At 38.9% G+C, this 115,343-nt stretch carries 97 protein-coding genes, 2 tRNA genes, 3 pseudogenes and 1 riboswitch (2 of these 103 only partly in view); of the genes and pseudogenes, 59 read left to right on the plus strand and 43 right to left on the minus strand.

The window, feature by feature from the left end; genetic code table 11:
• The 4 genes and pseudogenes from pelA to H9N25_RS19210 form a co-directional block, all read right to left on the minus strand.
• Nucleotides 1-870, minus strand: a pseudogene (gene pelA, locus H9N25_RS25510) (pectate lyase) (it extends 161 nt beyond the left edge of the window).
• Between the two features lie 287 nt (nucleotides 871-1,157).
• The gene (locus H9N25_RS19200) at nucleotides 1,158-3,089 is read right to left on the minus strand and encodes a glycoside hydrolase family 88/105 protein (RefSeq protein ID WP_190326909.1); all 1,932 of its coding nucleotides are present in this window, start codon (nucleotides 3,087-3,089) and stop codon (nucleotides 1,158-1,160) included.
• Nucleotides 3,089-4,762 carry a glycoside hydrolase family 28 protein gene (locus H9N25_RS19205; RefSeq protein ID WP_190326910.1) on the minus strand — a complete coding sequence of 558 codons (1,674 nt, stop codon included), beginning with the start codon at nucleotides 4,760-4,762 and terminating at the stop codon, nucleotides 3,089-3,091. The genes H9N25_RS19200 and H9N25_RS19205 overlap by 1 nt, the downstream gene beginning before the upstream one ends.
• A gap of 159 nt (nucleotides 4,763-4,921) precedes the next feature.
• Complete coding sequence (locus H9N25_RS19210; RefSeq protein ID WP_190326911.1) at nucleotides 4,922-5,878, minus strand: pectinesterase family protein; 957 nt, start codon at nucleotides 5,876-5,878, stop codon at nucleotides 4,922-4,924.
• 311 nt (nucleotides 5,879-6,189) lie between these two features.
• Between H9N25_RS19210 and H9N25_RS19215 the strand changes: the two genes are divergently transcribed.
• Both H9N25_RS19215 and H9N25_RS19220 read left to right on the plus strand, forming a co-directional pair.
• Nucleotides 6,190-7,830, plus strand: coding sequence for a glycoside hydrolase family 43 protein (locus H9N25_RS19215; protein ID WP_190326912.1), 1,641 nt, complete (start codon nucleotides 6,190-6,192; stop codon nucleotides 7,828-7,830).
• Nucleotides 7,831-7,834: 4 nt separating this feature from the next.
• Nucleotides 7,835-8,626: a rhamnogalacturonan acetylesterase gene (locus H9N25_RS19220; RefSeq protein ID WP_190326913.1), complete on the plus strand. Its 792-nt coding sequence runs from the start codon at nucleotides 7,835-7,837 to the stop codon at nucleotides 8,624-8,626.
• A gap of 28 nt (nucleotides 8,627-8,654) precedes the next feature.
• On the opposite strand, the gene H9N25_RS19225 is transcribed toward H9N25_RS19220, so the two are convergent.
• Both H9N25_RS19225 and H9N25_RS19230 read right to left on the minus strand, forming a co-directional pair.
• Nucleotides 8,655-8,906, minus strand: coding sequence for a DUF6814 family protein (locus H9N25_RS19225; RefSeq protein ID WP_190326914.1), 252 nt, complete (start codon nucleotides 8,904-8,906; stop codon nucleotides 8,655-8,657).
• Nucleotides 8,907-8,917: 11 nt separating this feature from the next.
• Entirely contained in the window at nucleotides 8,918-10,441 is a 1,524-nt protein-coding gene (locus tag H9N25_RS19230; RefSeq protein WP_190326915.1) for an MFS transporter, read from the minus strand.
• Nucleotides 10,442-10,591: 150 nt separating this feature from the next.
• Between H9N25_RS19230 and H9N25_RS19235 the strand changes: the two genes are divergently transcribed.
• Complete coding sequence (locus H9N25_RS19235; RefSeq protein ID WP_167295732.1) at nucleotides 10,592-11,482, plus strand: bestrophin family protein; 891 nt, start codon at nucleotides 10,592-10,594, stop codon at nucleotides 11,480-11,482.
• A gap of 34 nt (nucleotides 11,483-11,516) precedes the next feature.
• On the opposite strand, the gene H9N25_RS19240 is transcribed toward H9N25_RS19235, so the two are convergent.
• The 4 genes from H9N25_RS19240 to H9N25_RS19255 form a co-directional block, all read right to left on the minus strand.
• Nucleotides 11,517-12,062 (minus strand): TlpA family protein disulfide reductase, encoded by a 546-nt coding sequence (locus tag H9N25_RS19240; protein WP_190326916.1) that lies wholly within the window; start codon nucleotides 12,060-12,062, stop codon nucleotides 11,517-11,519.
• A gap of 68 nt (nucleotides 12,063-12,130) precedes the next feature.
• Nucleotides 12,131-13,417, minus strand: coding sequence for a hypothetical protein (locus H9N25_RS19245; protein WP_223833439.1), 1,287 nt, complete (start codon nucleotides 13,415-13,417; stop codon nucleotides 12,131-12,133).
• Nucleotides 13,418-13,558: 141 nt separating this feature from the next.
• Nucleotides 13,559-14,086 (minus strand): hypothetical protein, encoded by a 528-nt coding sequence (locus H9N25_RS19250; protein WP_223833440.1) that lies wholly within the window; start codon nucleotides 14,084-14,086, stop codon nucleotides 13,559-13,561.
• On the minus strand, nucleotides 14,079-14,588 hold the full coding sequence (locus H9N25_RS19255; protein WP_407947441.1) for an RNA polymerase sigma factor: 510 nt from the start codon (nucleotides 14,586-14,588) through the stop codon (nucleotides 14,079-14,081). The genes H9N25_RS19250 and H9N25_RS19255 overlap by 8 nt, the downstream gene beginning before the upstream one ends.
• Before the next feature lie 690 nt (nucleotides 14,589-15,278).
• Between H9N25_RS19255 and H9N25_RS19260 the strand changes: the two genes are divergently transcribed.
• Both H9N25_RS19260 and aspS read left to right on the plus strand, forming a co-directional pair.
• On the plus strand, nucleotides 15,279-15,683 hold the full coding sequence (locus H9N25_RS19260; protein ID WP_167295734.1) for a hypothetical protein: 405 nt from the start codon (nucleotides 15,279-15,281) through the stop codon (nucleotides 15,681-15,683).
• 548 nt (nucleotides 15,684-16,231) lie between these two features.
• The gene (gene aspS / locus H9N25_RS19265) at nucleotides 16,232-17,977 is read left to right on the plus strand and encodes an aspartate--tRNA ligase (protein ID WP_190326918.1); all 1,746 of its coding nucleotides are present in this window, start codon (nucleotides 16,232-16,234) and stop codon (nucleotides 17,975-17,977) included.
• A 181-nt stretch (nucleotides 17,978-18,158) separates the two neighbouring features.
• Here aspS and H9N25_RS19270 read toward each other — a convergent pair whose 3' ends face one another.
• From H9N25_RS19270 to H9N25_RS19300, 7 genes are all read right to left on the minus strand, one after another.
• Entirely contained in the window at nucleotides 18,159-18,596 is a 438-nt protein-coding gene (locus H9N25_RS19270) for a hypothetical protein (protein ID WP_167295740.1), read from the minus strand.
• The gene (locus H9N25_RS19275) at nucleotides 18,583-18,960 is read right to left on the minus strand and encodes a phage holin family protein (RefSeq protein ID WP_167295741.1); all 378 of its coding nucleotides are present in this window, start codon (nucleotides 18,958-18,960) and stop codon (nucleotides 18,583-18,585) included. The genes H9N25_RS19270 and H9N25_RS19275 overlap by 14 nt, the downstream gene beginning before the upstream one ends.
• A gap of 54 nt (nucleotides 18,961-19,014) precedes the next feature.
• Nucleotides 19,015-19,281 (minus strand): YtxH domain-containing protein, encoded by a 267-nt coding sequence (locus tag H9N25_RS19280; protein ID WP_057930800.1) that lies wholly within the window; start codon nucleotides 19,279-19,281, stop codon nucleotides 19,015-19,017.
• A 73-nt stretch (nucleotides 19,282-19,354) separates the two neighbouring features.
• Nucleotides 19,355-20,404: an AI-2E family transporter gene (locus tag H9N25_RS19285; protein ID WP_167295742.1), complete on the minus strand. Its 1,050-nt coding sequence runs from the start codon at nucleotides 20,402-20,404 to the stop codon at nucleotides 19,355-19,357.
• 64 nt (nucleotides 20,405-20,468) lie between these two features.
• On the minus strand, nucleotides 20,469-21,884 hold the full coding sequence (locus tag H9N25_RS19290) for a sigma-54-dependent transcriptional regulator (RefSeq protein ID WP_190326919.1): 1,416 nt from the start codon (nucleotides 21,882-21,884) through the stop codon (nucleotides 20,469-20,471).
• Nucleotides 21,885-22,034: 150 nt separating this feature from the next.
• Nucleotides 22,035-22,814 carry an enoyl-CoA hydratase/isomerase family protein gene (locus tag H9N25_RS19295; RefSeq protein ID WP_167295744.1) on the minus strand — a complete coding sequence of 260 codons (780 nt, stop codon included), beginning with the start codon at nucleotides 22,812-22,814 and terminating at the stop codon, nucleotides 22,035-22,037.
• A 3-nt stretch (nucleotides 22,815-22,817) separates the two neighbouring features.
• Nucleotides 22,818-23,240, minus strand: coding sequence for a cobalamin B12-binding domain-containing protein (locus H9N25_RS19300; RefSeq protein ID WP_223833441.1), 423 nt, complete (start codon nucleotides 23,238-23,240; stop codon nucleotides 22,818-22,820).
• A 259-nt stretch (nucleotides 23,241-23,499) separates the two neighbouring features.
• Between H9N25_RS19300 and H9N25_RS19305 the strand changes: the two genes are divergently transcribed.
• Nucleotides 23,500-25,155 carry a glutamine--tRNA ligase/YqeY domain fusion protein gene (locus H9N25_RS19305; protein WP_190326920.1) on the plus strand — a complete coding sequence of 552 codons (1,656 nt, stop codon included), beginning with the start codon at nucleotides 23,500-23,502 and terminating at the stop codon, nucleotides 25,153-25,155.
• Between the two features lie 175 nt (nucleotides 25,156-25,330).
• On the opposite strand, the gene H9N25_RS19310 is transcribed toward H9N25_RS19305, so the two are convergent.
• Nucleotides 25,331-26,167: an N-acetylmuramoyl-L-alanine amidase gene (locus tag H9N25_RS19310; protein ID WP_190326921.1), complete on the minus strand. Its 837-nt coding sequence runs from the start codon at nucleotides 26,165-26,167 to the stop codon at nucleotides 25,331-25,333.
• A 113-nt stretch (nucleotides 26,168-26,280) separates the two neighbouring features.
• Here H9N25_RS19310 and H9N25_RS19315 point away from each other — a divergent pair, with 113 nt between their 5' ends.
• The gene (locus tag H9N25_RS19315; RefSeq protein ID WP_190326922.1) at nucleotides 26,281-27,960 is read left to right on the plus strand and encodes a dipeptidyl-peptidase 3 family protein; all 1,680 of its coding nucleotides are present in this window, start codon (nucleotides 26,281-26,283) and stop codon (nucleotides 27,958-27,960) included.
• A 479-nt stretch (nucleotides 27,961-28,439) separates the two neighbouring features.
• Nucleotides 28,440-30,884, plus strand: coding sequence for a TonB-dependent receptor domain-containing protein (locus H9N25_RS19320; RefSeq protein ID WP_190326923.1), 2,445 nt, complete (start codon nucleotides 28,440-28,442; stop codon nucleotides 30,882-30,884).
• Between the two features lie 231 nt (nucleotides 30,885-31,115).
• Here the strand turns inward: H9N25_RS19320 and H9N25_RS19325 are convergent, their stop codons facing one another.
• From H9N25_RS19325 to H9N25_RS19350, 6 genes are all read right to left on the minus strand, one after another.
• The gene (locus tag H9N25_RS19325) at nucleotides 31,116-31,610 is read right to left on the minus strand and encodes a GNAT family N-acetyltransferase (RefSeq protein ID WP_190326924.1); all 495 of its coding nucleotides are present in this window, start codon (nucleotides 31,608-31,610) and stop codon (nucleotides 31,116-31,118) included.
• Entirely contained in the window at nucleotides 31,607-32,167 is a 561-nt protein-coding gene (locus H9N25_RS19330) for a thiamine pyrophosphokinase (protein WP_190326925.1), read from the minus strand. The genes H9N25_RS19325 and H9N25_RS19330 overlap by 4 nt, the downstream gene beginning before the upstream one ends.
• Before the next feature lie 63 nt (nucleotides 32,168-32,230).
• Complete coding sequence (locus H9N25_RS19335; RefSeq protein ID WP_190326926.1) at nucleotides 32,231-33,523, minus strand: hypothetical protein; 1,293 nt, start codon at nucleotides 33,521-33,523, stop codon at nucleotides 32,231-32,233.
• A 59-nt stretch (nucleotides 33,524-33,582) separates the two neighbouring features.
• Nucleotides 33,583-34,227 carry a thiamine phosphate synthase gene (locus H9N25_RS19340; RefSeq protein ID WP_190326927.1) on the minus strand — a complete coding sequence of 215 codons (645 nt, stop codon included), beginning with the start codon at nucleotides 34,225-34,227 and terminating at the stop codon, nucleotides 33,583-33,585.
• A gap of 113 nt (nucleotides 34,228-34,340) precedes the next feature.
• On the minus strand, nucleotides 34,341-36,788 hold the full coding sequence (locus tag H9N25_RS19345; protein ID WP_330221056.1) for a TonB-dependent receptor: 2,448 nt from the start codon (nucleotides 36,786-36,788) through the stop codon (nucleotides 34,341-34,343).
• 731 nt (nucleotides 36,789-37,519) lie between these two features.
• Nucleotides 37,520-38,050, minus strand: coding sequence for an AAA family ATPase (locus tag H9N25_RS19350; protein ID WP_190326928.1), 531 nt, complete (start codon nucleotides 38,048-38,050; stop codon nucleotides 37,520-37,522).
• A gap of 436 nt (nucleotides 38,051-38,486) precedes the next feature.
• On the opposite strand from H9N25_RS19350, the gene H9N25_RS19355 reads away from it, so the two are divergent.
• From H9N25_RS19355 to H9N25_RS19370, 4 genes are all read left to right on the plus strand, one after another.
• On the plus strand, nucleotides 38,487-38,804 hold the full coding sequence (locus tag H9N25_RS19355; RefSeq protein WP_131526389.1) for a carboxypeptidase regulatory-like domain-containing protein: 318 nt from the start codon (nucleotides 38,487-38,489) through the stop codon (nucleotides 38,802-38,804).
• Between the two features lie 206 nt (nucleotides 38,805-39,010).
• Entirely contained in the window at nucleotides 39,011-41,848 is a 2,838-nt protein-coding gene (gene carB, locus H9N25_RS19360; protein ID WP_190326929.1) for a carbamoyl-phosphate synthase large subunit, read from the plus strand.
• A gap of 63 nt (nucleotides 41,849-41,911) precedes the next feature.
• The gene (locus H9N25_RS19365; RefSeq protein WP_167295754.1) at nucleotides 41,912-42,772 is read left to right on the plus strand and encodes a sigma-70 family RNA polymerase sigma factor; all 861 of its coding nucleotides are present in this window, start codon (nucleotides 41,912-41,914) and stop codon (nucleotides 42,770-42,772) included.
• Nucleotides 42,773-42,818: 46 nt separating this feature from the next.
• Nucleotides 42,819-43,385 (plus strand): carboxymuconolactone decarboxylase family protein, encoded by a 567-nt coding sequence (locus H9N25_RS19370; protein ID WP_208398970.1) that lies wholly within the window; start codon nucleotides 42,819-42,821, stop codon nucleotides 43,383-43,385.
• Between the two features lie 113 nt (nucleotides 43,386-43,498).
• Here the strand turns inward: H9N25_RS19370 and H9N25_RS19375 are convergent, their stop codons facing one another.
• The 3 genes and pseudogenes from H9N25_RS19375 to H9N25_RS19385 all read right to left on the minus strand — a co-directional run bounded on the left by H9N25_RS19375 (nucleotide 43,499) and on the right by H9N25_RS19385 (nucleotide 47,925).
• Nucleotides 43,499-44,806 (minus strand): M20/M25/M40 family metallo-hydrolase, encoded by a 1,308-nt coding sequence (locus tag H9N25_RS19375; protein ID WP_167295755.1) that lies wholly within the window; start codon nucleotides 44,804-44,806, stop codon nucleotides 43,499-43,501.
• A gap of 18 nt (nucleotides 44,807-44,824) precedes the next feature.
• Entirely contained in the window at nucleotides 44,825-46,657 is a 1,833-nt protein-coding gene (locus tag H9N25_RS19380) for a M61 family metallopeptidase (RefSeq protein ID WP_190326930.1), read from the minus strand.
• 141 nt (nucleotides 46,658-46,798) lie between these two features.
• Nucleotides 46,799-47,925, minus strand: a pseudogene (locus tag H9N25_RS19385) (DUF4407 domain-containing protein).
• 129 nt (nucleotides 47,926-48,054) lie between these two features.
• Here H9N25_RS19385 and H9N25_RS19390 point away from each other — a divergent pair.
• Both H9N25_RS19390 and H9N25_RS19395 read left to right on the plus strand, forming a co-directional pair.
• Nucleotides 48,055-48,372, plus strand: a complete 318-nt coding sequence (locus H9N25_RS19390; RefSeq protein ID WP_029277953.1) for a rhodanese-like domain-containing protein — start codon at nucleotides 48,055-48,057, stop codon at nucleotides 48,370-48,372.
• 44 nt (nucleotides 48,373-48,416) lie between these two features.
• Nucleotides 48,417-48,680 (plus strand): DUF6358 family protein, encoded by a 264-nt coding sequence (locus H9N25_RS19395; protein WP_223833442.1) that lies wholly within the window; start codon nucleotides 48,417-48,419, stop codon nucleotides 48,678-48,680.
• On the opposite strand, the gene H9N25_RS19400 is transcribed toward H9N25_RS19395, so the two are convergent.
• Nucleotides 48,658-49,689 carry a dipeptide epimerase gene (locus tag H9N25_RS19400; RefSeq protein ID WP_190326931.1) on the minus strand — a complete coding sequence of 344 codons (1,032 nt, stop codon included), beginning with the start codon at nucleotides 49,687-49,689 and terminating at the stop codon, nucleotides 48,658-48,660. The genes H9N25_RS19395 and H9N25_RS19400 overlap by 23 nt on opposite strands.
• Nucleotides 49,690-49,923: 234 nt before the next feature.
• Here H9N25_RS19400 and H9N25_RS19405 point away from each other — a divergent pair, with 234 nt between their 5' ends.
• Together H9N25_RS19405 and H9N25_RS19410 are read left to right on the plus strand one after the other, a co-directional pair.
• The gene (locus tag H9N25_RS19405) at nucleotides 49,924-50,901 is read left to right on the plus strand and encodes a hypothetical protein (RefSeq protein ID WP_223833443.1); all 978 of its coding nucleotides are present in this window, start codon (nucleotides 49,924-49,926) and stop codon (nucleotides 50,899-50,901) included.
• A gap of 162 nt (nucleotides 50,902-51,063) precedes the next feature.
• Nucleotides 51,064-52,047 (plus strand): hypothetical protein, encoded by a 984-nt coding sequence (locus H9N25_RS19410; RefSeq protein ID WP_190326932.1) that lies wholly within the window; start codon nucleotides 51,064-51,066, stop codon nucleotides 52,045-52,047.
• A gap of 117 nt (nucleotides 52,048-52,164) precedes the next feature.
• On the opposite strand, the gene H9N25_RS19415 is transcribed toward H9N25_RS19410, so the two are convergent.
• The 3 genes from H9N25_RS19415 to H9N25_RS19425 are packed head-to-tail and all read right to left on the minus strand — an operon-like array spanning nucleotide 52,165 to nucleotide 55,286.
• Nucleotides 52,165-52,779 (minus strand): rhomboid family intramembrane serine protease, encoded by a 615-nt coding sequence (locus tag H9N25_RS19415; RefSeq protein ID WP_190326933.1) that lies wholly within the window; start codon nucleotides 52,777-52,779, stop codon nucleotides 52,165-52,167.
• Nucleotides 52,780-52,784: 5 nt separating this feature from the next.
• Nucleotides 52,785-54,524 carry a M14 family metallopeptidase gene (locus tag H9N25_RS19420; protein ID WP_190326934.1) on the minus strand — a complete coding sequence of 580 codons (1,740 nt, stop codon included), beginning with the start codon at nucleotides 54,522-54,524 and terminating at the stop codon, nucleotides 52,785-52,787.
• Between the two features lie 30 nt (nucleotides 54,525-54,554).
• Nucleotides 54,555-55,286: a hypothetical protein gene (locus tag H9N25_RS19425; RefSeq protein WP_223833444.1), complete on the minus strand. Its 732-nt coding sequence runs from the start codon at nucleotides 55,284-55,286 to the stop codon at nucleotides 54,555-54,557.
• A gap of 59 nt (nucleotides 55,287-55,345) precedes the next feature.
• Here H9N25_RS19425 and pepT point away from each other — a divergent pair, with 59 nt between their 5' ends.
• Nucleotides 55,346-56,599 carry a peptidase T gene (gene pepT / locus H9N25_RS19430; protein ID WP_167295762.1) on the plus strand — a complete coding sequence of 418 codons (1,254 nt, stop codon included), beginning with the start codon at nucleotides 55,346-55,348 and terminating at the stop codon, nucleotides 56,597-56,599.
• A 79-nt stretch (nucleotides 56,600-56,678) separates the two neighbouring features.
• Here the strand turns inward: pepT and H9N25_RS19435 are convergent, their stop codons facing one another.
• Entirely contained in the window at nucleotides 56,679-57,008 is a 330-nt protein-coding gene (locus H9N25_RS19435) for a hypothetical protein (protein ID WP_190326935.1), read from the minus strand.
• A gap of 137 nt (nucleotides 57,009-57,145) precedes the next feature.
• Between H9N25_RS19435 and H9N25_RS25185 the strand changes: the two genes are divergently transcribed.
• The 3 genes from H9N25_RS25185 (at nucleotide 57,146) to H9N25_RS19445 (ending at nucleotide 59,132) form a co-directional block, all read left to right on the plus strand.
• Nucleotides 57,146-57,400: an aldose epimerase family protein gene (locus H9N25_RS25185; protein WP_255524496.1), complete on the plus strand. Its 255-nt coding sequence runs from the start codon at nucleotides 57,146-57,148 to the stop codon at nucleotides 57,398-57,400.
• Nucleotides 57,397-58,011: an aldose epimerase family protein gene (locus H9N25_RS19440; RefSeq protein WP_255524659.1), complete on the plus strand. Its 615-nt coding sequence runs from the start codon at nucleotides 57,397-57,399 to the stop codon at nucleotides 58,009-58,011. The genes H9N25_RS25185 and H9N25_RS19440 overlap by 4 nt, the downstream gene beginning before the upstream one ends.
• Nucleotides 58,012-58,706: 695 nt before the next feature.
• Entirely contained in the window at nucleotides 58,707-59,132 is a 426-nt protein-coding gene (locus tag H9N25_RS19445; RefSeq protein ID WP_167295765.1) for a VOC family protein, read from the plus strand.
• 128 nt (nucleotides 59,133-59,260) lie between these two features.
• Here the strand turns inward: H9N25_RS19445 and H9N25_RS19450 are convergent, their stop codons facing one another.
• Nucleotides 59,261-60,562, minus strand: a complete 1,302-nt coding sequence (locus H9N25_RS19450; protein ID WP_190326936.1) for a leucine-rich repeat-containing protein kinase family protein — start codon at nucleotides 60,560-60,562, stop codon at nucleotides 59,261-59,263.
• A 52-nt stretch (nucleotides 60,563-60,614) separates the two neighbouring features.
• Nucleotides 60,615-62,204, minus strand: coding sequence for a ribosomal protection-like ABC-F family protein (gene abc-f, locus H9N25_RS19455; RefSeq protein ID WP_190326937.1), 1,590 nt, complete (start codon nucleotides 62,202-62,204; stop codon nucleotides 60,615-60,617).
• A 455-nt stretch (nucleotides 62,205-62,659) separates the two neighbouring features.
• A riboswitch (TPP riboswitch) is annotated at nucleotides 62,660-62,748 on the plus strand.
• Nucleotides 62,749-62,812: 64 nt separating this feature from the next.
• Between abc-f and thiS the strand changes: the two genes are divergently transcribed.
• From thiS to H9N25_RS19500, 9 genes are all read left to right on the plus strand, one after another.
• On the plus strand, nucleotides 62,813-63,016 hold the full coding sequence (gene thiS, locus H9N25_RS19460; RefSeq protein ID WP_190326938.1) for a sulfur carrier protein ThiS: 204 nt from the start codon (nucleotides 62,813-62,815) through the stop codon (nucleotides 63,014-63,016).
• A gap of 14 nt (nucleotides 63,017-63,030) precedes the next feature.
• Nucleotides 63,031-64,914, plus strand: coding sequence for a phosphomethylpyrimidine synthase ThiC (thiC, locus tag H9N25_RS19465; RefSeq protein ID WP_190326939.1), 1,884 nt, complete (start codon nucleotides 63,031-63,033; stop codon nucleotides 64,912-64,914).
• 6 nt (nucleotides 64,915-64,920) lie between these two features.
• Nucleotides 64,921-65,535 (plus strand): thiamine phosphate synthase, encoded by a 615-nt coding sequence (locus H9N25_RS19470; RefSeq protein WP_190326940.1) that lies wholly within the window; start codon nucleotides 64,921-64,923, stop codon nucleotides 65,533-65,535.
• Nucleotides 65,532-66,167, plus strand: coding sequence for a thiamine phosphate synthase (locus H9N25_RS19475; RefSeq protein ID WP_190326941.1), 636 nt, complete (start codon nucleotides 65,532-65,534; stop codon nucleotides 66,165-66,167). Before H9N25_RS19470 ends, H9N25_RS19475 begins: the two co-directional genes overlap by 4 nt.
• Nucleotides 66,168-66,178: 11 nt before the next feature.
• Entirely contained in the window at nucleotides 66,179-66,949 is a 771-nt protein-coding gene (locus H9N25_RS19480) for a thiazole synthase (protein ID WP_190326942.1), read from the plus strand.
• Nucleotides 66,936-68,060, plus strand: coding sequence for a 2-iminoacetate synthase ThiH (gene thiH / locus H9N25_RS19485; RefSeq protein WP_190326943.1), 1,125 nt, complete (start codon nucleotides 66,936-66,938; stop codon nucleotides 68,058-68,060). The genes H9N25_RS19480 and thiH overlap by 14 nt, the downstream gene beginning before the upstream one ends.
• Nucleotides 68,054-69,097 carry a HesA/MoeB/ThiF family protein gene (gene moeB / locus H9N25_RS19490; protein WP_190326944.1) on the plus strand — a complete coding sequence of 348 codons (1,044 nt, stop codon included), beginning with the start codon at nucleotides 68,054-68,056 and terminating at the stop codon, nucleotides 69,095-69,097. Before thiH ends, moeB begins: the two co-directional genes overlap by 7 nt.
• Before the next feature lie 246 nt (nucleotides 69,098-69,343).
• Complete coding sequence (locus tag H9N25_RS19495) at nucleotides 69,344-72,436, plus strand: DUF6493 family protein (RefSeq protein ID WP_190326945.1); 3,093 nt, start codon at nucleotides 69,344-69,346, stop codon at nucleotides 72,434-72,436.
• A 1-nt stretch (nucleotide 72,437) separates the two neighbouring features.
• Entirely contained in the window at nucleotides 72,438-73,760 is a 1,323-nt protein-coding gene (locus H9N25_RS19500; RefSeq protein WP_190326946.1) for an SWIM zinc finger family protein, read from the plus strand.
• Between the two features lie 341 nt (nucleotides 73,761-74,101).
• Here the strand turns inward: H9N25_RS19500 and H9N25_RS19505 are convergent, their stop codons facing one another.
• The gene (locus tag H9N25_RS19505; RefSeq protein WP_190326947.1) at nucleotides 74,102-75,322 is read right to left on the minus strand and encodes a hypothetical protein; all 1,221 of its coding nucleotides are present in this window, start codon (nucleotides 75,320-75,322) and stop codon (nucleotides 74,102-74,104) included.
• A gap of 369 nt (nucleotides 75,323-75,691) precedes the next feature.
• Between H9N25_RS19505 and H9N25_RS19510 the strand changes: the two genes are divergently transcribed.
• The 14 genes from H9N25_RS19510 (at nucleotide 75,692) to H9N25_RS19575 (ending at nucleotide 86,323) form a co-directional block, all read left to right on the plus strand.
• Entirely contained in the window at nucleotides 75,692-75,895 is a 204-nt protein-coding gene (locus tag H9N25_RS19510; protein ID WP_190326948.1) for a hypothetical protein, read from the plus strand.
• A 141-nt stretch (nucleotides 75,896-76,036) separates the two neighbouring features.
• Nucleotides 76,037-76,714, plus strand: a complete 678-nt coding sequence (locus H9N25_RS19515; protein WP_190326949.1) for a tetratricopeptide repeat protein — start codon at nucleotides 76,037-76,039, stop codon at nucleotides 76,712-76,714.
• The gene (locus tag H9N25_RS19520; RefSeq protein WP_190326950.1) at nucleotides 76,705-77,709 is read left to right on the plus strand and encodes a sensor histidine kinase; all 1,005 of its coding nucleotides are present in this window, start codon (nucleotides 76,705-76,707) and stop codon (nucleotides 77,707-77,709) included. Before H9N25_RS19515 ends, H9N25_RS19520 begins: the two co-directional genes overlap by 10 nt.
• A gap of 10 nt (nucleotides 77,710-77,719) precedes the next feature.
• The gene (locus H9N25_RS19525) at nucleotides 77,720-78,385 is read left to right on the plus strand and encodes a response regulator transcription factor (RefSeq protein WP_190326951.1); all 666 of its coding nucleotides are present in this window, start codon (nucleotides 77,720-77,722) and stop codon (nucleotides 78,383-78,385) included.
• 320 nt (nucleotides 78,386-78,705) lie between these two features.
• Nucleotides 78,706-79,038, plus strand: coding sequence for a YegP family protein (locus H9N25_RS19530; protein ID WP_190326952.1), 333 nt, complete (start codon nucleotides 78,706-78,708; stop codon nucleotides 79,036-79,038).
• 10 nt (nucleotides 79,039-79,048) lie between these two features.
• Nucleotides 79,049-80,113, plus strand: a complete 1,065-nt coding sequence (locus H9N25_RS19535; protein ID WP_190326953.1) for a type I restriction endonuclease — start codon at nucleotides 79,049-79,051, stop codon at nucleotides 80,111-80,113.
• Between the two features lie 158 nt (nucleotides 80,114-80,271).
• Nucleotides 80,272-80,610, plus strand: a complete 339-nt coding sequence (locus H9N25_RS19540; RefSeq protein ID WP_190326954.1) for a hypothetical protein — start codon at nucleotides 80,272-80,274, stop codon at nucleotides 80,608-80,610.
• Between the two features lie 241 nt (nucleotides 80,611-80,851).
• Nucleotides 80,852-81,457 (plus strand): PH domain-containing protein, encoded by a 606-nt coding sequence (locus H9N25_RS19545; RefSeq protein ID WP_223833445.1) that lies wholly within the window; start codon nucleotides 80,852-80,854, stop codon nucleotides 81,455-81,457.
• Nucleotides 81,458-81,709: 252 nt separating this feature from the next.
• A complete protein-coding gene (locus H9N25_RS19550; protein ID WP_190326955.1) occupies nucleotides 81,710-82,735 on the plus strand; it encodes a hypothetical protein in 1,026 nt (341 codons plus the stop codon).
• 6 nt (nucleotides 82,736-82,741) lie between these two features.
• Nucleotides 82,742-83,701, plus strand: coding sequence for a hypothetical protein (locus tag H9N25_RS19555; RefSeq protein ID WP_190326956.1), 960 nt, complete (start codon nucleotides 82,742-82,744; stop codon nucleotides 83,699-83,701).
• Nucleotides 83,701-85,263, plus strand: a complete 1,563-nt coding sequence (locus tag H9N25_RS19560) for a hypothetical protein (protein WP_190326957.1) — start codon at nucleotides 83,701-83,703, stop codon at nucleotides 85,261-85,263. The genes H9N25_RS19555 and H9N25_RS19560 overlap by 1 nt, the downstream gene beginning before the upstream one ends.
• 3 nt (nucleotides 85,264-85,266) lie before the next feature.
• Nucleotides 85,267-85,584 carry a DUF6804 family protein gene (locus H9N25_RS19565; RefSeq protein WP_190326958.1) on the plus strand — a complete coding sequence of 106 codons (318 nt, stop codon included), beginning with the start codon at nucleotides 85,267-85,269 and terminating at the stop codon, nucleotides 85,582-85,584.
• Nucleotides 85,585-85,604: 20 nt separating this feature from the next.
• A complete protein-coding gene (locus H9N25_RS19570; protein ID WP_190326959.1) occupies nucleotides 85,605-85,814 on the plus strand; it encodes a hypothetical protein in 210 nt (69 codons plus the stop codon).
• Complete coding sequence (locus tag H9N25_RS19575) at nucleotides 85,796-86,323, plus strand: thermonuclease family protein (RefSeq protein WP_190326960.1); 528 nt, start codon at nucleotides 85,796-85,798, stop codon at nucleotides 86,321-86,323. Before H9N25_RS19570 ends, H9N25_RS19575 begins: the two co-directional genes overlap by 19 nt.
• 310 nt (nucleotides 86,324-86,633) lie before the next feature.
• Here H9N25_RS19575 and H9N25_RS19580 read toward each other — a convergent pair whose 3' ends face one another.
• The 3 genes from H9N25_RS19580 to H9N25_RS19590 form a co-directional block, all read right to left on the minus strand.
• Complete coding sequence (locus H9N25_RS19580) at nucleotides 86,634-87,245, minus strand: GIN domain-containing protein (protein ID WP_190326961.1); 612 nt, start codon at nucleotides 87,243-87,245, stop codon at nucleotides 86,634-86,636.
• Between the two features lie 263 nt (nucleotides 87,246-87,508).
• Nucleotides 87,509-88,255 (minus strand): LytR/AlgR family response regulator transcription factor, encoded by a 747-nt coding sequence (locus tag H9N25_RS19585; RefSeq protein ID WP_190326962.1) that lies wholly within the window; start codon nucleotides 88,253-88,255, stop codon nucleotides 87,509-87,511.
• 9 nt (nucleotides 88,256-88,264) lie between these two features.
• Nucleotides 88,265-90,181: a tetratricopeptide repeat-containing sensor histidine kinase gene (locus H9N25_RS19590; protein ID WP_190326963.1), complete on the minus strand. Its 1,917-nt coding sequence runs from the start codon at nucleotides 90,179-90,181 to the stop codon at nucleotides 88,265-88,267.
• Between the two features lie 424 nt (nucleotides 90,182-90,605).
• Here H9N25_RS19590 and H9N25_RS19595 point away from each other — a divergent pair, with 424 nt between their 5' ends.
• The 6 genes from H9N25_RS19595 to H9N25_RS19620 all read left to right on the plus strand — a co-directional run bounded on the left by H9N25_RS19595 (nucleotide 90,606) and on the right by H9N25_RS19620 (nucleotide 96,974).
• Nucleotides 90,606-90,848 carry a TIGR04139 family peptide modification target gene (locus H9N25_RS19595; protein WP_167295810.1) on the plus strand — a complete coding sequence of 81 codons (243 nt, stop codon included), beginning with the start codon at nucleotides 90,606-90,608 and terminating at the stop codon, nucleotides 90,846-90,848.
• 92 nt (nucleotides 90,849-90,940) lie between these two features.
• On the plus strand, nucleotides 90,941-91,180 hold the full coding sequence (locus H9N25_RS19600; RefSeq protein ID WP_167295811.1) for a TIGR04139 family peptide modification target: 240 nt from the start codon (nucleotides 90,941-90,943) through the stop codon (nucleotides 91,178-91,180).
• 139 nt (nucleotides 91,181-91,319) lie between these two features.
• Nucleotides 91,320-92,222, plus strand: a complete 903-nt coding sequence (gwsG, locus tag H9N25_RS19605; RefSeq protein WP_190326965.1) for a grasp-with-spasm system ATP-grasp peptide maturase — start codon at nucleotides 91,320-91,322, stop codon at nucleotides 92,220-92,222.
• A 172-nt stretch (nucleotides 92,223-92,394) separates the two neighbouring features.
• Nucleotides 92,395-93,489 (plus strand): grasp-with-spasm system SPASM domain peptide maturase, encoded by a 1,095-nt coding sequence (gwsS, locus tag H9N25_RS19610; protein ID WP_190326966.1) that lies wholly within the window; start codon nucleotides 92,395-92,397, stop codon nucleotides 93,487-93,489.
• A complete protein-coding gene (locus H9N25_RS19615; protein WP_190326967.1) occupies nucleotides 93,479-95,677 on the plus strand; it encodes a peptidase domain-containing ABC transporter in 2,199 nt (732 codons plus the stop codon). The genes gwsS and H9N25_RS19615 overlap by 11 nt, the downstream gene beginning before the upstream one ends.
• Nucleotides 95,667-96,974 (plus strand): HlyD family secretion protein, encoded by a 1,308-nt coding sequence (locus H9N25_RS19620; protein ID WP_190326968.1) that lies wholly within the window; start codon nucleotides 95,667-95,669, stop codon nucleotides 96,972-96,974. The genes H9N25_RS19615 and H9N25_RS19620 overlap by 11 nt, the downstream gene beginning before the upstream one ends.
• Nucleotides 96,975-97,232: 258 nt before the next feature.
• Here the strand turns inward: H9N25_RS19620 and H9N25_RS19625 are convergent, their stop codons facing one another.
• Nucleotides 97,233-98,387: a transglutaminase-like domain-containing protein gene (locus tag H9N25_RS19625; RefSeq protein ID WP_190326969.1), complete on the minus strand. Its 1,155-nt coding sequence runs from the start codon at nucleotides 98,385-98,387 to the stop codon at nucleotides 97,233-97,235.
• A 157-nt stretch (nucleotides 98,388-98,544) separates the two neighbouring features.
• Nucleotides 98,545-99,156: a GIN domain-containing protein gene (locus H9N25_RS19630; protein ID WP_190326970.1), complete on the minus strand. Its 612-nt coding sequence runs from the start codon at nucleotides 99,154-99,156 to the stop codon at nucleotides 98,545-98,547.
• Between the two features lie 1,386 nt (nucleotides 99,157-100,542).
• Between H9N25_RS19630 and H9N25_RS19635 the strand changes: the two genes are divergently transcribed.
• The 4 genes from H9N25_RS19635 to H9N25_RS19650 all read left to right on the plus strand — a co-directional run bounded on the left by H9N25_RS19635 (nucleotide 100,543) and on the right by H9N25_RS19650 (nucleotide 103,930).
• Complete coding sequence (locus tag H9N25_RS19635; protein ID WP_190326971.1) at nucleotides 100,543-101,124, plus strand: Crp/Fnr family transcriptional regulator; 582 nt, start codon at nucleotides 100,543-100,545, stop codon at nucleotides 101,122-101,124.
• Nucleotides 101,125-101,224: 100 nt separating this feature from the next.
• Nucleotides 101,225-101,941, plus strand: coding sequence for an alpha/beta fold hydrolase (locus H9N25_RS19640; protein ID WP_190326972.1), 717 nt, complete (start codon nucleotides 101,225-101,227; stop codon nucleotides 101,939-101,941).
• 271 nt (nucleotides 101,942-102,212) lie between these two features.
• Entirely contained in the window at nucleotides 102,213-103,145 is a 933-nt protein-coding gene (locus tag H9N25_RS19645) for a helix-turn-helix domain-containing protein (RefSeq protein WP_190326973.1), read from the plus strand.
• Nucleotides 103,146-103,180: 35 nt separating this feature from the next.
• Complete coding sequence (locus H9N25_RS19650) at nucleotides 103,181-103,930, plus strand: SDR family oxidoreductase (protein ID WP_223833446.1); 750 nt, start codon at nucleotides 103,181-103,183, stop codon at nucleotides 103,928-103,930.
• Nucleotides 103,931-104,314: 384 nt separating this feature from the next.
• Here H9N25_RS19650 and H9N25_RS19655 read toward each other — a convergent pair whose 3' ends face one another.
• A complete protein-coding gene (locus H9N25_RS19655; RefSeq protein ID WP_167295822.1) occupies nucleotides 104,315-104,506 on the minus strand; it encodes an Arm DNA-binding domain-containing protein in 192 nt (63 codons plus the stop codon).
• A gap of 486 nt (nucleotides 104,507-104,992) precedes the next feature.
• On the opposite strand from H9N25_RS19655, the gene H9N25_RS19660 reads away from it, so the two are divergent.
• Nucleotides 104,993-106,174, plus strand: coding sequence for a DUF4369 domain-containing protein (locus tag H9N25_RS19660; RefSeq protein WP_190326974.1), 1,182 nt, complete (start codon nucleotides 104,993-104,995; stop codon nucleotides 106,172-106,174).
• A gap of 95 nt (nucleotides 106,175-106,269) precedes the next feature.
• On the opposite strand, the gene H9N25_RS19665 is transcribed toward H9N25_RS19660, so the two are convergent.
• Both H9N25_RS19665 and H9N25_RS19670 read right to left on the minus strand, forming a co-directional pair.
• Nucleotides 106,270-106,368 (minus strand) — tRNA-Arg (locus tag H9N25_RS19665).
• A 69-nt stretch (nucleotides 106,369-106,437) separates the two neighbouring features.
• Nucleotides 106,438-106,509: transfer RNA gene (locus H9N25_RS19670), tRNA-Arg, on the minus strand.
• A gap of 344 nt (nucleotides 106,510-106,853) precedes the next feature.
• Here H9N25_RS19670 and H9N25_RS19675 point away from each other — a divergent pair.
• From H9N25_RS19675 to H9N25_RS19690, 5 genes and pseudogenes are all read left to right on the plus strand, one after another.
• The gene (locus tag H9N25_RS19675) at nucleotides 106,854-108,626 is read left to right on the plus strand and encodes a hypothetical protein (protein ID WP_223833447.1); all 1,773 of its coding nucleotides are present in this window, start codon (nucleotides 106,854-106,856) and stop codon (nucleotides 108,624-108,626) included.
• 268 nt (nucleotides 108,627-108,894) lie between these two features.
• Nucleotides 108,895-109,614 (plus strand): hypothetical protein, encoded by a 720-nt coding sequence (locus H9N25_RS24700; RefSeq protein WP_223833448.1) that lies wholly within the window; start codon nucleotides 108,895-108,897, stop codon nucleotides 109,612-109,614.
• Between the two features lie 11 nt (nucleotides 109,615-109,625).
• Nucleotides 109,626-110,282 (plus strand): annotated as a pseudogene (locus tag H9N25_RS25515) (putative Ig domain-containing protein); the annotation flags it as partial.
• A 456-nt stretch (nucleotides 110,283-110,738) separates the two neighbouring features.
• Nucleotides 110,739-113,873: a beta strand repeat-containing protein gene (locus H9N25_RS25520; RefSeq protein ID WP_407947459.1), complete on the plus strand. Its 3,135-nt coding sequence runs from the start codon at nucleotides 110,739-110,741 to the stop codon at nucleotides 113,871-113,873.
• Nucleotides 113,870-115,343, plus strand: the start of a protein-coding gene (locus tag H9N25_RS19690) for an MBG domain-containing protein (RefSeq protein ID WP_190326975.1). 1,730 nt of this gene lie beyond the right edge of the window; the window shows 1,474 of its 3,204 coding nt (coding positions 1-1,474); the start codon lies at nucleotides 113,870-113,872; the stop codon falls past the right edge of the window. Before H9N25_RS25520 ends, H9N25_RS19690 begins: the two co-directional genes overlap by 4 nt.

Below are 115,343 nucleotides of genomic sequence, written 5' to 3' on the forward strand. Positions count from 1 at the left end.
CGAGGTCGTAGAAACGTGCCCACACCATTGATGTTGGATCGGCCACCAGTACCGCATTTTTTTCTTTCGTTGTTGGGTCAGTGGTTCGCTCGAAACGGTAACCTGCAACTTTGTAGGTATTAAACCAGTTATAAGCAGCGGTTATGGCTGTTTTAATTTCGGGCGATGGATTTTTAAAACGCATTAAAAAGCGTATAATGCCCATTGATTCACTAGTACTTAATGATGCGGGTTCGAAATTTCTGGCTTTTGCAGGCAACATGGTATCTTTATCATATTGCGCCCCCAAATGGTTAAGATTCCGTTCTGTTTTACCTGTGTTTTGATAATACAATCGATGCCTTTTGCAACGGCTTTCTCTGCTTTCTTGATGTAAGCCGGATTCACGACCTCAAAATCATTTTTCTGTGTAACAATATCTTGTAAGATGTTCAGCACATTAATCATTGCATCATCATTGTAGGTAATTTCTGAACGGTACAAGGTTTTATCAGGATAATACTGTGGCCAGCCACCATTGGCATATTGAGCTGATAAAATATAATCTAATCCTTTTTCAGCTGCCGCTAAATAAGCCTTATTCTGTGTTTTTTTATAAGCTTGAACCAGGTATACCACTTCTCTGCTGGTGGCTTTGTTATCGAATGTGGCGTGCAGATCTTTAGTTGCTTTTATTCTGGCCAAAAGCTCAGGTGTTAAGGTTGCACCATAGTTAACCACGCTTTTATCTTCCAGCTGCTTCGGCCAACCACCATTGCCCAATTGATAAACAAGCATTTTATCTGCCGTAGAATCGGTAGGCTGCTGCGCATAACACGATAGCATTAAGCTTATACAGATCAGGGTTAACAGTATTTTTATTTTCATCATTGTTGTTTGTTAGTTTATTGCCACGGAAGCACGGATTACCGCGGAGTATTTTTTCATCCAATCTGTCACGTTGAGCTTGTCGAAACGATGTTTGCTGTAATTTTAACAGGCCCTTCGACAGGCTCAGGATGACAATTCTATTTCGTAATTGTGTTCATCTTTTTCATCTGCGATTAATTTTACCTGGAACCACTCCCGTGGTCTGTGTCCCCACAGACCACCACTTAATTCTTTTTCCTTGCTTCCGCGTTTCCGTGGCTAATATTTAATTTATCTGTGGTTAAAACCTACTTTTTACCCAGAGCCTGTTTGATCAGCCAGTTTACCAGATCGTTCGTGGCCTTAAAGTTTTCAAAATCTGCGGGCAATTTCCTGCCATCGATATATTCGTTGTAAAACCAAGGGTCCCCCACCGCGAAAACAGTTCCTTTACCATATTTTGCTGTTGCAATAAGTACGTCGCCATTATCTGTTAAGGCAGAAACGGCAGTTTTTTTTGCTACAATGGTGGAAATCTCTTTGATATAAACTTTCTTGGCTGTTTTAAAAATTGAGTTTCCGGCAGGGATTTTTACAGCGCCTTGTTCAAAGTTCGAACCTTGAACCTTGTTGCGGCTATCCTCGTTAAAATGAATACCGAAGGTTTCTGGCAATACATTAAATTTCGAAATTTCACAATTTCCGGCATCGTTTAAGAGTAGCACTAATACGCCACCAGCTTTAACCCAATCACTAATCTGTTTGGCATGTGTAGCATTCATGAAATTTGGGTTTGCCGTTTCTTTCTCCGTATCTGGATCTACAATAATGTAAATGTTACTTCCTTTTAAGTTTGCTGTGGTTGGTGCTGTTTTAAGGGTAGCCGTTTTAACCCCCGCGTCATTAAATACTTTTCCAAATAAAGAGAAGCCGTTGTTATCATCCTCCTCCCAAAGGTAATGGAAAGGGATTTTATCTCCGGTCGGACCGGTCATGTATTCATTATTGAAGAAATTATCAAGGGTAACGGTTAAACCTTTTCCAGGTTTTGGTAGCTGATCTATTTCCATTTCTGAAGCTGCGCAGATAAATGAGCCTACACCTTTTGGATCGTTGGTGATTACTTTTTCGCTGATGTAATAATCGAAACTTCCATCGCGGTATTTGGGTTTTCCACCCAAACCTGATACGGAAACGGTTTTAGTGAGGTTAATTCTTTCTGTTCCTGCTTGTTCAACAAATTCTTTCTTTAAACCTGTGTAACCTTTATTTGCTGCAGCCATAAATGATGGCGCCAACCAACCTTTGCGTACCCCTTTGGCCAAGCCATATACAAACATGCTTGAGGCCGAACTTTCCAGGTAATTTCCTTTTCTGGTTGGCAGATCTAAAATATCGAACCAAACACCTGATTTTTGATCCTGGTATTTTACCGCTGCTGTTGCGGTACGGTTTAAAATGGCGATCAATTCTTTCCGTTGTGGATGATTGGCGGGAAAATTATCCAGCACATCTACCAAAGCCATAATGTACCAGCCCATTGCCCTGCCCCAGAAATTTGCTGAGCGGCCTGTTTTTTTATCGGCCCACTGCTCCGTTCTGCTTTCATCGTATCCGTGATAAAGTAATCCTGTTTTAACATCGCGGGCATTTTTCTCCATCAGGATAAACTGCTTGGCAATATCATCGAAAGCTTCATCTTTTTTCATTAGCCTGGCGTACTCCGCATAAAACGGTTCACCCATGTACAAACCATCCAGCCACATTTGATTGGGATAAATTTTCTTGTGCCAAAAGCCACCTTCCTGGGTACGCGGCTGTTTTTGCAGCTGATCGTATAATCTGGTTGCCGCTAACAGGTATTTCTGTTGCCCGGTAACTTTGTATAACAATAATAACGAACGGCCATTTTTAATGTTGTCGATATTAAAATCGTCAGGTTTATACGTATTGATATTTCCTTCCTTATCCAAATAGGCATCCATTGAACCTTGGATATATTTGAAATATTTTCCATCGCCGGTATTTCGCCAAACCGTTGCGGCACCTTCCAGTACCACCCCCATGTCGTAGGTCCATTTAGGCCCTTTAGCACCTTTTAACAGTGTAGTATCCTGAAATAATTTTTCCATTGCAGTTAAGGTTAACTGTTCTGATAATTTCTTTTGGGCAAATCCACTTTGCGATAAAATAGAAAAACCGATGAGCGCAGCTGCTGTATATAAAACTGATCTTTTCATTATTTTGAAATTTCCAATGCTTTTTTATCTACTTCGGCACTTAAAAGTGAAGCCGTTTTGGCTTTAGAAACATCTGTTGCACTAATTTTTATGCCTTTTGTTTTTTCGCCCGCAACACCGAACAAAACCTTGCTGTTATCAGGGTATTTTAAGTTACTGATATTGATGTTGGAACTGTTCTGGATCATCACCACCGGATTGGTGTTTTCGGTAATTACGTTTATGTTTTTAAGGAAAATTCCTGCAGCTTCAATAATTTCAATCCCTTTCTTCGCTTTTATGGTTACGTTTTCCAGGTGGATATCTTTGATGTTCATTTCGGGTAAACCTCTAAAAAAAATAGCTTTTTCAGCTCCATTGGCTACTATGTCTTTTATATAAAAATTTCTGAACTGTGGAGTAGCCTCAGTAACCGGAACCGTTACGGTTTTAATGGCTTCACGTTTTTCACCTGCCAATGGAACCGGATCAACCGCAGCATAATACATGTCGAACAGAATCGCTTCACCCGGAATATCGATCATGTTGATGTTGTTGATATAAATATTTTCGACCACACCACCACGGCCTCGGGTAGTTTTAAAGCGCAGGCCTATGTCGGTACCGATAAAAGAACAGTCGTACACCCAGATATTTTTTGCACCACCGCTCATTTCGCTGCCAATTACAAAACCACCATGCGCATGGTAAACCACATTATTGCGAACAATTACATTTTCTGTAGGCACACCGCGTTTGCGGCCCGCTTCATCTCTTCCCGATTTAATACAGATCCCATCATCACCCACATCGAAAGTGCTGCCTTCAATCAATACGTTTTTACACGATTCTACATCAACACCATCACCGTTCTGCGCAAACCAAGGGTTTTTTACCTGTAGATTTCTTAAGGTCAAATCCTCACAAAGTAAAGGGTGTAAATTCCATGCTGGTGAATTTTGAAAGGTAACACCTTCTAAAAGAACTTTTTTACAACCCGTTAAAACCAACAAATTCGGACGAAGAAAATCTTTAATATCTTCATAATCGGCTGCTGTTTTACCAGCTTCAATTACACCTGCATTTTTAGTATTCGAACCTTTAACTGTTTTCTCAGATGGGTACCACATTTTTCCGTCTGCCCTCACTATGCCGCCAGATGCCACTAAGGTTTTCCACTGTGTTTCGGTCAATTTATCTTTTTTAACCATGCGCCAGGCGCCACCGTTCCCATCGATAATTCCCGTTCCGGTAATAGCGATATTTTCAAGGTTAACACCTGAAATCGGACTTTGGTTCCGCCATGCAGGCTGACCTTCCCAATTTCCCTGTACCAGTTTATATTGATTAAAATCTGCCGTAAATTGAAGGATGGCATCGCGTTTTAGATGCAGGTTTACATTGCTTTTTAATTCGATTGGTCCGGTTAACCACAAACCCGAAGGGATTAATACCACACCGCCGCCTTTCTGGCTAACACTGGCAATCGTTTTATTAATGCTTTCTGTATTTAAGGTAATGCCATCGCCTTTTGCGCCAAAGCTGATAATGCTTGTTGTATCATTTTTAAATTTAACCTGCTGAATAATGGGTAAACTTTGCTTTTGTTGCGCCATGACAGAACCTGCAGCAGATAAAATTAAGCATGCGAGAGCCACTTTAATATGGCATAAACGACCAGAAATATATTTCATTATTTGCGCTGTTAAATTATACTTGGTTATTGTAATAACAAGTGTACGTTGTTTGCACTTAAAACAGAAGAGAAATCTATGCAATCGTTACCGGAAAACAAGGCAAAAAGACGCTCACAAGAAGATAATTAATAACTGTATATCAATTTATTAACAATCTTATTTCGCCTCTGGATTCCACCCACGGAAAACGTTTTCCAAAATGTAGGCCTCATACTCATTATCAGTTAATTGGTGCGACCAATTTACCCTGCTTTTTGGATCGGCACCTTTTCCGGTACTTTTATATTCGGCATAATAAGCCGTTTTCTCATTACTCTCTTTACCCCAGTTGTTCCACCCTTCAGGGCGAATAAAATCAGGCAGTTCGCAGTTGAGGTACGCAACTTTTGCATAAGGCCTCCAGGGACGGCCTAAGTAAAAACTATTGGCAGGAGCATCTCCTTTGATTTTACATTTGTTGAATACATAGCCATATTTTGTGGTATCGGCAGTTGAAGCAGCCGTGATATAACCTGCCTTTTTGCAGAAAATGGTACAGCTTTCAAACCAGGCTGTCGAAGCTCCGAAAATAAAATCTACGGTCCCTTCGATATAACAGTTTTTATAATATTGGCGGTTGTTCCCTCCATAGGTATAAAGCGTATCCTGAAAGCCTAAAAACCTACAGTTGGTAAAAATTAATTTATCACCCCCGGCCCAAACCGCAACGGCTTGCCCCACCGGACCTGATGAATTTTCGAAGGTGATGTTCTCAGCAGAAAAGCCTTCGCCATAAATATAAAAGCTAGAAGAACCCGAGGTGCCTTTTTCTTCGCCAAAAGCATTCTTCTTCTGGGCATAGTCATCATAAGTTAAAATGGTTTCGTTTACACTTTCGCCAATGAACCTTACATTCCTTTTAGAGGCGGCCAATACCAGCTTTTCTTTATAAATACCTTTTTTGATAAAGATTACAGTTGTTTTGTTCCTGAAATCGGGCACTGCGTGGATCGCTTCCTGTACCGTTTTAAAATTTCCGCTTCCATCGGCAGCTACCACAAAATCGGGCTTAACATCTAGGGCATAAACTACTGATGAAACAGTTATCAGAAAAAATAGGATGATTGCTTTCATATCAATTTGGTTAGGCTTAAATTAAAATCGGCCACGTAAAAGTATAAACTTTGTAACGCAGCCGTGTTTTTAAAATATATGATGAACAATTTTAAACATTAATATTCATCAGAAAGAAGTTTTTTCGAGATTAAACATTGCAAACGATGTCGGGAACGATTGCACAATAACAACTTGTCTAAAAATAAAAAAAGACTTAATCTTGTTGATAGGCTAATTTGATAAAATAGACTCGTCGTCATTCCCAACTTGATTGGGAATGACGTAACGCTAGATAAATAACTGACCAAATATTAAAACATCATTGTATAATGAAATATCTATTTAGTTTAATCCTTATTTTAAGCTTTAGCATAAATACCTTTGCCCAACCCGCTCCAAAAAGTGGGTATATATCTAAAGTTTGGGTTTCCGACTTAGGCAACGGAATGTATAAGAATCCGATAATCAATGCCGATTATTCTGATCCTGATGCTATCCGTGTAGGAGATGATTTTTACATGGTCGCTTCGAGTTTCGATGCTATACCCGGATTACCGATTCTGCATTCGAAAGATCTGGTCAACTGGAAAATAATTGGTCATGCGTTAAAACGTCAGCCTCCATTTGAACATTTCGAAAAAACACAACATGGCAATGGTGTTTGGGCACCTTCTATCCGCTACCGCAATGGTGAATTTTATATTTATTATCCAGATCCTGATTTTGGCATTTATTTAACCAAAGCAAAAACCATAACAGGAGCGTGGTCTGTACCAAAACTAGTGATTGCAGGTAAGGGATTGATTGATCCCTGCCCGTTTTGGGATGAAGATGGCAAAGCATACCTGGCTTATGCCTATGCAGGGAGCCGTGCAGGAATAAAAAGTGTACTAGCCATTATGCCGCTCACTAGCGACGGCTCAGAAACAACTGAAACAGGCAGAATTGTTTATGATGGGCATGAATTAGATCCAACCGTTGAAGGGCCAAAATTTTATAAACGCAACGGTTATTATTATTTGTTTGCACCAGCCGGGGGCGTTTCTACAGGCTGGCAACTAATTTTGAGAAGTAAGCATATTTACGGTCCATATGAAAGGAAAATAGTAATGGATCAAGGGAAATCTTCCGTAAATGGTCCTCATCAGGGTGCCTGGGTAAATACTCAAACAGGTGAGGATTGGTTTCTTCATTTCCAGGACAAAGATGCTTATGGCCGCGTGATTCACCTGCAGCCTATGAAATGGGTCAATAACTGGCCTGTTATTGGGCTTGATGCAGATGGCGATGGTAAAGGCGAACCGGTTATCTCCTATAAAAAACCAAATGTAGGTAAGGTTTATCCGATTGAAACACCGATAGAGAGTGATGAGTTTGAAACCTCAAAACTAGGCTTGCAATGGCAATGGCAGGCCAATCCGCAGACTACCTGGTTATTTACTGATGCAGGCAAGGGTTTATTAAAGTTATATACTTCGAAAATTCCCGACGATGCCAAAAATCTTTGGGATGTTCCAAACCTGTTGATGCAGAAATTTCCTGCTGATGAATTTATGGCAACAACAAAACTCTTGTTTAAACCTAACCCAAAACTGGAAAACGAAAAAACGGGTTTGGTGGTGCTGGGGAGAAGTTATGCGCAGATTAGTATTAAAAGCAAAAAAGATGGATTGTACCTTGTGTACGGTGTTTGCCAAAGTGCCGACAAGGGAAAAACCGAAAATGAAAAGGAAATTACCAAGCTAAAATCGGGATTGGTATATTTTAGGGTTAAAGTTACCACTGGTGCAAAATGTCAGTTTAGTTATAGTGAAGATGGAACTCGTTTTACTGATGTAGGAGATGAGTTCCAGGCAACCGCGGGCCAATGGATCGGCGCAAAAATGGGAATATTTGCCTCCAGAGATACCCAAACCAATGATTCAGGAATTGCCGAATACGATTGGTTCCGTGTACAAGCAATAAAATAACAAGATGAAAAAACATAAATACCTTATCGCAGCCCTTGGCACCGTTTTACTGATGTCATTCATTATAAAACCCAAACCTGTTAAGGTTTATTTAATCGGCGATTCTACCGTAGCAGACTATACTTTAGATGAAGGTTATCTACAGAAAAAGTATCCCCTTACAGGTTGGGGACAGGTTTTTCAACAATTCTTTAAAAAAGACAGCTTAAAAAAATTAAGCAGGCTGATTAAAAGCGACAGCGCTTTAGTTATTGATAAGGCAAAAGGGGGAAGAAGCACCAGAACTTTTTTTGAAGAGGTAAGGTGGAAAGAAGTTTTATCAGCCTTAGAAAAGAATGACCTGGTATTGATCCAGTTTGGGCACAACGATGCCGCAAAAGACAAACCTGAACGTTATGTTGATATTCCGGGTTATAAAGACTTTTTAAGGATGTACGTGAAAGAAACAAGGGCGAAGGGTGCTTTACCGATCCTGATTACACCGGTTACCCGCAATTACCCCTGGAAAGATGGCAAACTGGGCAGTGCCCATGGCGAGTATCCACAAGCGGTGAAAGATGTTGCCCAAGAATTAAACGCACCCATTATAGATCTAACCTCACTTTCTGCAAGTTTTTTCACCACAAAAGGCAATGAATTTGTAAGCAAGCATTACTTTATGAATTTAGACTCCGCAAAATATGAAGCTTATCCAAAAGGCCAAAAAGATAACACCCACTTCCAACCAGAAGGCGCCAAAGCAGTTGCGCAGTTGGTTTACAATGAATTAAAAAATATCAACCGCAAGGCTAATTAAGGAAAAAATATACCTAACAGCCTATAGATTACAATTCATCCGAACTTTCCGGCAAGTGATCGTACTCACCTTTCCATGCATAAAAGCCAAATATCATCAAGCCCAAACTAATTGGGAGGAAAATAAACAAGATAATTGCCCATTGCAGAATGGTATTGGTACGCTCCAGATCTGTGTGGGTTAAGCCCACTTTATCTATTGCCTGCATAAACAAAAAAGTCATTGTTAACGGACCTAAAACCATCCAAATCAATCCTAAAAATTTCTTTAACGTATTCATCTTCTTCTTATCTAATCGTTAATATTTTCGTCTCTTTTATTTGATAAATAAATTGCGCCAATAACCAAACTCAATGCGGCTATACCTATCGGATACCAAAGGCCGGATAATGGCGTAGCGCCAGAAAAGCTTGCAATTAGTGTTGCAATAAATGGCACAAGCCCTCCAAATACACCGTTACCGATATGATAAGGCAGCGACATAGAGGTATACCTGATTTTAGTCGGGAATAACTCCACAAGAAAAGCCGCAATTGGTCCATAAACCATGGTTACCAGCAAAATCTGGAAGAAGATTAAGCCAACAAATTTCCAGAATACTGGTTTAGGCAAAACTTTATCTTTTACCACTTCTTTGCCTAAGAGGATTCCTTTTGTTGCAGAAACCGTATCGGTTTGAACCTTGTTAAAAGAAGCACCATTTCTAAGCATTACTTTAGTAGAAACTGTTCGTAAACTATCAGTTGAGTTCGCAATTAAAATCGAAGTTACTGGAGCTGGAGTAACAGATAAAATATCAGTCTGTTCAATTTTTGTATAATCGGTATCGTCTAAAAACATTTGATAAATTGGACGATAGAATAGAATACCCAAAAGCATACCGCTCAGCATAATCCATTTCCGGCCAACCTTATCGCTCCAGGCACCAAACACCACAAAAAACGGTGTGGCAAAAGCTATTCCCCAGAGCAAAATATATCTCGAATCGTTAAAATCCAGCTTACAGGTATTCTCTAAAAACGACTGTGCATAAAACTGCCCCGTATACCAGATTACCCCTTGCCCCATAGTAGCACCAAACAGCGCCAGAAGTACCATTTTAAAATTCGCTTTGTTGTTAAAGCTCTCTTTCAATGGATTTTTTGAGACATTTCCTTCGGCCTTCAATTTAGAAAACATGGGCGATTCGTGCATTTTCATGCGGATATAAATCGAAACTACAACCAATACGATCGATAATAGAAAAGGGATTCTCCAGCCCCAATCACCAAAGGTTTCGGCGCCCAAAATGTTTTTTGTGATTACGATAATCCCCAACGAAAGGAATAAACCCAGTGTTGCGGTGGTTTGGATCCAGCTGGTAAAAAAGCCCCGTTTATCTTTAGGTGCGTGCTCTGCTACATAAGTTGCAGCCCCACCATACTCTCCGCCAAGGGCTAATCCTTGAATCAGCCTTAATATTAAAACCAAAATTGGGGCAGCATAGCCGATACTTTTATAAGAAGGGATTAAACCGATAAAAAATGTCGATCCACCCATCAGCACCAAAGTGAGCAAGAAAGTATATTTCCTGCCAATTAAATCGCCAAGCCTGCCGAAAACCAATGCACCAAACGGACGAACAATAAAACCCGCGGCAAAAATAGCCAAAGTATTAATGAGTGCCGATGCACCCGCATCTCCTGGAAACAGCTGATGGCCAATGATAACCGCAAGGCTACCAAAAATGTAAAAATCATACCATTCAATCAGTGTGCCTAAAGATGATGCACCGATTACTTTAAAAATATTGTTCTTGGGTAAATTGTCGCTCATAAGTAATAAGAGTATTTGGTTTCCCAAGATAAACATTTGAATGACAATCGGCAACCTGTACTGTTTGTCATTTAATTTGTTACATAACCAAACATTTCGGCTTTAGTTTTGTATTTTCATCCGTAACGAATTTATTTTCCATCAGATTATATGCTTTTAATACAAAACATTAGATTAAGTAGAATTTTAAGAAATACGTGGCAGGTTGATCTGATCATGATTGCCTCCTGTACCGCAGCTTACTTTGTACGCGAATATTTAATTGCACATCATTTTTCCATTCCATCTATTATTCCAACAGTTTTAGGGACGGCTATTGCCTTTTTTATTGGTTTTAACAATAACCAGGCTTATGATAGATGGTGGGAAGCCCGAAAAATATGGGGTGCTTTGGTAAATGATTCACGCTCCTTTGCAAGGGCTTTGATTAATTATGTTGAGGAGGATGAAGAAAGCGCAAAACGCATGATTTACAGGCACATTGCATTTTTATATGCTTTAAAGGCTAACTTGAGGGGAGCGGTAGATGAAATTTACACCAAGTATTTATCTGAGGCAGATTTAAAGGAAATTAGGAAACACAATAATGCACATAATGCCATTTTAAATATCCAATCGAGAGATTTACAAAAATTATCAAAAGCAAATGTTATTGATGGTTTCCGTTTTATTGAGATCAATGAGATGCTTACACGGTTTTCCGATTCTATGGGTATGAGCGAACGGATTAAAAACACCATATTCCCTACTACCTATACATATTTAACTAAAGTGTTTATCTGGCTATTTGTGGTAACATTCACCCTGGTAATCAGTCAGGATGCAGGGCCCGCAGCCATATTTTTGGGCTGGTTAATCGGTTTCGTATTTGTATCTACGCAGATTAATGGAATGAGCTTGGTTAACCCTTTCGAAAATAATTCGGCGGGCGTTCCGCTTAACCAGATTACCAGAACGATAGAGATTAATCTTTTGCAAATGCTAGAAGAAGACGAGATTCCAGAGCCTGTTAAGCCAATTAATGATGAATATGTTCTTTAAGTTTTTATCGTTTCTTCCCTGTTTTCGGAAATTATTAATTACCTGTTAATGTACTTTTTAACTTCTCTTCAAAAAGTACCGATTTAGCTTTAAACTGTGGGTCGGAAAAGGAAATATTAGCAGTAGCGTAAATAATCTTTCCATTTTTTCCTACCAAAATATTTGACGGAAAGCCGTGGTTGATATTCAGTTTTCGGATCTCATCTTTACTCAATGATATAATTTCGTATCTGTAACCGTTCCGTTTCTGAAAGTGCCTGGCACTGGCGGGGCTATCATGGGTAATCCCGATAAACCTTACGGCCTTTTTACCATATTTAGCCACCAGGTTATTTAATTCGGGTATTTCGGCTATACAGGGCGGGCATTTTTCGAACCAAAAGTTAATCACTACTACCTGATTTTTTAAATCGGTATTGGAGAATTGTTTTTTATTGATGGTTAAACCGTTAAAAGGCGGTAAATCTTTACCTATTAAATCTTCAAAAAAAGTTTCCTGCGTAGCCCATTTAACCGGAGCATCTTGAGCCAATGCTGTGAAAGAAAAAACAGAGAATAGTAGAATAAGGTAAGTTTTCATCAGCGCTAAATATAAAAAAAGTCCTACCAATTTGGCAGGACTTCAAGGTTTGTTTGGTTTAGAAAATCTTATTTAAATGTAACTGAACCATATTCGGTTTTAATGGATACGTTTGCAGCACCACCACTACCAATTTTACCAGTATATTTTTTAGTTTCATCGTCTTTACTTACCAGGTTTGATGTTACGTTCGAACCATATTTAAAGCCCGCGTACGAAGTAGAAACATTAAAGTTTGCATTATAACGATCTGCGAAGCCCAATCCGATGCTTACATATTCGCCTCCGAATGTGAAATTTTTACACGCTGGGGTAATTTCGCTCACATTTAAACGGTTGTAATCCATTTTGATATTAGCATCGCCATTTAGTGCGCCTAAAGTAACATTCGAATATTCTGCATTCACTGCAATTTTCCCTGCCGATGCAATATTTAAATCGCCATAAGCCTGTTTAGCAACCGTATTGCCTTTAACCGTATTGATGTTTACTTTAGCATATTCTGAATTTAAAAGTAAGTTGCCTCCAATCGTCCCAATGGTTAATCCTCTACCATACTGTACTTTAATATCAGCAGATTTTCTGATCGTATTAATGTTTACAGCAACATATTCTGCATTAAGTTCTAAGGTACCAACAGCACCAATGGTTACAGGCCCGTTATATTCGTGCTTTACTACAGCAGCATTTAAGTCCTGAATATCGCATTTACCATACTGAACATTAATGTAGTTGTTAGTATTACTTAAGTTACCAGCTACAAGGTTACCATATTCTACTTTTAAGGAGGTTGGCCCTGCGAAATTACCCATTTCTACATTACCATATTGCTGTAGAACCGTTAAGGGGTTTACTGCTGGCATAAATACGGTATAGCTTACTTTTACTTCTCGCCTCCAGGTAGTTACGCCATTTTTCATTCCACGTCCATAACGTCCGCTTCTGTCGCCCATGTTGGTTTTGATAGAAACTACATCACCATTTTTAGCAGCATCGATATTCACGCCATCAATCAATTTCTGTACATCGCTGTCTGAATTGCTATAAGCTTTAATATCTACATCCACTCGCACTTCTTTTTTATCCCAGGTTTTGATTAGGATAGATCCGTATTGGTTGTTTAAATTAACCTTATCGTTATTATCTACACTAAAACTCTTGCTAAAAGATTTCGAACGTTCGGCATCACCGCCTGCTTGCTTATACTTTGAAGTGTTAACCATCGCCAGTGTTGACGATTTCTCTACATTTTCTATAACTATTTTCTCTGATGGACTATTCACCACCCCTTCTTGCGCATTAGTTTTTACGGCAATTAAAGCCATAAAGGCTAAAAGTATTTTTATTGTTTTCATGTTGTTAATTGTTAAACATTAAAGGGCTTAAAACCTGCCGGCTGGCATAAGCAATTTAATGTGGTGAGCGTACGTTGTTGGTATCAAGTAGCGAGAATCGGATATCAAGACCAATCTGGCTATTATTTTATTGCGTTTACCTTAAATCTGGTTAACCCTTTTGTAATCGTCAACCTGGTTAATAATTAATAATTGTTGTTTTAATAGCTGTAGTTGTATTTCGCGGTTTTTAACCATGGCCTTTACCACAAAAGTTTGGTTAGGCGAAGTTGGCAGCTCTGCTTTTAATCTTTCATAATCTTCATCAAGCTTTTTCAGATCGGCAGTAAATTTTTTATACAACTCTGGATTTGCCGAGGCGAAAATGGCCAAGCTATCTCTTTTTTCAGTAATTAAACCCGCAAAATGAACCTCTTTCTTTGCATACGAGGCACTAACGTCGGCTATTTCTAAATCTTTGTTTTGTAATTTTCCTACGTATAACCAAACTAAACCGAAAACCACCACGATAGCTGCTGCTGCACTCATCCATAAATAAAGTTTTACAGGCTTTTTTTTCTTCTTGTTGTCTAATTCCTGTTCAATCTTTGCCCAAAGCCCTGCCGATGGTTCCATTACATCGAAGGCTTTACGGTTTTCCTTTACAAAGGTTTCTAATCTATTATTCATCTCTCATCCCTTTCTGTTCTAAAATACTTTTTAACTTCTTTTTCGCCCTCATATATTGCGTGCGACTGGTATTTTCACTAATTTTTAAAATATGTGCAATCTCTTCATGGTCGTAACCCTCTAAAAGATATAAACTCAACACCACTCTATAGCCATCTGGCAATTCGGTAATGGCTGCCCTAATTTCATCAGCTTGCAACCGTACTTCACTGTCGTCAAAGCTATCCTCATCAGGCACTTCCGATAGCTCATCGGTACTTACAAACTCCATCTTACGTTTACGCAAATAATTGATGGATTTGTTGATCACAATCTGCTTTAACCAAAGTCCGAAAGTGGTTTCCTGCCTAAAATCTACAATTCTGGTAAACGCATCCAGAAAAGCTTCCTGTAAAACATCTTCAGCCTCTTCTTCGTAATTTAAAATGCGCAGCGCCACATTATACATGGCCTTTGCATACAATTTGTACAATTCAAACTGTGCTGCACGGCTGCCCTGCATGCATTTTTTTACTAGCTCTAGGTTCTTATCGATGTATACGGCTTCCAAAATTTCGAATATTCTGATTATAAGACATAAGGGATTTTAAAACGTTGCATCAAGGTAGAAAAAAAGTTGAGAAATATGTTAATACAGTATTAAGATAGAATCAAATATCCGATCATGCCGAGGAAGGAAGCATCACGCTCCAATGAAATAAGCCCTTTCATTTCCTAAAAAGAAAAATCACTTTATTATTATTAATGGCAAATGAGCGGTTCTGCGCTTTTGGCTTTTTCAGCCCCGCTTTTTGGTACGAGTTCCGATGAAGGATCGGAAGCTCTTCCCGGCAATCGGGTTTATTTGACAAAGTTTGGTGCCCTGAAGCAAACCCCTGTTAACTAAACCCGACAGGAGCGAGCATCCCGATTTTTCATCGGGATAAAGCGGATGGCGGGGCTACAGTACCTATGAAATACTAACCTTTCATTTCCTAAAAAGAAAAACATTTTATTATTAATAGGAAATGAGCAGTTCTGTGCTTGAAGCAAACCGCTGTATCTATGAAATACTAACCTTTCATTTCCAAAACCTAAAAATAATTTATACTCAATACAAAACAAGCATCTTCATGTTCGGATATTTGTGGAAAATCAGCTACCTGACCATCATAAATTTGAAATCCCTGAAACAAACAATTAACTTCATGCCATGGAAACCGATTTAATCATTTCAGCAATAAACGAGATACACAAAAAAGCAGATCAGGCTTTAGAAAATAAAGATATAACGGCCTATACTGCGATGTTTGATGATAGCTTAACTTTTACCCCCGCAGAAGGTATAGCGCTTAATAAACGTGATTATACAATTGATTTAAAAAAGTATTTTGGCCATATTAAGGAAATCCATACCAGTTATTACCGCATTAAATCTTCTCTGGAAAACGAAGTTTTTACCGAAAAAATTGCCCGAAAATCAGTCATTTTAAAGCCAAAACTGCTTATTTTTTCTAAAAAACAAACTATCCAAACCGAAGAAATTTACCATTGGAAAAATATTAAAGGCGAATGGAAAGCAATCGCTATTGAAATCGTACTGGAAGAGAAATATTAATGAACGAAGATAAATTGGTAAAATCCTAGTTTATTAAGCAAATCAAATATTATAGCCACCTAAATATTAGTTTCTTACTTTTTTGACTTACATCAAAGTTTAAGATTTTTAATGGCTGCACCTTTGCAACATTATAGATTATAAATTAAACAAATCAAAAATGAAAAAAGAACATTTCAAATACATCAACACACTTTTCGTGGTTATTCCTATGACATTAATTATGGCGTTTGTGGGTTTAATGCGCAACTATGGTTTTGGCGAGGGCTGGTTACAGATTAATCTGAATTCATTAATAGTCAAAAATAATGTTTTTGTGATTCTTTGGCTAGTGCGATCGTCATGCTGAATTTATTTCAGCATCTTTCCAGCAAAAAAGACCCTGAAATAAATTCAGGGTGACGTATCCAAAGGACATCCTTCTCATATTAAACTTGGACAAAAAAGTCTTCAAAATGCAAACTTTTGATTGCTTAAAAAACCTTTAGTTATAGCATTAACTTTAAAACAAAATCGGTATTTTTGCCGCTCAATTTAGATTACAATATATGTTAAGAACAGTAACTTGTGGTGCATTAAACCTAAATAACTTAGGCGAAAGTGTTACGCTATGTGGTTGGGTACAAAAATCAAGAGATTTAGGCGGTATGACTTTTATCGACATCCGCGATCGTTATGGTATTACCCAGTTGGTTTTTAACATGGACGATAATAAAGCGCTTTGTGAAACTGCACGAACTTTAGGACGTGAGTTTGTAATTAAAGCGATAGGTACCGTTGTAGAAAGAAGCAATAAAAACCCAAAAATGTCGACCGGGGATGTGGAGATTAAAGTTTCTGCTTTAGAGATTTTAAATGCAGCAAAATTACCGCCCTTCATGATCGATGACGAAACAGACGGCGGCGATGAGCTGCGCATGAAATACCGTTATTTAGATTTACGCCGTAATCCGGTTCGCAATAATCTGGTTTTACGTCATAAAATGGCACAATCGGTTCGCCGTTATTTAGATGCTTTGGATTTTATCGAAGTAGAAACACCTGTGTTGATTAAATCTACACCAGAAGGTGCAAGAGATTTCGTGGTGCCTAGCCGCATGAACGAAGGCGAGTTTTATGCTTTGCCTCAATCGCCACAAACCTTCAAACAATTGTTAATGGTTTCGGGTTTCGACCGTTATTTCCAGATTGTAAAATGTTTCAGGGATGAAGACTTAAGAGCCGACCGTCAACCAGAGTTTACCCAGATCGACTGCGAAATGTCTTTCATCGAACAAGAAGATATATTAAACACTTTTGAAGGGCTGATCCGTACTTTATTTAAAGAAGTGCGTAATTACGATTTACCGGAAGTACCGCGTATGCAATATGCAGATGCGATGCGTTTATACGGTTCTGACAAACCTGATACCCGTTTTGCCATGCAGTTTGTTGAGCTTAACCATTTGGTAAAAGGCAAAGGCTTCCCGGTTTTCGATAATGCGGAGCTAGTGGTTGGTATCAATGCAAAAGGTGCGGCAAGTTATACACGTAAGCAGTTAGATGAATTAACCGATTTCATCAAACGTCCGCAGATTGGTGCTACAGGTTTGATTTATGCGCGTCATAACGAAGACGGAACCATTAAATCATCAGTAGATAAATTTTTTAACGAAGAAGATCTTAAACAGTGGAGCGAAGCTTTCGGTACAGAAAAAGGCGATTTATTATTGATTTTAGCCGGCTCTACCGATAAAGTACGCAAACAGTTAAATGAGCTTCGTTTAGAAATGGGTAACCGCTTAGGTTTACGCGATAAAAACACATTCTCTGCCCTTTGGGTATTGGATTTCCCACTTTTAGAATGGGATGAAGAAACTGAACGTTACCATGCGATGCACCACCCGTTCACTTCTCCAAAACCTGAAGATATTGCTTTATTGGACACTAAACCTGGCGAAGTACGCGCCAATGCTTACGATATGGTAATCAACGGAACCGAAGTTGGTGGCGGATCGATCCGTATCCACGACAGGGCTTTACAGGCTTTAATGTTTAAACATTTAGGTTTCAGTGCAGAAGAAGCGCAAAAACAATTTGGTTTCTTGATGGATGCTTTTGAATTTGGTGCACCTCCTCATGGCGGTATTGCCTTTGGTTTCGATCGTTTAACCTCAATTTTCGCAGGTTTAGATTCCATCCGTGATGTGATTGCTTTCCCTAAAAACAACTCTGGAAGAGATGTAATGATCGATAGTCCAAGCACTATTGATGAGAAGCAATTGAAAGAATTGAAGATTAAGACAGATTTATAGACAGATCCGTCATGCTGAACTTGTTTCAGCATCTTTTTAAGAAGACCCTGATCCCGATGTAAAATCGTGGCAGAGTGACAAAACGCATAAAAAAGCCTCAGGATTTAGAACCCTGAGGCTTTTGATTTAAGATCATTTTGGCAATTGCTCAAAATGAACAAATGGCTAATGAACCATTTAACTAATACGTTTCACTATCAGGCGGAATGCCGTAGTCTACAAATTTCTTTTCTTTTTTCTCTTTCTTTTTTCCCAACCAGCTCTTAACTGAATTAAAAATTGCCGACAAATGTTCCGCATCAAGCGATTTACCAATTTTGCCTGAAACCAGACCTACAGCCGCTTTGGTTAAAAAACCAGCACCTCTAAATAGGGTTTTATTCATAAACATCGGCAAAAGCAACGACATGGCAGTTCCGCTAATATTTAATTTTTCGTCAACTTTAAACAGGTTACTTGGTGTAGCGTATCTTTTTATCAATGCACCCAAGGTAAACTGGTGAAAGTAAGTCTTTGAATCTGATTTAAGCATATTCTGCTTAAGGGTGTATTCAACCTTAAGTTCTAATTTTCTAGCCTGCAGGTCTTCTAAGTTACGGATGTCTTTATACCTTCTCATCTTCCTCCTTATCTGCAAGTTTATCAAAGTATCTTCTAATGGCTACATTAATAATTGCCTTTTCAATATACTTATCTTTAGTTAAATAAACACCTAGTGCGATTAGAATATAGAATAAGGAAACGCAGCCAAAGCCTCCAGCATAACTACCTAAAAGATCAGACAGATAAAGCGCCAAAGTTACTGAGCCAAATAGAAAGGCCAATATAAAACAAACAATAACTACCGTACTGGTTACTAAATCGGCAAAAACTTTAGAGACTTTTTCTACCAGGTAAAGTCTTGTATACTCAACCCTGGCCTCTAAAAAACCCTTGGCATCGTCTACAAGATCTTCAATGCTTTTATCTTTATTTTCCTGCATAATTCAGATTGATATTTAACCGGGCAGTTGCCCGGCTATGCAATATTTTATTTATTACGCGTGCTCTACGTCGTCGCTGTATTCTTCTTCTACGCTTCTTAGTTTTGTTTTGATTGAGCTTACTACTTTATCCTTTAAGCTAGCAAGGTGGTTAATTTCATCAGCAGCTTTATCCTTGATAGAATCGCCTAAATCTTTTAGCGATTGGCTTAGTTTATCGCGGGTTTCATCACCTTTATCTGGTGCGAACAAAATTCCTAGAGCCGCACCGGCAGCTAATCCGGCTAAAAGCGCAACTACAACTTTTGAGTTATCATTCATAATTAATGTATTTTAAGGGTTTAACAATTATGTACAATATAAAACTACTATATTATTTATTGTTAAGCTATATTTATAACTCCGTATGCTCGTTATTTGTTTTAATTCTTTCCAATCTTTCTGATGCAAGCGTACTGGTTTCGTAAATCTTAACGAGCAATATAAAATAAGATAACAGTAGCGGGCCAAAAACAAGGCCCAATATTCCAAATAAAGGGATACCAATAATTACGCCAATTACTGTAATTATGGGATGAATATTGCCAACTTTTTTTGCAATGATAAACCTTAGCACATTATCGATATTGATAATGACTACAAAACCGAAAATAAGCATGGCCCAGCCAGCAAAATTATTACCGTTCGCAATCTGCAAAATCGCAGCCGGAACAAAAACAACAGGTGGCCCCAAAACAGGCACAAAAGAAATAAATGTTGTAATTACCCCCCAAAACACGGGATCTTTATAACCTAAAACATAAAAGGAAAGACTCAAAAGCGAACCTTGAACAAGGCAGATCAGCCCTTGACCCAGTACATTTGCATAAGTTGTATTGCGCATTTCATCGCCAAAACGAAGTGCATTCTGCTCCCTGAACGGCGCATATTTAATCAGTGAAAATTCGAATTTTTTCCGCTCTATTAACATAAAGTAGAGTAAAAAGTACATCACCAATAAGCTTAATATAATATTTACTGCACTCGATATTAAAGAAGGAAAAAGCTGAGTGGCCCAATTCCCTAAACGGTTTAATCCTTCTTGAATAAGATCCTGATTAATTTTAACCGGGATAAGATGCTGTAATTTAACCAGTAAATTCCTAAAAAAAACTTCATTGTTCTTCAATTCTGAAATTTTACTGATTACCATACTACTTAATGCATAAAAAGGCATTACAATGAGTATGATAGAAATGGCGATAAGAAAAATAGCTGTTACTCTTTTATTCCACCCTTTATTTTCTGCCAAATGAATATAGGCTGGCCGCATGATCGTATAAAGCACCAAAGTACTTAAAATAGCACTAAAAATACTTTGCAAAGAATATGCAATTAATACCCCAAGTGCAATAATAATAACCAGGTTAATGTTGTTGCGTTGTTTATAAGAGAATACTGACATATTTAGATAATAAGGTATTCTTTAAATGCTAAAATGGCTGATTTTGTTTTTCCCGATTTAAAATTTATACGTCATCACCAATCTCAACAAATTTGATTTTGTTGTAAAGCGTTTTCCTGTCGATGTTTAAGATTTTTGCCGCCTTGGTTTTATTGAAATTAACTGCTTTTAAAACTTCTAAAATAGCTGTATACTCTGCTTCTTTGGCTGCATTTCTCAAATCAAGTGATTTGACGTTATTGAGTTCCCGCTGAAAAAGAAGTGCTTTTTTATCCTGCTCCGCCTTAGGATAATCACTCATTCCAAGCTCCAATGGTAAAACATGGGTTTCTATCCTATTTCCATCTGTTAATAAAGCTATCCGCCTGATCACATTCTTCAGCTCGCGTACATTACCCGGCCAGTGGTATGTTAATAAACATTTCTTCACTTCATCAGAAAAGCCTTCAATGTTTTTATTCAATTCTTTGTTCACTGTAGCCAAAAAGTGCTCAGCAAAGATAAGGATATCATTATCCCGGTATTTCAATGATGGAACGTGTATAGAAAATTCATTAAAGCGATGGTACAAATCTTCCCTGAACGAGCCTTTCTTAATGCTTTCTACTAAATTTTCATTTGTAGCTACAATAAGCCGCACATCCAGATCTATCTCTTTCGTACTTCCAATCCGCTTTATTTTCCGCTCCTGTACAGCCCTGAGTAAAGTTGCCTGGATCTCGTAGGAAAGGTTGCCGATCTCGTCAAGAAATAATGTACCACCGTTAGCCTGCTCAAAGTGGCCAATTTTAGTGAAGACTGCTCCGGTAAATGCGCCTTTCTCGTGTCCAAAAAATTCACTTGCAGCTAAATCTTTGGTTAAAGAACCACAATCCATAGCGATGAAAGGTTCTTTGCTGCGTGCACTGTTCAGATGAATGGTTTTAGCAACACATTCTTTCCCGGTGCCGCTTTTCCCTGTTAAAATGACAGTATATCCTGTTGGTGCAACAAGCTGAATCTGTTTCAATAAAAGCACCGAAGCATCGCTTTCGCCATTTATATACTCAGGGCAATCTTGAAAATCGGAAAGATTGCCACCTGCATGTTCAAAATTTTGAGTTGATTTTAAATCTTCCTGCGTTTCAAGGGCCTTATTTATGGTATTTAAAATTTCATCCGGGTAAAGCGGTTTTACAATATAATCGAAAGCGCCAAGTTTTATTAATTCTACGGCAAGCTTAATATCCGAATAACCTGTAATAATGATAACACCTGTAGCTGGATAGTTTTCTTTAATGTGGATCAAAATTTCTTTTCCATCTGTATCATCCAACCGATAATCGCACAATACCAAATCGAACCGCTCTTTTTCTAGAATTTGTAGAACCGTTCTGCCGGTTGTTACATTTGAAACCTCAAATCCGTTTTTAGTCAAAAATTTGGATAGCAATAAACCGATGCTGATTTCATCGTCAACAATGAGTACCTTCTTTTTCATGAGTAGCGTTATTATAAAAACCCGTATGCAACCGTAGCTACGTTAAAGGTTAGTAAATGAATAACACACAAATTACTCAAAAAAAATTGCTTTGGAAAGCTTTTGCAATTATTTCCCGATATAAATCATCAAATTAATACTACATGCTTATTACTTTCCGGTGAAATTTGCTTTTCTTTTTTCAATAAACGCGGTTACCCCCTCCTTAAAATCGGCCGTTTCGAAACATTTACCAAATTCTTCAATTTCGGTAGCGTAGCCATTGTTGTTATTTACAGCTGCAATTACAGATTTTATTGCAGCTGAAATAGCTAGTGGTGCGCGTTGCTTAATCACATTCAGTATCTCTTCAGCCTTGCTAATTAGATCAGGCTGCGGAACAACATAATTTACAAGGCCTATTTTTTCTGCATCCGAAGCTGTGATCATATTTGCGGTAGTAATCATTTCTATTGCTTTACCTTTTCCAACCAATTGTGTAAGGCGTTGGGTACCGCCATAACCCGGAATTAAGCCTAAAGTAACTTCAGGTAAACCTAATTTTGCATGATCTGATGCGATGCGTATATGGCAGGCCATCGCCAACTCTAGTCCTCCGCCCAAAGCAAATCCATTAATTGCTGCAATAAATGGCTTTGAAGAATTTTCAATGGCATTAAAAACCAGATCATGACCACGTTTTGCTAAATCTTCTCCCTGTTTACCACTATAATCAGAAAATTCTTTAATATCTGCTCCTGCAACAAAGGCTTTTTCACCTGCTCCGGTTAAAATAACGCCCCTTACTTCATCAGTTTTACCAGCGAAAGCAATTACATCAGCCAGTTCGGCTAAAGTATCTTTATTTAAAGCATTCAGTGCTTTTTCACGGTTGATGGTAATGTATAAAATGTTTTCTTTAATCTCTGAAATTAAATTCTGGTATGCCATAGCTTAAAAATTTCTATTTTCTGTAACCCAATTCTGAATATATTCTACAATACTTGCCATTGTTGTACCTGGTGGAAATAGCTCCCCAACACCCATTTCTGCAAGTTTTAACCGATCTGCTTCCGGAATGATCCCTCCACCGGTTAACAACACATCATCTAACTGTTTTTCTTTCATAAAATGAATAATCTTTGGAAAAACCGTCATGTGCGCGCCCGATAGGATAGAAATCCCAATGGCATCAACATCCTCCTGAAGCGCTGTGTTTACCACCATTTCTGGTGTTTGGCGTAGGCCGGTATAAATTACTTCCATGCCTGCATCTCGTAAGGAAGTTGCAATTACTTTGGCTCCCCTGTCATGGCCATCTAATCCAACTTTAGCTACTAAAACGCGGATAGGCCGATTTAATACTTTGCTCATCATTCATATTAAGTTGATGTAAATGTATCGATTTTATTAGGTAATTGAGAAATAGGGAAAAAGCAAGTAATGGTTGAGGCTCATTGTTCAGAGTCGTGGTTTTCGACGGCGAATTAGCCTATAATACTAACATATTTGTTCTTTCATAGCACTATAATGAAGTTCTGGACTATCAACTATCAACTATGGACTAATAAACCCATAATCATTGTATAAATCCGCTCAATCTTTTTACATTTGCATTCCTAATTTACAGGTTTTTATGAGTGAAGAAAAGTCATTGAACTTTATTGAAGAAATTGTTGAGAACGACTTAAATAGTGGTAAGTACGAAACTTTGGTTACGCGTTTCCCGCCGGAACCTAATGGTTATCTACACATCGGCCACGCGAAAGCGATATGCTTAAATTTCGGACTAACACAAAAATACGGCGGCTATACCAACCTACGTTTTGACGATACCAACCCGGTAACTGAAAAAACAGAATACGTAACCAGCCAGCAGGAAGATATTAGATGGCTGGGTTTTAACTGGAAAAATGAATTATATGCCTCAGATTATTTTGACGAGCTGTATGGTTTTGCCATTAAACTGATCGAAAAAGGTTTGGCTTATGTTGACGAGAGTTCTGCAGATGAAATTGCAGCTTTAAAAGGCACGCCAACAGAACCAGGGCAGGATAGCCCGTATCGTAACCGCGGCATTGAAGAAAATTTAGACATTTTCACGAAAATGAAAAATGGCGAATTTCCTGATGGCGCATATATTTTGAGAGCAAAAATCGATATGGCCAGTCCGAATATGTTAATGCGCGATCCAATTATTTACCGCATCAAGCATGCCGAACATCACCGTACAGGTAACAAATGGTGCATTTACCCGATGTACGATTTTGCTCACGGGCAAAGTGATAGTATTGAAAACATCACGCACTCTATCTGTACATTGGAATATGTTTCGCACCGTGAACTGTATGATTGGTTTATCGAAAAATTAGAGATTTTCCCTTCGAAACAATATGAATTTGCCCGTTTAAACCTTACCAGCACGGTAATGAGTAAACGTAAGTTACTTCAACTGGTTAACGAAAACTTAGTAAATGGATGGGACGATCCGCGCATGCCTACCATTAGTGGTTTGCGTAGGAGGGGTTTTACACCGAAGAGTGTACGCGAATTTTGCGAACGTATTGGTATTGCCAAACGCGAAAATTTAATTGAGCTAAGTTTACTGGAATTTTGTATCCGCGAAGATTTAAATAAAACCGCTAACCGTGTAATGGCTGTTCTAGATCCAATTAAACTGGTGATTACAAATTACGAAAAAGGAACAGAAGATTTAATCGGCGAAAACAATCCAGAGGCTGAAGATGGTGGAGGTACACGTGTGATTCCTTTTAGCAACGAACTTTGGATAGAACGTGAAGATTTTATGGAAGTACCAGCAAAAAAATGGTTCCGTTTGGCACCAGGCGCAATGGTCCGCTTAAAATTCGCTTATATTGTTAAATGCGAAGATTTTGTGAAAGATGAAAACGGAAACGTAACCGAAATTCATTGCACTTATATTCCTGAATCGAAAAGTGGAAACGATACCAGCGGCGTAAATGTTAAAGGAACAATCCACTGGGTAAGTGTAGCACATGCTAAAACTGCCGAAATTCGTTTATACGATCGTTTATTTACCTCAGAAACGCCAGATGCTGAAGAAGGAGATTTTAAAGATTACTTAAATCCTGAAAGCTTAACGGTTTTACCTAACGCTTATATCGAGCCAGCATTGGCAACGGCAGATCTGGAAAGCCGTTATCAGTTTATCCGCAAAGGTTATTTCTGTTTAGATAAAGATTCTACAGCCGATAAATTGGTTTTCAATAGAACGGTAACCTTAAAGGATACGTTTAAGAAACCGAATTAATAAGCATTTTTAAATAGATAAACACGGATGAACACAGATTTATCCGTGTTTTTTTTTAGAAAAATTTTTGGGACTAATTGGTTAATGTTTGCAGAAACTATAGTTCATGGGGCTTGCTTAAAAGCTGATCATCAATATGAGTTTAATTTACGCTAACCGCCAAACCCCATTCCGCTTAATACTTCGTATACACATTATACAGCACCAATATATCCACTGGTGTTAAAGTAGGCGTAATATCACTTTGGATAAAATGAATTTTGAAAGCGGTGATTGCCGCAGGGAGATTACTGGTATCATAGCCAATATATTTTAAGGCCATTTCGGTATTAAAATCTACAGGAGGATTTTTCAGCACATCATCATACCAATAACCAAAACCTTTATCGGCCAGCTTTTTCCAGGGGAAATTTTTCGGATCATTTTTACGTTTAGGCGCAATATCAGCATGACCGATAAAATTTGCCGTAGGTATACCGTATGTTTTCTTTAAAGTGGCCAATAACTTAAGCAAGCTATTAATCTGCACATCGGGCCATGGGTCAGTTAAGCCATTATTATCCAGTTCAATGCCTATCGATGAAGAGTTTAAGTCGGTATCTTTCCCCCATTTACTCACACCAGCATGGTTTGCGCGTAAATAATCATTCACCATATGCACCACTTTACCGTCGCGACTAATAACATAATGTGCGCTCGTACCTGCTTTAGTAGAGAAAAATGTTTCTATGGTTTTTGCCAAACTATCTTGAGCGGTATGGTGGATCACCACAAAATTTGGCTTACGTATCCCAAAATTTACAGAGCCAATCCATTCCTGATTTGCAGCTCCCAATGAATCGTAAAGCTGACCAGCCGGTGGAGTGGTATTAATTATTTTCGAAAAATCTTTTGCTTTTTCCTTATAGATTTTTTCCGTTGCGGCATATTTGCTGCTTCCGCAGGCAGATAAAATAAGCACCAGAGAAAAAGCGGAAATAGATAATGATTTTGATAACCTGGAAAATAACATGGCATGAATTGTTAGCGAGTTGAAGTTACAAAGTTATGTTAAACTTCACCCAATGCATCAAACTTTATACAAAGCTTTCAAAATTTACTAATTTAGCGGCCATATACTTTAATATGAAGAATTTATACAAATCGACCCTATTTTTATCGGCAGTAGCTATTTCAGTAGGCGCTTTATCGTCTTGTACTGGCAATAATAAATCTAAAGATGAAAAGGCTGTGGTAGTACAAAAAGATAGTCTCACCAATTATGTTGCCCAACGCTTGCCCATTTATGAAAGGGTAAAATTAACCACTAATATTAACGATTTAAGTGTTAACGACCGTAAAATTCTGCCTTTGTTAATCCAGGCAGCAGAAATTATGGATCAATTATATTGGAAACAAGCCTACCCACAAAGAGATAGCCTGCTTGCAACTATTAAAGACGAAAAAACCCGCGATTTTGTTAATATCAATTATGGTCCTTGGGATAGATTAAATAACGATAAACCTTTTGTTGAAGGTGTTGGTGCCAAACCAGAGGGAGCATCTTTTTACCCACACGGGATTACAAAAGAAGCCATAGAGAAATCAGACCTTGCCGATAAGTTTGGTGCATATTCTGTTGTTCAAAAAGACAGTACAGGAAAATTATCAACGGTACCTTATCACGTATTATTTGCTTCAGAATTACAAAAGGCAAGTTCATTGTTAAAACAGGCAGCGCTAATTGCTGAAGATGCCGGTTTAAAAAAATATTTAAACTTAAGGGCCGATGCTTTGGTAACGGATAATTTTACCGCAAGTGATTATGCCTGGTTGGATATGAAAACCAATGGTTTGGATATCATTATCGGCCCAATTGAAAATTACGAGGATAAACTGTTTAATGCCCGTACCAGTTACGAAGCTTATGTTTTAATCAAAGATAAAGAGTGGAGCAAGCGTTTGGCAAAGTATGTAAAAATGCTTCCTGAATTGCAAAAAAACCTACCAGTTGCAGCAAAATACAAAACAGAAAGCCCTGGAACAGACTCTGAGTTAAATGCATATGATGTGGTTTATTATGCAGGAGACTGCAATGCCGGATCGAAAACCATTGCCGTTAACCTCCCGAATGATGAAAAAATCCAACAGGAAAAAGGAACACGCCGTTCGCAGCTGAAAAATGCAATGCAGGCTAAGTTTGATAAAATCCTGGTACCGATTTCAAAAGAATTAATTGAAGCCGATCAGCAGCAATACATTAAGTTTGATGCTTTTTTTGCAAACGTCATGTTTCACGAGGTAGCTCATGGTTTAGGCATAAAAAAAACCATTACCGGAAAAGGTTTTGTACGTGCCGCATTAAAAGAACAATATAGCTGGCTTGAAGAAGGCAAAGCCGATATTTTAGGCTTGTATATGGTAACGGGCTTACTTAAAAAGGGTGAGCTGAAAGGTGATGTAAAAGATTATTACACCACATTTATGGCTGGCATTTTACGCTCTGTTCGCTTTGGTGTATCAGAAGCACACGGAAAAGCCAATATGCAGTGTTTTAATTATTTCCAGGAAAAAGGTGCTTTTGAGCGTACAGCAAAAGGTACCTACAAAGTAAACTTCGAAAAATTTGCAACTGCAATGAACGATTTAAGTGCATTTATTCTTACCCTTCAAGGTAACGGTGATAAAGTTGCGGTAGAAAAAGCACAAAAAGAAAAAGCGGTTATCCATACAGAACTGCAAACAGATCTGGACCGATTAACCAAGAAGAATATTCCGGTTGATGTTGTTTTCGAACAAGGCGTTGATGTACTTGGTGTAAAATAAAAGATTCCTTTTACTCAGGAATTTAAAGCCATAGATATGCAGGTGTAAACTTGTTTGTCTGTGGCTTTTTTTTTGGTTCATTAGTCATTGGTTCATTTGTGAGACTGAGTTAATTGTTTAAACTGTTAATCGGTTAACTAACAAAGTCTCTTAAAAAATTCTTTTCCTTCTTTACCAATGGCAGATCGCAAAGAACGGTCGTCATTCCCGCGCAGGCGGGAATCTTAATGCAACCTAAAAATCCTACCAATGCATTACAATTAAGGAGCAATTTAATCCTGACTTTGGACTCCCGGCCACCAACTTTTTTAAAATCCCTGTAACCTTTTTAAAAAATGCTCGTCTTACCTATAACTAAACAACGGAAACCTTTCGTTTCCGGCTAAACTTTAAAATAAGCAAGCAATTAAATTGAAAGCGCATGCACATGCGATATAGAAATCTTTTTGCCCATTTTTTTTAAGAATAAATACCTAAAAATGAAAACACTATACAGAATACCACTTATCCTTACACTTCTTTTTTTTGCCGTTACGGTGGGTTTTGCGCAAACAAACCCTAAACCAAATATCAGTGGAGTAATTTTAGATGAAACCAAAAAACCTGCAGATTACGTTACGGTTGTACTCTTTAAAGCATCCGATTCAAGTGTGGTTAAAACAGCATTTACCGATCCAAACGGGACATTTAACTTTAGCGTTCAGGGCAAGGGGAGCTACTATTACAAAGCCAGTAACATGGGTTACAAAACACTTAAAAGTAAAACCATCGTTTTAACCGAGGATAATCAGAAAGTAGATTTCGGAACGGCTCAGCTCACCGCAAGCGCTCAAAACTTAAAAGAAGTGAATGTAGCGGTAACTAAACCATTAATCGAAAGAAAAATGGATAAGATCGTGATGAATGTTTCCAATAGTTCGGTTATGACAGGTTCTACTGCGCTGGAGGTTTTGCAAAAAGCACCAGGCGTAACGGTAGATCAGAATGATAAGATTTCGATGATGGGTAAACAAGGTGTGCTCATTCAACTGGATGGCAAGCAGACTTACATGAGCAGTGCTGATGTGGCGAACCTACTGCGTAACATGCAGAGTTCGGAAATAGAAAGCATCGAACTAATTACCAATCCTTCGTCAAAGTATGATGCGTCAGGTAATTCGGGCATTATCAACATCAAAACCAAAAAAAGTAAAAACGGCGGAACAAACGGCAGTATAAACGGATCTTTAGGATATGGTAAAAACCTAAGGGCAAATGCGGGTTTAAACCTGAACCACCGTACACAGAAACTTAATGTTTTTGGTAACTACAACTATGGTAAGTTTGAGCGTGATAACCTGATCGCTATCGACCGGATTTCGAACGGCACACCCGATATTTACTTTATGCAGGTAGGTGAAAGCAAAAGAAAACAATATAACAATAACCTTAAAGCAGGTTTAGATTACTTTATCGATAAGAAAAACACCATTGGTATATTGGTAAACGGCTACTTTAATCATGGAAATGAAACTGCGGGAAACAATACTTTAATCGGCCCATCCTTTAACAAGGTGGATTCTACCCTGATCACCAATTCATTGCAGGCAAACAAATACAATAATGTTTCTTATAACTTAAATTATAAATCCGTTCTGGATACTGCGGGTTCAGAAATCTCGGCAGATGTAGACTATTCCAAATACAAAGGTAACGATGGTTCTAATTATGAAAACGATTATCGGTTTCCCAATGGAGACAGAATCCGCCCCATCAGGTATACCCGCAACAACACCCCATCGATTATTGATATCAAAGCATTTAAAATCGACTATAATGTATCACTTAACAAAACGGTTAAACTCGAAGCCGGGATTAAAAGCAGCTGGGTTAAAACCGACAATGACTTGCAGGCGGAAATGTTGGTAAACAATGCCTGGCAGAACGATGTAAAACGAAGCAACCAGTTTGTGTACGATGAAAATGTAAATGCGGCTTATACCAATGTAAACAAACAGTTTAAAAATACCAGTGTTCAAATTGGCTTAAGGGTTGAGCAAACCAATTCGAAAGGAAATTTGATTACCACGAATACCGTAGTGGAACGAAGTTATTGGGATTTCTTTCCAACATTGTTTGTTCAACACACGCTTTCAAAAAACAACCAGTTAGGTTTTTCTTATAGCAGAAGGATAGACCGCCCAAGTTACGATGCTTTAAATCCCTTCATCTATTACTTAGACGAATTTACCTATAGCAAAGGAAATCCCTTTTTAAATCCGCAGTATACACACAATTTTGAGCTTAGTTATACCCTATTGCAAAAATACATGCTCTCCATTGGCTATAGCAGAATTAACGATGTAATTGCAGAGGTAATTTTACCTGATGCCGCAAATCAGTCGTTATATCAAACCAATGCAAATATTGCCACCAACATCAGCTATAATGCCAATTTAAATGTGCCCGTTCAGATTACGAAATGGTGGCAGACCAATAATAACTTAAATGTTTTTTACCTCAGTTTCAAATCGCCAGATTTAGCCGGGAGTGCTTTAAAAACCGGGAAAACATCTTTCCAATTTAAATCGCAACAAACCTTTACGATTATGGATGGTTTTACGGCAGAGATCAATGGCAGCTACGAATCGCCGCTTGATTACGGCACCTTAAGTTTAAAAGCCCGTTATTATGTTGATGCAGGTTTAAGCAAATCATTGTTCAACAAAAAAGCAAGTTTGAAACTGGCCTTATCAGATGTATTTAATATATCTGAAAACAATTTATCAAGTGCATATCCGGGTTTAACATACACGGTGCATCAAAAAAATGAAACCCAAATTGGCAGAATCAGCTTTACCTATCGTTTTGGTAAAAACGAAATTAAACCTGCCCGCCGCCGCACAACGGGTACTGAAGCAGAACAAGGGCGTATGAAGAATTAGTCGTAAAAAAGGAGATTATACTATCAGTAAGATCTGTCATGTTGTCCAAAGGACTCCTACGGAGAGCCTGTCGAAACACTTTATAATATATTTTAGGTTGGTCTTTCGACAGGCTCGGGATGACAAATTTTAGTGCTTTATATTCCAAGCTATACGTCATGCTGAATTTATTTCAGTATCTATCCTGTTACAAGATCCCGAAACAAGTTCAGGATGACGGTTTGCTCGTATTTAAAACTTATATTCCATCACATAATCATCCATAAAGTAACCGTCGCCTATATCAAGCGTTACTGATTCTTTAATGGTAAAACCTCCTTTTAAGTAAAAATCTTTGGCTTTATTATGCTTGTTCACATTCAGCTGTAATGCAGTACCTCCGGCATCTTTTACCTGGTTAAAAACCTCATTAATTAAGATTTTCCCAACGCCTTTACCGTGCGCCGATGGCAGCACATAAAGCTTGTGCAGCTTATAAATACGCTCTTCGTGTTCAATAATAGAGTAACCTGTAAAACCTAACTGATTTTCGCCCTCTTCTGCAATCAGGAAGACATACCCTTCCATAAATTGTTTCAATAGCTCTCCTTTATTGTACATTTTATCCAGCATGTAATCAATCTGTTTCTGCCCGATAATATCGAGGTAGGTTGATGGCCAGGTTGCCGCAGCAATATCCCTAATAATTTCTATATCTTCTTCTTTTGCTTTTCTGAGGGTAATCATATTGGTTCGCTAATAAAAATTGGTTGTCCTGAAAAGGTAAATTCTACAAAGCCATCTTTAACTACAATAAAAATTTCTTCCTCATTCTGCTCAAGGTTAGTTACTTCGATGTATCGGTTACCATGGATCAGGAATTCACTTCCCGCAGGTTTCCAAACCGAGAATCCCGATTTTATGGGGTAGTGCTTTGCTCTTTCGGTAAATACCACCAGGTTAATTTTGTCTTCAAATCCTGCAAATTTCTCCAGATCGAATTTCTTTGCAATTACATTCACTGCCGGATATTTCTCTTCGTAAAGATAATTAACGGCCACCATTAAAGCATCAACAGGCCCCTGAATAACTTTTGTATCTTCCTGCGCTTCCTGCTCGTTCCCGTTTACCAGCACATCTACCTTTAAGCCTAAGGAAAAAATCTTATCGTAATTTTCTCCATTAACCAAAAGTGTAGGGCTCCATTCGAGTAGTTGGCCCAAAAGTTCTTCGTTAAAATTCCCAAGCTCATCGATGTATAAAGCCGGCTCCTGTTTTTCTTTTACAATATGGTGTGAAGACATACTGCGAATATAGAAATTTCGCTTTAAGTACGGTACAGTAAGAATCAGTTAGAGGTAAAATGATTAACGGTTGTAAGGATATTCATTTATCCAATGAAATCCTCTATTGATGAGCGTAAAATCTTTCGGGCCTTTCCGCTTAAAGCTCACCGCAATAGAATCTTTCCCTTTAAGTCCGGAAATAAGCAGTTTGTCTTTGCCGATAACATTATAGGTTAAAATATACTGAGCTGCTTCTTTATCCAGAGAATTTAATACCAGCTCTTTCTTTTTGGCATTAAAAACCGTTGTAAAATTAAATGTACTATCGTTCATTGTTTTTACAAGCGCATAACCGGCATAACTGATAATCATCTGCTTCCATCGCGTGCCATCAGTAGTTAACGGCGCCAGCGCTTTACCTTTAAAGCTCATGTTTTCTACATTATAAATACCATACATAAAGGGTTTTGGAGCCTCACTTCCATAGGTTTTGCGCTGCGCAATCAGTGTAGATAGCAGAAAAAGCATTGAAGCGACGATAATCAGATATTTACCCATATAAACCACGATGAAGTGCCATCGTTTTTTATAAATGGGACGGTGCATTTTTTCGAGCTGTTGGCTTTCATACCTGATAAAGAACCGGTATAACTTTAAAAAATGAGGTACTAAAATAAACAGACACATTACAACTAAAGCTGTTGAAAGTTGCTTTACCGGAACATCAAAAAAATAGTTCATTGCCATTACATGTACGGTAGCTGCCAGCGATAGAAAGGCGCCAATAATTACCGTTTTGCGAAATAACAATAAAATAGCAGAGACTTCAATAATACCCATAAAAACATTATAGCCTTTAGAAAATCCAAGGAATGTCCAGGCGAGGCCCATCGGAGAGGCATCACCAAAAGGTTGGAGCAAACGATCTAAGGATGGATCGGGAAACTGTAGTTTGATTACTTTTATAGCACCGTACATTACAAGTGTAAAAGCGAGATAAAAGCGAACCAGAACGATGAGCCAGTAATAAGCAGTATTATAGCTTTTGCGTTTACGATCAAGTATCGACCATATGATGCAGCCAACAAAGGATATCAAAAACATAAAGGCCAGTAATACCCAATCGTAAGAAGTATCGCCACTGCCGTTTGTGTAAATCTTAAAGTCGTAGCTGTAGTGAAGGATATGCTGAGAAAACCAGGGAATCAGGTCATGCAGCACCAGTGTTGGATACTTGATTACATAATAAAAAAATGGAAAAGCGCCATTGTTGTTCAGGATGATGAAAAGAGACAGGAGGAGGAAAAAGAACCTGAAAGAGATTTTTTTATAAATGTTCCAGGGCCCATTGGCTTGAAGAGCGTTTTCAGACATATTTAGCAGCGTTTTATCCAAAACTAAAAATTATCCTATAGGCTTCAAATTATAAAATGTTAATTAACAGTGCTTTCTTTAACTAATGTGTAAAAATCTTGATAGGCTTCAATAAAATCATCTGCAAAATTAATGGCTCCGGAAACGGCTATGCCATAAATACCGGTTTGCATTAAAGCTTCTACATTGTAGGTTTTTATCCCACCCACAGCCAATACCGGAATGCTGATGGACTGAGCTTTCAATTCTTTCACTGCTTGTTGATAACCTTCTATGCCCAAGAGATTATACTTGTTGGGCTTGGTTTCGGTTATTGCAAAGGGACCATAACCAGCATAATCAGCACCTTCCTGCGCAAGCCTGATTAAATTTTCTACTGTATTTGCCGATCCTCCAAGGGTAATATCATGGCCAACAAGTTTGCGCAGCGCTATAAAATCGGCATCCATATCTTCCATATGAAAACCCTGAATATCGGCCTTTCCATTTAAATGAACATGATCGGTAACGATTAAGGTGGTACCCCAATCATCACAGATTTCTGCAATAGCATTAATATCCTGCAGGAGCGCTTCATCATTTTTGCTCAGACAACGGTACTGAATCCATTTTGCACCAGCCTCGCAAGCCAGTTGTGCCTGTTCAATGTGTGAGAGGTGCGGAATATCGTGCGTAATGTAATGAAGTTTCTCTACGTATTTCATGCTTGGTATGGTAGAATTAATGGCTTTAAAATCAGGATGCCAATATAAAACAAAATCGCCATTGGGTGTTTATCTTCCAATGACGATTTACTGTTTTTTAGCTTTAAGCTTTTCTAAAACTTAACGTTCAGGCTTAACAAAAAGTTGGTTCCCGCCTGTGGATAAAAGAAGTTTTCGGTTACCCTGCTTCCACCTGCCTGGTAGCCATAGGTATAACCATTGCTTTCGTATTTCTTATCGAAAATATTGTTTACCAGTAAACCCAGGTTAATATTTTTAACGCCTGCAAATTTAAAATCGTAGCCTAAACGTGCATTGCTTACCCAATAACCGTTAATGGTCCTATCGTTGTTCTGCGTATTATCCAGGTATTGTTTGCTTACATACTTGCTCTGTAAGGCTACAGCAAAACCACTAACAGGTTTGTAAACAAGCTCCCCAAAAAGAACGGCTTTGGGAGAATAAGAAATATCAGTCAATTTGTAGTTGTTTACAACAAATCCGCCATTATCGTAATCTTCATAATATTCGGTAAAGTTCTTGATTTTGTTTCTACTCAACGCAGCATTGGCGTTTAATACAAATTGCTGGTTAATGATATAAGAACCATCTACCTCAATCCCTAAACGATAGCTTCTGTCTACGTTCTGACGATAGTTGGCTCCAACATCATTTATTTGCCCGGTAACTACCAATTGGTTTTTATAGAACATTCCGTATGCATTGGCACCTAAATTAAATTTATCATTTTTAAATCGATAACCTAACTCTACATCATTCAAACGTTCAGGTTTTGGAGAGATGCCTGCTACCGCAGCATCTGTATAATCATCTCTGTTAGGCTCTTTGTTGGCCACACTAAACGAGGCATATACATTGCTCTGTGGATTGATAAAATATATTGCCCCAAATTTCGGGTTAAAGAAATTCAAGGTTTCGTTAATGGCCAAAGTGTTCAGTTTATTTTCCGTTCCGGCAACATCGAAATACACCCTGCGATATTGCAGGTCGGCAAATAAACTTAACGATTCAACAGGGCTGTAGTTTACTTTACCATAAACGTTAAAATCGGTTTTAAAACCATCATTATCATAATAATGCCTGTCTATATTTCCGTTTGATGCATATTGCGCCCAGATCACCTGCCCAAAGTGTGCGCCTTTATATTCGTTATATGCACCGCCCAAAGTAAAGTTTAAATTCTTCTGCGGCACATAATTAAAGGCATAAGTAACACCATAGAAATCGTTATCCAACCAGCGCCGGCGGATCAAATCTGTTTCGGTAACCGGAGTTCCGCCTGGAATAACAACCGGATTTAAACCATAATTTTTCAGTTTATCCTGCACCCGGTATTCTTCATAATAACCTTGGCCTTGGGTATAATGTAAGGCGCCATTAAAAGAAAACTGATCAGAAAACTGTCTGGCATAAATTAACTGGTAATGGTTCTGCGTATAGTTATCTGTTTGGTTATTGTATAAGAAACTGTTATAAGTTCTGCCTGAATTTAAAAGGTTTGCGGCATCTTCTGCACCCAATCCATTTCTGGCGATATAGGCATTCATTCCGGCTACGTCATTTTCCAGACGCGATTGCGGAATACCGTTCCATGATTGATAGGTTTTCTCATTTCCCGAAAAAACGTTTACACGCAACAGGTCTTTATCTCCGTGGTAGGCACCAGATAAGAAATATGATTTAAGCAAGGATGAACCGCGGTCTACATAACCATCCGAACTGATTCTTGATAAGCGGCCGTCAAAACTAAAGCGATTGTTAATCAAACCTGTTCCAACCTTTATCGTGTTTTTCCAGGTATTGAAACTTCCGTAAGTGCTGTTTACTTCGGCATAAGGTTCCATTTCGCTGGCAGTTGTCTGAATATTTAAACTCGCACCGAATGCACCTGCACCATTGGTTGAAGTACCTACACCACGCTGAATCTGAATGTTATCTACCGAAGAAGCAAAATCGGGCATGTTTACATAAAACGTACCTGAACTTTCGCTGTCGTTTATCGGAATACCATTAACCGTTACATTGATCCTGCTATTGTCGCTACCACGGATACGGATGCCTGTGTAACCTACGCCAGCACCAGCATCAGAATTAACCACAACTCCTGGTGTGTTTTGAAGGATGAAAGGAAGATCCTGCCCGAAGTTATTCTGTTGAATTTCTTCTCTACCAATATTCTTATAGGTAGTAGCCGATTTTTCTGTTGCCCGTGTTGCACGAACAATTACCTCATCTGCGAGGAAATTTTGTGGTGATAGGCTAAAATCCAGTGTAGTATTCTCTTTAAGTTCAACCGCTTTTTCAACTGTTTTAAAACCTACATAACTGATCACAATCGTGTATTTTCCGTTAACGAGATTTGTGATGCTGTAATTTCCTGAAGCATCGCTTACAACTGCTGTTTTTTGATTTCTTAATTTAACCGTAGCACCGGGAAGAGGTTGCTGATTTTGATCTGTTACCTTACCTGTAACAGAAATCTGTGCCGATACAAAGAAGGGCAACATTGCAACAAGCGCTGCAAAAAGTAAATTTTTCAATTTTATTGTTTTTAGTTAAACTCATCGGAAAAGGGGCATTGCCGATTTTCAGTTAAACTTCCATAACTCCAATCCCTACGCCGGCATTACCCGGATCAGGTGCATGGTCTTTAAATTCCAATGATCAAAATTCAATTTTCAGACGTTTGGAAATTGAGTATTTTGATTTGATTATTCAAAGCCAATGGGTATGATCTCAGCCTGTTTTTGTGTTATTTAAACAAGGCACCCCTAATGATGGTACAAATGTAGAAAATTTTAAGCAATTCGAGTGTTTTTTGATGCTTTCTGGGTTAAATCTCTAAAAACTGATTGCGTAATGGTGAATTTTGTACCTTTTAGGTTTAGAAAACGAAGGTTCTGTGCCCTGAAGCAAACCGCTGTACCTAAACCCGACAGCAGCGGACACGGAGTGCAACGAAGTAAAGCGGATGGCGGGGCTACAGCACCTATGAAATACTAACCTTTCATTTCCTAAAAAGAAAAACATTTTATTATTAGTTGGAAATGAGCGGTTCTATGCTTTTGGCTTTTTCAGCCCCGCTTTCTGGTACGAGTTCCGATGAAGGATCGGAAGCCCTGCCCGACAATCGGGTTTATTTTACAAAGTTTGGTGCCCCGAAACAAACCCCTGTATTTAAACCCGCCGGTTGCCAAAAGCTACTAACAATCGTTTCCAGGCCAAAAAAACTTAATTTAGTGAAAGAATGCCACTTTTCCTTATTCCTGAATTACAGGGCCAGAAAATCATCAATAGCCTCAATTGCATTTGCTACCCTTTCATCGCCCAAACCGCCAATTACTTTGTAATTCGCATTTAAGGCGCGGAGTTCTTTATGCCAAACCTCCATAAAATACTCTCGTTTCTCCGGAAAATCGCGCAGCGGATCGTCCTGCCATGGTAAATCGATATCCATCAACAAGTACAGATCGTACGGCCGTTTCGGCAAGGCATCTAACACAATCTCTGGTGTTTCGCCAAGCACTTCATCACTCCATATCTTTACGGTAATAAAAGTGGTATCGCAAATAATAAAATCGCTTTCGGTGGTTACTAAAATGGCATCCTCTAAAGCGACCTGACCATAGTACATATTCACTTCATCTTGTAGGGTATAATCGGCAACCAGGTTTTCGCAATAGTAACGGGCATACTCTGGCACCCACGAAACTTTATAGTATTTTGCCAGCAATTGAGATATAGTAGATTTTCCCGTACTTTCCGGACCAACAATAGCAATCTTTTTAATATTTTTATTCACTATACGTTTTCTTGAATACTGTCAAATGTAAAAGAAAAAGCCTTAAAAGAAAAAATCCGGTTGAGGAGGGCTCCTCTAACCGGATAATAAACCAAACAAACTATTTATGAAGAAATCCTCATGGCGGGTAACTAATCCGCGGAGGAAGCTTTAGATCATTGTCTAAAGTATATACAAAACGCATATATGTTCTGCTTATTACAACATTATTGCCAATATTTCGATCATCACAACTTCGTGACTTAATTCTGACTCACAGCACCACTTTTACGAAATTCTTTTAACAATAATTAACATTTACAATAAAATCGTACATTTGGTTTTTACATCCGTGTATAATTTATAGTACAATCAGAAAAATAGTGTTCATTATTTAAAACTATTTGTACTAAATGCTGTTACTTATTTAAGACATCAACAACTAAAACGTTATACTATGAAAAAGTTATGTGTTGTACTATCCCTTCTTATTGTGTTTGCTTTAGGATCTATTGCCTTTACAAATATTAAACTGGGGGGGATAATAGGGAAAATTACACCAGGCGATGCGGCTTCTGCTGTTTCACTTGTAGCTGCGACAGACACGTTGAAAGCGCAGATTAATCAAGGTGTTTTTACTTTTACTAACCTTAAAGAAGGCGTTTATACCGTTGTGGTAAAAGCCAATGCACCATATAAAGATGCCGTAATAGAAAAGGTTGCCGTAAAAGATAGCGCGACTACAGATTTAGGCGAAATTAAATTACAACAGTAGCTTATTTCTCAGAAGAAAAATCTAAAAAGAGCGCCTAAATCGTGCTCTTTTTTATTTTAAAAAAAACGCCCCAAAATCGGGCTAAAGATGTATCTTTGCATCCCGACAGAACAGTTGGGATTTTCCTTCTAAAAGCAAAAAACCTTCTTGCTTCTTCACCTTCGGGTTCAACACTTTAGAATTTTAATTATTGTTTAAGCTTTATCATGCCTAAAGACACTTCCATCCGCTCAGTACTGATTATCGGATCTGGACCAATTATTATTGGCCAAGCCTGTGAATTTGATTACTCGGGTTCGCAAGCGGCACTTTCTTTAAAAGAAGAAGGGATTACCGTTTCCATCATCAACTCCAATCCGGCTACTATTATGACGGACAAGGTTATCGGCGACCATGTTTACCTGCGCCCGCTAACTGTTGATTCAATAGAGGCTATTTTACAAGAGCATATCGACTCTGCAGATTTACCTAGAATAGATGCTGTACTTCCTACAATGGGAGGCCAAACCGCACTAAACCTATGTAAAGAAGCTGAAGAGCGTGGTGTTTGGGAAAAATACGGTGTAAAAGTGGTTGGTGTAGACGTTGCTGCAATTGAAAAAACCGAAAACCGTGAAGCTTTCCGCCAATTAATGGTTGATATAGGTGTGGGTGTTGCAGAATCGAGAATTGCCAACTCATTTTTAGAAGGTAAAGAAGCTGCACAAGAAATTGGTTACCCATTGGTAATCCGCCCTTCATATACTTTAGGTGGCTCTGGTGGTGGTTTCGTACACAAAAAAGAAGAATTCGATGCCGCTTTAAAGCGTGGCTTAGAAGCTTCGCCAACCCACGAAGTTTTGGTAGAGAAAGCGGTTTTAGGCTGGAAAGAATACGAGTTAGAGTTGTTGAGAGATAGCAATGATAACGTAATCATCATCTGTTCGATCGAAAACTTCGATCCGATGGGTATCCATACAGGAGACTCGATCACTGTTGCCCCAGCAATGACCCTATCCGATCGTTGTTACCAGGAAATGCGTAACCAGGCGATCAAAATGATGCGTGCAATCGGCAACTTCGCCGGTGGTTGTAACGTTCAGTTTTCGGTTAACCCGGTAGACGATGAAATTATCGCCATCGAAATTAACCCGCGTGTGTCACGTTCATCAGCTTTGGCAAGTAAAGCAACCGGTTATCCAATTGCAAAAATTGCGGCTAAACTGGCCATCGGTTACAACCTGGATGAAATTGAAAATCAGATTACCAAAACCACTTCAGCATATTTCGAACCTACTTTAGATTATGTAATTGTTAAAGTACCTCGCTGGAACTTCGATAAATTTAAAGGCGCGAACAAAGAGCTTGGCCTGCAGATGAAATCGGTTGGTGAGGTAATGGCAATTGGCCGTACTTTTATCGAAGCATTACAAAAAGCTTGTCAGAGTTTAGAGATCAACCGCGCCGGCTTAGGTGCAGATGGCAGACAGGTGCGTAATATTGAAGAAATTATGGACGGTTTGGAGCATGCTTCGTGGAACCGTTTGTTCTTAATAAAAGATGCCATGGCAATGGGTGTACCTTTGGAGTCGATCCGTAAGGTAACCAAAATTGACAAATGGTTCTTAAACCAGATTCAGGAGCTTGTATTGCTTGAAACTGAATTGAAAAGATACTCTTTAAATAATATCCCTCAGGATTTCTTCGTAACCCTTAAACAAAAAGGCTTCTCTGATATCCAGATTGCCTGGTTGTTAGGCAATGTTACTGAAGATGAAGTTTACGATCGCCGTAAAGCTTTAGGCATAAACAGGGTATATAAAATGGTTGATACCTGCGCTGCAGAGTTCCCGGCAAAAACGCCATACTATTACTCTACTTTCGAAGAGGAAAATGAATCTGTTCCATCCGACAGGAAAAAGGTAATTGTATTGGGTTCAGGCCCTAACCGTATTGGCCAGGGCATCGAATTCGATTACTCTTGCGTACACGGCTTATTGGCCGCCAAAGAATCAGGTTTCGAAGCCATCATGATTAACTGTAATCCTGAAACGGTTTCAACAGACTTTAACATGGCCGATAAATTATATTTCGAGCCGGTTTTCTGGGAACATGTTCGCGAAATTATCGATTTAGAAAAACCTGAAGGTGTAATTGTTCAGCTGGGTGGACAAACAGCCTTGAAAATGGCTGAAAAACTAACCGAAAAAGGCATCAAAATTATCGGAACATCTTTCGAGAACATGGACATTGCCGAAGACCGCGGCCGTTTCTCAGACTTACTGAAAGATTTAGATATTCCTTATCCAAAATATGGTGTTGCAGAAAATGCCGAAGAAGCAATTGTTGTAGCAAACGAAGTAGGTTACCCAGTGTTGGTTCGTCCGAGTTATGTATTGGGTGGACAGGGCATGAGCATTGTAATTAACGATGAAGACCTGGAAAAAGCAGTAGTAAAATTATTGGGCGATTTACCGGGCAACCGTGTATTGATCGATCACTTTTTAGATAGGGCAGAAGAGGCCGAATCTGATTCGATTTCTGATGGTGAGGATGTGCACATTGTAGGCATGATGGAACACATCGAGCCGGCAGGTATCCACTCAGGAGATTCATTTGCCGTATTACCTACATTTAGCTTATCAGAAACGGTAACTAAAGCAATGGAAGAGTACTCGATCAAAATTGCTAAAGCATTAGATGTACGTGGTTTATTAAACATTCAATTCGCCATTAAGGATGAGAAAGTTTATGTAATCGAGGCGAACCCTAGGGCATCCCGCACGGTTCCTTTCATTGCAAAAGCTTACGATGTTCCATACATTAATATCGCAGCTAAAATTATGCTGGGTGTAGCGAAGCTGAAAGATTTTACGATCGTTCGTAACCTTAAAGGTTATGCCATTAAAGAACCGGTTTTCTCTTACGAGAAATTCCCGGAGGTAGCGAAAGAATTAGGACCTGAAATGAAATCTACAGGTGAGGCCATCCGTTTCATCAAAGATTTAGAAGATCCATACTTCCGCAAGCTTTACAAAGATAAATCGATGTATTTGAGTAAATAATAATAATGAAGTTAGATGTGTTAGGTTACACTAACACATCTAACTTTAACAACTGTATTTAGAATGAGCTTTGATAAATTGATATTTTCAATAGCCTATGATATGACAGGTGATTATGAAACGTCAAAAGACGTAGTTCAGGATATTAACTTAAAATTTTTAGAAAGCCCAATTGCTGAAATTGTTGCAGACAAAAGAAATTATGTCATTAGAACGACCATAAATCATTGTTTAAACTTAAAAAAAAGAGAGCAGCGATTAGCATATACCGGATCTTGGCTGCCTGAGCCAATTGTATCGGGCCGGGAACAAACCATCCACCATTCTAAATTTGAAGAACATAATTCGCTCTGTTACGAGCTGATTTTTTTACTGGAACAACTTTCGCTAACCGAAAGGGCAGTTTTTGTATTAAGGGAAGCATTTGATTTTGATCATAAAGAAATTGCAGAAGCAATAAATATTTCATCAGCCAATTCCAGGCAGCTTTTCAAGAGGGCAAAAGAAAAAGTCGCAAACCTCAAACACAATTCTATTTCAGATGCTACATCAATCGCGGTAGCCAAAAAATTTGTTTCTCTTATCAGTAATGGAGAGATAGAAGAATTGATTGCTATTTTTAACGATAATATTTCTATTATTGGCGATGGCGGCGGCAAAGCCCCGGCAATAGCAAAACCAATTTTCGGAAAACAAGCAGTTGCACAGTTTATGGTAAAACTTTTCAGCAACAAAAACTACTCACCAACATTTTCTTTTACCGAAATTTTATCTCAACCGGCTATCGTCATTTATATCAATGGAGAAATAATCTGCGTACAGGTATTATCGCTCCAGGAAAATAAAATCTCCCAGGTTTTTGCAGTTATAAATCCTGATAAACTTACGCATTTCGATAACGATTTTAAATTCGTTGTCACATAACTGAAGGGCTGATTGTTTTATACTGTAAATACTAAAAAAAACAGATATGAACATTACACAACCATTTCTTCAACCGATCGAAAATCCAAAAGGATTGATGATGAGAATTGTATATTTCCTTACCCGGAGGCAGCTTGGCAAAGTAATAACCCCCGTAAAAGTGTTTTCGGCAAGACTACCGGCAGCTTTCGGCATGTTAGGCGGAAAAATATATCAATTGGATAAAAAGCTGAAATTATCAAAAGAATTGCGATTACTGATCAGACAGCGGGTAGCCCATATTAACATCTGCGAATTCTGTATAGACACCGGCAGGTTTATTGCTATTAAAGAAGCCATGAATGAAGCCAAATTTGACGCCTTAGGGGAGTATAAAACAAATCCGCAATTCAGCGATGCAGAAAGAGCTGCTCTAGATTATGTAACTGAACTTGCAAAGGATAAGAAAGTAAATCCCGAAACCTTTTCAAAAATGGCAACATACTATTCTGAAAGGGAAATCTGCGAAATCGTTTTTCTCGTGGCAAGCGAACATTTATCCAATATCACAAACATTGGCCTGAATATACATTCAGATATGCTTTGTGATATCAGTAAAAGAAAGGCAAATTAGCACAGCCTTTCTTTAGCAAACCTTGCAGGTTAATTTAGGCTTAAAGTTGTTTTTAAATTGCCTCGTTGAGGGCTTACGCCATTTAAAAACCCGCAAGGTTTGTTTAACCGTTTTTATTTCTTCAACTTCGGAATCCTCGTTGGTGTATCCGTTCCGTTTACAATGGTAATTGCACTTTTTGCGATTGCTTTGATGGTAGAAAGGATATTTTCTACGTCTAAAGAACTGTATTCGTCTTTCACGCTGTGGTACAATTTATCGATATCAATTTTATCGGTACTAATGGTGTGTGCCGGAACGCCCAAAGCAGCTAAAGTTGCATTATCACTTCTATAAAATAAGTTTTGATCTGGGTATGGATCTGGGTGGAAAGTAAATTCAGTCCCGGCTAAATTTTTCTGCAAAATCTTACCAAAATCAGATCTTTCATAACCCGTAATAAATGCGGTATTCTTGCCGAATTTCGAATCCTTACCAATCATTTCGATATTAAACATGGCTACTACATCATCAGGATTTAGTTTTTCTGAGAAATATTTTGCACCGAAACCACCGATTTCTTCTGCAGTAAACGCAACAAAGATTAAAGTACGTGCGTTGTTTTTCTGCGCTTTATAATACTTAGCCAGTGCAATCATAGCGGTTGTACCCGAAGCATCATCATCTGCACCATTGGCTATGCTATCGCCATCAACACTTTTTAAAAAGCCTAAATGATCGTAATGGCCAGAGAAAACCACAATTTCTTTCGCTTTTGATTTGCCTGGAATTACACCTGCCACATTAAATAAAGGCATTTTATCTACCTTGCTTTTAAATGTTGCCGAAAAATCTGTTGCAGCATCTTTACCCAAAACAAAAACCTGCACAGCGCTAGTAGTTGCTTTAATGTCTTTCTCATCAACGGTTGCCGGTTTACCGAAGTAACTTCTATAGCGGTTAAACAGATCGGTAAATTTACTGTCAACCAAAACAATCTGGTTTTTTCCGGCACCCATCATTGCCCTTAGCTGGGGCACGAATGCCTTTTCAGGATCTAATTTAACAACAGTGGTGTTCGACTTATCGAGCGTAACACTTTCTGAAGTTACACCCGAAACGATTAAATTTTCTGGGGCAACTTCCTGTCCATCTATTTTAACGCTTGTACTTTGATTGGTAACCTGGTATTTGTTAAAGGTTTGACGGAAAGTTTTCTCTCCAGCTAGTGGCTGCAAGCCGATTTTCTTAAATTCAGATTCGATAAACGTAGCTGCTTTATCAATACCCGGCGTAAAGGTTGCCCGCCCCTGCATATCATCAGCACTTAAGGTTTTAATCAGGTGATCGGTGTATTCACGGGTGATGATTTTATCTATGTTTTGCGCTTTAAGCTGCATGCTTGCCATCCCGACAAGGGTTAAAAAGAATATTTTCTTCATATAATAAGTATTTTAATGTTATTTAGATTTTACCTGCGATGTTAGCCATTTATCTCTAAAAGTCTGCATGGCCGGTGTTAAATTCTCCCCTGTTTTTTCAATGGGAACAATTTCTAAGGCTGGATCTTCTATCAAGGTTAATTGAGTGGTTTTCTGCGCTCCACGGTAAAGATAAGTAACCTTCAGCACATCGCCGGGTTTGTGGGCATCAGTAACGGCAGTAACCTCAGCTATATCTTTTAATGCTACACCATCTATGGTTAGCAATACATTATTAACATCTAAGCCCGCCAGATAGGCTGGCGTACCCATCAGCGTTTGCCCTAAAATCAGTTTCCCATCCAACAGGTTAATTTTGCCAAAGCCAGCAAAAGCTTTACCAGGATTTGCTTTACGCAGAACAAGGCCTGCATTTAAAAGTAGTTTGGCATAATCGTTCTTTTCGGTACCGTAAATATATTTTTTAAAGAAATCGGCAGCAAAAGCAGGATCTTTAGTCAGCGTTGCGAGGGTTTTCTCTAAATCAGGAACAGTATAGGCAATTTCTGGCTTGCCGTAAGCTTTCCAAAGCGCACGCATATAATCATCAAGGCTGAGTTTAAATTCAGTTCTTAAACGAAGATCTAAAGCTAAGGCTGTTGCAGCGCCATAGATATAATAAGAGGTGAAAATATTATCTTTATTGGTCTGATCGATAGCCACACCAGCATCGGCAAACACAGCATATCTACTGGCCTCAATAGGTGAAAAGTTTTTTGCACCCGGCGAGCGTAAAACAGTATTTACCAGTCCGTTAAAAGTCTGTATGGCATTGTCGGTAGTTTTTAAACCAGCCCTGGTTAATAGCAGATTGCCATAATATTGGGTAAAGCCTTCAGCCAGCCAAAGTTCATCACTCATATTGGCATGTTCAAAATTGAAGGGCTCTAAGGTTTTTGGCCTTAAACGCTCTACATTCCAGCTATGGAAATATTCGTGCGAAAAAGTACCCAGGAGGCTAGACTCATAACCCTCTATTTTAGGCGTACGTTGTACAATAGAGGTAGAGTTTCTGTGCTCCATTCCGTCGCCTGCGTTCTCCGGATATACGTCATCCAGAAAATAATAATTACCATAATCGTACGTGGGGAATTCGCCCCAAACGGCAAAATGCTCATCAACCATTTTTTTAAGCATCTCCGCATAATTATCGATGGTTTTCTGATCATCGTTAGCATGCGTAATTAAATGGATGGTCTGAACCTTACCATCGGTATTTTTAACCTGCCAGCTTGCCGTTTTATAATTGGCAATTTCGGTAGGACTATCCATAAAATATTGAAGATTTGGCGCAAAATAGGCACCATTGGCCATTGGCTTAAGCTGTGTGGCCACTTTCCAGTCCGGTTTTTCGGCATAATTGAATTTCACCAATCGTGGTCTGTTATCCATACCTACCGGAAAAGCAAAAGTTGCCGGAATATTCATGTGTGCATGTGTTTCGTCGAAACCGGCGTAGGTTCCGTCAATCCAATTTCCAAAAAGCGTATAAGCTACTTTTACACTGTTGCCGTGGCTAGGGATTTCATAAACATCTCCGGCAGATTGTTTAATGGCCAACTGTTTTCCTGATGCATCGAATGCTTTCAGGTGATACACATTTTTTCCAAACTCATGTGTAGCATACCTACCTGGAGAAGACCTGCTCATTCTAACCTTTAAGGTACCTGCTGGAACATTGGGGATAAACATGCTGATTTCAGCTTCATGATGGATAGCATTTGGAAAGGAAACCGTATAACTGATCTCATTTTGGGCAAAAGCCTGAAACGATAGTAGACCAAATGCTACTGCACCTAAAAATTTCTTCATAAAATCGGGATTATAAGGGCAATTTAGGAAAAATGTAAGATGTAATTGTGTAAAATGTAGGATGGCTATTGGTTTAAGTGCTTAAGCCCTGATCTGTGAACCATCTGACCATCTACTCCATCTTCTCTTTTACACTTTTTCTTATCCCTCACTGTCCCAATCGTGTTTTTCGAGGTCGCGGTAAGCTTTGCCTTTTATAATTTCTTTCTTCTTTGACGACTCGGAATCGACTCTCGTTTCGTGAATATTATCGGCCACTTCAAAATGGAAATCCTTATCCTTTTTCGAATGATATATCGATACCTCATCTCCATCCGCTATAGCATAGTCATAAGGCCCGTGTGCGCTCATCAATTTTACAAACACAGGTAAACATTCAAAAAAGATAAACAGCAGCCCGATAAAAGTAACCGCAATTGCCGTATTGTTATCCCGAGTACCATCTACATTAAATTTAAGTTGCCCCAATGCCCAGTTGCGATCAGCAAAACCAGCAATATCCGATAAACTGTCTAACTGTTTCTTAGTGTACAGCTTTTCGGTAAACAGGCCATCAAATTCTTTGCGCTTATCTACAAACGCTTCTGATTTATTGATACTAGCTTTTAGCGAGTCTAATTCTGCTGTGCGTTGTGCAATTTCGGCTTCCTTGCGTTTGGCATATGGCCCATAACCCATTACACCCGATGTTTCGGTGGTTTTGTTTCCGAAAATCTCGAAATTAAGCTTCTGTCTATCTGCTTTAATTCCTTTTTCAAGCGAATCCCGTGTGGCTTTCTGTTGATTTAACCTGCCAAATTCTACCTGGTATTTTTTCTCGAAGGCTTTGTTCAGGGTATCAATTTTAGCACGCTGGCCATTTAGGTAACTCACCTTTAGGCGTTCTTTAATTTCTTTATCGAAAATTTTAAGCTCTATGGGTCTCGAAATTACCATACCGATCATAATGGCCAATAGAATACGCGGCGTAGCCTGTAATAATTGTTTATTGGTACTGGCACTTTTGTTAATGCTCGATACGATATAGCGGTCCATATTAAAGATGGCTGCCCCCATAAAAAGCCGAAAACAATGGCAAAAATTACCGCCAGATCATCTCCCTTAAACACAAAATACATGGCATAACCCCCAGAAAGGGCTGCAAATAAGCCAGTAAAAAAGATGGTGGCACCAATGCCAGTATATTTATTTTGTTCTGAAGGATACTTTTCCAGTGTCGGGATGTGAGCGCCAGAGCAAAACCAAAAGAAACGGTTCAGTTTGTCCATTTGTAACTATTTATAATTAAACGCCTAAGGGTTAAAGTTGTTACAGTTTCGCACAAAATTTTATGGCATTTTTTTGATGGGGAGCGTAAAGTTGATTTTCCTATATTTGCATAAATACATTTAATAAAAATGAAAGAAATATCGGTACAAGAACTAAAAGAGAAAATCGATAACAAAGAAGATTTTCAATTGATTGATGTTCGTGAAACATTCGAATACGAGGTTTCCAATCTTGAAGGGGAGAATATCCCTTTGGGTGGAATTTTAATTGAGGCTGATAAGGTTGCGAAAGATAAGCCGGTAATTATTCAGTGCCGCAGTGGAAAAAGAAGCGCAGCAGCAGTAATGCAGTTGGAGCAACAATACGGATTTGACAATCTTTATAACTTAAAAGGCGGTATTTTAGCTTGGCAAGAAGCTTTTGATCCAAGCATGCCAGTTTACTAATGATAGAATGAGTGAATTTTGAATGAGTGAATGTTAATAGCATAATGCTTATTCAAAATTCATTTTATCATTCGGTCATTCAATCATTCTCTAATCCAATCATTTCTACAGTGGGTAAAAAATTCGCTTTAAATATCTTCTACAACTTAGCCATTATCCTTTCTATTTTCGGATTGGTGTGGTGTTATAACAACGCTAAATATCTTCCTGCTGGTTTTTTGGTAGGCACAACGGCTTGTTTGTTCTACTTTAAGTATCAACTTACCAAAGACATCAGAAAAAGCTTTAAAGAAAAAGATCAGAAGTAACACCTGTTAAGCCTAAACCTGGCAGGTCTTTTAAGATATACTTGCCGTTTTCGAAAGCGGGATCGGTAAAAGGGTTATTCTTGGTAAGCCATGGCCCATCCAAATCTGCCCAATTACATAAAGGAGCCAAAGCAGCCGCGGCCAAAGTGGCGCAACTGGTTTCGCTCATACAACCGATCAGCACTTTCATCCCAAAAGAACGGGCTTTCAAAATCATCTGATGCCCTTCGTACATGCCGCAGCTTTTCATCAGTTTTACGTTAATGCCATGATAGGCGCCTTTCAGTTTGTCCATGTCGGCTAAACGCTGTACGGCTTCGTCAGCCAATAAAGGAATCGGACTGCGTTCGGTTAACCAGGCGTTTCCATCGAGGTTATTTTTATCCATAGGCTGCTCGATTAACACCACGCCCTGGTTATGCAGCCAATAAATTAAGTCAATCGCTTTAATTTTATCTGCCCAACCCTGGTTCGCATCCACATATAAGGGTACACTGGTCATGCTCCTAATGGTTTCGATAATTTCCTGATCGTTATCCCTCCCCAGTTTAACTTTGATCACTTTAAAAGCCTCGGCATCTTTCAGTTTCTCGCGGATGACCTCAGGTGTATCAATCCCAATGGTATAAGAAGTTACCGGCATTTTAGCCGGGTCTGCCCCGTAAATTTCATAACAAGGTTTATTTAAAAGCTTCCCTTGAATATCGTTAAGGGCAATGTCTATAGCCGCTTTAATGGCCGGTTGGCCCAGAGCAAGGCTATCCAAGTAGGTAATAATTTCTTTGAAATCGAATGGATATTGGATTTTATCCCAATCTACAAGGTTAAGAAAAGCTGTCGCGCTTTCGTAGCTCTCGCCCATATAAGGCACCATAGAGGCCTCACCATAACCTATTACACCCTCATGTTCTATCTTTAACAACATTAAAGGGGTGCTGGTACGTGTAAATTTCGAAATCGAAAAAGGATGTTTTAATTCTAATTCAAATTGCCTGCAACTAATTTTCATTATCAATCGTCTTCTAAATAAATAAGGTAATTATCGCTTTACAAATTATCTTTGTTTTATTAACGCAACTACCACTGCCATGAAAAACAATTCAAGATTACGGTATTTTATTTATCCTTAATAATTATTGGGGGATGTACCACAGGAAAAAAAGCCTTACAAAAAGGTGATTATGATGCTTCGGTTGCTAAGGCAGTAAGCAGGCTGCAAAACTCGCCCAAAAATAGCGAAGCCATGGAGGTGCTAAAAACGGCATATGATTTAGCGCTGCAAGACCATTTGCGAAAAATTGAAGAGGCTAAAATGTCTAACGATTTATTCAGGTGGGAATCGGTGATGTACGATTATCAAAAAATCAATCAATTGGCCGATGATATTAATAGCTGTCCTGCCTGTTTAACCATTGTTCCAAAGCCTTCAAAGTACATCAATGAACTTGCTGATAGTAAGTATAATGCCGCTGAAGCACGATATAATTCGGGCCTAGGTTATTTAAGAGAAAATAACCGCCAATCGGCAAAAAAAGCCTATTACGAGTTCGAGAAAACACAAAATCTTCAGGCCAATTATAAAGATGTTAAGGCTAAAATGAACGATGCCTATTGGGCAGCAGTAACCAGGGTTGTGGTGCAGCCAATTATAGTAAACAGTAGCATGTATAAATTAAGCGCCGATTATTTTCAACAGCAAATCGATCAGTTTATTGGAAATTACTCGAGAAATAAGTTTGTAATTTTTTATGGCGAGGCCCAGGCTACCGATCAAAAAATTGTTCCCGATCAGGTATTGAGCTTAAATTTTGATGATTTTGTGGTGGGCCAAACCTATGTAAAAGAACGGGTAGAAAAGTTAAAACGCGACAGTGTAGTAATCGGTGAAACCCGAGATAAAAAACCTGTTTACGGTACTGTAAAGGCCACCTTAAGTATTTTTGAAAAGAATATATCATCATCTGGATTATTGGATATGAGTATTACCGACTGGAATACAAAAAAGCTGGTGCATCAACAAAAATTCCCTGGAACCTATGTTTGGCGTGATAGCTGGGCCAGTTATAAAGGCGATGATAGGGCCCTAAGCAAACAACAATTGGCCATTACCAGAAGGAGGGAACAATTGCCCCCGCCGCCAAGTGCTTTATTTTTAGAATTTACCAAACCCATTTACAACCAATTAGTTGAAGATATAAGCTATTATTATAATAATTACTAAATACCTCACCCTGTTTAAGGAACTGCTTTACACAAACCTGTGCATCCCTCTCCTGTGGGAGAGGGAAACGGTGGACATTGCTACACTACCGCCGCTAACAGGGTGAGGTGGTTGTAATCCCTGCGTTAAAATAAATTATCGGTGCAAAGCCCTAAAAATATAATGGCTAATATTGCAGTAATGAATACTGGCTTATACAATCCTTTCCAAAACTTCGATTTTTTATACAAAATCTGCTTCTTAAGTGGCAAAACCTTTCATTCGCCTGTTGTGCAGGTTCCCTTAATTCCAAAATGGTTATTGGAACAGGCGGGTTTAAGCGGCGAAGAACAGATCCAGTTTTTGGATGAGAGTATCCGTTCGTATAACACTTTGGTTATTCCGGTAAACACCGAGGTAAATGAACAGTTTTTAAATCCCCTGGAAGCTAAGATCGAAGCGGCCTTTGCTAAAGGCTATGATGCTGTTTCTACATTACCGGAACTGGATCTTTTTAACTGGATAGGCAAGTTTTTATATGGCTTTGTGTACATCGAAATGCATTCGGCTTTGCGCAAAGAAATGACTGCTGAGGGTTTAAATATGTCGCAATCGTTGATGATGAAATTTGCCAATCTGAATTTCATGATGCAGAACCTCTATACCAGTTTGGAGTTTGAAGATTTTTCGCCTTGGTCTATCACAGTAGTGAAATTAGAAAACGGAGAAACACCATTCAGTTTCCGTGATGAGATCAATACCTTAACCTTCTCTTTAAAAATGAAAGATTTTGGTATCATCGCCTGTTTACAGGATAACGGCACCAATAAACGTTACCATCAGGATATCATCAACGAAATAAAAGGAAAAGCTTTAACCGCCGAACAGTTTGAAGAGCTGAGCGCCCGTTTTTATTATTCTGCCTATCTGTTTAACCGCCTGCCCGAATATACTTTTATGCCTGTAGAAGGAACCACTTATATCGAGGCTATGCCTTTACGCGGAAACATGACCAAACCGCTTTTCGATGTTTGGCAAAATAAGGTATATGCACAGGTACTGGAAAATTTCTGGAAACCCTGGGGATATGTGGTATTCGAGATTATTAAAAATCCTGATGAGCCGATGAGTTTCTTCGAGAAGCCTTTTTTGCCAAATGCGGGGTAATCTCTTCTGTATTTCGTCATACCCAGCTTGACTGGGTATCTTAAAGCGGAAAAAACATACAGCATTTTTCATTAGGATTCCCGTATTCACAGGAATGACGATTCTTTATCATGAATACTATCGCCCTCCAGTTAACATCGCAATAAAGTTCTGTAAAATACCAGGAACAAAAATGATTGTAAAAATCAATCCGGTTAAGGCGCCGAAAAAGTGTGCATCGTGGTTGATATGATCTCTGGAATTGCGGGAAGCATAAGCACAATAAATTAAATACAAAATCCCAAAAACTACAGCAGGAATCCCGATTGGGATAAACATGATGTAAATTTTAGACATTGGATTAAACAGAATATAGCTAAAAAGCACCGCACTAATCGCTCCTGAAGCACCGAGGCTATTGTAGTTAAAATGATCTTTATGTTTAATCACGGTAGGTAGATCACTCAGCACCAACCCTAGAAAATAAAGTAATCCAAACTGCCAGCTCCCCATTAATCTTTCCAGCGTAAAGGCAAAAGCATAGAAAGTAAACATATTAAAAAATAGGTGCATCCAATCGGCATGAACCAGTCCGCTCGTAATTAATGTATATACATTCTGTCCTTTCGAAACACTAAAGGGATGCAGCATAAACTTTCCATAAAGCGAATGATCATAGAAAGCATAAAGGCTGGTAATAATGGTAAAAACGAAAATTAAGGATGCAACCGGTGCGATATTGAAGTATTCCATTGTGGCTATTTTAAATCAAGTTTTACGTCTGTAATCAAACGTGCTACCGGATATCTATTGTGTGTTTTTTCGTAATAATCAGAATTTTTATACACAAAATCAAGTTGTGCAGCTGCATTCTTCGCAAATTCGGTGTCTGAAGCTTTTTTTGCTTCCAGTTTACTTTTTAGTTCAGGGTTATTTTTTAACAGTTCTGTAGCTGTATCTTCAAAAACATAAGCTGAATAATGCTCTTTCATATCCAGAATAGAATCGAAAAAATTCCAGTTGAAGTAAGAATCAGTAGCCTGAGGTTCTAATGTTTCCACAATATACCGGTTACTCGGCTGGTTAACATATATCACAAAATCACCTGCATAATATTGCAGGTTTTGCTTAACTGCATTCACTTTTACGCCCGAGTGCAGGTAATGCCCTTCATACGGGCGAGTCCCGGTTTTAAAATCGCCGATATAATAACTTTCTACCGCAATTTTCTGATTGGCCTTAAGCTCGCTGATTTTAACATTGTTCAGTTTAAGCAAGGCAATTACATGCTCCCAGGCTTTAGGAATGATGTAGGCAACCGGTTTTTGAACGGAAACTGCGGGCTCGAACTTATTCCATTCTTTAATGGTTTTGGTGTAGGGTTTACTGCGGTCGTAATATAAACGATCAGCGCCGCTTACCATGCTTGGTTTTTGCCCTGCCTCGAAACCTTTAAAGGTCAGATCGTTTACCTTGGTTTTATCCAGCCTCCATTCTAAAGGAAATTCTTTTTGCGCAGCTACAAATTCGTCGGCCTTTCGCTTATTCTCTCCAATAATTTTTGCATCTCGTTCTACAACCTCAATATAGGTTTGCAAAAGCTTATAAGTGGCATCCACACGCAGATCGTACGATTTCAACATATGAGTTTCAGGCATAAAACCGATGGTGTTGTGCAGCGTGGTATAACCAGTAGAGTAACGGGGCGATTCGATAAAGCCTGTTATCCCGGTTTCCGGAGTTTCGCCCATTGAGTTTACATAAGGAATCATTGGATAACCCAGTTTTTCCATACCGGTATATAAATCAGGCACCAAAGTTTTGGTTAAATAATCAGAAAGGATTGGGTTTAGCTTATCTTTTTGCGTCGGGATAAGCGTCATCACATATTGATAATCGGCACCATTGCTGGTATGGGTATCTACAAATATTTCGGGTTGCCATGTGTTAAAAATAAGTTGAAATGTTGCTGAATTTTTCGAATCGGTTTTAATAAAATCACGGTTCAGATCCAGGTTTTTACCATTTCCCCTAAAACCATAGGCAACCGGGCCATTCTGGTTCGCTCTCGAAGTTCCGCTACGGTTAAAACTGCCATCTATATTGTAGAGTGGAATGATGCATATCACCACGTCTTTTGGCAGTTTACCAGCTTTAAGCAGATCGCGGGCCAACATCATCGATGCATCTATACCCTCTGGTTCGCCTGGATGAATCCCATTGTTGATCAATAAGATTCTTTTATTTTGCTTTCTGATCTGTGCTGGATCGAAAACCTGATCTCGTGATAAAACCAATAGGTGTAAAGGTTTTCCAAAATCTGTATCCCCGTAGGTTAATAGTTTGGCTTCGGGGTAAGTTTTAGCCAGGTTTTCGTAATAAGATATTGCTTCAGTATAAGTTGCGGTTTCGGTTTTTCCGCTTAATTCGAAGGGTGTTTTTTGTGCGATAGCTTTTAGCCTCATTGATAGCAAACACAACACAAAGAGTTTTCTCATGCCTTAAAGCTAAGAAATGAAATGCTGTTATTAAAGTGTTTTACGATAAGATCTGATATTACCCAACATGTATTTAAAACCTATGGTATAGGTATTATAAACATCGGGCGAGTAGTTTTTAAATTTGGCGGTCGAATCGTTATAGCCATCAAGTCCTTCGCCAAAAGTAAAGTTAGATTGCGCATTGATATTGATCACGTATCGCATATAACCGTATCCATCGTTGATGTAATAGTTAAAACCGAAGTTTAAGGGTACCACCATATTAAGGCTCTTATCTTTTCCGGGGAAAGGGCCATATCCGGGATCCACCGCTGCCCAGCTTGGTTTATACCGTACAATATCGGTAATCTTGTTGTTAATTACCCCAAGGCCCAAACCTACATACAAACCTCGTATGTTGTATAAAAATTCACTTTTATTGTAGTCTACCACTTCGCCAACCATCAATTTTACATTGGCTGTAATGGCCGTATATTTATTTACAAACTGACGGTTGTGTGGGTCGGTTTCAATATCTCCACCCTGAACCATGCCATACTGGCCCTCTAAACCTAAGGTTACAAAGGGAGTAATATAATAGTCGAATACCCCATAGGCGGTGTAGCCAAAACTTCCTTTATACACATCGGTATATGATTTGTTTACTCCTCCACCAAAACCGTACGACATTTTAAAATAATTAGATTGGGCAAAAGAAAAACTTCCTATAAAAACAAGCAGAAGGGTTATATACGTAGTTCTCAGCAAATTAAAAATCATATTGTTTTTTTACAAAAATAATATGTTTATCGAATATCTATAACTTTTAACTTTGAATTATGAGCACATACACCAACTTTAACAAATCTCTAACGCAGCGTTTTATAAAATATGCGAAGATTGATACGCAATCAGATCCAAATTCTCCCTCTTGCCCATCAACCCTAAAACAAAAAAACTTAGGCAAAGAATTGGTTCAAGAACTGCTGGAAATCGGCGTTTCTGATGCAGAAATGGACGATAACGGTTATGTGTATGGTACAATCCCCTCAAATACACACAAGCAATTACCGGTAATTTTCTTCTGTTCGCACATGGATACCTCGCCTGATTGTAGCGGCGAAAATGTTAAACCGATTATTCATGACAATTATCAAGGACAGGATTTAATTCTGCCAGATGACAACAATATTGTAATAAAACTGTCTGAACACAAAGACCTAAAGCAGCAAATTGGTAACGATATCATCACGGCTAGCGGAACAACTTTATTGGGTGCCGATAATAAGGCAGGGCTAGCAGAAATTATGGAAGCAGCTGCCTTTTTAATGAGAAATCCTGAGGTAAAACATGGAACTATAAAGCTACTTTTTACCCCCGATGAAGAAATAGGCCGTGGTGTAGACAAGGCAGACTTAAAGAAATTAGGTGCCGATTTTGGTTATACCATAGACGGGGAAACACTAGGCTCAATTGAAGATGAAACCTTTTCTGCCGATGGCGCCACCCTTAAAATTTACGGCGTAAGCACGCACCCGGGTTTCGCAAAGGGAAAGATGGAAAGTGCCATTAAGATCCTTGCTGAAATTTTAGATTCGTTGCCCAAAGATGCCCTTACACCAGAAGCTACACATCAAAAAGAAGGGTTTATCCACCCGGTGAGTATGAACGGGCAGGTAGAAGAGGCAGAAGCTCAGTTTATCATCAGAGATTTTACCGATGAGAAACTAGCCGCACACGGACAGTTTTTGGAAGAAACCGTAAAAAAGGTAATGGCTAACTATCCAAAATCTACCTACAAGCTTAATATTAAAGCACAGTACCGCAACATGAAACAGATTTTAGACCAACATCCTAAAATTGTGCAATATGGTATTGAAGCCATTGAAAGAGCTGGTGTGGTGCCCAAGCAGCAAAGTATTCGTGGTGGAACTGATGGCTCGCGACTTTCTTACATGGGTTTACCATGCCCCAATATTTTTGCCGGAGAACATGCCTTTCATAGCAAACAAGAATGGGTAAGCGTACAGGATATGGAAAAAGCTGTGCAAACCATTATTAACATTGCTTCTATCTGGGAAGAGAAGGGATAAGTCCTAAGTCTTGAGGCAGTAGTCATGAGTCTAATAATCGATTAATAAGGACTCATGACTGACGACTTTGGACTAAGCACTAATAAGAAGCTTGTCCAATATCTAAGCGCTCTATTTTTCCTTCCTTATTCAGCTGAAATTTAAAAAAGGTTTTAAAATCGCCCCATTGGTCGGAGTGGAAATGACCATACACCTCTAATCCGTTGTTTTCAACTTTATCTATACTGGTAAAACGCTCATGGCCCAGCGCTTTCTTAAAGAAATTATTAAATTTCATCTGGTTCCCGTCATCATAAAAGGCAACCTCGGCAGCAAATAAAGGAAACCATGTTTTTTCGTCGCCTTTTTGCAATGCGGTAATGGCGGCCTTTACTTTTGCATTTGATAATTTTTTTAAATCTATCGCCATAGGTATCTGATTTTTTTGAGCGAATTAAATGCGCAGGTAATAAAATAACAGGGCATTAAGCTTTATATTAGCTTAATGATCAAAATTAATAAAAAAGATGTTTTTAAAGCTCATCTTTTTGTTACTTTTAGCTTGTAATGATAACTCTCGAGAACGACTATATAAAAGTTAGCCTGGCGGCTAAAGGCGCAGAACTTCAAGGCTTATTTAGTAAAGAAACCAAGCTGGAATATTTATGGAATGCCAATCCAAAATATTGGGCAAAACACAGTCCGGTTTTATTTCCTATTGTTGGTTCATTAAAAAACAATAGTTTTATTTACCAGGGTAAAAGCTATGAGCTACCCCGTCACGGTTTCGCCCGGATCATGTTTTTAATTTCGAAAAAATAAGTGATACCGAAGCTGTTTTTACGTTAACCCAAAACGAAGATACCTTAAAAGTATATCCCTTTTATTTTGAACTGAAACTGAGGTATCAATTAATAGATAGAAAACTGAACTTAACTTACGAGGTAAAAAATACAGGTACTGCCGAGCTTTTATTCTCAATTGGTGCACACCCTGCATTTGCTGTGCCCAATACGCCCAATACGGTTTACGAAGATTACTACCTGGCCTTTAATGCCGATGAGAAATTAACTTTCTGGAAACTTGAAGATGGATTAGTAGCCAACGAAACGGAGCTCATTGAACTGGGAGGTCACAGGTTAAACCTTAAACATAGCCTGTTTTATAACGATGCATTGGTTTTTAAAACCCTGCAGAGCAATTGTATTAGTTTACTTAACACCAAAAACGATTATGGCCTGCATTTCCATTTCGAAGAATTTCCTTTCTTTGGCATATGGGCCGCCACCGATGCGCCATTTATTTGCTTGGAGCCTTGGTGCGGAGTTGCTGATGGTGTTAACCACGATCAGGAATTAGCACGTAAAGAAGGTATAATAAAACTTGATATAGGCGAAAACTGGTCGCGGTTTTGGGAAGTAGAGTGTTTCTAAAACTGGTATTGATGTAATAAAATAACACAACAGCTTTCATTTCTTAATCTATATTAGGCGAGTTGGTTTTTATTACTTGCTGTAATGTACAAGATCAAGTTGGCGGCCATTGTTTGTTTTATACTAACACTTACCTTTATTCACCTTAAAATTCTGTCGCCACGGTGTAGTGAAAATCACTACCTATTAAGGGGTATTTTTACCTTTTAATTTGATGTTAACATGTTGATAACTATATTTATTATGTTAAAATTAAATCAACGGGACGATTTAGATTGAAACGAGCAGCCTTTCAGCAATGAAAGGCTCTTTTTTTTGCAAAAAACACGCCCCCAAAAGAGGACGTGTTTACTCAAACTAAAATTATTTTGGGACGATTGAGAATTAATTCAAACAAATGTTTAATACCCTGATACAAATATGAAAAAGATATGAGAAATATTCCCGTTCAATTTTATTCATCTGTAAAAGAATAACTTACCCAAAAGCTACTATAAAATGAATAAAACATTTTAGTCTATTTAAAATAGTATTTTCTCAAGTTCAGCACCCGATTTAAACTCATCGCAACAAAGTGGAACCATACAAGCTTATTAATTTAAAGATGTCAAAAACGCCCTTACATTTGTCTCAAGCGCACCCATTTTGTCATTGCTAAGCGCTGTAACTTAGTTGTAAACAAAATAAATAAGATTATGGCTACCATGCACCCTTACTTAAACTTCGACGGCCAGGCCGAAGAAGCTTTTAATTTTTATAAGTCGGTTTTTGGAGGAGAATTTACCTTCTTTGCAAAAATGAGCGATGCACCCGAATCGGACAAATTAACGGAAGCGGAAAAAAACCGCGTAATGCATGTAGCGCTACCCATTAATGAACATACCACTTTAATGGCGTCTGATTGTGTACCTTCTGCTGGGCATGTACTTAAAGAAGGTAATAACATGTATATTAACATCCAGGCGGAGAGCCGAGAAGATGCCGATCGCCTATTTAATGGCCTTTCAGCAGGTGGCACCATCGAAATGCCAATGGAAGATATGTTCTGGGGCGATTACTTCGGTAGCTTTAAAGACAGGTTCGGTATCCAATGGATGGTTAATTTTAGTAATGCTCAATAATTTGATAGCTGCTAAAGCCCATATAGGTGCATCGTCATTGCTTCGTTGTTCCCTCTCACAATGACGCCCCTTCTATTGGAATATGTTATTGATAGCCTCCAATTATCATTGGGGGCTATTTCTTGCAGCTAAATATTAGCTAATGCCTTAACCAGATCCCGAAAACCAGGTCGCTCTAACGGCGATGCAACTAAACAGGCATCTCTTAAGGCAGCCAAAGCATCCGAACATGTTTCGTTTACCGCTCCGTTTTTTAAAGAAAGTAAATCATCAAGCAGGTAACCATAAGCACTCACTTCTATCCGTTCCAGCGCAAAGGCAAGTGTAGCATCAGCCAGATCATAAAAACTTGCAGCACCGAAATCACCGAACAAGGTACTTCCCTCATCATCAATCAGGATATTGTGCGCATATAAATCGCCATGCATAATCCCGGCCTCGTGCAGTTGCGCAGCTAGGGAGGCAATGGTTTTGGCAATGCTCAATATCTGGTTTTCTGACAGCTGCATCCCTTCAGGAAAAACATCCCTGGTGCAGCTTTCTAAACTCGGCGGATTGCCCAGGTTATAAAAATGATGCGGAATGAGGTCCATCACCAGCCCTTTTTTATCCTCCGGGTGCAGGGCAATCTGTCCGATTAAATTAACCAAACCAGGATGGTAACCCGCTGCAATGTAGGCCGTCATTTCATCTTCCGGCAAACCATCGCTGGTTACATTGCCTTTAAATATTTTAACGGCCACCTCTTGAGTTTCATCACCAATAGTCCTGTTTGCTTTCGAAATAATGCCCGAAGCACCCTCACCCAATAAATGGTTAATCTCTAAATCGTGCCAATTAATCAACGAAAGTGTTTCTACAGCAGGTGTTTTACTAAAGTTGTTCCCCGAAAATGCAATCCACGAAAGTTTAGGCATCGTAGCCGCCCATTGTGGCAGTTCATGCAGTTTATTGGCGGCAATACGCAGCAACGATAAATTTTGGCAATTGCTTAATTCATCAGGCAATTGCGTTAAACGGTTACCCGATAACATCAGCTTTTGCATCCGCCTACACTGCCCAATCTCTTTAGGCAATTCGGCAATGTTGTTATTTGTTAAAATCAGCCAGCGGAGATTAGGATTCAGCGATTTCGCCGGCACCGATACAATCTGGTTAGATTTAAAACCTGCAATATCCAACAAAGGGCAGTCGCCTAGTACCTCTGGCATCACCTTAAAAAGGTTTTCAGAACAAAAGAAAATCTTCAATTTCTTTAAACGCCCAAAATCTGCAGGAAGGGCGCTTAGCTTGTTAAAAGAAAGGTCCAATACTTCCAGTGTATCAGCCAAATCGAATATTTCCCTTGGGAATTCCGTTAAATTTTCAGAAAGTTTTAACGATACCGCTCCTTTAAGTTTTCCGCTTTGTAATGCTAACAGGTTTTGCATGGACCTCTGGTTTTAATTTAAAACGAAGATAAGGCTAAGTTTTGTTTAAAGATCAATTTAAGTCTATTGTATGCTCTACTGCTATCTGGTCTAAGAAATATTCATCATGCGATACCACCAAAAGTGTTCCTTGGTATTCATTAATGGCTGCCGTTAAAATTTCTATATTCTGGATATCGAGGTTATTCGTAGGCTCATCGAGGATCATAAGGTCGGGCGATTGGTTGCTGATGGTTAACGAACAAAGAATCAACCGCATTTTTTCGCCACCGCTTAAGGCTAAGCAAGGCTTATTCCATTCGGTTTTATCAAATAAAAACCGGCTTAAACGGATTTTTACTTCATGCTCCTGTAATGCACCCAAGTTATATTGTTGCGCCTGCTCGTAAACGGTAAGTTGATTATCAATCAACGAATAATCCTGATCAATATATATGGAGCTAATGCCAGCTTGATTTAAACTTCCCGTCGAGGGCTGCAGCTGATCCAAAATAAGCCTAATCAAGGTGGTTTTGCCTGAACCGTTTCTGCCTTTTATTGCGTAACGTCCGCCACTAAAAATCTGAAAGCTAATTGGTTCTTTCCAAATGAACTGATTGTGGAAAGCAAAGTTGATTTCCTTAGCCGCCAAAATACTTTTTCCTTTATGCAAGGTAGGCTGATTGAAACCGATTTTCATTTTATCGGCATCGGGTAATGCGGAACGCAGTTGGCTCATTTCGGTCGAAATATGCTCGAGTTTTTCTGCGTGCACCCCCTTCAGCTTTGCGGTACTTTTTTCTGCATTATTTTTTAACGTATTCATAGAAATGGTCGGTAATCCGGCTTTTTCCTGTTTTTTCTTCCCTCTGGCATCAAGCTTCTGTTGCCGCTCCAGCGATTCCCTTTCTACCTCTTTAGCCTTACGCAGTGCTTTTCCCCTCGCTTTTAAATCATTGTATAAAGCCTCATTTTCAGTTTTCTTTTGTGCCGCATAGAAATCGTAATTTCCGCCGTACAAGGTTATTCCCTGCTTACTTAATTCGTAAACTTTTTCCATTTGGTTTAATAAAGTCCGGTCGTGACTCACTACCACAAAAGTAGCCCTGGCCGACCGGATATAATCATATAACCTGTTTCTACCTTCCAGATCCAAATGATTGGTCGGCTCGTCCAGCAAAACAATATCCGGGCGATGTATGGTGATGCCAGCTAAAAATACGCTGGTTTTTTGCCCGCCGCTTAACCTTTCCATTTTCTGGTTTACATCTAAATCTTTCAATCGCCAATGGCTTAAGGCTTCCGCACAACGTTCCTCAATGGTCCAGTCATCATTGAGTATGGCCATGTTATCGTCGGTTACTTCTCCCTTGAGGATTTCGTTCAGTGCTTTTAGTTTATCTTCAATCCTAAGTGCCTGCGCAATCGTCAAATCATTAAACTGGCCAAAAAGCTGAGGTATATAATAGGGTGGCGATTCTGTTTTTGCATACCCGGCGGTTGGCATAAGTTTGCCTGCTAAAATTTTTAAAAGTGTCGATTTCCCTGCACCATTATGGCCAATGAGTGCAATTTTTTCGCATTTGTTGATGGTGAGATTTAAATCTGAAAACAGTAAATCTCCATTAGCGTGGATATAGCTAGCTCCTTGTAGATTAAGCATAAATTTCTTTTTATTGGTAAATAATTGCAGGAGCGGAAATGCTCTGCCTGTTATCTATTTTTCTGAAAAGAAATTAATCTTACATCTATCGGGCGATTTTGGTGATGGTGCAAAGGTAAGGAATTTTTACGTTTTGCAAAAGGCGGGTGGCTAGTTCACGGTCTTTAGTCCGAGTTTTGGGAGAAAAGTGTCGTCATTGCGAGAAGGCTTTTTCAGCCGACGAAGCAATCTTACAACGATCGCTAGTGGCGTGCGATTTAAGATTATTCATTCTTGCTAGTGTTTTTATTGGTATTCATGACCTCTCTATGTTCGGTTGGCTTCGTGCCTCGCAATCGCAGAGCCTCTGGGTTCTTCACTGCACTCAAAACGATAACAATACAGTTATCGATAAAGTATAGATTTTATCTATATCAATTTTTATTTGCATTAGAAATTTAATCGCATATATTTACAAAAAACTTTAGGGGTGCCTACGTGCTGAGAAATACCCTTTGAACCTGATGCAGTTAGTACTGCCGAAGGGAAAAGTGAAAGCAATTTAACATTGCTGTCTTTTCGATCTCCATTTTGGGGCAATCTCTATAGTTTTTCCAATTTTTTAAAATATGGAAGTAACTATAAACAATCAAAACTATCTGCTCAACGAGGCTTGTTCCATCGAACAGATGCTTACTGCTGTCATTTCAACGGAAACAAATGGCCTTGCCATTGCCGTAAACCAAACCATTATTCCCAAATCAGACTGGGCAACCCATGTATTAAAGCCAGCCGATCAGGTTATACTTATAAAAGCCACTCAAGGCGGATAAAAACAGCTACTCATATGAAACAAGAAAAAACACCGAACCAAGAAGTAATCAGCCGCAGTCCTTTTCCGGCCTCACGCAAAATTTTTGTATCTGGAAAAATCCACGATATCCAGGTGGCCATGCGCGAAATCAGTTTAACGGAAACCAAAATCCACAATGGCTTTGGCTTAACCGAACCTAATCCGCCTGTAACCGTTTACGATACCAGCGGACCATATACCGATCCTAATGTTGTGATCGACGTAAAAAAAGGCTTGCCCCGAATCAGAGAGCAATGGATAAAAGACAGACTTGACGTAGAAGAGCTCCCTCAATTATCTTCTGCTTACGGACAACAGCGCCTGGCCGATGAGAAGCTTGATGCTTTACGCTTTAATTTCATCAACAAACCCTACAAAGCGCAGGCTGGCGCCAATGTATCTCAAATGCATTATGCAAAAAAAGGCATCATTACAGCCGAAATGGAATACATCGCCATTAGGGAAAACCAACAGATCGAACTACTCAACGCACAATTGGGCGAGCAGCACGATGTAATGAACCACCAGCACCAGGGCAATAGCTTTGGCGCAAATACCCCTAAAGGCTACATTACACCCGAATTTGTAAGGGCAGAGGTAGCGGCCGGTAGGGCAGTAATCCCCTGCAACATCAATCATCCCGAGCTCGAGCCTATGATTATTGGCCGAAACTTTCTGGTCAAAATTAACGCCAATATCGGTAACTCGGCCGTTACTTCTACCATTGAAGAAGAAGTAGAAAAAGCCGTTTGGGCCTGCCGTTGGGGAGCCGATACCATTATGGATTTGTCAACAGGGAAAAATATCCACGAAACCCGCGAATGGATTATCCGCAATTCGCCCGTACCCATCGGTACCGTTCCGATTTATCAGGCCCTTGAAAAAGTAAACGGTAAAGCCGAAGACCTCACCTGGGAAATTTTCCGCGATACTTTAATTGAGCAGGCCGAACAAGGTGTAGATTATTTTACCATCCATGCTGGTGTCTTACTTCGTTATGTACCATTAACAGCGAAAAGAATCACCGGCATTGTTTCACGTGGCGGATCTATTATGGCCAAATGGTGCCTGGCCCATCACAAAGAAAACTTCCTGTATACCCATTTCGAAGAAATCTGCGAAATTATGAAAGCTTACGATGTAGCCTTTTCGTTAGGCGATGGTTTAAGACCCGGCTGTATTGCCGATGCCAACGATGCCGCACAGTTTTCTGAATTGGAAACGCTGGGCGAGCTGACCAAAATAGCCTGGAAACATGATGTACAAACCATTATAGAGGGACCAGGGCACGTACCCATGCACCTGATTAAAGCCAATATGGAAAAACAGCTCGATCATTGCGGCGAAGCTCCTTTTTATACTTTAGGGCCTTTAACTACCGATATTGCGCCGGGTTACGACCACATTACCTCGGCCATCGGTGCAGCCATGATCGGTTGGTTTGGAACAGCCATGCTCTGTTATGTAACCCCGAAAGAACATTTAGGCTTACCAAACAAAAAAGATGTAAAAGACGGCGTGATCACCTATAAAATTGCTGCGCATGCAGCCGATTTAGCTAAAGGTCACCCCGGCGCACAATACCGCGATAATGCTTTAAGTAAGGCACGGTTCGAGTTTAGGTGGGAAGATCAGTTTAATTTATCGCTCGATCCCGATACGGCAAAAGAATTCCATGACGAAACCCTGCCAGCCGAAGGCGCCAAGATTGCGCATTTCTGTTCGATGTGCGGCCCCAATTTCTGCTCGATGAAAATTACGCAGGATGTGAGGGAGTATGCTGCAAAACAAGGTGTGGAAGCAGAAGAAGCTTTGGCGCAGGGCATGCAGGAAAAATCGAAAGAATTTACCCAAAAAGGAAGCGAAATTTATTCTTAAGCTGCCATGGAACTGATTGTAATCGCCAAGCCAACCCTTTTTAAGGAAGAATGCCATCTTGTAAATCAGCTTTTCGAAGCCGGTTTACAGGTTTTTCATTTGCGTAAGGATAATGCCGATGAAACCGGGTACCGAAAAATTGTAGAAGGGATCTCACCCGAATACCATCCACGCATTGCCCTGCACCATTTCCATGCCTTGGCCAACGATTATAATATTAAAAGAATCCACCATACCGAAAGCTTCAGAAAAAATTTAACGACCAATATACTGCCCAAAAACCATATACTAAGCACTTCTATCCATCAATTATCAGCAATTGATGATATTGCCCCGTATCACTACAGTTTTTTTGGTCCCGTATTTAACAGCTTCTCCAAGCCCGGTTACATGGGGGTTATTCCTCCAGATTTTCATTTAAATAAGCCTAACAGCAATACAAAATTAATCGCTTTGGGCGGCATTGGCCTCAACCAGATCGATCAGGTAAAAAAAATGAACTTCGATGGCGTTGCGCTATTGGGTTGTGTCTGGAACGATCCTTCCCAGGCCCTAACTACTTTTAAAAAAGCCCAGGCCAAATGCCTTGCTTATACTCAACATTTAACAATACAACCATGATCCAGCCCTTACAATATATTTCGCAAGCCCCTAAAACAGGCACGCATATCGACGCCATTGAGCAGGTGCTCCAAGCTGGCGGAAAATGGATCCAGCTGCGCATTAAAAACCAGGCCGAAAGCGAAATCCTGCCTTTTGCGAAAGCCGCGCAGGCTTTATGCGAAACTTACGGTGCCAAATTAATCATAAACGATTATCCGCAGCTGGCGAAAGCCGTAAACAGTTATGGTGTGCATTTGGGTCTGCAGGATATGCCCATTCTTGAAGCCAGAAAAATTATTGGCAAACACCAGATTATCGGCGGTACAGCCAATACTTTCGAACATATCCAGCAAAGGGTAGCCGAAGGGGCCGATTATATCGGTTTGGGTCCGTTCAGGTTTACGCGTACAAAAGAAAATCTGAGCCCCATTGTAGGTTTGGAAGGTTACCAGAAGTTAATGGAAAAAGTGCGACAGGCTGGCATTAGCACACCCATTATTGCCATAGGTGGTATTGAAACAGCAGATATTCCGGCTATACTCGAAACCGGAATTTACGGAATTGCCATCTCGGCAGCACTCACCAACCAAACACAAACGGCTGCGGTTCTTGAAGAAATCAACAGCAAGTTCAGTATTCATTCGATTTAAAAATTACAGATATGTTAACCATAGCAGATCAAACCTTTAGCTCTCGTCTCTTTACCGGTACCGGAAAATTTAGTTCTGCCAAAGAGATGGAAAGTGCCTTAATTGCCTCGGCCTCCGAACTGGTTACCGTAGCGCTCAAACGTGTAGATTTAAAAGGAAAAGATGATGATATCCTTCAGCACCTTAAACACCCGCATATCAATTTATTGCCCAATACTTCGGGTGTGCGTAATGCCAAAGAAGCCGTTTTTGCCGCACAGCTCGCGCGCGAAGCTTTAGAAACCAACTGGATCAAGTTAGAAATCCACCCCGATCCGAAATACCTCATGCCAGATCCGATCGAAACGCTTAACGCAACCGAAGAACTGGTTAAACTCGGTTTTGTGGTATTGCCTTATATCCATGCCGACCCGGTTTTATGTAAACGTTTGGAAGATGTAGGCACCGCAGCGGTGATGCCCTTAGGCTCGCCCATTGGCAGTAATAAGGGATTAAGAACAATCGATTTTTTAGAAATTATTATCAGTCAGAGCAGGGTTCCGGTCATTATCGATGCCGGTATAGGTGCACCATCTGATGCGGCTAAAGCCATGGAAATTGGTGCTGATGCTGTTTTGGTGAACACCGCCATTGCCATAGCCGAAAATCCAACCCACATGGCCATTGCCTTTAAAATGGCTGTAGAAGCTGGCAGAATGGCTTTCGAATCTAAATTAGGCGCCCAAACACACTATGCTGCTGCAAGCAGTCCACTAACCGCGTTTTTAGATGAAGAGTTTTAACAAAGTATTCGAATCCTACAACTGGGACGATACCAAAGCCAGCATTTACGATAAAACAGCAGCCGATGTAGAAAGGGCATTGCGCAGTACACAGCGCAGCCTGGAAGATTTTAAAGCGCTTATTTCGCCCGCCGCCTTGCCTTATCTCGAAGATATGGCGCAGATGAGCCAGCGTTTAACCTTAGATCGTTTTGGCAGGGTAATCCAGATGTATATCCCTTTATACCTCTCCAACGAGTGTAATAATATTTGCACTTATTGTGGTTTCAGCTACGATAATAAGGTAAGGCGCAGAACGCTTAACCCGATGGAAATTATGCAGGAGGTTGCCGTAATTAAAGAGATGGGTTATGACCACGTGCTGCTGGTAACAGGCGAAGCCAACCAAAGTGTACATACCGATTATTTTAAAAAAGTATTAGACCTCATCAGTCCACACTTTGCCCATATAGCCATGGAGGTACAACCTTTGGATGTAGCCGATTATGAAACCCTTATTCCGCACGGGCTAAATACCGTATTGGTTTACCAGGAAACCTACCACCAGGATGATTACCGGAAACACCATCCAAAGGGCAAAAAATCTAACTTTTTATATCGCTTAGAAACCCCTGACCGCTTAGGGCAGGCTGGTATCCATAAAATGGGACTTGGTGTTTTAATCGGACTGGAAGACTGGCGGACAGATTCATTTTTTACGGCCCTGCACCTCTCTTATCTCGAAAAACAATATTGGCAAAGTAAATTCAGTATTTCTTTCCCCAGGTTGCGGCCTTTTAGCGGTGGTTTAGAACCAAAAGTGGTGATGAACGATAAAGAATTGGTACAACTGATCTGTGCTTACCGCTTATTCAACAGTGAAGTAGAGCTGTCTATTTCTACCCGCGAAACCGTAACTTTCCGGAACCAGGTGATTAAGTTGGGCATTACCGCCATCAGTGCAGGTTCTAAAACCAATCCCGGTGGTTACCAGGTAGCGCCACAATCTTTGGAGCAGTTCGAAATATCTGATGAGCGTTCGGCAAAGGAAATTGCGGCCATGATCCGAAAACAAGGTTACGAACCCATCTGGAAAGACTGGGATAGGAGTTTAATCCAAAAATCATGTTAGTTAAAGAAGAATTAAGCCGTTACAACAGGCAAATGATCCTGCCCGAACTGGGTCTGGAAGGGCAGAAAAAACTAAAAGCTGCCAGCGTACTGCTTATTGGTGCAGGTGGGTTGGGTTGCCCGGTATTGCAATACCTGGCTGCAGCGGGTGTAGGAACAATCGGCATTGTTGATGATGATGTGGTGGAACTGAGCAACCTGCACAGGCAAATTTTATATAACCATACTGATATTGGGCAAGCTAAGGCAAAAATTGCTGCAGCAAAACTCCAATTGCTTAATCCGCATGTGGGTTTTACTGCTTATCAAGAACGCTTTAGGGCTGATAATGCTGTGAATATTTGCCAGGATTATGATCTGGTGATCGATTGTTCGGATAATTTTACCACCCGTTACTTAGTGAACGATACCTGCGTGGCTTTAGGCAAAACACTTATTTTCGGCTCTATTTTACAGTTCGAAGGCCAGGTTGCGGTATTTAACCACCAGGGCAGTGCAAACTATAGAGACCTCTATCCGGCACCACCAACTGAAAATATTAACTGTGTAGAGGGTGGGGTAATCGGCATTTTGCCTGGCCTAATAGGTTTATACATGGCCAATGAAGCCCTAAAATTAATCTGCGGCATTGGTGAAACACTTGCGGGCAAACTGATGAGCGTTAATGCCTTGAACAATGCCGTGCTGGTATTTAAAATTGCGGCAAAAAAATCAGCTGATATCCCAAAACCAGCGCTCGCCAAAACCGGTAAGGCCATAGCAGAAATCGATAAAGCAACCTTAGATCGCTGGCTGGAAACCTATGCTGATAAAGTTTTTTTAATTGATGTACGTGAAGATTATGAACATGAAGATGGCAATATTGGAGGCATCAACCTCCCGTTATACGAGTTAACGGCATCGCTTACCGCTATCCCAAAGAACAAAAAAGTAGTGTGTTATTGCCAAACCGGGCAAAGGAGTAAAATGGCGGTGCAGTTATTGGATGGGGTTTATGTGGGGGAAGTATACAGTTTAAGGGAGGGCGTTTTCGGTTGATTGTTTAATTGCAGGCTAACCGCTGGTCCAGTTCCGTCACCCACCTTACATTTTCTATGTTTTTATCTTCAAAGAACACAGAGAGCAGACACAAAGATCGCTGGGGGCATTAACGACTCCAAACATCCAACTCAGAACGTTAATCAGGCTTCAGGCTTCCATTGCCCCCAACCTTAACTTCCCTATTTAAAAAAAATTGAATAGCTTAGCTATTGATAAATTAACGGAATCTCAAGTGCTCCACGCATGAAAAAACACCTTAAATACATTGATGGCAGTTCGGATAAGTTCTGGCAGATTGAAGTATTAAACAATACTTATACCGTTACTTATGGCCGAAATGGAACCAGCGGTATTTCACAGACTAAAACTTTTGACAATGCTGACCAATGTTTAAAAGCCGCAGAAAAACTGCTGAGTGAAAAAACAAAGAAAGGTTATTCCGAAACGGGTGAAGTAATTATCAGTCAGGCACTATCCACACCTAAAAAAAGTGGAAGTAAAGATGTAACCGAAATATTAAATGCTTACGACGCCATTTTGAAGGAGAGAAATCTGGCCGCATTATTACCATTTCTGCAGGAAAATGCTAAGGGAAATATTGAAGTCCTTAAAAAGCATATCAAGGCTAAAAAGCGTTATTGGATGTCGTTTGTTGATCTTACCAACGAGCCACAGTTTAAAACAAAGAATTATAGCTGGGGTACCAGGGGCGATGAAAAATTAAAGGAGATAATCACCCTTACCGCAATCGGCATTTTGAGCAAAACCGACATTATACCTTGGGATGAAGCCTTCGATATATTGGCTCAGACAGAAAAAAGAAAAAGTATTTTAAGTGTACTACAATGGGCACGGCCCGATTGGATTACCGATTATTTGCTCGATAAGGTAAAAAAGAATGAGTGGCGCAGTTTCAGTTACCAAACCTTGCGTTTTCTCGAAAGCAATGGTTTAATAATGGTACATGCTGAGCTTTATGCTTTATGTTTGGCTAGCTTCAACGAATGGACAACCAAGGTGAAATCAAGGGATTTTATCAAATATATACTGAACGATGAGTTGGCCTATACACGCGATGTACCCAATTTATACAACTATGAAACCGGCTTACACAATATCCATTTCAGAGATGACGATACACAGCCTTATAATCACTTTTCTGTTTGGGAAATTATCTATAATACCTTGCTAAAGGAAGGAAAGTTAAACCGGCAGCAGTTTATAGAACAAGCGATTTTAGTTCAGACCAAGGAATGGAACAACAACCTTAAATCTTTTTACCGGAAAAGATTAAGCGATCTGAACCCAAACCCTGAAGAACTTCTTGCTAATCAGGAATATATTTTTGCCTGTTTGCAATATGCCTACGCGCCTGTTGTTAACGGTGCTATGGAACTGATTAAACAGATTTATGGGGAGAAAAAATTTAATGTAAATTCTTTTCTCGATTGGCTCGAGCCGTTAATGATGAGCAGCGACAATAAAACAGCCATTAAGAACATTCTGCCTGTTCTGGAGAAACTGAATAAATCACAACCCAAATTAAACAAAAGGATCTCTTCCCTGATTGCTGATATTTATGTGGTACCCGATCTTAACCTGCAAGAAAGGGCAAGTAAACTGCTGCTAAAAATAGCAGCACCAAAAGATACTGCATTACACGAAAAATTATCAGGTTATTCGGCACTGATGTTGGGAAATGTCCGCGCAGGCTTAAGCAGTTTGCTCGCAGCCGAAGATCTTCTTATTGCTGATGACGCTTTAGAAAGCTATCATTTTAAACCTAAACAGGAAAAGGTACTAAATGAACCAATTGTGTTGCCGAAGGATTGGAATGATGTGGTATATTTATTCGGCAAATTTATTGCTTCAGAAGAAATAGCCGATGCCGAGATACTCCTAAATACCTATATCACCCAACAACATTTATTCCCTGCTGATTATGCCAAACAATTAGCCCCTTACGGACAACAGATTGAAAAGAAATATTTCGAGAGTGTTCATAAAAATTATATCGCCATATTTCTACGCGAAAAAATAAAAAATATCGATTATGTGTTTACCATAACACAAAATACCTATCACAAAATAAAAACGCTCCTGCTCATCAGGCCTTATTTAGATATTGTGCAAAAAAGAATGGTTGGCAACCTCCGCCTGCCCATGCTTTCTTTTCCTACACACTATCCATATTGGGTGGCTCCAAAAGCACTTTTAGAACGGCTGATTGCCTACCAGAAGAATGAGGCAGAAATTAATGCCCTCGATTTAACCATCGCCATTGGCCGTATGCCGCGCGAAGAGGTAGAAGAAGCGATCCCGCTTTTGGCAAAGCTTAACGGCGAGCTTAAACAACTCATGGCATTTTGTTTGGGTACTACAAAAGATATTGTGATTAAAAACGATAGTATATTTAATAAACTGTTAACGAAAATGGGAGGCTCGGCAGATACCGGCTTAAAAAGCGTGTGGGCAATGGCCGCCAGAATTTACTATCCTGATGAAACCTTCGCCGTATTTAACAACACTTACCTCAGAGATTATCCAATGGCCGTATCTCCGTTTAAGCCCGAAATAAGGATTAAAGAAAAGTGGAACGAGTATACGAATTATCAGACCAAGAAAGTGGAAAGATCAGCATCGTGGTATGAGCTAAGCTTCGATTTACCCCCATTTACTACAGTACACGGCTTCTTGCCTGCTTTAGATTTATATGGCCGAAAAAACAGCTGGGAATATATGATGAGCGGCGAAGGCAATGTTTATTACTGGAACAGCCTGATGCCGCAGCATAATGATGCCCTGGGCTGGTTTATCCTGCGTTCATCATGCTTGCATGCCAGCGGGGGCGCATCAGAACTTAAAGGTTTTCTCCATGTAATCAACAGTACAGGATTCCGTTTTTCAGATGTCTCGATGTTGGTTTTTGCCTGCATGTTTTTTATGGATAAAAAAGAAGTCCGTTTAATGGCTTCAGAAGTTTTGATTAACCTGGTTGAAAAGCAGCTTATTGATCTGGATCTTCTGGCCACAAAACTCGCTTATTTAGCCTCGAATAAATATGGTGCCTTTTCACGTCTGGTAGAAAGCATTGGGGCATTAAAAGATGTTTCCGCCTTGCACAATTCTGCCTTTCTACAATTGCTCGAAAGCCTGTTAAAACACCTGACTATTACCGAAAAACTTCCCGTAAACTTTAAAAAACTGGTTGAGCATTATATCGATATACTTTATAAAACCAATCAACAGCCTGCTCCAGCATCTGTCGTTTTTTTCGAAAGATGGAAAGACAATGCTTCCCTTAAAGGTTTAATTAAACAAATTATTACAGCTTAACATGACCGACCTACAATATCACTACAGTAGTGTTTCTACCTTTACCAAAACTAAAGGAATTAATAGTTTAGTTTTAGCACACCAAACCGAAATAGAAGCTGTAAACAATATCCCTTGCTTTTTTTGGGGCAACTTAACTGATCCTTATATTACTGCAAAATGCTGGAGCACTATTGCCAAAGTAGTACGTTCCAGCTTTGGCCCAATTCCACCCAGTTTACGCGATCCTATTGTTACCGCAGGCACCGAGCGCATTAGGTTCGAAGGTTTTTCTTCGTGCAACGGTGTATACGTTAGGCTGGACATGAAACCCGAATCTATCGATGGTGAATTTATTGCAAGCGGCACAACCAATGTCGATTTTAACGATCCCATGTTAAATGCCCTGAACAGTATTCAAAAAAACGAAAAAGTAACCCTGGCGGTGGGCCAGCAAGAAGTACAGGTAATTACCAGCAAAACTAAAGTAACAGAAAAAAAGGTAACCTTACCCACCCGTTGGATTAAGGGCTTAACCAGTGTACAGCTTTATCTTGTTGATATGGACCTAAAATTCGAGCTGAATAAAATACAAACCATACAACTTTTTCAAAACCTGCCAAAAGGAACCGTTAAAGGCGATTTCTTTATTGCGAAAAGAGCAGGCAAATTTATGTTTTCGACACTGGCCACAGCCGATGCAGTGCGTGTAGGGGGCTTACACAGGCTCCGCTTATTAGATGGTATTTTAGCGATAGCCGATAAGGTTTACATTTACGAATCTGCCGATAAACAGACAGTGGCATTTGTATATGAATTTGGTAAAATGCAATTGCTTATGGCTTTCTCTCCCGATGCATACCGCGGATTTTCAGGTGAAGGAAAGGCACTTGAACAGATGACGGAAAATTTACCTGTTGAATGGGTATACGGACTGAACAGTTTACTCAAAGCAAACGAAAATTTCGATCCTACCTTACTTTCCATCGAGCACGATATCGACTTTGGTACAATGGACCAGCTGACCTCAAGCTTATCATCAATTGGCTTACTCGGTTACGATGTAATGGGCAGAAGCCATTTTTACCGGCAGCTTCCTTTTAAAACGGAACGCATATTAAGTTTAAACCCCCGGCTAAAAAATGCAAAGAAACTGATTGATGAGCAGCAGGTTCGGATCCTTAAAAAAGAAAACAGTTATATCGAGGCAGAAGTTAAAGGCACAGGTGTATTACACAAGGTTGTTCTCGATAAACAGGGTTACCGCTGTACCTGCGAATGGTTTACTACCTACCAGGGTAAAAGAGGTATTTGTAAGCACATTTTGGCAGTGAAGATGAGTTAATTGGATATTGTTAAATCGGTTAACCGTGAATTAATTGGGCGCATTCCGTCATACTGAACTTGTTTTACAAGTAGAAATATTATTTTCAATTGTCTTGTAGCTACTACGTGGTCAGGATCTATTCCGAAAAACATCACTTGTCATTTAACCGCAAAGGGCACCCGTTTTAAGCAAAATTTTAATGCCTTAATGGAAAAAGGTAAAGCCTATGCGCAACAAAACAATATCCAGGTAAACTGGGGTAAATAAAATAAGCGGTGGTTTAATTCAGGTGTGGTGCATTTGGGTTAAACCTTCGCTTAGTGGCTAAATGTGCTTTACAGGGCAATAATAAGTTTAACTTATTGTTGGGCGAATTCGGCTTCATAAAAATTTACAGCATTATCAGTCTCTCCTTCTTCCACGGGCTGTTTAACTTCTTTCTTTAATCTACTAGCCCAAATACCGCAAATGCCTACAAAAAATGCAGCACATAAAAACCATACTAAGCGTGTAAGCAAATACCTATAATTAGAAGTATACTTGGTTAAGATTGTATTTGAAAGTGGTTTTAATACTCTTTGTGTATCTAAAGGATACGCGCCACTATCAGTAAAAAATTCATGATCCTTTCCATGCCCTTTATACCACACTTTACCAATCGAATAACTGGTTAGCGTATCGGGTAAATTAATTTTTCTTTGCTTTTTTAAAGAGTTAAGATTTAAAGGGACGATAGTTGTCACTGCTATTTGTGTATTACATTTTACCGGCTCGTAATGATCTTCATCCCAATACATACATTTCTCATCTAGGTTGGGTGTTCTAATTGTAGTTGGAGTGTTTTCCCATTCAACAAAAGAGGTGCTGCCGATAAAGAGTAGGATAATTGAAGCGATGGCAATGTGGTGGATTGAGAATCGAGGTACATAAATTGGTTTATGGTTATCTTCTTCTGTCTCTTCTTCATCTTCTGGTTCATCATCATTTTGATCTTCCTCTAGATCTTCTTCATTTTTTATCTTATCATGATTTGTAGTTTCATCTGTGCCTTCTTCATCCTTTAGTTGATCTTCCTCCGAATCTTCTTCACTACTTGTCTTTTTATCATCATTTTTAATTTCATCTATGCTTTCATCTTTTAGTTGATCGTCATTTGGATCTTCCTTATCTTCTTCTTTTTTATGCTTTTTAGCTGCTTCCTCAAAAATAAATTCCTTTTTTTCCTTATCAAATTCTCTCCACTCTTCATGAGGTGGAAAATCTAATAACCAAGCAAAAAGCTTAACGAATTTATCATTTCTGATATTTCTACCCTCTATTGTTAAAAAGCTTATTAATGGCCTAAATTTATTTAGATCATACCTTTCAATACACCTTTCCAGATCTTCATGCTGTCTTTTAGGGTCAAAAATAGGACGGATTAAATCCTTATCTTTTTGTGCATTTTTTTTCTGAAAAACCTCAACGCATTCTGTCCTCAATCTTTCCCGTCCAAGAGGCTTTAAATTCTCAGAAAGATTATCGTTTTTTTCCTTTATCTGGTAGAATTTTAATAGGTCTTTTTTATAATCCTTAAACATTTCATTAAAATTTAGCGTAAAAATAGGGGCGGAATATCCGGAATTTTTACGGTTTTCCGGAATTATAGTGGAAAGAATGGAAACATCGGAATGTATTGATAACTAATCTTTTGCCTCACCCCATCTTTGTAATGTCAATCAGCAAGAGCGGCGACTTATTATCAACGCTAATATAAAAAAACTGATTGACAAACGAGTAGAAATCGCGGTAGTTACTAACCGGACTGGGAAGCAGTTATTAGCTCCCGCGACAGACACTCAAACACTTCCCAAAAATTTCAGAAGGCCTTCTGATACAAACCGTAGCAACCCCCGGGATAGGATTCGCGGGGACCTACAGATTTTATCAACCCTTTAATTTTTGACAAGATGTTTTTACCTCTTTTTATTGCCATATTACTTGGCCTGGCAACGCCTACAAATACAAATAACAATTGTAACCCTAATAGCGGTACAACCGTAAGCACCAATGATGCACAAGATGATCCAGGAACAGACCCTGGTGACGATGGCGGCACTGGTGGTGATACGGGCGGGGAAACTGGACAAAATCCACCGCCTAAAATAGGTTAATGTAAAAAGCAGGGCGGATGTACCGCCTTGCTTTTTTTATGTTTAAATAATTACAATTTTAAAAGAGAGGCCAAGTTTATCACAATCTTAATAAACAATCAATATTGTTTATTTTTTTAACTTAGAGGAAAACTAAAAATCGTGAAACGTCTCTCCATCCTATTATTATTACCACTGGGACTTTTATTTTCCTGTTCCAAACCTCAACTAAAAGAGAAAACCAAAAAAGAGAACCCACTATACGATAAGGCATTCGAGTACAGAGAGCTTGGAAGAATTGATAGCGCTTTTAGCTATTTCAATCAAGCTAAAGATTTATTCTTATCCCAACGGGATAGTTTAGGCGCAGCAAAGTGCTTAGTAAATATGGGTATTATCTCGACTGATAAAGGAGATAATTTTGGTGGACAGGAAATTTCTTTAAATGCGCTTAAATATCTTGATAAAACTGATAAGACCCAGTACCCATTCATTCACTCCAATTATAATAATCTTGGCATTGCTACCTTCAAATTGGCTGATTACCTAAATGCTTTAAAGTTTTACGATCTGGCCATCTCTTTTTCTGAAAACCTATTAGATAAAAATTTATACTTAAATAACAAAGCGAAGCTTTATCAAGATGTCAAAAATTATCAGGCAAGTTTAAAAATTTATAATCAAATTCTATCTCAAAACAGCAAAAACCAAAGGGAATATGCTAGGGCTTTATCTAATCTAGCTAAAACCAAATGGCTAATTAATCCTAATTATAGCGCTGAAACTGAATTTTTAAAAGCATTAAAAATCAGGGAGCAAGAAAAAGATCTATGGGGCTAAATGCCAGTTATGCGCATCTTGCTGATTATTATATCTCTAAAAATCCAGGGCTTGCAATAGATTATGCAAAAAAAATGTACCGCGTAGCCATTCAGATTAGCAGCCCTGTAGATCGGCTACAGGCTTTACAGAAACTGATTAAGTTGAGTTCACCAATAGCAACTAAACAGTATTTCGAAACCTATCAGGAATTAGCCGATAGTCTACAAACTGCTCGTAATGCCGCCAAAAACCAATTCGCCCTTATCCGTTACGAAACAGAAAAAAACAAGGCCGATTTTCTGAAGGCCAAAGCAGAGAATATCCAAAAACAAAAAGACATCCTTCTTAGGAATATTGGAATTGGCACTTTAGTCCTCTTCTTAATATTAGGTTATTTCTTATACCAGAGAAGGCAGAAAAACCTTAGACAGGAAAAAGAAATAGAAGTTAAAAAAACGGAACTCAAATACGTAAAAAAAATTCATGATCGCGTAGCCAATAGGGTATATCAGGTGATGTCAGAAGTGGAAAACACCCCTGAAATAGATAAGAGTGATCTGGCCGATAAGCTAGATGTAATATATAAAATATCCAGAGATCTTTCTTATGATAGCAAAGACATTAACAATGAAGAAAGCTTTTCTATCGAACTGTCAAAAATGCTATATTCTTATGCTTCAGCGAAAACCAATATAGAAATTGAAGGTGGTGGCGAAAAACTTTGGGAGCATGTTAGAGTTGAAGCTAAAGCCGAGGTGTTTTATATTTTGCAGGAATTGATGACCAATATGAAAAAACATAGTGGGGCAGATAGCGTTACTATAAATTTTAAATACGAAAATAATCGTATAACTGTTTTATACCTAGATAATGGAAAAGGAATGGAGCTTTTAACTCCTAAAAATGGATTAAGAAATACGGAAACCCGTATAGAAAGTATTTCGGGCCGTATTACTTTTGACACTAAGCTCAATAGTGGGCTTAAAGTTGAATTTTCATTTCCAACCCTATAAAAATATAAATATGTTCAAAAACGTACTCATCGCCGAAGATCATGAAATTGTTAGTAAATCTCTTCGTAGTGTTCTTACAGATCTTGGCATTACCATAGCTGATAAAGATTATGTATTTTATTGTGATGATGCATTAACACGGGTACAAAAAGCACTGCGTGATGGCAACCCTTACGAATTGATTATTACTGACCTTTCTTTTGATGAAGATTATCCGCAACAAAAAATAACAGGTGGCAAGGAACTTATAAAGGCGCTAAAAGAAGTGCAACCCGATCTAAAAGTCCTGGTATTTTCTATTGAAAACAGAGCCTTAATTGCCAATGCGCTATTTAAAGAACTTAATATCGATGCTTATGTACCTAAGGCACGCCATGATGCAAAAGACCTTAAATTGGCTTTAGAAAGCATTTATAAAAATAAGAAATATCATTCTCCCAACCTGAGACAAAAAGAAAAATACCTGCACGATTTTACGCTCTACGATAAAACAATTGTTTCGCTTATTTTAGATGGAAAAACCCAAAAAGAAATGTCGGGTATTCTAAAACAAAAAAAGATGGAACCATCTGGCTTGAGCAGCATCGAAAAACGGATCAATTATATTAAAACTGCGCTAAACATCTCAAATAATGGTCAACTAATTGCTTATTGCATTGCAAATAAGGTAATTTAGTTGAACGGCTAGCCCTCAGTTCGTAGCTTGGAATAGTTTATCTTAGTTAGTCACTCGCTTGTCCTCCCATAAATCCGTCATGCTGAAGATTTTTTTACTGCGTAGCTTTCCGCTTCGCTACAGGTCAAAATCTTTAAAACGGTTCTTTTTACACTGCTTCTCATTGTATCTGCGAGCCTTATGTTTTAAAAAGCCAGCGTTTGACGTGGATAATTGCTAAGACCATTAACCGATGAACTATTGATTAATGAACCACCTACGGTTTCCCGTAAGGATACGCCAGATTCCTCCCATACTTTTGAGCAGCTAAAAAAATAATTATGGGAAAATTTATTATCACTAAAAGAATCAACAACGAATATCAATTTAACCTTAAAGCCGCAAACGGACAGGTTATCCTCACCAGCGAGGGCTATACTACAAAGGCATCTTGTAATAAAGGTATCGAATCGGTTAAAACCAATGCACCAACAGATGCCAGGTACGACAGAAAAGTTGCCAAAAACGGTTCGTACTATTTTAATCTAAAGGCAGGTAATGGCGAAATTATCGGTACCAGCCAAATGTATACTACTGATGATGCACGCAACAATGGTATCGAATCGGTGAAAACCAATGCACCGAATGCTGAAGTGATTGATGAAACCATATAACAAGAAGGCCATGGATCTTAAACTAAAGTTAGAACAACTTCATCAGCGCGTGGTGGGATTAAAAGATCAGATCAATACCGAAGAGGCTACAAAAAATGCATTTGTAATGCCCTTTATTCAAATCCTCGGTTATGATATTTTTAACCCTACCGAAGTTATACCCGAACACATTTGCGATATCGGGACTAAAAAAGGTGAAAAGGTGGATTATGTCATCCGCAAAAACAACGAACCCATACTCATATTCGAATGTAAACACTGGAAAGAAAGTGCCGATGCACATAACTCTCAGTTGCACCGCTATTACCATGTTTCGAAAGCACGATTTGGCGTATTAACCAACGGTACGGTTTACAATTTTTACGCCGATTTAGAAAAGCCAAATATTATGGACGAGAAACCATTCTTAACCATCGATATTGAAGATCTGAAAGATAATGCCATTAAAATCCTCGAAAGTTTTACCAAAAACGAGTACAATCTAGAAACCATTCTCGATTCGGCCGAAGGATTAAAATACATCAAAGCCATCAGAAAAGAATTCGAAAAAGAAATTGACAGTCCTTCTGATGAAATGGTGAAGTTATTGGTGAACCGTTTTTTCGATAAACCCTTAACCGCAAACCGGATGATTGCTTTTAAAGATTATACCAAAAAAGCACTTACCATTTCCATTAACGAGTCTATCAGCGATCGTTTAAAATCGGCATTGAATATTAATGAGAAAATAGAAAAAAGGGAGGAGGGTAAAGTGATTCCGATTAATGAAGACCCCGATATTGCTAAAATCGTAACGACTGAAGAAGAGTTAGAAGCTTTCCAGATTGTTAAGGCTATTTTACGCGAAAAGATTCCTTCGACACGCATTGCTGCCCGGGATACACAATCGTACTTTGGAGTATTATTAGACGACAATAACCGTAAACCCATTTGCAGGTTCCATTTCAATACGGTTAACAAGTACATCGAAACCTTCGAGAAAGGGAAAGATGCCGGCGAAAAAAAGCAGCTGTTTAACCTCGATGAGCTTTACGATTACAGAAACCAGCTGCATCAAACTATAGAAAATTACTAATTAACACTGCTCAACACGCTCTTAAAATGTAGAGGTTGCTTCTATGTCTGTTTTCGAACCAGGCAAGGCAATCTCTCCTTTTCGTATAACCAACCCTCTATCATTCCCTTTACTGTTAGCCGTAAGGAATCCGTTTTTGGCCTGAATACCTTAGCGGCATGAAACATCTAGTTACACTGCTATTTTTAACATTTGCAATGGGCAGGGCCCAGGCACAAAAACACAAAGTAGTTACTTATCAATTAATGGAACCCGGTTTTAATACCAAAGTAATTAAAGGGACCATTAGCGAGGTATACGCTACAAAACGTTATGGCAAAACCTTCTGGTGGATAGTAATCGGTACCGATACCATTATCCATGTTTGGCCCAGGCACCTTGATACCGCAACGATGAAACCTGGCGTAAACCGCGCTTTCTATTCCATTAAACGCCTCGATAATAGCTGGTGGAAAAAAGAAAAATCAGAGGATTATGTGAAACCAAAAACGAATTGATTCAGGAATGATTCATCGACTTTCGACAAGTTAAATCCGATCCATAACTAATTGTTAATGAATTATCTAACATAAATCAACATTAAAAAACATTATTGAAATATTTAGTTGGTTTTACGGTTTCCCGTAAGGAGAGCCGTATCAGGTTGGGTAGTTTTGAAGTGTTGAAAGCATAAAACTATGGTTGACTTTAAACCGATCATAGCAAAAAACACAACCATTAACCACAAGCAAATTAATTATGATTAACGATTTAAGAAAGTTCTTGAACGAAGAACAAGACCCTAAGGCTGTAGAAAAGATTTTGGGTCGGATTAACAGTCTGCTTACCACTAACGAACAAGTAGAATATATTGCTGTACAAAAGAAACCGGCAATCACATTATCTCCAGATTGTATTGCATTAACAAACAAAAGAATCATCTTCTGCAAGCCAAAAAGTTTTGGGCTATCAATGGATTTCCAGGATTATAACTGGAAGGATGTTTACGACTGCCACATTAAAGAAGGCATACTGGGTGCAACCTTTACTATGGTAACCATCAGAAATTTAAGAAATATGATGGATTATCTCCCAAAAAACCAGGCTCGAAAACTCTATCAGTTTGCACAGGAAAGAGAAGAAGAAATGCGCGAATACCGGAGGCAAAAGGAACTGGAAGACAAAAGAGCCGCAGCAGGTGGCGGTATTATTGTAAACAACAGTACATCCGCTGCTCCCGTTGAAGCACCACCGCAGGAAGACTCATTTGCGGTATTGCTAAAGTTAAAGAACCTGTTAGAAAATGGCATCCTTTCTCAGGAGGAGTTTGAGCAAAAGAAAAATGAAATTCTAGCTAGAGTGTAAATATTCAGTAGTATCAAACTTATAATCAGCGTACATATAACATATACTTTCGAAAACTAATTAACATAAGTACATATCTCATTATTATAGTCATATCAGGTGATGTTTACATTCTAACGGGTAACTATCCAAAGAAAAAAATTCCATTAATCAGATTATCTATAAACTTCCAATCGCAGCTTTCCTTAAGACAACTTTAAAAGCCTATATCGATTTGTATATAACGTATATGTTTCACAAACAAACAACAAAATGTATAAAAAAACTATCACGATAACCGACTTATTCTTGGCCATATTAGCTATAATGTTAATTAGTGTCAGTTTCTATCAAACTTGGATTGGATTGGAACAAATATTTGGTCCAGCTTCTTTTGTAATCGCATTGGTACTTTCCTTATTGCTCCTCTTCTTGTGTTGGATGTTAAGAGCTGCAAAAATAGAAGGACGATCAACTACGAGCTTAATTTGGATTTATATATTCATTGCCTCGTTTTGTTTTATCTCCAATTTCAACGCGCTTTATACAAGATTTATGCGAACTGATATTTACACTGAAGAACTCAGGGATATCAATGAGAAATTTAACAACCTAGAAACTGATGTCCAATCAAAACTAAGTTATAAATATAACAAAGCTACTTCACAAAATATAGAAATAAAAAAGAAGCAGCTTATGCAGCAAATCAAAGACCCTGGGAATAAAGGCCTTGGAAATAGAGCACTTGCACTTATTAGGGATATTGAAAAAATGACTGGACAGAAGATTGACTTCTTAAAACCTGTACGTAACGACTACGATGATCTTGCTGAACGAATGGGAGCACAGATAGATAATATGATTACCGATCTTTCTCAAGAAGAAAGAGATTTAAAAGCAGATATCAATAATTCTGTTTTGAAATGGAATAAAAAGATTCAGGATTTTTTGCTTTTGTCTAAAAAAGATAAAGATGCCATGGCTCAAGGACTAATAGACGAATCGCTAACAGATTATAACAAATTAGGAAACAGGGCACACTCAGTTTTAGGAGAGGAGAAGTATAAGTTTGAGCCTGTGTTTTCCAAAACGCAAGATGTAGGTAAAATCGGCTACGCTTTCGATCACGCCATTAAAAATTTTGGGATGTACCAGTTTGTTGTTTTAGCAGGATGCGTTCTGCTTGACTTTGTAATCGTTATCATCATCATGCTTGTAACCAATTCCGATCAAAAACAAGGTAACAGGAGTGTTTTTAATAATAAAAGGAGTGGCAGAACTTTAATACCGAACAATTAAAATATTATGGAAAACGAAAATTTAAAACCCTTATCCATTGATTTTGAAGAAGGTGTATTAAAACCTTTATCATTAGAAAATGAAGAAGAATTAAAACCATTGTCTTCGAATTTAAATTACGAAGCACCTGAAAACTTTGTGCCATTAGCAAAAGCAGGGGGAAATGATATTAAAAATAAGGACAGTAATTTTATTTTTTTCTTTGGAACCGGCGAATCAGGTAAGTCAGTAATATTATCTTCAATGTTGTATTATCTAAGCTCTCAAGCTGGCGTTTTAAGGCCAAAGCTAGGTACACCAAACACCAAAGAAGCTCAGGTATTACTATCAGATTTTTTTGAGAATATTAGACAAGGCATTCTACCAAATAGAACAACAAGGGATCAGGTAACACGACTCGATTTAGTATTCGAACCCAACAATAAATCTAAAAAAGTTGTTCCCATTAATTTAACATTTTTAGAAACATCAGGTGAAAATCATAAAGATATAAGGCGTGGCGGGAGCTATCATAGCAGTATCGAAACATATCTTAATGCCAACATTCCGTTGACATTTATAATTGTGACCAGCTATACTAAAGCTCATGAGGATGATACTTTAATTAATGAATTTTTAGATGAGCTTGAAAGAAAAGGTAAAAATCTGAAATCGATAAATGTCATTCTTGTTGTTTCCATGTGGGATAAATCAGGAAGAATGGATGTAGCCAATACTGATGAGTTAGACAGTTTTATTGATGAACGTTTAAGTAGAACTAGTCAAAGAGTTAATACCTATAACCTTAGTAAAACGTATTATACAATTGGTAATATCCAAATTACAAATGGTCAGGAAAGAATAACTTTACTTAGTTTGGCAACAGCAGAAATTCTATCAAACTGGCTATATACTAGTATTGTTGGGTATGATTTAGATTATGAAGGAACTTTTTGGGAACGTATTAAATTTAGCTTCATAAATTAATGGATAATAAAATTAGCTTAATAGCCTTTGCAACCTGTGGAAATCCTTATGGTTTCAGGCAGACCTTTTTTGGTGATAGTAATAAATCCTTAGCTAACAGAATAAAGACTTTTGATCTTAATACCAACGCAATTAAACTTTTTCCACATGGTAAAGTTTATGGTATAAGAAGAGAATTAGTTGATGGCAATTCTATTATATCTTATGCTGTTTATTCTTTCGCTAAAGAACAGAATTCTAGTAGAGGTGGTACATTCATCGGCTCTGGAATTATTTTCGAGAATGAAATTGCTGATGAAAACATTACTATTAATAAGTTGAACGAATTTCATAGAAGTTTAGTAGGCAAAAATATTCAGAACGACATTATATTGGTTAATCATTCTAATAACTTTTCTGTAAGTAAACTGAAGGATTTTGATAAAATCAATTTCAATTTAAGAAAGGTTGAAAATCTGAACTTTTTCCAACCATCAAATCTAAATTTAGTTATTTATAGTGAGATTCATGCCGAAAAGCTACAGCTACTTTTTAAGAAGGCAATAGATTTACTGAATGTTTATGATACCATTTATTTTACAGACAATAATGAAATAGCTGAGTTTGTAATTCAAAAAGGACTTTTTAAGTTAGTTAAAGAAGCCGGGTTTGAGCAAGAAATTCAAAATTTGCATGAGGAAAGAAAGCGCAAAATTCAAGCTGCTATTATAGAATTTGAAAAAGAGAAGGAAAGATTGGACGATGATAAAGCGAGGCTAATACAGGATTATAAACAACAAATTGAACGAAATGAGAAATTGCATGAGGAAAACAAAAAAAGAATTGATGAATCAAAAAATGCGATAAGTTTCATAAACCAAAATTATGAAAGCTATTCAAAAAAAATAGATATCTCTATAGATCAACTCAAAGCCGAGGGAAAACTAGAAGAGGTGCAACGGCTACATAACGAAAATAAAAGAATTTTTATTGAAAGAGTTAATCAACAAAAAATACCGATATCTCTTGCTAATGTTCAAACCCAGCATGTTAAAACAGGAGTACAAGGAGATAGATATCCAGAACATGATTTTATTTCCAATAGAACGTATAACAAGCAGGACGTAGAAGATGGCATAAATATTTATAAAATAATTTCTTTATTCCTTTTCATTCTTTTAGTTGGTGTCTTAATCTATTTTTTTGTCTTTTATGCGCGCGATGAGAGTAGCACAAACCTATCACAAGAGGAAAACACTGAAATAGAACAACATATCTCCCAACCTCAAGTTACTCAAGGTTTGATTCCAAGCCCGAATTTCGAGATTAACAAGAAAAGTTATAAAATTCTTGCCAATAAGATTGAAAAAGAGATGGCATTGGACCAAATCGTCCAACTTGTTTTTGACACTAATCCTTCAGATGTAAAAGAAGCCTATATCTACCAAAAAGTTCAATATGGTCAATCACTGATTAATCTAAATAATAGCAGCTTTAAAGATTCTAGCAATACTTATTATTTTACAGGGGATACTTTAAGACATATTCCTGCCTATCGTGATTCGCTATTTGTACATCACTGATAAATGAAAGCTTTAATAAAGATTGTATTAGCAATGCTACTCCTTATTTGTTTAGCAAATATGCCATATGGTTATTACCAACTGGTTAGATTCTTGGCAATGGTAGGTTTTGGAATATTGGCTCATAGGGCAAATCAAAAACGTAATCCAATCATAATGATCACCTACCTGGCATTAGCTGTTCTATTTCAACCCATATTTAAAATCGCATTAGGACGCTTCTTATGGAATGTGGTTGATGTTATTGTTGCTTTAGGCTTAATCATTTCAATATACTTAGAACCTAAAACAAATACAGATAAAAAAAATCATCTTAATTAATTATAATTTTTATTAAAATCATGAAAACGCTCTTCTTACTCCTCTTTTTCTTTACCAACACTACTTGTAAAGAAAACACAACCGTGTACATTTGCAACAGTGCTGGCGCTAAAAAATACCACTATACCTCCAGTTGCCGGGGTTTAAGCAATTGCACGTATAAAATTATAAAGGTGGATATAGAAAAAGCCAAAAAAGACGGAAAAACATTATGCGGCTGGGAAAAATAAGTTTGTTGGTTTTATTGTTAACGCTTCAGGCTTGTTTCATCCCACCAAGCGAGAGCAAACCACTCATAAACTACAGCCATCTTGTTTTTATCGCCAAAGTGATCCGCATTATGGATGGCGATACCATGGAGGTATTATACCAAAACCAACCTATTAAAATCCGATTGGCCCATATCGATTGCCCTGAGAAACGCGGCTCGCAACCTTTTGGCAACAATGCTAAAAAAGCTTTATCCGATTTATGTTTCGGGCAAATGGTTAGCGTACAAGGCCAAAAATACGACCGCTACAAAAGATTGATAGCTGTGGTTGTTAACAATAAAAAACAGGTAGTAAACCAGGAAATGATTAAACAAGGCATGGCCTGGCATTTTAAAAAATATTCGAATGATCCGCTTTATGCGCAGTTAGAAATCACTGCAAGGAAAAATAAAGTAGGCCTTTGGCAGGAAGCGGATGCGGTAGCACCCTGGTCATGGCGTGAAACTAAGCATACTTTGGCAAAGTAGTGTATTTCTTTTTGCGAAAGCCCAATAAGTTTTGAAGACAGATTATATTATCTTGATGGGGAGTTCGATTTTAGCTGCATATGGTTCATCGGAGTAATTTCTTGCTATTGTTAATCCAAAAGGCTGGGGAGAAACAAAAAACAGGTGCATTCCATCATACAAGAAAAATCATTATTAATCTATAACCTTCAAAACCATTGGTGCAGGCACCGTGAAAATATTTTAAGAATTAATAATCAACCATGCCAGAAATTGTTTAGCAAAAAAAAAGCTACCCAAAATAGGTAGCTTTAGTATCTTTAAGAGATATCTATTTCGCTAAAACCATTGCATTTTGTTCTGCTTCCATGATGGCCTGAGAAGCGTACGATGCCGATTTAAGACTGGCAAAATCTGCTAATTTTACATTTTTCATGTTGCTCGCAACCATTGTACTTTCACCGGCAGTACCATTTAATTTTAATACGGCATCATCTTTAACGATTGTATATAAACTGCCTGCGGTAGTTTTAATCTTCGATGTAGCACTTTGACCCAAAAATAACTGCAAGTATTTTACATCGAAATTATTGCTGGTAACCACAACCGATTGACCGTAAGCTTCAATTCTTTCTAAATCTTTTACGGTAATATTTAACGTTACCTGGCTTGTTTCCATTGAATTGATGAACAAGGTTTTTCCATCAGTTGACACTGAGGTTTTTGCAGCATTATAGTTGCTGGCACCTTCTACGTTTTGTTTATCGCCTTGTGTTAAGATAAGCTTCACGTTACCACTCACCCAGATCCTGTTGAACTTTGATAAAGAAGAAGCTTTTGTTTCTGCTTTAACTGGCTCAGCGGCAAAAGTTGCCATGGCTGATGAAGTAAATACTACTGCTGTTAATGCTGCTGCGAATAAAGTTTTTGCTAAAGTTTTCATATCTTTTATATTTTAGGTTTTTGCTATTGTTTGTTATTAAGACGCAGCTGTCCATCAAACGTTTCAGGCAAAAACCTTCTATTATACCAGCATCAGTAACCGCTAGACCAACGCCTGTAATTTCTAGACGAACCGTTGCGAATTCTCTGGCCAGCGTAAAAAAAATGGAGGATGGCCATGTAGATTAGGTCAAAAATATTGTTTGGAGATAACCTTGCTGGAAACCTTCCCTGGAGGATATTTCCCAAATCAGCATAACCAGACTATGCAATATTTTCAAGGTATCGTAATACTTCTTCCTTTTTCCTGCTGGAAACCGGAATATTTTCCTTGTTTTCCATTTGTAAATAACCTTCGCGGTAATACTTTTTAACGTATTTAAAATTAATCAGGTACGATTGATGGCACCTTAAGAAACCAAAGGGCGTAAGCAAACTTTCATATTCCTTTAACCCTTTGGAAACCAAAATCTCGCTATCGGTATTTAAGTAAAACGTAGTATAACCTTTATCACTTTTACAGTACATAATATCATCAATGGCCACAACTTCTATATATTCGAGACTTTTTAACGCAATCCGTTTCGCAGCGGCCACGCCCTGGGCAAGGTAATGTTCTTTAGCAATAGCAAGCTGTTGCTGCCCTAAGGTTTCCTGTTCGCGGTGATGGTAACATTTGTTTAAATATGCGGTTAACGATACCTCATCAATAGGTTTGAGTAAATAGCCAAATGCCCCTAAATTAAGCGCCTGTATAGCATATTGATCGTAGGCGGTGAGAAAAATAACCTGAAAATCGGTAACACCTATTTCATCGAACAGGTGGAAACTATCTCCATCCTTTAAACGGATATCAGCCAGAATAATATCGGGTTTTAACATCGGTATTTCTTTCGTAGCCACTTTAATTTCTCCGGCAGTGCCAACTACTTCCAGATACGCTAATTTCTTAACGATTTGTAAAATGTGCTGCAATATCCGGATTTCATCTTCTAAAATATAAAGCTTCATAACTGCTATTTAATTATTAATTACGGGGATCAGGATTTCAGCAAATACACCTGTTGCAGTGCCCCCGCCTTTATTATTTACATTAAACTCCGCTTTCTGTCCCTTAGCAGTAAAGAGTAAATCAATTCTTTCTTTTAAAATTACCTGGGCCAGCGATTGCTTCTTTTTATCTTCGGCTGTTTTTTTGGTCAGCCCACTGCCGTTATCATCAATTTCAATCACCAGCAAATCGTTTTTTAACTTGAAAGATATGGTTAACAAACCTTTGTAAGCAATATTTCGGAAACCATGCTCAATGGCATTCTCTACAAAAGGCTGAATGAGCATTGGCGGGATGAGCGTTTCGTTCTGGTCCAGCTGATCATCAACAAGAATTTTATAATCGAAAACATCAGCATAACGCATTTGCTGTAATTGAAGATAATTGTTTAAGGAAGCTATTTCTTCTTCAATTTCGATAAAATCTTTTCTGTTTTGCTCTAATACCCCACGCAGTAAGCCCGAAAAAGACCGCAGATAAGATACTGATTCTTCGACATGCCCGGAGGCAACCAGGCTCTGCAAATTTGCAATGGCATTGAAAATAAAATGTGGATTTAACTGTGCCTGAAGCATTTTCTGCTCTACATTTAGCCGCTGGTTTTCTGATTTAAGCAGTTTATTTTTTTCTCTTAAGCGCTGCTGACGATAAAAGATATAAAAGAAAGAAACTACAGCCAGAAAAACCAGCAGCGTTAAAAAAATGGTTAAACGTTGCTGTTTAATAATGGTTTCGTTCAGTTTATTGCGGTTATTTAACTCTGCTATATTCCGGTCTTTTTTCTCTGCCTCATATTTTTCATGGATTTCGGCAACCTTAACCGCTTCGATTGCTTTATGGTTACGCAGTTCGATAGCGTAGGCAGAATCTGCAGCCTGGAGTGCATGGGCAAAATCGCCCTTCATTTTATAGGCTTCGATCAGGCCGTTGTAATAGATATCTTTTTGCCTGGCTGATGCATCGCGTTTTTCGAAAGCTATACCGGCCTGGTAATACTTAATGGCAGAATCGGGCTCATGATTTTGAGAAAATGCGGTAGCCAGGTTGTTGTAGGCAATACCGTTCAGGTTATTGGTTTTTTTTAGGTAGTTGAAATAAATTTTACTGCAGGCCAAGGCTTTGGCAGTTTGCAATTGCCGGCTGTAAATCTGTGCCTCGTTATCGTAAGTGCGGGCTATTGCCAGGCTATCGCCAACCTGTTCTGCCAAACGCCGGGCCTGGGCATTATAATATATCATTTTTTTAAAATCGCCCAACCGCGATGCCAACAGGAACGAAATATCAAAATAGCGTTGTTTAATTACAGGGTGTGTATTAAACGGATGATGTTTGAAGTAAATCGCCGCATATTCAATTGATTTTTTTTCGTTGTTGTTCTGAAAATAGGCCTGTGCCAGCAAATCATAAAAGGAATAGGTTAAGCGGCTATGGGCCTGTTCGGAGATTTTCAAAGCCGCAAAAATCTGGCTCATTAAAGCAGACTCTACCATCGATCCACCGGCCATTTTATGGGTTAAAATACGATAGGTTTTCAATAACTCAATATCATCGTTCGGCTTTAGTCCCTTCATTTTCTGGTAGGCAATTAAGGCACTATCTCTTTTCTTTTCAAAAACATATTTTCTGGCATGGAAATAATGATAATAGGGATCTGATTCTTTATCAGGGTTATTGCCCAACAGGCTGTCTTGCTGGTAAACTATTTTTTTTATCGCCTCCGTTGATAAGGTATCAAGAGACAGGATAAGCGATAAATGATCCCCGAAAGCAGTTTTTTTAACAGCCCGATGCTCAACATCAGGTGCATTTTCCTTATTTCTGCAAGCCGGAATAATAAGAAAACAAATCGTATAAAGGATAATCAGGGTTCTCGCACAGGTGTTCATTAACGAAAGAATTGGCTTATCATACATATAACACCTCTAATGGGGTGCAGGTTGAATTATTCTTTAAAAGTATAAATAGTATACACTAAAAAAAACAGCAGACAAATATCTGTCAGCTTTCACTCTATATCTGTACCTATTTAATATTTATCTGAAAATTACCGCAATAACACCAACAAAGGTCCGAATACGGATATGTAGCTTAATAGCGGTGTTTTTTAAGCTTTTTTCCTTAGAAAATGCAAATTAAATCTCTGTTGCTGCTTAGCCGTTTTACGAATATGCATGCAGAATTAACGAAAAGGTGCTCAAACCTGTCGCATATCAACTGCCGCTTGTAATCCCTTGGGTTTGTGTCGATTTTTAAATTAATAAAACCCAAACGCCAGGGTAAGATGGCGAACGCTAACATCAATTTAAGAAAATGAAAAACTTAAAAGGAATGAAGAAGAGCCTTTCTTCATTAGAAAACAAAAAACTCCAGGATCTTGGAAAAATACAGGGTGGCCTGTATTTTATCAGATCAAATTTTGCCTGTCCGAGCCAATACCCGAGTGAAGCTGTCGAATATGACACGTACGAAAGCAATGGTGGCAAATACATTGGAAGAACGTGCCAGCAGGCCGCCTCAGGAACGGATATAGGAAACGCTAACGGAACCTGCTAACCTAGCCTAAAAACAGGGTTTCAATCCCGAAAAAGCACATCAAACCCAAACCAAAAAGTTTGGAATTTTACGCACAATTAAAATTTACTAAAATGAAAAATTTAAAAGGAATGAAGAAAGATTTCTCTTCACTTGAAAACCAAAAACTTACCGATTTATCATCAATCAACGGAGGTAGAATGTTAGGCGGCTATACTGCAATTCAATCTAATGTCTTCGTAGGGGAGGGATGTGTAGAATATGACCACTATGAGGGCGCAAATGGTACAGGTGGGTATATTTACAGGGAAATCCGTCATCTTGCACCTGGAGAACCTGTTCATAATTACTAGAATCTGTATAAATGTAATTTCGGCCATCAGTTTTGGCAAAAATCCCATTTAATCACGATCATTTAAAAGGTATGGGCTGCCTTCTTACTTCATAGGAGGCAACCATATCAAAATCATTCACGGCGTAAAATAAACAAAGGTGATATTAATTATATCCAAAAAGCAAGAGACGACTACCAATGAAGTAATAAAATGGCTTTGGGCAATGGATAAAAAATTTATTCGGGTGCATGAAGATGAAGTGTTTGAGATAAAAACGAAAGAAAAACGTATCTACATAGAAAGCCAGAGAAACTGTTTTTACATTGATGAAATAACTAGTGTGTGGTACAGAAGGGGCGGGTTAAAATTTAAAAATTTCCAATATGACAACGTCTCTGTCGATATCCATATGCAGGAACACCAACATTGGCTGCAGGATTATGTAATCAAAACGCTTGAAGCCAAAAAACACATCAATAAGCAAAGCAATAGCGCTGTAAATAAACTGTTGGTATTGGCGCAGGCCAAAAAAGTAGGATTAGATGTTCCGGAGTATTATTTGGCTGAAAATACTGACGAAGCGGTTTTGGATAAAACGATTATAAAGCCGTTAACCGGAAACATCACCATAAATACTTACAAAGATTACGCGGAAAGTATTATGTATACCAGCGTAATAGACCATAAAGAAGAAGAAAGTTTTTTTATCACATTTTTTCAGGAAAAAATTGAGAAGGATTTCGAAATCAGGAGCTTTTATTTGAACGGAAAGTTCTTTTCTACCGCAATAATGTCTCAAAATGATGAGCAAACCAAAACCGATTTCAGAAAGTACAATCTCGAAAAGCCTAACCGAAATGTGAGATACAATCTTCCTGTTGAAATTGAAGAGAAAACGCATCAATTAATGATGTTACTGGATGTAAACTGTGGCTCAATAGATTTTATGAAGAGCGGAGAGAAATTTTATTTTTTAGAGGTAAATACCGTTGGCCAATTTTTAGGGGTTACCTCCATATGTAATTATGCTGCAGAGCAAGCAATAGCCGAATATTTATGAGGTACCAGATCGAAGAAAAAAACAAGTTGCCGCTAACATTCAAATTTGTGGATGAATACCGGGGCAAAAAAATCAATCAAAAAAGTAATGATGTACTTTATGGCACATGCAAGCGCTATAAAACAAACTTTCTTATGCTCGTAAAACCATATAAGCCAATTAGCAGATTGTTATGAGGTATTTTAATTTATTTAGCGATATTTTGATCACAAAAGGTGTTAACAGAATCCTGATTTCTGATTTGCAGCGAAACCGTTCTGAGCTGCAGTCTTTAGAATTGAATACCATTATTGAAGAGTTGAAATCTAATTCTATTGAGGAAGTATTTGCTTTTTATGATGAAGAATCAAAAGAAATAGCACAAGAATACCTAAACTTTTTATTGGAAAAAGAGTACGGTTTTATTACCGAAAATAATTGGGATAAAAATTTTCCACCACTATCCCTGGTATTTAGAGAGGCCAGTACAATTTCCAATATATTTATTGAAACTGCCGACTTATTGCTGTCGCCGCAGCTGGTGCAATCTATAGAAAATTTAGGAATAAGACATTTGGTTATCTATTGCGAAAGCGAACTGTCGTTAACAGCCTTTTTAACCTTAGAAGATACATTAAACGACTCATGTTTAGAAAGCATAGAAATTTTCTCTCCCTATCATTCGGGAGTTGATGATAATTTTATAAAAACCCTAAATGAAAAATGTACAAGAATTTACAGTTTGATATTTCATAAATGCGAAAAAGCGCCATTTGAGGTCGCAGATATTTTCAAATTTAACCTGGTTTTCACCAATCAACATTTAAAAATAAATTCTTGCGGAAAAGTAGACTTAAAGTATTTTGATACCAACCTTACGAAGGTTTTAGAAGCCGTTAATCATAATTCCTGCCTTAATAAAAAAATCGGCATTGATATCAATGGCAATATCAAAAACTGCCCGGCAATGCCCCAGATTTTCGGGAACATAAATAACATTTCTTTAGAAGACGCACTAAACGTTAAAGGATTTAAGGCTTACTGGGACATCACCAAAGATGACATTATGGTTTGCAAATATTGTGAGTTTAGAAATGTATGTACCGACTGCAGGGCATTTACAGAACGTACACATACCAACCACGCAGGTTTAGACATATCCAAACCGCTAAAATGTGGCTACAACCCTTCTACCAATAAATGGGAAGAATGGAGCACAAACCCGCTTAAACAAAAAGCAATACAACATTACGGCATTGCAACAAAGGTAAAGGTATATGAAGCTTAAAAAATTTCCATTTTATAAACAGCCCGATACTAAAGATTGTGGCCCTACCTGCCTGCGCATTATAGCCAAACACTATAACAAAAGCATTCCGCTGGCCCAAATCAGAACCCTCGCCGAAACCACCAGAGAAGGGAGCGGTTTGCTTGGCCTTAGCAATGCAGCAGAGGCTTTAGGCTTTAGAACATTAGGTGTTAAAATAAATTTTAACACCCTGCTGGCCGATGCACCATTGCCCTGCATTGTACACTGGAATAAAAATCACTATGTGGTGGTTTATAAAATAGACAAGGGCGGTAAGGTTTATATTTCAGATCCAGGTTATGGCTTAATTACCTATACCAGAGCAGAGTTGATAAAATACTGGATCGGCGAAAATGCCCACGAAAATACAGAAGAAGGGATTGCCCTTATTTTAGAAACAAGCCCTGCATTTTACAGCAGTGATTTCGAAGACACAGAAAAGAAAGCCAGTTTCTCTTTCCTATCCAGATATTTGCTCAAGTATAAATCGCTCGTTATACAGCTGGCCGTTGGCTTACTGGCCGGAAGTTTATTATCGCTTATTTTTCCCTTCCTTACCCAAAGTATTGTTGATGTAGGCATACAAAACCAGGACATTAACTTTATTTACCTGGTTTTGCTGGCCCAGGTAATGCTTTTTATGGGTAAAATGGGCATAGAAATGATTAGGAGCTGGATTTTGCTACACCTTTCTACCCGGATTAACATTTCAATCATTTCCGACTTTTTTATCAAGCTGATGAAACTTCCGATCAGTTTCTTTGATACGCGGATGACAGGTGATATTATGCAGCGGATAAACGATCACCACCGGATAGAACAATTGCTAACCAGCTCCTCGCTCAATACCCTCTTCTCGATGGTAAACCTGCTTATTTTTAGCATTATACTCCTCATTTACGATTACCGGTTATTTATTGTGTACCTGCTGGGCGCGCTTTTGTATGTGGGCTGGATTGCTTTTTTCCTTAAAAGAAGAAAAGAACTCGATTATAAAATGTTTGCCCAGGTTGCGCAAGAGCAGAGCACCGTGATAGAACTGATTAATGGCATGCAGGAAATAAAAATGCATAATGCCGAAAAACAGAAGCGCTGGGGCTGGGAATTTTTACAGGTAAAGTTATTTAAGATAAAAATAAAGGCGCTCTCGTTAGAGCAGTGGCAATCTGTAGGTGGTGGTTTTATTAATCAGATAAAAGATATCCTGGTGAGTTTCCTGGCCGCAAAACTGGTTTTGAGTGGCAACCTTACCCTGGGTATGATGCTTTCGGTACAATATATCATTGGCCAGCTAAACAGCCCCCTAATGCAACTCATCGATTTCATCAAACAAACACAGGATGCCAGAATTTCGCTCGAAAGATTACAGGAAATTCATGATAAAGACAACGAAGAAGGCAGTGAAGAACAGTACGCTGCAGAAATTGCGCAGAAAGATATCGAACTAAAGGCTGTATCGTTCAAGTATACAGGGGCCGATTCGTTTGTTTTTCAGGATTTAAACCTGGTTATCCCCTTTCAAAAAACCACGGCTATAGTTGGGGCAAGCGGTAGCGGAAAAACAACGCTTTTAAAGTTGTTGACCAAATTTTACGAACCCGATCAAGGCGAAATAAAAATTGGCAGCACCGATATGAAAAATATCTCACCCAGGTACTGGCGCGACCATTGCGGAGTGGTGATGCAGGAGAGTTATGTGTTTAACGATACCATTGCCAATAATATCGCCATTGGCGAAGATGTGATTGATAAACAAAAGCTGAGAAAAGCTATAGAAATTGCCAATATACAGGATTTTATAGAAAGTCTGCCTTTAAGTTATAACACCAAAATTGGGAATGAAGGTATGGGCGTTAGCGGTGGACAGAAGCAACGGTTGTTTATTGCCCGGGCCGTGTATAAATCGCCTGAATACATCTTTTTTGATGAGGCCACAAGTGCTTTAGATGCCAATAACGAAAAGATAATTATCGAAAACCTGAACCAGTTTTTTAAGGGTAAAACGGCCATTGTAATTGCCCACAGGTTATCTACAGTTAAACATGCCGATAAAATTATCGTGCTGGATAAGGGAATGGTTGTAGAAGAAGGCAACCACAACGAACTAGTGGCCAAAAAAGGAGAATATTACAGATTAATCAAAAACCAGCTCGAACTTGGAAACTAAGAAAGATAAACTAGACGAGATACAACTACGCTCGGAAGGTGTGCAGGATATTCTATCAGAACCACCCCACTGGATGTTCCGCTGGGGCAGTGTGGTTATCCTGGCCATCCTTTTAATGATTTTATTGATGAGTTACTTCATTAAATATCCGGAGTTTGTACCCGCAACCATCATCATTACTTCACAAAATCCACCAGAAAAACTAGAGATCAGAGCGGATTCCAGAATTGAAAAAATATTTATTAGCGACCATCAAAAGGTAAAAAAGGATCAGCTATTAATGGTTTTACAATCTACTGCAAATTATAAAGATATTTTACAGCTTAAAAGCATTATAGATTCCATTTCTCCCGGTCAGCTGTTTTCGTTTCCGGTTGATCAAGTTTCGCGGTTTAAGTTAGGAGAACTACAGGGCGATTATAATAATTTTGCCAAGGCCTTTCAGGACGAAAAGCTGTTTACCAGGCTTAAACCTTATGCACCGGAAAATGTAGCGACAGCTCAAAATATCCAGACCAATAAAAGCAGGATAATAGCCTTAAAAAGGCAAAAAACATTTGAAAGTTTAAAGTTTGAACTGGTAAAGAAAAATTATCAGCGCGCCCAGCTGCTGCTAAACCAAAAGGTAATTTCGGCTTTGGAATTCGAAAACGAAAAAATTAAATTTTTACAGGCGCAACAAAACTTAGAAAACCTCGATATCTCTTTATCGCAAACAGATGAAGCCATTTATAACCTTAATAAAACCAAAAGCGGTACAACCATAAATGCAGAGAAGGATAAAATCAATTTCGCTTCGCAAACCTTACAGCTACTAGAACAGTTAAGACGTTCGCTAAGGGCCTGGGAACAAAGCTACCTGGTTATTTCCTCTACTAATGGTGTGGCCAGTTTTCAACAATTCTGGGGCGAAAACCAGTTTGTAAAACGAGGAGATCCTATATTATCTATCCTACCCGATCATACCCAGGCACTGATCGGGAGAATGTTTGTAGCGGCCACGAATTCAGGCAAAATTGCCAGGGGGGAAAAAGTTTTAATCAAACTGGATAATTACCGTTATCAGGAATATGGTATTGTAGAGGGTAAAGTTCAAAACATATCCTTTACTCCTGATGATAAGGGCAATTATTATGTAGATGTATTGCTTCCGAAAGGGCTGAAAACATCTTATCACAAAATACTTCCATTTGATAAAGAGCTTAAAGGTAATGCCGAAATTGTAACACAGGACCTACGGTTAATTGAGCGTTTTTTTTACCAGATCAGAAAGCTTACCAGATACCAGACCGAGTAGAACAGGGCAAGGGCGCTGTGTCAATGCCATTGAGTAAGTGATAAATCGCAAAAAGATGTCAACCCTGAGCGTAGTCGAAGGGCATTTATTTGCGATTTATCAAGCTCTGGCTACACTCAGTCTGACGACCGCTATACTCATTTGGGTACCAGGTAGCCGCAAAAAAGCATTTGCGTAAACATTTATCGCCTTATTTTTAAAAAGATCGGTCTCCTTAAGGCTAGCCAAATGGATCGTTTCTGTGTTTTTTATAAAATATTATCTCGGAGTAGTCCAGAACAGCTCAGGATTATTGGTTTTATAATTAATAAACTTAACCCCGGTTTTCTGATTGGTTGATTCCCTTTTCTGCGGCCCCTGAACAATACCGTCCAATGGCAACAGTTCCACATAGGCCACTTCTTTTCCGCTGGTCCAGGTTTCGGTATCATACTGGCTAATCACGGGTGTCTCCAGGCGGTAGAGATTCTTTGCCATATAGGTCTGCAAGTAATATTCTTTAGATTGTAGGGCAGTACGGTTCCAGTTTGCGTCCGCATTTAATACCAGCGGCATGCCTTTGACCAATCGCTCCCTTACTTCTTGAATACCCAGGAGATTGCCTTTTTCATCCATCACATACGAATCAAAGGTAGGGTCAATCCAGATCCATTTCTTAAGGTCCTTGCTGTATACCATATTAATCACATGGCAATCATCAAAGTTGGTTTCTTTTGGCATGCAGGTAATATACCTGGAAGTGATACCCATAGCGAGGTAACATTCGTTGAGTACTGTAGCCAGCATACGGCAGTTTACCCCGCGGTTCTGCTCCCGGCACACCCTGATCAGCTCAATTGCATTTTTTTGGGTTGGGTTATCGCTGTTCCCATCGTGCCTGATCAGATTATGTACCCAATGCATCAGGTTGAAAATTTTGGAAAGCTCATTTCCATTGCCTGCGACCGAATCCAGCTTGAGGTCTTTTTTAATGCGCACCAGGTTGGGGTTGTCCATCGATTGATAGGTAAAGACCGGGATTTCACGCCTGTCAGACAGGTTATATTTTCCCGCCTTTTGAAGTGTATCAAGATAGGCAACAGGCTTCCTAACAGGTGCTTTTGCATCATATTTTACCTGAGTCCTTGCGGTATCGGTTCCATTGACCAGGATAATAAAATCATATTCTCCAACCTTCGGATCGACATTGAATGATATAGATTCCTGATCGGTGTAGAAAGTTACTTTTTTGGCTGAGGTTGTATATACATCCAATTTTTCCTTGGGCACGACAGTCCAGGCATTCTTTCTGATGGGATAGTTATCATCCTTGATATCAACACTGGTAGAAGTTGCCTTAATGATTTTAAGCTTTTTCTGGGCGAATGTGATTGTTGCTGGAAAAAGGAGTAAGAATAGAATGGTGCGTTTCATTTTAATTGGTTTAAGGTTCGGATTTAAATCAAAGACGCCCGAAAACTTCGAAAGGTTGCATTGAATCAAAAACAACAATTAACGGCCTAAAACCAAAGTCGCTGGGTAGAAAAAAAGCCGCCCAATGGGCAGCTTTAACTTATCTGATTGATATGCGCTATTTTGCTAGAACCATTGCATTTTGCTCTGCTTCCATAATCGCTTGAGAAGCATATGATTCTGATTTAAGACTGACAAAGTCAGCTAACTTTACATTTTTCATATTGCTTGCAATCATGGTGCTTTGATCAGCGGTGCCATTTAATTTTAATACCGCATCATCTTTAACAGTGGTATATAAACTGCCTGCGGTTGTTTTAATCTTCGCAGTAGCACTTTGTCCCAAAAATAACTGCAAGTATTTTACATCAAAATTATTGCTGGTAACCACAACCGATTGGCCGTAAGCTTCAATTCTTTCTAAATCTTTTACGGTAATGTTTAGTGTTACCTGGCTTGTTTCCATTGAATTGATGAACAAGGTTTTTCCATCAGTTGACACTGAGGTTTTTGCAGCATCGTAATTGCTGGTTCCTGCTACGTTTTGTTTATCACCTTGCGTTAAGATAAGCTTCACGTTACCACTCACCCAGATCCTGTTGAACTTTGATAAAGAAGAAGTTTTTGTTTCTGTTTTAACTGGCTCAGCGGCAAAAGTTGCCATGGCTGATGAAGTAAATACTACTGCTGTTAATGCTGCTGCGAATATTGTTTTTGCTAAAGTTTTCATATCTTTTATATTTTAGGTTTTTGCTATTGTTTTGTTATTAAGACTCAACAAGACATCAAACGTTGCAGACAAAAACCCGGTATTATACCAGCGTTGGTAACCGCTAGACCAACGCCTGTAATTTCTAGACGAACTGTTATTAATTATTAATGGTTAAAACCATGCTTGCTCATATTAAGCTAATCTTCAAGCTTATCGAATTATGATTTCCTATCGGGTTAGAATAACGAATCGCCTAAACATTATTAATCCAACCCTTTACTTGTAAAAGTGAATTCGGAATGATGATCAATTCATGCCACTTTAAAATCATATAAGTTATGCAAGGAAATATATGTTTAAATGACCTTATGTACGGAAGATCTACAATTGAGAGGAAGAGAAAGATTATTAGTTTGAAATTTCCTGTAAAAATCAATTTTTCCACTTGCCAAACAAAAAAGAGAAGAACTTTTGCAAAAAATTACAAGGTTCTCGTCTTGTGGTCTTCCCCGATCAAATGCCGAACTCTTTTGTTGAGGATTTGAAACAATTAGCACTGATGTTTACATTGGAGGACTGATCAATTGTGCATATCAATAAGGTAGTAGATATCACTTTGCTAGTCCAAACGGGATTAAAGTCGAACCAAATCTTTGAAGATTTGGTCAAATTGGCTTCAATAAATCGAAGTCTATCATTGACCAACTATGAACATCAAGCTGATAACCAGCGCAGATCTTCTAAGACTAAATCCAAACGGCGGAGATTAGGACTTTAAAAATCTTTCCATCCGTTATTAATCTTTTTCAATTACTCCGTAACTGCTAACAATAGACTTTTGTATTAGTTATACAACCGTTATCGTTAATCTGGCGCAGGTATATAATTTTTATTATTATATTCTCAACAGAAACTCTAAAATATTGATGATTTTTTTTTAAAAATCACATTGCGCTGTGAGCCAGATAATTAAAAAAACATATGGTGTGGGTTCGTTCGACTATTTTTTCAGTTTTCAAAACTCTTCATTAACTCCATTCATAATTGACATGCAAATCATTATCAAGTTATCGGTGGTGAATGCTGTAAAAAAATATGTTTTTTGCTTTATACAAATAAATGAATCATTTGATGCACAAGAAAGCTGCATAAATCTTAGAAAGGACTTTGATGTGCCAAACTAGTAATATCTTTATGAAGCAAATATTTCCAATAGCTAATTTTATCGACATAGCCGAGGCTTTTTGTTTGTCCGCAGACTGCAAATCTGCCGTAGTTATATAATCCGGAGTGGAACATCCGGACTAACTTGGATTGTTAGTTCTGAATTCGCAAAGATATTCATTCGGTTTAAGGCGCTAATTTTTTACTATATTGACTACAAAAATATTTGAATAAAAACCTGTGATTATAGACAAACTATTTTCAAGTTTCGATAATTATCTGCCACTTAATTCAGCGGAAAAGCACGACCTGGTGGAGCGGGTTATCCAGCGGAAGATTAAGCGGAGGCAATTCATATTACAGGAGAATGATGTTTGCAAGCATTATACCTTTGTGGCTGAAGGTTGTTTAAAAAAGTTTCAGGTAGATGATAAGGGTACAGAACATAACCTGCAGTTTGCTGCCGAGGGCGACTGGGTTATGGAGATTGTTAGCTTTTACTCCGAAAAGCCAAGCCGTGTTTACATTGAAGCCATAGAACCATCGATTATATTCCAAATCTCCAAGCCTGATCTTTATCATCTGTTTGATAATAATCCTAAGTTCGACAGGAATTTCAGGGTTATTGTAGAAAACCGTTTAGTTGAAGCAGAGAACAGGGTGTTACAGGCGATCAGTTCAACGGCCGAGGAGCGCTATCTTGCTTTTATGAAGCAATACCCACACTTGCTGTCAAGGCTTCCAAACACACAAATTGCGTCATATTTAGGGATTACCCCTGAGTTCTTGAGTAAAGTCCGTAAAGATCTCTTCAAAAAATAGGCGTTACCCTTAATCTACCTTAACGGTATTTCTTAAGTTACCTTATGTGTTGTTTGGGCTATTAACGACTATTTTTGTGTCGTCATCAATTAATAAAAAAATGAACGAGATACAAAAGCTAAATGAAAAAACCTATGTGTTTATTCCTGGCGGGTGGCACGGTGGCTGGGTTTATGAGCCGATAACCGAAAACCTGGAACGGTTAGGAAAAAAGTGTATTTCATTAACCTTACCAGGTCTTGAAACACAATCCGAGATACCAAACAGGATCATAAATTTAGATACGCACATCCAGTTCATCATAGATTTCTTCTTAAAAGAAAACCTCACTGATGTGATCTTATGTGGCCATAGCTATGCCGGACTGGTTATCACAGGTGTTGCAGATAAAATTCCTGAAAGGATATATGCACTTGTTTATATTGATGCCTACATTCCCAAAAATGGAGATTCCTGCTGGAGCCTTACCAGTGAAGTATACCGACAACGTTTTGTAACCGGAGCCGGCAATGATGGTTTCACTGTAGCAGACCGGCCGGGGGTAGATGATCGAAGAAGACCGCATCCGCTGGCAACATTCATGCAAAGTTTACATTTGAAAGGGGATTATGAACGAGTTCTCAACCGTACATTCATTTATCTCAGTAGCTGGGAACAGTCTCCCTTTGTCAAACAATATGAGAACTTAAAAAATTCTCCTGATTGGCATGTTGAAACAATACCTTGCGGACACAATGTGATGAAAGAACGTCCGGATAAATTAGTTGATATTTTATACGGACTGGAAGATAAATATAGTCAGATCTCAAAAAACTAGAATCCATAAACGAGTATTAATTACTGAAAATGGATACTATATAACGAAGTCGAATATTGAAACCCCACACACCAGTTAGGTCAAAAAGACGCATCAAAAGAAACGAAAGGGATTAAAGCGTTAAAGTTCAAACTCAGGTTAAATGCGAAACGTGCGGCAACTTCGCCGAAATACCCAACAGGTAAAACAGTAAGCAGTTCATTAAATAGCCGTAAAAGGTCAAATAAAATAATGGTATTTTTGATAAACGAAAAACGAATAAAAGTGAGTCATGAAAAACTTTATCAAAGATATTCCTAAATATGACTTAAAGAATTTTAAAACTGTTCACAGGGAAAACGAAAAAACTTCTCCATTTGGTTATAACCTTATTCAGAATTCAAAAATTGTACGTGGCTTTGAAATGTATTCCAGTGAAGGTCTTGTAAATTCTATAGGGCCATTAAAATCAGATTTTTATCGTATAAGCATTACCGTTAAAGGTTCCCTGGATATGAAAATTGGTTTAGAGAATTTTCGCCATCAACCCCTAACCTTAGCGTTCACGTTTCCCAACCAGATTTTTTCAAAAAAAAATATTGCATCGGACGCGTTCGGTTATTATATACTATTTAATTCCGATTTTCTGAACGATATAATTCCTGCCATTAAAATAGCCGATGAGTTTCCATTTTACCATTCTTTTGGCAAACCTGTTTTTCAGGTCGCAGCTGAAGAACTGGATGTAATGCTTGAACTACTGATGAAAATAAATGATGAACTACAGGGTGAAAAAGTAGGAAGGGAAAAGGCAATCAAGATATATTTGTATTTATTGTTACTAGAAGCGAAAAGAAGCTATAAAAGGCAGCAGCTTGAAGATGAAAACGGCGACCATCCGGAAAGCTATAAGCTCACCAATCGCTTCAAAAAGCTTGTTGGATTACATTATTTAACTAAAAGACAAGTAGCAGATTATGCTGAAATGTGTGGTGTAAGCCCCAATCACCTCAATAGAACAGTAAAGGAAAACTTAGGCATTACCGCTTCTGAGGCCATAAAGGAAATGCTGTTGCAGGAAGCAAAATTGCTTTTACGATATACGGATAATTCTGTTGCGGAAATTGCATACAAACTCAATTTTACGGAACCTGCATCTTTTAACCGCTTTTTTAAAAGCATTTCAGGAGAAACACCACTTGTATTCCGAAAAATGAATAATTGAGTATATAAAAGGCAGGCTTAGGTCAATTGTTTTGCTTGGTTGAAATAGGAATTTTGTTTCAACTTTTAAAAGCAAAAGATATGACTTTACAAAACAAAAAAATCGTAATTGCCGGCGGCACTTCCGGTATTGGGTTATCCGCAGCATTAATGTTCCAGCAGCAGGGCGCAATTGTTACTGTTACGGGGAGGGATATTGCAAAACTAAATGCAGCAGCTGCTGAAGGATTACTTACTGCTGAAGTGGACAGTTCCAATATCGAAACACTTCAAACATTTTTTCAATCTTTGGGGAAAATTGACCATTTGATTATTGCATTAGGTAGTAACAAAGGGTTGGGTAATTTCATCGACCTCTATTTAGATGACCTACGAAAAGGTTTTGACGAAAAATATTGGTCACATCTCAATACCTTAAAGGCTGCCATTCCTTTTGTTAATCTGAACGGAAGTATTACACTTATCACTGCAATTACTGCGTCTGCAAAATTCGCTGGGACATCCGGCATCGGCTCTATAAATGGAGCTTTGGAAATTATGGTTCCTATTATTGCAAAAGAAATCAAGCCCATTCGTATCAATGCAGTTTCTCCCGGAGTGGTAGACACGCCCTGGTGGGATTTTATGCCCCAAGAAGTGAAACAGCAAACATTTGAAGGGTACGCTTCACAAATCACTGTTGGCAGAATTGCAAAGCCTGAAGATGTAGCAGATGCCATTCTCTTTCTTGCCAAGAACGATTATATGACAGGAAAAATCATTGCCTGTGATGGAGGGCTTTTCTAAAAATTTAAAAAAGGTTGATAAGGAGATTAATGCATCAGTTAGCTCTTTATCAATCTTCTTTTCTGGCTCCCCAAAACAACTACTGAAAATAGTAAAGGATGAAGACCTTTGTAGATAATAGATTGAAGAAATAAACCTACGATCAATTGGTGATTTCCAGTGCATGGAGCTAACTCCCACAAGTATATCGTATTCATTTTTATATTATTGTAAAATGAACCCTCAATACATTGCGCAAGTCAATAAATTTTTACCGGACTTATTGGTAAGAATAAAAGCAAAATACAATCCAATGCGTCAATATTCAGCCGGAACAGGATGCGGCTATCTATAGCTGTTTTTATAATGTAGAAAGAAAAGTTGCCAAAGATGGTGGGGCGCAACTTATGGCTGGGCGCGCAGGCCAGTGCCTTTTCCTTTAAGCGGCGACCAGAAGCTGGGAATAATTTCTCTGCCGACAGAATATTCCGAATGTTTTCCTTTCACAGTAATCCGTAAGTAGATGGGCATCATCTCGCCCTTGATAAAATTTTTTGGTCTTTTCAGATAGAATAAAAGATGAAAATTGTAACTCATAATGATACATTTAAAATTAAACAAATGTACATTTGAGCCAGTGAGCTATCAAGATGTTCGTCGGTATAACTGTATGCAAATCAATATATTACAAAATAATCCAGCACCCGAACATTTCGGAATAATTCTGATTTTGATATTTCAATCAATCTACTGACTTACAGTATCTTACAAAAAATAGTCAATTTTCGACTCACTAAAATTAACCATTCAAAATGGTCGAAAATAGGTCTTAATGCGTTATAAAAACCAAAACAAAATCTTGAAAATCAATGATTTGTGCGACAATGCTCTGGTTTAAATCCAAGGAAGTGGTCCTTAGACTACAAAGCTCGAACTCTTTTATGGTTGATTTGCATTGTGCGGCGGATTTAGAGGATAACTTGGCTGGCTTTTGAAACGCTCTTTTTCTTATTGCTCTAATTGATAAAACATTAAAGTGGTCATCACAAAATATTCTTAGCTTTAGGTGTTAAACCTTAAGCCATGAAACGCTATATATCGTTATTGTTTCTTTTCTTCTTATTTACCGGCATTACCTCAGCACAAGAAAAGAAAGCACCGAATTTTATTTTAAAGGGAACTTTTAGCGGCAAGCACGCCCATGCGATATTTTTATCTTATAAGGATGACCACGGTAAAAATATCGAACATAAGGCTTATCTAAGTAATGGAGCTTTCACATTCAGGGGATTTATTAGTAGTCCTGTTTATGCTTTTGTCAGGAGTGATAAAAAAATAGTCCCGAACAGTCCAGATGTCTCAAATGCTGTTGAAATATTTCTAAGTCCGGGTAATATGACTATATCGTTAATGGAAAACGATTTTGCAAATGCAGTATTAATGGGTTCGCCTATGCAGGATGAATGGATAAAACTATTAACGCTATATAGACCGGTTAATAAAATTAAGGATTCATTATATAAAGCATCATTTGCGATTTCTCGGGGTGGTAATACCCCTAAAAACCATGTTGCTGTTATGGCTTTAGGGGCAAAAATCGATAAATGCAATTTGCAAATTGATCAAATAGATTACAGCTACATCGGGTCACACACAAACTCTTATCTGAGTGCTTATCTGCTAAGCAATTCTATGCAAATGGATATGCGGTTGGATTCAATAGAAATGTTCTACAATTTATTTTCTCAACCCGTTAAAAAAAGCGTCGAAGGTAAGGCAATTAGCAAAATAATATTAAACCGTAAAGCCGCTATGGTGGGAAGCGTTGGTAGGATGCCATTGGGAACTAATTTAGACGGGAGCAGATTTAACCCGCAAACATTTAAAATTGATAACTACTTATTAATTTATTTTTGGGCTGGCTGGGCGAATGATAATGTGTATTTAAAATCTGTTTATAATAAATATCAATCAAAAGGATTAAAAATTCTTGCAGTCTCAACTGAGCCATTCAAAAAAATGTGGCGAGATTCAGTTAAAAAAGAACGAATTGGAATGTGGCAAAATATATTTTCGGATCCTGTGGCTAACCTTGATACTTTTTATAACATAAGGCAAATGGCACCTTCTTTAGTTTTACTTGTAGACAAAAATCGCAGAATCATAGGCCGTTATAGAGGGGTAAATAAGCTTTACAAAATGGATTATAATGAAGAACCATTGGGATTACTCGATAAAAAGTTAGCAACGCTAATTAGCAGATAATTTGCCAAAATTTGTGCCTAACAAAAAGCCTTCAGATTTCCATCTAAAGGCTTTTCAATTTTATTCCCATGCTTGTCATACAGTGGGTCATTTAGTGGTCCCGACGAGAATCGAACTCATATCTAAAGTTTAGGAAACTTCTATTCCCTGCCAGACTGTCGTCATTCAGGCGGGTATACATTGAACTACAGGACTGAGCATTTCAAATATCAATCAATAACTTAAAAATAAAAAAGCCCATCTTTCGATGAGCTTTTCTTCTGTAGCCCCGAGCAGAATCGAACTGCTATCTAAAGTTTAGGAAACTTCTATTCTATCCGTTGAACTACGGGGCCATTTGTTGCGCAAATATAACAAAAGTTTTGTCGCAAGAAAATTCAATTTAGCAAGCACTTATCTAAGGAAATTGTCTTTAAAAACATAAAAAATCAATTTCAACAGATGCCCCTTTTATTTTTATGCGGGTAAAGATTATTTAGTTATAATGCCTTCCTGGAACTTTTCTATAGGCGCCACAAATTGAGTTTACCTTCAGCGTTTCGGCCATCAAAAACACGCATATAAAGTGTTAAAAGTCTTACCTTTCGAGTCTTCCCTAATGCTGAATCGCAATCTGTTTAACCTATCAATTTTAGTTTTAACCCTTCAACTATTAACTGTATTTTAGCGATACCTCTAAATGATGAACAGGTTAATTCTCCTTGCGCTACTATTATGCTGTTGTTCTGTTCCTGTTTTTGCTCAGCAAAAGCTGATCGAACCCCTTATTAATGCCTGGAAAGTTGATGATACCAGCCAAACACATCGGGCAGAGGTTGGTTATGCGCAATTAAAGCTGCAAAAAGAAAATCGGAAGACAAACCTGCCCCAGCATCAGCAACTCATGAAAGCATTGCATGCTTATGTTGGCCAAAACTCAGATGACCGGTTAAAAGTACGGTTAACCATGTACGAAATCTTGGGTAAATTTGAATTGGGCCTGAAAATTCTTCCGCAGGATTCGACAAATATTTACGACTGCATCAAGCTTGCTCACAAATTGAAAGACGACCAGCTTAAGGCCGAAGTATACACCCTTTGTGCAGAGGTTGGCAAGGGAACCAACAGATATGTGCTGTATAACCTAAAAGCGATCGAACTGGAACGTAAGGTTGGGTTTTCGCATTTTAAATATGTACATAACCGTTTCTTTAATGTAAGCCTGGGCTTATACCAGAGCAATAACTACAGAAAAAGTATCGATTATGGTCTACAATGTTTAGCGTTTAAAAATGTAAGAAAAAATACCTGGGACCCACGAGTTTATATTTTTCAGCTGGATATTGTTGGAGCATCCTATCTCAAGCTTAATCAGTACGATAGTGCCAGGTATTATTATCAGCAGATTATAGATACCTTAACAAAAACACCCGATGAAAATGCAAATGTTCAATCTTTATGGCTGGGCATTGCTAAAGGAAACATCGGACATGCATTAATTTTGCAAGGCAAGGAAGCACAGGGCACGCCTTTGGTCTACTTACAATTGCAAAACAGTACGGCAATTAAATCGTACAATAACATGGCTATTGCCCAGAACATCTTAGCCAACCTGGATTTTAAGTACAAAAGATACCAAGAAGCCGTATCTAAATGGAAACAGGCTTACCATTGGGCCTTGCAGAGCGAATATTATGTAGTAGAGCAAAAGCTGCTCTCGTTAAAGGGTATAATGATGTGTTACCGGAAACTTCAGGTGCCCGATAGTGCCTATAAATATGGCGATTTATATAATAGGCTCAATAAAGAACGACTTTTAGAACTTGGCGCTCAGCAGCTCTCGGCCATCAAGGCTAAAATAGAGTTTGATGATATACAAACTAACCTGGAAAACATCAGCACCAAATTGCGGCAGGAGAAAATGACCCGGAATTTTATTTTAGGAGGTATTTTCCTTTTAGCGGTAATTAGCCTTTTGCTTTACAACAGGCAGAAACTGAAAGTTAAGCACGAAACCGAAATTTTAAATCGCGACCGGATGGCCAAAGATCTCGAAATAAAAGAGGCCAGGGAGCGAATCAATTCCTTTGCGCTCAACATGGGGCAAAAAGAAAAACTGATTAGAAACCTTGAAAGAACGATCAAAGCAAACGGAACAGACAACCTCAGCAGTAGCTTGCTTAACTATGTGCTTGTAACAGACGAGGAATGGCACAAGTTTAAGGAAGCATTTAACAAGGCTTATCCTTTGTTTTTTCCTCGATTGAAACAAATTGTTGCTCACTTAAATCCAGCAGAAGAACGTTTGGCGAGTTTAATATGCCTCGATCTAAATAACCAACAAATTGCCAATATGCTTGGCATTAGTGCCTCTAGTGTTGCCCGTAGCAAGCGCAGGTTAAAGCAGCGCATTGCTGTTCCCGAAGGGCAAAGCATCGAAAGCTATATTTGCGATTTGAACGATTTGGTTTAGGCCAACTGCTCAATTGTCCGCTTTTTGTCCGCCCCTTTTTCTTGTCTGATGGCATCTGCTGCGCCTAAATTTGGCCTATGCCCAATCCAAAGCGAACAGACGTACAGGTTATAGTCCTCATTATTTTGGTGGCTTTATTGGTTATGCTACTGGTTTGGTGGCTTTTTGATCAACGTATGCAACAAGTTTAACATACGATGAAAAGTAGGTCCCTTCTCCAGTTTATTGATCATTGGGCAGGCTTAACCGTCATCTAAATTTTTATAAAATGAAAAGAATTTTACCGCTGCTTATCACCCTATTCTATGCAACAACTTTATGGGGGCAAACCAGTACCGAAGCTTTTGAAACCGAATCTCATGGGAGTACAAGTTTTACAGATAATGGTGTTGTTTTTAATATCATTTCCCATGTAAGTGTTTTTGACATTCAAGGAATTTATCCGGGAACAGGATGGAATGGAACTACAATTGATAACAGATACATTGATAATTCTAACGATACTCAGTCCCCTCCCTCTTTCAGCATCAAAACAACCTCTAATTTATTTAAAGTAAACAGATTCTGGATGTTTCTTGCGGCACTGAATCTTAATCTGAATGTAACCGGAAGCATTACCGTAACCGGAAAACTAAATGGTGTAGCAAAATTTTCCCAAACCAAAACTACCGGATTTGCAACAAGCCTGGGCAGTACCAATGGCTATACGCTGATTGATTTGACCAATCTTAACGGGCAAAACTACTCGAACCTAATAATTGATGAGCTGCAGATTACTGCAAACGGAGGATTTAGATATGTTGGTTTAGATGGCTTTACCTGGGTAAAGGATAGCAACCTGATCAATACACTTCCTACCGTAGTTGTTAATCCGGCCACCATTTCGTCAACTACGGTTGGGAATTCTTACAGTCAAACATTTACCGGTAGTGGAGGTACGCCCCTTATTCATTTGCGGTTAGTGCAGGGGCATTACCTGCAGGGTTAAGCTTAAATACGACTTCGGGGGTTTTGACGGGTACCCCCAAAGCTTCCGGAAGTTTTATTTTTACTATAAAAGCCACTGACGCTACTGATGTTTCAGGATCTTACCCGGGCACTAGGCCCTATACTTTGGTTGTTGCCCCTCCCATAACTATAATTGCTCCAAGCTCCATACCTGGTGCTGTCGTTGGTACGGCCTATAGTCAGCCATTTACCGCAACTGGCGGTATTGCACCGTATAGTTACGCAGTAACTAGTGGAACTTTGCCTACAGGATTAACATTAAGCACTGGCGGGGTTTTAAGTGGAACGCCAACCAGTGGGGGCATTTTTAGTTTTACAATTACCGCTACAGGTTCATCAACCGGAACAGGTGCGCCACATATTGGAATACAAGCCTATACTTTAACGGTAACTACACCAACTATTGTAGTAAGCCCTTCAACTTTGCCAAATGCAAGCACAGCTACTGCTTATAACCACACAATTACTGCCAGTGGGGGAACAGCACCGTATACATTTGCCATTACAGCCGGCGCTTTGCCGGTGGGTTTAGCATTTAGCTCTACAGGTGTTTTGAGTGGCCAGGCAACAACCATCGGGACTTTTAATTTCACTGTAACGAGCACCGATGCCTCTAGGGGTAGTGGGCCTTATATAGGTACGAGAGCGTATTCTTTAACAGTAAAAAATCCGACGCCCGTGCCAGACGCAAATGGTGTCCTTTACGTAAAGAAAGGAAGCAATGGTGCTGGAGATAGCTGGGCTAATGCCATGCCTGAATTGGCCGATGCATTAATTGCAGCCAGAAACCTAAATATGGTTGCGGCGGGTGCGGTAAAGCAAATTTGGGTGGCAGGAGGTACTTACAAACCATTATATAATCCTGCCGATAATGATTTCGGCAATCCTGCAGGGCGGGATAATGCCTTTTTGCTGGTAAAAGATGTAAAACTCTACGGTGGCTTCGCCGGAACAGAAACGATGCTTGCTAATCGTAATTTGACTTTAACAAGCAATAAAAGTATACTTAGCGGAGATATTGACAATAACGATGCTTTAACTGATAACCTTTCTACCACCATCAATGGCAATAATAGCTACCACGTGGTAGTTTCGGCTGCCGCAATGGGCGCTGCCGAACTGAATGGGTTTACCATTACGGGGGGCAGTGCAAATACAAACAGTTTTACAACCGTCAACGGTGAACTGATTACAAGGAACAATGGAGGAGCACTATATAACATTAATGCCACTTTAGCTTTAAGCAATTTAATCATTGCTTACAACAAAGCTTCGTTCGAAGGGGCAGGTATCTATAATTACAATAAGGCAACCGTCAACGCCAGTCGTACAAGTATTACGAACAATACTGCCACTGTGAACGGGGGAGGTATTTTTAGTGATTCGTTTGGGTCATCGCTGAACCTGAGCAATATGATCGTGGGCGGCAACAATACCAATGGAAATGGCGGTGGTATATGCGATTATTCGATAAGTGGGAGTTCGAACTTTACCAATTTGCTGGTCTATGGCAATACAGCAGGATCATTGGGAGGTGGGATGTATCTTTCGAGTGCCACAACTACATTAACCAATTTGAGCATAGTAGCGAATACGTCCATTACCGGTGGCGGTTTGCACAACGAGCGCCAATCTCCTGTTATTTATAACAGTATCATATTTGGTAATAATAGTGGTATTAACAATAATAATAGTACACCGGTAATCAAAAACAGCTTGGTGCAAGGGTTAAGCAGTACCGCGAATGGTAATATAAATGCGACTGGAGTTTTAATAAATAATCTATTTATGACACCATTGTCTGCGGGGCTTAGTACGGGTGGAGATTATCGCCTTAAAGCAGGAAGCCCTGGCATCAATGCCGGGGATAAAGCTCTTTTTACAGGCTTAGATGCAAATACCACAGACTTGGATGGCAATGCCCGTCTAAACGGAACTCAGATCGATTTGGGAGCGTACGAGAGCCAAGGCAACTCTGCCCCGATACCAGATGGAAGCGGAATAGTTTATGTAAAACAGGGCGGCGCGGGAACCTATGAAGGTAATAGTTGGGCCAATGCTGCTCCCGAGCTGTCTGATGCCCTTTTGGCTACCAAAAATAATATTGCCATTAAACAAATTTGGGTAGCTGGAGGTACTTACAAGCCATTATATAGTCCTGCCGATAATAACTTTGGCGCTTCTGCAGGGCGAGATAATGCCTTTTTGCTGGTTAAGGATGTGAAGCTCTACGGAGGTTTTGCCGGGACTGAAACAACGCTTGCCCAAAGAGATCTGACATTGACCGTTAATAAAAGTACGCTCAGTGGCGATTTTAACAATGACGATGTTATAAGCGGTGTGGGAGCTACCCTCAATTTTGCCAACAACAGTGAAAATGCCTACCATGTGCTCATCTCAGCAGGTGATGTAGGCCTTGCCGAATTGGATGGCTTCACCATTAAAGGGGGGAATGGAAGTGGAGGCAGTATCACGGTTAACGCTTTGGCTATATCTAAAAACCAGGGTGGGGGAATAAACATCACTTCATCCAGCCCTACGATTACCAATTGTATTTTTGAAAACAACAATGTTTCAACCGGTATGGGCGGAGCCATTTTTACAAGTGCACCAGCTAATGGCGCAGCCGCCAGTCCGGTAATTGCCAAAAGTAGCTTTGTAAATAATAAATGTAGCAATATTGCTGGTCAGGGCTGGGGCGATGAAGGTGGAGGGGCCATGTATAATACTGGTTCAGGTCCGGTTATTTCCGATTGCAGTTTTATGGGCAATCTAGTTACAGGTAGCCGGTTCGGCGGAGCAATTGCTAACATGGCATCAACAGCTCAATTTAGTAATGTAACCATTAGTAATAATTTTTCACTCGGAACCAGTAGCGGGGGTGGTGGAATAGCGAATATTAGTACAGGTACGGTTAGGCTAATTAATGTGGTGCTGAGTGGAAACAGTACAGATGCTAATGGAGGGGCCATGTATAATAGTTTTGGAGCAATACCAATGCTTATTAATGTGCTCATTAGTGGCAATGCCGCCAACAATGGTGCGGGCATTTATAATAACAATTCATCACCTGTATTAACTAATGTTACTATTGGTGGCAACCTATCTAATACAGGAGGCGTAATCTTCAATACCAATAGCGCTTCGCCACAAGTACAAAATACCATTGTGTTTGGCAATAGTGCAGGCATAGTAAACAATACAGGTACAGATGTGCCCATTTATAAAAATAGTTTGGTACAGGGAGCCAGCGGTGCCGGATTGATCGCTTTTAACGGAACAGCAACAGATTTATTTGTATCGCCGTCTGTGCCAGCTTTAACAGCCGCTGGCGATTATAGGCCAAAAACAGGGGCCGCTCTTATAAATGCCGGCGACCAAAACCTCTTTTCGGGTCTGAATGCCAACACCAAAGACCTTGATGGCAATCCACGTTTAACAGGTACCAATATTGATTTGGGTGCTTACGAAGCGCTGGTGCAATTGCAAACCATTACTGCCCATAATTTAAGCAAAACCTATGGCGATTTGGCTTTCGAACCTGGTGCAACCGCAAGTTCGGGTTTAACGGTTGCCTATGTTTCTGCTGATAATAGCATTGCCGAAGCCTTTCAGGATGCAACAGATGGCAACAAGTGGAAGCTGAACATTAAAAAGGCCGGCACGGTAAACATTACGGCAAGCCAGCCAGGTAATGGTGCCTATAGTCCGGCTCCAAATGTAGTGTTTAGCCTCACTATTGGCCAAAGGCCTGTAACGGTTAGCCTAAAATCTACTGCTGCGTTAACCAAAACATATGATGCCAATACTGCTGGAATGGTTCAGGTTACAGACCTTGAATTGAGCATTGGCGATATCATTAACAATGACGATGTACAATTAAGTTTAAATTCTGGCATGGCTCAATACAATAGCAAAGATGCCGGAACAGGAAAGACGATTACCCTGCCCATAGCCAATGTTTTATTGACTGGCGCACAGGCGGGAAATTATAAAGTAGCAAATATTAGCGACCTCTCAAGTTCTGCGGCTTCAATTACACCAAAGCCATTAACCATTACCGCAAACAATTTTAGCAAGGTATATAATGGTTTGGGTTATAGCGGTGGCAATGGGGTAAGCTATGGTACATTTGCCTTAGGCGAAGATCCAAGCGTGCTTTCCGGAACATTGAGTTTTGGTGGCACCGCTCAGGGCGCGATAAATACGGGCAATTATACCATTGTTCCCAGGGATTGAGTGCAACTAATTATGCCATCAGTTATTTAAACGGACAATTGGTTATTTCGCTTAATCATGTAAATACCTTAACTTTTAATGCCCAAACTGCGGGCAGCCTATTAACCAAAACCTATGGCGATGCCGATCTCAATGCATCGGCCAATGCCAGTTCCGGGTTAACAGCAACTTACCAAAGCAGCAATCCATCGGTAGCTACCATAAATGCTTCGGGTCAGGTAAACTTATTGGGAACAGGTACAACCACCCTAACAGTAAGCCAGGCCGGCGATGCGAATTATGGCCCGGCTACTCCAATAAGTTTCCAGTTGCAGGTTACCAAGAAAAGGTTGACCGTTACCGCAAACGATTTTAGTAAAACCTATGATGCACTTGCCTATGCCGGTGGAAATGGTGTAAGCTATAATGGTTTTGTAAATGGCGAAACCCAGGCTGTATTAAGTGGAACATTAGTTTATGGAGGTAACGCACAGGGTGCTGTAAATACAGGGAATTATGTAATCACGCCCAGCGGATTGCTTGCCGCCAATTACGATTTCGACTACAAAAACGGAACGCTAAGCATTGTGCCATCTGGGGCCAACGTAATTACGTTTAATAACCAGATAACAGGTGCTGTGCTCCAGTTAACATACGGAAATACTGTTGTTGATGCTTCGGCTATTGCTTCATCGGGATTGCCGGTGAATTATGCTAGCAGCAATCCTGCGGTGGCTTCGGTTAATGCAAGCGGACAGGTACATATTTTGGCTGCGGGAACGGCGACGATAACGGCTAGTCAGCCCGGAGATGTGAACCATAGCGCGGCCACTCCGGTAAATTTCATCATCAATGTGCAGCAAAAAACACTAACTATTACCGCCAATAATTTCAATAAAACCTATAATGCGGTAGCTTACACCGGAGGAAATGGAGTAAGCTATAATGGATTTGTTAATGGAGAAAATGAACAGGTTCTGCAAGGTACCTTAAGTTATACAGGCACTGCAATTGGGGCCAAAGATGTGGGAAGTTATTTTATCAGCCCAACAGGCTATACCTCAGGCAACTATGCCATTACTTATCAGGATGGAAGCTTAACCATAACCAAAGCAGGATTAACTATAACGGCAGAGGCCAAAAGCAAGGTTTATGGCGATGTCGACCCCTCACTGACCTACACCAGTTCAGGTTTGGTTCGTACTGATGTGGTTACAGGTGCCTTAACCAGAGCAACTGACGAAAATGTGGGGACTTATGCAATCGCCCAAGGAACTTTAGATGCAGGTCCTAATTACAGCATTACTTACGTACCCGCCAACTTAACGATTACCAATAAAGTGCTAACTATCACTGCCCAAGCCAAAAGCAAGGTTTATGGCAATGGCGATCCCTCGCTTACCTACACCAGTTCGGGTTTAGTTGGTACTGATGTGGTTACAGGTGCCTTAACCAGAGCAACTGGCGAAAATGTGGGGACTTATGCAATCG

Origin of the sequence: Pedobacter riviphilus (genome assembly GCF_014692875.1) — a bacterium.
Classification (GTDB): Bacteria; Bacteroidota; Bacteroidia; order Sphingobacteriales; family Sphingobacteriaceae; genus Pedobacter; species Pedobacter riviphilus.

Bases quoted from the DNA above. Each gene is read 5' to 3' on its own strand.
- H9N25_RS19470 (WP_190326940.1), top strand. From the start codon at position 64,921: ATGGAACTGATTGTAATCGCCAAGCCAACCCTTTTTAAGGAAGAATGC.
- H9N25_RS19495 (WP_190326945.1), top strand. From the start codon at position 69,344: ATGAAAAAACACCTTAAATACATTGATGGCAGTTCGGATAAGTTCTGG.
- H9N25_RS19615 (WP_190326967.1), top strand. From the start codon at position 93,479: ATGAAGCTTAAAAAATTTCCATTTTATAAACAGCCCGATACTAAAGAT.
- aspS (WP_190326918.1), top strand. From the start codon at position 16,232: ATGTTAAGAACAGTAACTTGTGGTGCATTAAACCTAAATAACTTAGGC.
- H9N25_RS19480 (WP_190326942.1), top strand. From the start codon at position 66,179: ATGTTAACCATAGCAGATCAAACCTTTAGCTCTCGTCTCTTTACCGGT.
- H9N25_RS19285 (WP_167295742.1), bottom strand. From the start codon at position 20,404: ATGTCAGTATTCTCTTATAAACAACGCAACAACATTAACCTGGTTATT.
- carB (WP_190326929.1), top strand. From the start codon at position 39,011: ATGCCTAAAGACACTTCCATCCGCTCAGTACTGATTATCGGATCTGGA.
- H9N25_RS19240 (WP_190326916.1), bottom strand. From the start codon at position 12,062: ATGAAAACTTACCTTATTCTACTATTCTCTGTTTTTTCTTTCACAGCA.
- H9N25_RS19545 (WP_223833445.1), top strand. From the start codon at position 80,852: ATGATTAACGATTTAAGAAAGTTCTTGAACGAAGAACAAGACCCTAAG.
- H9N25_RS19630 (WP_190326970.1), bottom strand. From the start codon at position 99,156: ATGAAAACTTTAGCAAAAACAATATTCGCAGCAGCATTAACAGCAGTA.
- H9N25_RS19565 (WP_190326958.1), top strand. From the start codon at position 85,267: ATGAAAGCTTTAATAAAGATTGTATTAGCAATGCTACTCCTTATTTGT.
- H9N25_RS19425 (WP_223833444.1), bottom strand. From the start codon at position 55,286: ATGATTTTTAATTTGCTGAGAACTACGTATATAACCCTTCTGCTTGTT.
- H9N25_RS19580 (WP_190326961.1), bottom strand. From the start codon at position 87,245: ATGAAAACTTTAGCAAAAACTTTATTCGCAGCAGCATTAACAGCAGTA.
- H9N25_RS25520 (WP_407947459.1), top strand. From the start codon at position 110,739: ATGGGCGCTGCCGAACTGAATGGGTTTACCATTACGGGGGGCAGTGCA.
- H9N25_RS19505 (WP_190326947.1), bottom strand. From the start codon at position 75,322: ATGTTTAAGGATTATAAAAAAGACCTATTAAAATTCTACCAGATAAAG.
- H9N25_RS25185 (WP_255524496.1), top strand. From the start codon at position 57,146: ATGATAACTCTCGAGAACGACTATATAAAAGTTAGCCTGGCGGCTAAA.
- H9N25_RS19500 (WP_190326946.1), top strand. From the start codon at position 72,438: ATGACCGACCTACAATATCACTACAGTAGTGTTTCTACCTTTACCAAA.
- H9N25_RS19250 (WP_223833440.1), bottom strand. From the start codon at position 14,086: ATGAATAATAGATTAGAAACCTTTGTAAAGGAAAACCGTAAAGCCTTC.
- H9N25_RS19230 (WP_190326915.1), bottom strand. From the start codon at position 10,441: ATGAGCGACAATTTACCCAAGAACAATATTTTTAAAGTAATCGGTGCA.
- H9N25_RS19390 (WP_029277953.1), top strand. From the start codon at position 48,055: ATGAAAGAAATATCGGTACAAGAACTAAAAGAGAAAATCGATAACAAA.
- H9N25_RS19400 (WP_190326931.1), bottom strand. From the start codon at position 49,689: ATGAAAATTAGTTGCAGGCAATTTGAATTAGAATTAAAACATCCTTTT.
- H9N25_RS19590 (WP_190326963.1), bottom strand. From the start codon at position 90,181: ATGAACACCTGTGCGAGAACCCTGATTATCCTTTATACGATTTGTTTT.
- pepT (WP_167295762.1), top strand. From the start codon at position 55,346: ATGAGCACATACACCAACTTTAACAAATCTCTAACGCAGCGTTTTATA.
- H9N25_RS19550 (WP_190326955.1), top strand. From the start codon at position 81,710: ATGTATAAAAAAACTATCACGATAACCGACTTATTCTTGGCCATATTA.
- H9N25_RS19225 (WP_190326914.1), bottom strand. From the start codon at position 8,906: ATGAATACGTTAAAGAAATTTTTAGGATTGATTTGGATGGTTTTAGGT.
- H9N25_RS19535 (WP_190326953.1), top strand. From the start codon at position 79,049: ATGGATCTTAAACTAAAGTTAGAACAACTTCATCAGCGCGTGGTGGGA.
- H9N25_RS19655 (WP_167295822.1), bottom strand. From the start codon at position 104,506: ATGAGTTACAATTTTCATCTTTTATTCTATCTGAAAAGACCAAAAAAT.
- H9N25_RS19395 (WP_223833442.1), top strand. From the start codon at position 48,417: ATGCTTATTCAAAATTCATTTTATCATTCGGTCATTCAATCATTCTCT.
- H9N25_RS19300 (WP_223833441.1), bottom strand. From the start codon at position 23,240: ATGATGAGCAAAGTATTAAATCGGCCTATCCGCGTTTTAGTAGCTAAA.
- gwsS (WP_190326966.1), top strand. From the start codon at position 92,395: ATGAGGTATTTTAATTTATTTAGCGATATTTTGATCACAAAAGGTGTT.
- thiH (WP_190326943.1), top strand. From the start codon at position 66,936: ATGAAGAGTTTTAACAAAGTATTCGAATCCTACAACTGGGACGATACC.
- H9N25_RS19375 (WP_167295755.1), bottom strand. From the start codon at position 44,806: ATGAAGAAAATATTCTTTTTAACCCTTGTCGGGATGGCAAGCATGCAG.
- H9N25_RS19525 (WP_190326951.1), top strand. From the start codon at position 77,720: ATGTTCAAAAACGTACTCATCGCCGAAGATCATGAAATTGTTAGTAAA.
- H9N25_RS19475 (WP_190326941.1), top strand. From the start codon at position 65,532: ATGATCCAGCCCTTACAATATATTTCGCAAGCCCCTAAAACAGGCACG.
- H9N25_RS19420 (WP_190326934.1), bottom strand. From the start codon at position 54,524: ATGAGAAAACTCTTTGTGTTGTGTTTGCTATCAATGAGGCTAAAAGCT.
- H9N25_RS19205 (WP_190326910.1), bottom strand. From the start codon at position 4,762: ATGAAATATATTTCTGGTCGTTTATGCCATATTAAAGTGGCTCTCGCA.
- H9N25_RS19255 (WP_407947441.1), bottom strand. From the start codon at position 14,588: ATGCAGGGCAGCCGTGCAGCACAGTTTGAATTGTACAAATTGTATGCA.
- H9N25_RS19305 (WP_190326920.1), top strand. From the start codon at position 23,500: ATGAGTGAAGAAAAGTCATTGAACTTTATTGAAGAAATTGTTGAGAAC.
- H9N25_RS19235 (WP_167295732.1), top strand. From the start codon at position 10,592: ATGCTTTTAATACAAAACATTAGATTAAGTAGAATTTTAAGAAATACG.
- thiS (WP_190326938.1), top strand. From the start codon at position 62,813: ATGGAAGTAACTATAAACAATCAAAACTATCTGCTCAACGAGGCTTGT.
- H9N25_RS19450 (WP_190326936.1), bottom strand. From the start codon at position 60,562: ATGCAAAACCTGTTAGCATTACAAAGCGGAAAACTTAAAGGAGCGGTA.
- H9N25_RS19290 (WP_190326919.1), bottom strand. From the start codon at position 21,884: ATGAAAAAGAAGGTACTCATTGTTGACGATGAAATCAGCATCGGTTTA.
- H9N25_RS19365 (WP_167295754.1), top strand. From the start codon at position 41,912: ATGAGCTTTGATAAATTGATATTTTCAATAGCCTATGATATGACAGGT.
- H9N25_RS19575 (WP_190326960.1), top strand. From the start codon at position 85,796: ATGCGGCTGGGAAAAATAAGTTTGTTGGTTTTATTGTTAACGCTTCAG.
- H9N25_RS19335 (WP_190326926.1), bottom strand. From the start codon at position 33,523: ATGTCTGAAAACGCTCTTCAAGCCAATGGGCCCTGGAACATTTATAAA.
- abc-f (WP_190326937.1), bottom strand. From the start codon at position 62,204: ATGCTTAATCTACAAGGAGCTAGCTATATCCACGCTAATGGAGATTTA.
- H9N25_RS19200 (WP_190326909.1), bottom strand. From the start codon at position 3,089: ATGAAAAGATCAGTTTTATATACAGCAGCTGCGCTCATCGGTTTTTCT.
- H9N25_RS19325 (WP_190326924.1), bottom strand. From the start codon at position 31,610: ATGATTACCCTCAGAAAAGCAAAAGAAGAAGATATAGAAATTATTAGG.
- H9N25_RS19210 (WP_190326911.1), bottom strand. From the start codon at position 5,878: ATGAAAGCAATCATCCTATTTTTTCTGATAACTGTTTCATCAGTAGTT.
- H9N25_RS19585 (WP_190326962.1), bottom strand. From the start codon at position 88,255: ATGAAGCTTTATATTTTAGAAGATGAAATCCGGATATTGCAGCACATT.
- moeB (WP_190326944.1), top strand. From the start codon at position 68,054: ATGTTAGTTAAAGAAGAATTAAGCCGTTACAACAGGCAAATGATCCTG.
- H9N25_RS19645 (WP_190326973.1), top strand. From the start codon at position 102,213: ATGAAAAACTTTATCAAAGATATTCCTAAATATGACTTAAAGAATTTT.
- H9N25_RS19315 (WP_190326922.1), top strand. From the start codon at position 26,281: ATGAAGAATTTATACAAATCGACCCTATTTTTATCGGCAGTAGCTATT.
- H9N25_RS19215 (WP_190326912.1), top strand. From the start codon at position 6,190: ATGAAATATCTATTTAGTTTAATCCTTATTTTAAGCTTTAGCATAAAT.
- H9N25_RS19570 (WP_190326959.1), top strand. From the start codon at position 85,605: ATGAAAACGCTCTTCTTACTCCTCTTTTTCTTTACCAACACTACTTGT.
- H9N25_RS19320 (WP_190326923.1), top strand. From the start codon at position 28,440: ATGAAAACACTATACAGAATACCACTTATCCTTACACTTCTTTTTTTT.
- H9N25_RS19640 (WP_190326972.1), top strand. From the start codon at position 101,225: ATGAACGAGATACAAAAGCTAAATGAAAAAACCTATGTGTTTATTCCT.
- H9N25_RS19445 (WP_167295765.1), top strand. From the start codon at position 58,707: ATGGCTACCATGCACCCTTACTTAAACTTCGACGGCCAGGCCGAAGAA.
- H9N25_RS19340 (WP_190326927.1), bottom strand. From the start codon at position 34,227: ATGAAATACGTAGAGAAACTTCATTACATTACGCACGATATTCCGCAC.
- H9N25_RS19675 (WP_223833447.1), top strand. From the start codon at position 106,854: ATGATGAACAGGTTAATTCTCCTTGCGCTACTATTATGCTGTTGTTCT.
- H9N25_RS19370 (WP_208398970.1), top strand. From the start codon at position 42,819: ATGAACATTACACAACCATTTCTTCAACCGATCGAAAATCCAAAAGGA.
- H9N25_RS19520 (WP_190326950.1), top strand. From the start codon at position 76,705: ATGGGGCTAAATGCCAGTTATGCGCATCTTGCTGATTATTATATCTCT.
- H9N25_RS19435 (WP_190326935.1), bottom strand. From the start codon at position 57,008: ATGGCGATAGATTTAAAAAAATTATCAAATGCAAAAGTAAAGGCCGCC.
- H9N25_RS19330 (WP_190326925.1), bottom strand. From the start codon at position 32,167: ATGTCTTCACACCATATTGTAAAAGAAAAACAGGAGCCGGCTTTATAC.
- H9N25_RS19355 (WP_131526389.1), top strand. From the start codon at position 38,487: ATGAAAAAGTTATGTGTTGTACTATCCCTTCTTATTGTGTTTGCTTTA.
- H9N25_RS19530 (WP_190326952.1), top strand. From the start codon at position 78,706: ATGGGAAAATTTATTATCACTAAAAGAATCAACAACGAATATCAATTT.
- H9N25_RS19560 (WP_190326957.1), top strand. From the start codon at position 83,701: ATGGATAATAAAATTAGCTTAATAGCCTTTGCAACCTGTGGAAATCCT.
- H9N25_RS19595 (WP_167295810.1), top strand. From the start codon at position 90,606: ATGAAAAACTTAAAAGGAATGAAGAAGAGCCTTTCTTCATTAGAAAAC.
- H9N25_RS19220 (WP_190326913.1), top strand. From the start codon at position 7,835: ATGAAAAAACATAAATACCTTATCGCAGCCCTTGGCACCGTTTTACTG.
- H9N25_RS19270 (WP_167295740.1), bottom strand. From the start codon at position 18,596: ATGAGAAGGTATAAAGACATCCGTAACTTAGAAGACCTGCAGGCTAGA.
- H9N25_RS19600 (WP_167295811.1), top strand. From the start codon at position 90,941: ATGAAAAATTTAAAAGGAATGAAGAAAGATTTCTCTTCACTTGAAAAC.
- H9N25_RS19660 (WP_190326974.1), top strand. From the start codon at position 104,993: ATGAAACGCTATATATCGTTATTGTTTCTTTTCTTCTTATTTACCGGC.
- H9N25_RS19380 (WP_190326930.1), bottom strand. From the start codon at position 46,657: ATGAAGAAATTTTTAGGTGCAGTAGCATTTGGTCTACTATCGTTTCAG.
- H9N25_RS19310 (WP_190326921.1), bottom strand. From the start codon at position 26,167: ATGTTATTTTCCAGGTTATCAAAATCATTATCTATTTCCGCTTTTTCT.
- thiC (WP_190326939.1), top strand. From the start codon at position 63,031: ATGAAACAAGAAAAAACACCGAACCAAGAAGTAATCAGCCGCAGTCCT.
- H9N25_RS19295 (WP_167295744.1), bottom strand. From the start codon at position 22,814: ATGGCATACCAGAATTTAATTTCAGAGATTAAAGAAAACATTTTATAC.
- H9N25_RS19540 (WP_190326954.1), top strand. From the start codon at position 80,272: ATGAAACATCTAGTTACACTGCTATTTTTAACATTTGCAATGGGCAGG.
- H9N25_RS19625 (WP_190326969.1), bottom strand. From the start codon at position 98,387: ATGAAACGCACCATTCTATTCTTACTCCTTTTTCCAGCAACAATCACA.
- H9N25_RS19260 (WP_167295734.1), top strand. From the start codon at position 15,279: ATGGAAACCGATTTAATCATTTCAGCAATAAACGAGATACACAAAAAA.
- H9N25_RS19245 (WP_223833439.1), bottom strand. From the start codon at position 13,417: ATGAAAACAATAAAAATACTTTTAGCCTTTATGGCTTTAATTGCCGTA.
- H9N25_RS19410 (WP_190326932.1), top strand. From the start codon at position 51,064: ATGGCTAATATTGCAGTAATGAATACTGGCTTATACAATCCTTTCCAA.
- H9N25_RS24700 (WP_223833448.1), top strand. From the start codon at position 108,895: ATGAAAAGAATTTTACCGCTGCTTATCACCCTATTCTATGCAACAACT.
- H9N25_RS19415 (WP_190326933.1), bottom strand. From the start codon at position 52,779: ATGGAATACTTCAATATCGCACCGGTTGCATCCTTAATTTTCGTTTTT.
- H9N25_RS19280 (WP_057930800.1), bottom strand. From the start codon at position 19,281: ATGAATGATAACTCAAAAGTTGTAGTTGCGCTTTTAGCCGGATTAGCT.
- H9N25_RS19555 (WP_190326956.1), top strand. From the start codon at position 82,742: ATGGAAAACGAAAATTTAAAACCCTTATCCATTGATTTTGAAGAAGGT.
- H9N25_RS19510 (WP_190326948.1), top strand. From the start codon at position 75,692: ATGTTTTTACCTCTTTTTATTGCCATATTACTTGGCCTGGCAACGCCT.
- H9N25_RS19275 (WP_167295741.1), bottom strand. From the start codon at position 18,960: ATGCAGGAAAATAAAGATAAAAGCATTGAAGATCTTGTAGACGATGCC.
- H9N25_RS19405 (WP_223833443.1), top strand. From the start codon at position 49,924: ATGGAGGTGCTAAAAACGGCATATGATTTAGCGCTGCAAGACCATTTG.